This window comes from Brachybacterium sp. UMB0905, assembly GCF_002871795.1.
In the GTDB taxonomy this organism is placed as follows: domain Bacteria; phylum Actinomycetota; class Actinomycetes; order Actinomycetales; family Dermabacteraceae; genus Brachybacterium.
On record NZ_PNHL01000004.1, the window covers coordinates 112810 to 227227 of the forward strand.

At 70.5% G+C, this 114418-nt stretch carries 97 protein-coding genes, 4 pseudogenes and 1 CRISPR repeat array (2 of these 102 running past the window's edge); of the genes and pseudogenes, 53 read left to right on the top strand and 48 right to left on the bottom strand.

Annotated elements, in window-relative coordinates; genetic code table 11:
* Nucleotides 1-15: the 3' end of a mannitol dehydrogenase family protein gene (locus CJ197_RS04975; RefSeq protein ID WP_102235648.1), read on the top strand. It extends 1257 nt beyond the left edge of the window; the window shows 15 of its 1272 coding nt (coding positions 1258-1272); its start codon lies beyond the left edge, outside the window; it ends in the stop codon at nt 13-15.
* A 107-nt stretch (nt 16-122) separates the two neighbouring features.
* On the opposite strand, the gene CJ197_RS04980 is transcribed toward CJ197_RS04975, so the two are convergent.
* From CJ197_RS04980 to CJ197_RS15875, 15 genes and pseudogenes are all read right to left on the bottom strand, one after another.
* Entirely contained in the window at nt 123-1613 is a 1491-nt protein-coding gene (locus tag CJ197_RS04980; RefSeq protein ID WP_102235649.1) for a gluconokinase, read from the bottom strand.
* Nucleotides 1614-1853: 240 nt separating this feature from the next.
* A complete protein-coding gene (locus CJ197_RS04985) occupies nt 1854-3056 on the bottom strand; it encodes a Dyp-type peroxidase (protein WP_102235650.1) in 1203 nt (400 codons plus the stop codon).
* Nucleotides 3053-3661, bottom strand: coding sequence for a copper chaperone PCu(A)C (locus tag CJ197_RS04990; protein WP_233190648.1), 609 nt, complete (start codon nt 3659-3661; stop codon nt 3053-3055). Before CJ197_RS04990 ends, CJ197_RS04985 begins: the two co-directional genes overlap by 4 nt.
* Nucleotides 3662-3753: 92 nt before the next feature.
* Complete coding sequence (locus tag CJ197_RS04995; protein ID WP_102235652.1) at nt 3754-4467, bottom strand: hypothetical protein; 714 nt, start codon at nt 4465-4467, stop codon at nt 3754-3756.
* A gap of 81 nt (nt 4468-4548) precedes the next feature.
* Complete coding sequence (locus CJ197_RS05000; protein WP_233190649.1) at nt 4549-5583, bottom strand: universal stress protein; 1035 nt, start codon at nt 5581-5583, stop codon at nt 4549-4551.
* Between the two features lie 89 nt (nt 5584-5672).
* Complete coding sequence (locus CJ197_RS05005; protein ID WP_233190650.1) at nt 5673-9209, bottom strand: S41 family peptidase; 3537 nt, start codon at nt 9207-9209, stop codon at nt 5673-5675.
* Nucleotides 9210-9274: 65 nt separating this feature from the next.
* The gene (locus CJ197_RS15515) at nt 9275-10189 is read right to left on the bottom strand and encodes an S-layer homology domain-containing protein (RefSeq protein ID WP_102235654.1); all 915 of its coding nucleotides are present in this window, start codon (nt 10187-10189) and stop codon (nt 9275-9277) included.
* The gene (locus CJ197_RS05015; protein WP_102235655.1) at nt 10180-11214 is read right to left on the bottom strand and encodes a hypothetical protein; all 1035 of its coding nucleotides are present in this window, start codon (nt 11212-11214) and stop codon (nt 10180-10182) included. The genes CJ197_RS15515 and CJ197_RS05015 overlap by 10 nt, the downstream gene beginning before the upstream one ends.
* Nucleotides 11215-11416: 202 nt before the next feature.
* Entirely contained in the window at nt 11417-12241 is an 825-nt protein-coding gene (locus tag CJ197_RS05020; protein ID WP_102235656.1) for an LLM class flavin-dependent oxidoreductase, read from the bottom strand.
* Nucleotides 12242-12384: 143 nt separating this feature from the next.
* Nucleotides 12385-12687, bottom strand: coding sequence for a hypothetical protein (locus tag CJ197_RS05025; RefSeq protein ID WP_007321360.1), 303 nt, complete (start codon nt 12685-12687; stop codon nt 12385-12387).
* 12 nt (nt 12688-12699) lie between these two features.
* On the bottom strand, nt 12700-14664 hold the full coding sequence (locus CJ197_RS05030) for a cation-translocating P-type ATPase (protein WP_102235657.1): 1965 nt from the start codon (nt 14662-14664) through the stop codon (nt 12700-12702).
* Entirely contained in the window at nt 14661-15029 is a 369-nt protein-coding gene (locus CJ197_RS05035) for a helix-turn-helix transcriptional regulator (RefSeq protein WP_094454062.1), read from the bottom strand. Before CJ197_RS05035 ends, CJ197_RS05030 begins: the two co-directional genes overlap by 4 nt.
* 88 nt (nt 15030-15117) lie before the next feature.
* On the bottom strand, nt 15118-15660 hold the full coding sequence (locus tag CJ197_RS15865) for a hypothetical protein (RefSeq protein ID WP_348648024.1): 543 nt from the start codon (nt 15658-15660) through the stop codon (nt 15118-15120).
* A gap of 450 nt (nt 15661-16110) precedes the next feature.
* Nucleotides 16111-16806: pseudogene (locus CJ197_RS15870) on the bottom strand (relaxase/mobilization nuclease domain-containing protein); the annotation flags it as partial.
* A complete protein-coding gene (locus tag CJ197_RS15875; protein WP_369801485.1) occupies nt 16803-17465 on the bottom strand; it encodes an LLM class flavin-dependent oxidoreductase in 663 nt (220 codons plus the stop codon). The pseudogene CJ197_RS15870 and the gene CJ197_RS15875, both read right to left, overlap by 4 nt.
* A 40-nt stretch (nt 17466-17505) precedes the next feature.
* On the opposite strand from CJ197_RS15875, the gene CJ197_RS05055 reads away from it, so the two are divergent.
* Together CJ197_RS05055 and CJ197_RS05060 are read left to right on the top strand one after the other, a co-directional pair.
* Nucleotides 17506-17694: a hypothetical protein gene (locus CJ197_RS05055; protein ID WP_102235659.1), complete on the top strand. Its 189-nt coding sequence runs from the start codon at nt 17506-17508 to the stop codon at nt 17692-17694.
* Between the two features lie 169 nt (nt 17695-17863).
* Nucleotides 17864-18184 carry a hypothetical protein gene (locus CJ197_RS05060; RefSeq protein WP_199173876.1) on the top strand — a complete coding sequence of 107 codons (321 nt, stop codon included), beginning with the start codon at nt 17864-17866 and terminating at the stop codon, nt 18182-18184.
* Between the two features lie 104 nt (nt 18185-18288).
* Here the strand turns inward: CJ197_RS05060 and CJ197_RS05065 are convergent, their stop codons facing one another.
* From CJ197_RS05065 to CJ197_RS05080, 4 genes are all read right to left on the bottom strand, one after another.
* Nucleotides 18289-18951, bottom strand: a complete 663-nt coding sequence (locus CJ197_RS05065; RefSeq protein ID WP_102235660.1) for a carbonic anhydrase — start codon at nt 18949-18951, stop codon at nt 18289-18291.
* 136 nt (nt 18952-19087) lie between these two features.
* Complete coding sequence (locus tag CJ197_RS05070) at nt 19088-19669, bottom strand: PfkB family carbohydrate kinase (protein ID WP_233190651.1); 582 nt, start codon at nt 19667-19669, stop codon at nt 19088-19090.
* Between the two features lie 16 nt (nt 19670-19685).
* The gene (locus tag CJ197_RS05075; protein ID WP_102235661.1) at nt 19686-20027 is read right to left on the bottom strand and encodes a TraR/DksA C4-type zinc finger protein; all 342 of its coding nucleotides are present in this window, start codon (nt 20025-20027) and stop codon (nt 19686-19688) included.
* A complete protein-coding gene (locus CJ197_RS05080) occupies nt 20028-20360 on the bottom strand; it encodes a VOC family protein (protein WP_102235662.1) in 333 nt (110 codons plus the stop codon). It abuts the gene before it with no gap.
* 630 nt (nt 20361-20990) lie between these two features.
* Here CJ197_RS05080 and CJ197_RS05090 point away from each other — a divergent pair.
* From CJ197_RS05090 to CJ197_RS15520, 3 genes and pseudogenes are all read left to right on the top strand, one after another.
* Nucleotides 20991-21308, top strand: a complete 318-nt coding sequence (locus CJ197_RS05090) for a transposase (protein WP_102235663.1) — start codon at nt 20991-20993, stop codon at nt 21306-21308.
* Between the two features lie 17 nt (nt 21309-21325).
* The gene (locus CJ197_RS05095) at nt 21326-22255 is read left to right on the top strand and encodes an IS3 family transposase (RefSeq protein WP_233190652.1); all 930 of its coding nucleotides are present in this window, start codon (nt 21326-21328) and stop codon (nt 22253-22255) included.
* Between the two features lie 657 nt (nt 22256-22912).
* Nucleotides 22913-23146 (top strand): annotated as a pseudogene (locus tag CJ197_RS15520) (sugar MFS transporter); the annotation flags it as partial.
* Between the two features lie 210 nt (nt 23147-23356).
* Here CJ197_RS15520 and CJ197_RS05105 read toward each other — a convergent pair.
* Both CJ197_RS05105 and CJ197_RS05110 read right to left on the bottom strand, forming a co-directional pair.
* Nucleotides 23357-24289 carry a cation diffusion facilitator family transporter gene (locus CJ197_RS05105; RefSeq protein ID WP_102235665.1) on the bottom strand — a complete coding sequence of 311 codons (933 nt, stop codon included), beginning with the start codon at nt 24287-24289 and terminating at the stop codon, nt 23357-23359.
* A complete protein-coding gene (locus CJ197_RS05110; RefSeq protein ID WP_102235666.1) occupies nt 24286-24678 on the bottom strand; it encodes a metalloregulator ArsR/SmtB family transcription factor in 393 nt (130 codons plus the stop codon). Before CJ197_RS05110 ends, CJ197_RS05105 begins: the two co-directional genes overlap by 4 nt.
* A 316-nt stretch (nt 24679-24994) precedes the next feature.
* On the opposite strand from CJ197_RS05110, the gene CJ197_RS15330 reads away from it, so the two are divergent.
* Nucleotides 24995-25138, top strand: a complete 144-nt coding sequence (locus tag CJ197_RS15330) for a hypothetical protein (RefSeq protein ID WP_199173887.1) — start codon at nt 24995-24997, stop codon at nt 25136-25138.
* Here the strand turns inward: CJ197_RS15330 and CJ197_RS05125 are convergent.
* The 4 genes and pseudogenes from CJ197_RS05125 to CJ197_RS05135 form a co-directional block, all read right to left on the bottom strand.
* A pseudogene (locus tag CJ197_RS05125) lies at nt 25138-25386 on the bottom strand (LLM class flavin-dependent oxidoreductase); the annotation flags it as partial. The gene CJ197_RS15330 and the pseudogene CJ197_RS05125 sit on opposite strands and share 1 nt — an antisense overlap.
* Before the next feature lie 78 nt (nt 25387-25464).
* A complete protein-coding gene (locus CJ197_RS05130) occupies nt 25465-26403 on the bottom strand; it encodes a hypothetical protein (RefSeq protein ID WP_102235670.1) in 939 nt (312 codons plus the stop codon).
* A complete protein-coding gene (locus CJ197_RS15120; protein ID WP_158239379.1) occupies nt 26400-26540 on the bottom strand; it encodes a hypothetical protein in 141 nt (46 codons plus the stop codon). The genes CJ197_RS05130 and CJ197_RS15120 overlap by 4 nt, the downstream gene beginning before the upstream one ends.
* A 136-nt stretch (nt 26541-26676) precedes the next feature.
* A complete protein-coding gene (locus CJ197_RS05135) occupies nt 26677-27717 on the bottom strand; it encodes a LacI family DNA-binding transcriptional regulator (RefSeq protein ID WP_102235671.1) in 1041 nt (346 codons plus the stop codon).
* 506 nt (nt 27718-28223) lie between these two features.
* Here CJ197_RS05135 and CJ197_RS05140 point away from each other — a divergent pair.
* From CJ197_RS05140 to CJ197_RS05170, 7 genes are all read left to right on the top strand, one after another.
* A complete protein-coding gene (locus tag CJ197_RS05140) occupies nt 28224-29288 on the top strand; it encodes a carbohydrate ABC transporter permease (RefSeq protein ID WP_102235672.1) in 1065 nt (354 codons plus the stop codon).
* A complete protein-coding gene (locus tag CJ197_RS05145) occupies nt 29285-30190 on the top strand; it encodes a carbohydrate ABC transporter permease (protein WP_102235673.1) in 906 nt (301 codons plus the stop codon). The genes CJ197_RS05140 and CJ197_RS05145 overlap by 4 nt, the downstream gene beginning before the upstream one ends.
* A 131-nt stretch (nt 30191-30321) precedes the next feature.
* Nucleotides 30322-31722, top strand: coding sequence for an ABC transporter substrate-binding protein (locus CJ197_RS05150; protein WP_102235674.1), 1401 nt, complete (start codon nt 30322-30324; stop codon nt 31720-31722).
* A gap of 2 nt (nt 31723-31724) precedes the next feature.
* Nucleotides 31725-32573, top strand: coding sequence for a glycerophosphodiester phosphodiesterase (locus tag CJ197_RS05155; protein ID WP_102235675.1), 849 nt, complete (start codon nt 31725-31727; stop codon nt 32571-32573).
* A 69-nt stretch (nt 32574-32642) separates the two neighbouring features.
* Nucleotides 32643-33356: a glycerophosphodiester phosphodiesterase family protein gene (locus tag CJ197_RS05160; protein ID WP_102235676.1), complete on the top strand. Its 714-nt coding sequence runs from the start codon at nt 32643-32645 to the stop codon at nt 33354-33356.
* Between the two features lie 54 nt (nt 33357-33410).
* Nucleotides 33411-35078 (top strand): N-6 DNA methylase, encoded by a 1668-nt coding sequence (locus tag CJ197_RS05165; protein ID WP_102235677.1) that lies wholly within the window; start codon nt 33411-33413, stop codon nt 35076-35078.
* Nucleotides 35065-36126, top strand: a complete 1062-nt coding sequence (locus CJ197_RS05170) for a hypothetical protein (protein WP_102235678.1) — start codon at nt 35065-35067, stop codon at nt 36124-36126. Before CJ197_RS05165 ends, CJ197_RS05170 begins: the two co-directional genes overlap by 14 nt.
* Before the next feature lie 130 nt (nt 36127-36256).
* Here CJ197_RS05170 and nadE read toward each other — a convergent pair whose 3' ends face one another.
* Together nadE and CJ197_RS05180 are read right to left on the bottom strand one after the other, a co-directional pair.
* Nucleotides 36257-37084 carry an ammonia-dependent NAD(+) synthetase gene (gene nadE / locus CJ197_RS05175; protein WP_102235679.1) on the bottom strand — a complete coding sequence of 276 codons (828 nt, stop codon included), beginning with the start codon at nt 37082-37084 and terminating at the stop codon, nt 36257-36259.
* A 151-nt stretch (nt 37085-37235) separates the two neighbouring features.
* Nucleotides 37236-37781, bottom strand: a complete 546-nt coding sequence (locus tag CJ197_RS05180) for a hypothetical protein (protein WP_146007704.1) — start codon at nt 37779-37781, stop codon at nt 37236-37238.
* 275 nt (nt 37782-38056) lie between these two features.
* On the opposite strand from CJ197_RS05180, the gene gdhA reads away from it, so the two are divergent.
* On the top strand, nt 38057-39400 hold the full coding sequence (gdhA, locus tag CJ197_RS05185; RefSeq protein WP_102235681.1) for an NADP-specific glutamate dehydrogenase: 1344 nt from the start codon (nt 38057-38059) through the stop codon (nt 39398-39400).
* A gap of 55 nt (nt 39401-39455) precedes the next feature.
* Here the strand turns inward: gdhA and CJ197_RS05190 are convergent, their stop codons facing one another.
* On the bottom strand, nt 39456-40262 hold the full coding sequence (locus CJ197_RS05190; RefSeq protein ID WP_102235682.1) for a fructosamine kinase family protein: 807 nt from the start codon (nt 40260-40262) through the stop codon (nt 39456-39458).
* On the bottom strand, nt 40259-41407 hold the full coding sequence (locus CJ197_RS05195) for a phosphotransferase family protein (protein ID WP_102235683.1): 1149 nt from the start codon (nt 41405-41407) through the stop codon (nt 40259-40261). Before CJ197_RS05195 ends, CJ197_RS05190 begins: the two co-directional genes overlap by 4 nt.
* Before the next feature lie 124 nt (nt 41408-41531).
* Here CJ197_RS05195 and CJ197_RS05200 point away from each other — a divergent pair, with 124 nt between their 5' ends.
* The gene (locus tag CJ197_RS05200) at nt 41532-42449 is read left to right on the top strand and encodes a sulfite exporter TauE/SafE family protein (protein WP_102235684.1); all 918 of its coding nucleotides are present in this window, start codon (nt 41532-41534) and stop codon (nt 42447-42449) included.
* 52 nt (nt 42450-42501) lie between these two features.
* Here the strand turns inward: CJ197_RS05200 and hutG are convergent, their stop codons facing one another.
* Nucleotides 42502-43533 carry a formimidoylglutamase gene (gene hutG, locus CJ197_RS05205; RefSeq protein WP_102235685.1) on the bottom strand — a complete coding sequence of 344 codons (1032 nt, stop codon included), beginning with the start codon at nt 43531-43533 and terminating at the stop codon, nt 42502-42504.
* A gap of 218 nt (nt 43534-43751) precedes the next feature.
* On the opposite strand from hutG, the gene CJ197_RS05210 reads away from it, so the two are divergent.
* From CJ197_RS05210 to hutH, 7 genes are all read left to right on the top strand, one after another.
* On the top strand, nt 43752-44552 hold the full coding sequence (locus tag CJ197_RS05210) for an IclR family transcriptional regulator (protein WP_102235686.1): 801 nt from the start codon (nt 43752-43754) through the stop codon (nt 44550-44552).
* A 170-nt stretch (nt 44553-44722) separates the two neighbouring features.
* Entirely contained in the window at nt 44723-46405 is a 1683-nt protein-coding gene (gene hutU / locus CJ197_RS05215) for a urocanate hydratase (protein WP_102235687.1), read from the top strand.
* Nucleotides 46406-46702: 297 nt separating this feature from the next.
* On the top strand, nt 46703-47212 hold the full coding sequence (locus CJ197_RS05220) for a hypothetical protein (RefSeq protein ID WP_102235688.1): 510 nt from the start codon (nt 46703-46705) through the stop codon (nt 47210-47212).
* Between the two features lie 94 nt (nt 47213-47306).
* The gene (hutI, locus tag CJ197_RS05225) at nt 47307-48509 is read left to right on the top strand and encodes an imidazolonepropionase (RefSeq protein WP_102235689.1); all 1203 of its coding nucleotides are present in this window, start codon (nt 47307-47309) and stop codon (nt 48507-48509) included.
* Nucleotides 48510-48748: 239 nt separating this feature from the next.
* Nucleotides 48749-49648: a YjiH family protein gene (locus CJ197_RS05230; protein WP_199173877.1), complete on the top strand. Its 900-nt coding sequence runs from the start codon at nt 48749-48751 to the stop codon at nt 49646-49648.
* 47 nt (nt 49649-49695) lie between these two features.
* A complete protein-coding gene (locus CJ197_RS05235) occupies nt 49696-50115 on the top strand; it encodes a GNAT family N-acetyltransferase (protein WP_102235690.1) in 420 nt (139 codons plus the stop codon).
* A 241-nt stretch (nt 50116-50356) separates the two neighbouring features.
* Nucleotides 50357-51904, top strand: a complete 1548-nt coding sequence (gene hutH, locus CJ197_RS05240) for a histidine ammonia-lyase (protein WP_102235691.1) — start codon at nt 50357-50359, stop codon at nt 51902-51904.
* Here hutH and CJ197_RS05245 read toward each other — a convergent pair.
* Nucleotides 51885-52634 carry an SPFH domain-containing protein gene (locus tag CJ197_RS05245; RefSeq protein WP_102235692.1) on the bottom strand — a complete coding sequence of 250 codons (750 nt, stop codon included), beginning with the start codon at nt 52632-52634 and terminating at the stop codon, nt 51885-51887. The genes hutH and CJ197_RS05245 overlap by 20 nt on opposite strands.
* A 456-nt stretch (nt 52635-53090) precedes the next feature.
* Nucleotides 53091-54785 (bottom strand): PHP domain-containing protein, encoded by a 1695-nt coding sequence (locus tag CJ197_RS05250; protein ID WP_146007705.1) that lies wholly within the window; start codon nt 54783-54785, stop codon nt 53091-53093.
* A 230-nt stretch (nt 54786-55015) separates the two neighbouring features.
* Between CJ197_RS05250 and CJ197_RS05255 the strand changes: the two genes are divergently transcribed.
* Nucleotides 55016-55861, top strand: coding sequence for a hypothetical protein (locus tag CJ197_RS05255; protein ID WP_102235694.1), 846 nt, complete (start codon nt 55016-55018; stop codon nt 55859-55861).
* Nucleotides 55858-56787, top strand: coding sequence for a phosphatidylinositol-specific phospholipase C/glycerophosphodiester phosphodiesterase family protein (locus CJ197_RS05260; RefSeq protein WP_102235695.1), 930 nt, complete (start codon nt 55858-55860; stop codon nt 56785-56787). Before CJ197_RS05255 ends, CJ197_RS05260 begins: the two co-directional genes overlap by 4 nt.
* A 342-nt stretch (nt 56788-57129) precedes the next feature.
* On the opposite strand, the gene CJ197_RS05265 is transcribed toward CJ197_RS05260, so the two are convergent.
* Both CJ197_RS05265 and CJ197_RS05270 read right to left on the bottom strand, forming a co-directional pair.
* Nucleotides 57130-57930: a siderophore-interacting protein gene (locus tag CJ197_RS05265; RefSeq protein WP_102235696.1), complete on the bottom strand. Its 801-nt coding sequence runs from the start codon at nt 57928-57930 to the stop codon at nt 57130-57132.
* On the bottom strand, nt 57927-59258 hold the full coding sequence (locus tag CJ197_RS05270) for an MFS transporter (RefSeq protein WP_102235697.1): 1332 nt from the start codon (nt 59256-59258) through the stop codon (nt 57927-57929). The genes CJ197_RS05265 and CJ197_RS05270 overlap by 4 nt, the downstream gene beginning before the upstream one ends.
* A 416-nt stretch (nt 59259-59674) precedes the next feature.
* Here CJ197_RS05270 and CJ197_RS05275 point away from each other — a divergent pair, with 416 nt between their 5' ends.
* The 3 genes from CJ197_RS05275 to CJ197_RS05285 are packed head-to-tail and all read left to right on the top strand — an operon-like array spanning nt 59675 to nt 62590.
* Nucleotides 59675-60733, top strand: a complete 1059-nt coding sequence (locus tag CJ197_RS05275) for a TRAP transporter substrate-binding protein (protein WP_102235698.1) — start codon at nt 59675-59677, stop codon at nt 60731-60733.
* Between the two features lie 10 nt (nt 60734-60743).
* Nucleotides 60744-61289, top strand: coding sequence for a TRAP transporter small permease (locus tag CJ197_RS05280; protein ID WP_102235699.1), 546 nt, complete (start codon nt 60744-60746; stop codon nt 61287-61289).
* Entirely contained in the window at nt 61286-62590 is a 1305-nt protein-coding gene (locus tag CJ197_RS05285) for a TRAP transporter large permease (protein WP_102235700.1), read from the top strand. Before CJ197_RS05280 ends, CJ197_RS05285 begins: the two co-directional genes overlap by 4 nt.
* A gap of 88 nt (nt 62591-62678) precedes the next feature.
* Here the strand turns inward: CJ197_RS05285 and CJ197_RS15525 are convergent, their stop codons facing one another.
* Nucleotides 62679-63740: a GNAT family N-acetyltransferase gene (locus CJ197_RS15525; protein ID WP_233190653.1), complete on the bottom strand. Its 1062-nt coding sequence runs from the start codon at nt 63738-63740 to the stop codon at nt 62679-62681.
* A 671-nt stretch (nt 63741-64411) separates the two neighbouring features.
* Here CJ197_RS15525 and CJ197_RS15755 point away from each other — a divergent pair.
* The 6 genes from CJ197_RS15755 to cas2 are packed head-to-tail and all read left to right on the top strand — an operon-like array spanning nt 64412 to nt 71861.
* Entirely contained in the window at nt 64412-64540 is a 129-nt protein-coding gene (locus CJ197_RS15755; protein WP_255407871.1) for a hypothetical protein, read from the top strand.
* A gap of 2 nt (nt 64541-64542) precedes the next feature.
* On the top strand, nt 64543-66117 hold the full coding sequence (csb2, locus tag CJ197_RS05300) for a type I-U CRISPR-associated protein Csb2 (RefSeq protein WP_102235701.1): 1575 nt from the start codon (nt 64543-64545) through the stop codon (nt 66115-66117).
* The gene (gene cas3u, locus CJ197_RS05305) at nt 66114-68912 is read left to right on the top strand and encodes a type I-U CRISPR-associated helicase/endonuclease Cas3 (RefSeq protein ID WP_102235702.1); all 2799 of its coding nucleotides are present in this window, start codon (nt 66114-66116) and stop codon (nt 68910-68912) included. The genes csb2 and cas3u overlap by 4 nt, the downstream gene beginning before the upstream one ends.
* Nucleotides 68909-69943: a hypothetical protein gene (locus CJ197_RS05310; RefSeq protein WP_102235703.1), complete on the top strand. Its 1035-nt coding sequence runs from the start codon at nt 68909-68911 to the stop codon at nt 69941-69943. The genes cas3u and CJ197_RS05310 overlap by 4 nt, the downstream gene beginning before the upstream one ends.
* The gene (cas1, locus tag CJ197_RS05315) at nt 69940-71565 is read left to right on the top strand and encodes a CRISPR-associated endonuclease Cas1 (protein WP_199173878.1); all 1626 of its coding nucleotides are present in this window, start codon (nt 69940-69942) and stop codon (nt 71563-71565) included. Before CJ197_RS05310 ends, cas1 begins: the two co-directional genes overlap by 4 nt.
* Nucleotides 71562-71861: a CRISPR-associated endonuclease Cas2 gene (cas2, locus tag CJ197_RS05320; protein ID WP_102235704.1), complete on the top strand. Its 300-nt coding sequence runs from the start codon at nt 71562-71564 to the stop codon at nt 71859-71861. The genes cas1 and cas2 overlap by 4 nt, the downstream gene beginning before the upstream one ends.
* Before the next feature lie 177 nt (nt 71862-72038).
* Nucleotides 72039-74861: direct repeats of the CRISPR family, unit length 36 nt; unit sequence GTCTCGGCCCCTTCTCGGGGCCGACTTCGTAGAGGC.
* 207 nt (nt 74862-75068) lie between these two features.
* On the opposite strand, the gene CJ197_RS05325 is transcribed toward cas2, so the two are convergent.
* Both CJ197_RS05325 and CJ197_RS05330 read right to left on the bottom strand, forming a co-directional pair.
* Nucleotides 75069-75833: a cysteine hydrolase family protein gene (locus CJ197_RS05325; protein WP_102235705.1), complete on the bottom strand. Its 765-nt coding sequence runs from the start codon at nt 75831-75833 to the stop codon at nt 75069-75071.
* Between the two features lies 1 nt (nt 75834).
* Nucleotides 75835-77322, bottom strand: a complete 1488-nt coding sequence (locus tag CJ197_RS05330; RefSeq protein ID WP_102235706.1) for a cytosine permease — start codon at nt 77320-77322, stop codon at nt 75835-75837.
* Nucleotides 77323-77733: 411 nt separating this feature from the next.
* Between CJ197_RS05330 and CJ197_RS05335 the strand changes: the two genes are divergently transcribed.
* Together CJ197_RS05335 and CJ197_RS05340 are read left to right on the top strand one after the other, a co-directional pair.
* Nucleotides 77734-78498 carry a methyltransferase domain-containing protein gene (locus CJ197_RS05335; RefSeq protein WP_233190654.1) on the top strand — a complete coding sequence of 255 codons (765 nt, stop codon included), beginning with the start codon at nt 77734-77736 and terminating at the stop codon, nt 78496-78498.
* Nucleotides 78499-78557: 59 nt separating this feature from the next.
* Nucleotides 78558-79010, top strand: a complete 453-nt coding sequence (locus CJ197_RS05340) for a DoxX family membrane protein (RefSeq protein WP_102235708.1) — start codon at nt 78558-78560, stop codon at nt 79008-79010.
* A 169-nt stretch (nt 79011-79179) separates the two neighbouring features.
* Here the strand turns inward: CJ197_RS05340 and CJ197_RS05345 are convergent, their stop codons facing one another.
* A complete protein-coding gene (locus CJ197_RS05345) occupies nt 79180-80193 on the bottom strand; it encodes a hypothetical protein (RefSeq protein ID WP_102235709.1) in 1014 nt (337 codons plus the stop codon).
* A 207-nt stretch (nt 80194-80400) separates the two neighbouring features.
* On the opposite strand from CJ197_RS05345, the gene CJ197_RS05350 reads away from it, so the two are divergent.
* From CJ197_RS05350 to CJ197_RS05375, 7 genes are all read left to right on the top strand, one after another.
* Nucleotides 80401-81429: a siderophore ABC transporter substrate-binding protein gene (locus CJ197_RS05350; RefSeq protein ID WP_102235710.1), complete on the top strand. Its 1029-nt coding sequence runs from the start codon at nt 80401-80403 to the stop codon at nt 81427-81429.
* A gap of 115 nt (nt 81430-81544) precedes the next feature.
* The gene (locus CJ197_RS05355; RefSeq protein ID WP_102235711.1) at nt 81545-82585 is read left to right on the top strand and encodes an ABC transporter permease; all 1041 of its coding nucleotides are present in this window, start codon (nt 81545-81547) and stop codon (nt 82583-82585) included.
* Nucleotides 82578-83816 (top strand): iron chelate uptake ABC transporter family permease subunit, encoded by a 1239-nt coding sequence (locus CJ197_RS05360; RefSeq protein WP_102235712.1) that lies wholly within the window; start codon nt 82578-82580, stop codon nt 83814-83816. Before CJ197_RS05355 ends, CJ197_RS05360 begins: the two co-directional genes overlap by 8 nt.
* The gene (locus CJ197_RS05365) at nt 83813-84577 is read left to right on the top strand and encodes an ABC transporter ATP-binding protein (RefSeq protein ID WP_102235713.1); all 765 of its coding nucleotides are present in this window, start codon (nt 83813-83815) and stop codon (nt 84575-84577) included. Before CJ197_RS05360 ends, CJ197_RS05365 begins: the two co-directional genes overlap by 4 nt.
* Nucleotides 84578-84775: 198 nt before the next feature.
* Entirely contained in the window at nt 84776-85411 is a 636-nt protein-coding gene (locus tag CJ197_RS15335) for a DDE-type integrase/transposase/recombinase (RefSeq protein WP_199173879.1), read from the top strand.
* Nucleotides 85412-85597: 186 nt separating this feature from the next.
* Entirely contained in the window at nt 85598-86782 is a 1185-nt protein-coding gene (locus CJ197_RS14855; RefSeq protein WP_146007706.1) for a hypothetical protein, read from the top strand.
* Between the two features lie 604 nt (nt 86783-87386).
* Complete coding sequence (locus CJ197_RS05375) at nt 87387-88202, top strand: hypothetical protein (RefSeq protein ID WP_102235714.1); 816 nt, start codon at nt 87387-87389, stop codon at nt 88200-88202.
* Here CJ197_RS05375 and CJ197_RS15530 read toward each other — a convergent pair.
* On the bottom strand, nt 88108-88407 hold the full coding sequence (locus CJ197_RS15530; RefSeq protein WP_369801488.1) for a thiamine phosphate synthase: 300 nt from the start codon (nt 88405-88407) through the stop codon (nt 88108-88110). The genes CJ197_RS05375 and CJ197_RS15530 overlap by 95 nt on opposite strands.
* On the opposite strand from CJ197_RS15530, the pseudogene CJ197_RS05385 reads away from it, so the two are divergent.
* Nucleotides 88345-88560: pseudogene (locus tag CJ197_RS05385) on the top strand (iron ABC transporter ATP-binding protein); the annotation flags it as partial. The gene CJ197_RS15530 and the pseudogene CJ197_RS05385 overlap by 63 nt on opposite strands.
* Nucleotides 88561-88828: 268 nt before the next feature.
* Here the strand turns inward: CJ197_RS05385 and CJ197_RS05390 are convergent.
* Both CJ197_RS05390 and CJ197_RS05395 read right to left on the bottom strand, forming a co-directional pair.
* Entirely contained in the window at nt 88829-89806 is a 978-nt protein-coding gene (locus CJ197_RS05390) for an endonuclease domain-containing protein (protein WP_146007707.1), read from the bottom strand.
* A gap of 279 nt (nt 89807-90085) precedes the next feature.
* Entirely contained in the window at nt 90086-90925 is an 840-nt protein-coding gene (locus tag CJ197_RS05395; protein WP_102235716.1) for an aldo/keto reductase, read from the bottom strand.
* Nucleotides 90926-91032: 107 nt separating this feature from the next.
* Between CJ197_RS05395 and CJ197_RS05400 the strand changes: the two genes are divergently transcribed.
* The 3 genes from CJ197_RS05400 (at nt 91033) to CJ197_RS05410 (ending at nt 95182) form a co-directional block, all read left to right on the top strand.
* Nucleotides 91033-91290, top strand: coding sequence for a hypothetical protein (locus tag CJ197_RS05400; protein WP_146007708.1), 258 nt, complete (start codon nt 91033-91035; stop codon nt 91288-91290).
* Between the two features lie 106 nt (nt 91291-91396).
* The gene (locus CJ197_RS05405; protein ID WP_102235718.1) at nt 91397-92938 is read left to right on the top strand and encodes an LssY C-terminal domain-containing protein; all 1542 of its coding nucleotides are present in this window, start codon (nt 91397-91399) and stop codon (nt 92936-92938) included.
* Nucleotides 92939-93079: 141 nt separating this feature from the next.
* Complete coding sequence (locus tag CJ197_RS05410; protein WP_102235719.1) at nt 93080-95182, top strand: PhoX family phosphatase; 2103 nt, start codon at nt 93080-93082, stop codon at nt 95180-95182.
* A gap of 153 nt (nt 95183-95335) precedes the next feature.
* Here the strand turns inward: CJ197_RS05410 and nhaA are convergent, their stop codons facing one another.
* The 4 genes from nhaA to CJ197_RS05430 all read right to left on the bottom strand — a co-directional run bounded on the left by nhaA (nt 95336) and on the right by CJ197_RS05430 (nt 103723).
* Nucleotides 95336-96658: a Na+/H+ antiporter NhaA gene (nhaA, locus tag CJ197_RS05415; protein ID WP_102235720.1), complete on the bottom strand. Its 1323-nt coding sequence runs from the start codon at nt 96656-96658 to the stop codon at nt 95336-95338.
* Nucleotides 96655-98079 (bottom strand): sodium:proton antiporter, encoded by a 1425-nt coding sequence (locus CJ197_RS05420; RefSeq protein WP_102235721.1) that lies wholly within the window; start codon nt 98077-98079, stop codon nt 96655-96657. Before CJ197_RS05420 ends, nhaA begins: the two co-directional genes overlap by 4 nt.
* Before the next feature lie 303 nt (nt 98080-98382).
* On the bottom strand, nt 98383-102300 hold the full coding sequence (locus CJ197_RS05425) for a phosphodiester glycosidase family protein (protein WP_102235722.1): 3918 nt from the start codon (nt 102298-102300) through the stop codon (nt 98383-98385).
* Between the two features lie 142 nt (nt 102301-102442).
* A complete protein-coding gene (locus CJ197_RS05430) occupies nt 102443-103723 on the bottom strand; it encodes a hypothetical protein (RefSeq protein ID WP_102235723.1) in 1281 nt (426 codons plus the stop codon).
* Between the two features lie 333 nt (nt 103724-104056).
* On the opposite strand from CJ197_RS05430, the gene CJ197_RS05435 reads away from it, so the two are divergent.
* The 4 genes from CJ197_RS05435 (at nt 104057) to CJ197_RS05450 (ending at nt 109235) form a co-directional block, all read left to right on the top strand.
* A complete protein-coding gene (locus CJ197_RS05435) occupies nt 104057-104413 on the top strand; it encodes a hypothetical protein (RefSeq protein WP_102235724.1) in 357 nt (118 codons plus the stop codon).
* Between the two features lie 71 nt (nt 104414-104484).
* Entirely contained in the window at nt 104485-106554 is a 2070-nt protein-coding gene (locus CJ197_RS05440) for a prolyl oligopeptidase family serine peptidase (protein ID WP_102235725.1), read from the top strand.
* Nucleotides 106555-106605: 51 nt separating this feature from the next.
* Nucleotides 106606-107250, top strand: a complete 645-nt coding sequence (locus CJ197_RS05445) for a collagen-like protein (RefSeq protein WP_146007709.1) — start codon at nt 106606-106608, stop codon at nt 107248-107250.
* Nucleotides 107251-107414: 164 nt separating this feature from the next.
* Nucleotides 107415-109235: a serine hydrolase gene (locus tag CJ197_RS05450; RefSeq protein WP_102235727.1), complete on the top strand. Its 1821-nt coding sequence runs from the start codon at nt 107415-107417 to the stop codon at nt 109233-109235.
* 18 nt (nt 109236-109253) lie between these two features.
* Here CJ197_RS05450 and CJ197_RS05455 read toward each other — a convergent pair whose 3' ends face one another.
* The 3 genes from CJ197_RS05455 to CJ197_RS05465 form a co-directional block, all read right to left on the bottom strand.
* Nucleotides 109254-109565 carry a glutathione peroxidase gene (locus tag CJ197_RS05455; protein WP_369801489.1) on the bottom strand — a complete coding sequence of 104 codons (312 nt, stop codon included), beginning with the start codon at nt 109563-109565 and terminating at the stop codon, nt 109254-109256.
* Nucleotides 109447-110613: an aminoglycoside phosphotransferase family protein gene (locus CJ197_RS15880; protein ID WP_369801490.1), complete on the bottom strand. Its 1167-nt coding sequence runs from the start codon at nt 110611-110613 to the stop codon at nt 109447-109449. Before CJ197_RS15880 ends, CJ197_RS05455 begins: the two co-directional genes overlap by 119 nt.
* Nucleotides 110614-110748: 135 nt before the next feature.
* Nucleotides 110749-112374 carry a serine hydrolase gene (locus CJ197_RS05465; RefSeq protein ID WP_102235729.1) on the bottom strand — a complete coding sequence of 542 codons (1626 nt, stop codon included), beginning with the start codon at nt 112372-112374 and terminating at the stop codon, nt 110749-110751.
* Between the two features lie 251 nt (nt 112375-112625).
* Here CJ197_RS05465 and CJ197_RS05470 point away from each other — a divergent pair, with 251 nt between their 5' ends.
* Both CJ197_RS05470 and CJ197_RS05475 read left to right on the top strand, forming a co-directional pair.
* Nucleotides 112626-113363, top strand: coding sequence for a glutamine amidotransferase (locus CJ197_RS05470; protein WP_102235780.1), 738 nt, complete (start codon nt 112626-112628; stop codon nt 113361-113363).
* 226 nt (nt 113364-113589) lie between these two features.
* Nucleotides 113590-114418, top strand: the 5' portion of a protein-coding gene (locus CJ197_RS05475) for a GH25 family lysozyme (protein WP_102235730.1). 59 nt of this gene lie beyond the right edge of the window; the window shows 829 of its 888 coding nt (coding positions 1-829); the start codon lies at nt 113590-113592; its stop codon lies off the right edge, out of view.

Here is a 114418-nt window from a genome sequence, read left to right on the forward strand (position 1 = left end):
CTGCCGCGAGGGTGAGGAGGCGCCTGCCGCCCTCAACCTGATGCGCGTTTTCGGGTGCTGCGTACCAGTTTTGGTACGCAGCACCCGAAAACGTGCGGGGGTGGGCGTACCCTGCCCCGCGCTCAGGCGAGGTTGGCCAGGGCTTCGAAGCGTTCGAGGCGTTCGCGGTAGTAGTCCTGGTGCGCGGCCACCGGCTCCACATGCCGCAGCACGGGCGCCTCGGCCACGGCCTGCTCTGGCGCGGCCTGCTCGAGGGCCAGGACGGCGGCGCCGCGCATGGTGGAGCGGGAGATCGCCACGTGGTCGATCGGCGCGCCGAGCGCATCGGACAGCAGGTGCAGCCACGCCGGCACCACACCGGTCATGCCGCCGGAGAGCACGATCCGCTCCGGCTCACCACCGGCCTCGCGCATCTGGTCGGCGATGCGCAGGAAGCTCAGCGCCACGCCCTCCATCGCCCCGCGCAGCATGTCCTGCCAGGTAGTGGAGGCGCTGATGTTCGCCATCACCGCCCGGGCGCCGCCCCGCCACTTCGTGCCCCGCTCCCCGGAGAGGAACGGCACCACGAGCGGCGTCCCGGCCAACGGCGGCGCGGAGAAGAGGGTCTGCGTATCCAGGGTCTCGATCTCGTAGGGCATCCCCAGCTGCTGGCGGCACCAGTCCAGCACGCGCCCGCAGTCGCTCATCGCCGAGCCCACGAGCGTGCGCTGCTGATCCACCCGGTAGGCCCACAGCCCGGAGGGTAGGGTGGGGATCTCGGTGTTCAGCAGCTGCCGGATCGCCCCGGAGGTCGCGGTGGAGATGCCCCAGGTCCCCGGACCCAGCGCCCCGATGCCCAGGTTCGCAGCCAGGCCATCGCCCACCACCGGGACCCACACGGCCTGCTCCAGCTGCGGGAACCGCGCGGCGAGCGGCGTTCCGCTCACCGGCACAGCGTCCGACGGATCCATCGACCGCCCCATCATGTCCTCGCTGATGCCCACCGCATCCAACAGCTCGGGCACGTAGTCCCCGCTGCGGCGGTCGATCATGCCCGACCAGGCCGCGGAGGCGGTGCCGAGCGCCGGCGTGCCCAGCAGCTGCGCGGCGATGTACTCCCCGAGCGCCATGAACCGCGCGGTGCGCGCGAACACCTCGGGGTGCTCCTCGCGCAGCCACGCGATCCGCGGCGCGGTGTAGCTCGAGTGCAGACGTGCCCCGGTGCGCTCATGCAGCTGTTCCACATCCAGCTGCTCGGCGAGCGCGTCAACCTGGTGCTGGCAGCGGGTGTCCGCGTAGGTGATGCAGGGGGTGAGGGCGCGGCCTGCCGCATCCACCGCAATGAGGGAGGAGGCGAAGGTGTCCACGCCGATGGCGAGCACCTGCCCCGGCAGATCCGTGCCGTGGAGCACCGCCTCGAGAGCGGTGCGGACTTCGGCGACGACCTGGTCGGCGTCGATCGTGGAGGTGCCGTCATCAGCGCTTGTGAAGGTGTGCGTCTCCTTGTGCTGAAGCTTGCCGACCTCGCGTCCGCTGACGTCGTACACGGCGGCGCGGGTGCCGCCCGAGCCGATGTCGATCCCGACGACCAGCGGTCCCTGGGCGTCTTCGGAGGGGATGTTGAAGCGGGGCATCGTCGTCTCCTGCTCGCGTTGCGGGTGTGCGCCCAGCATAGAAACGCCCTGCGAGTCGCGGCAGGGGCAGGCCACTGGTTGCCACGCCCCGCCCGCCACCACTTACCCCGGGCTACCGCGGGTGTCAGTGCCGTATCAGGCTTGAGACCCGCACTACGCCGGGGTAGGTGGTGGCGATTGCTGGAGAGGGTGGGGCTGGGCCAGGCCTGGGAGCGGGCGGACGCGGGCAAAAAGCCAGCCTCACCCGAGCACGGACTGCCCCAGGTACTCGCCCTCGGCGCAGCCGGGCGGGATCGCGAAGACGGCCGAGCCCACAGGTGTGGTCCACTCGTTCAGCAGGTCCAGGTCCGCCAGGCGCTGCTGCATCGGCAGGTACTGCGCGGCCAGATCCGCCTGGTAGGAGGCGAACAGCAGCCCCGATTCCCCGCCGTCCTCATAGTTGTAGGGCCGGCGGTAGATCTCCTGGTGCACGCCGTCATCGACGCCGCGGGCCCGCCGCAGGTGCGCGAACTCCGCGATCTGCGGGAAGCCGTGCGGGCCGAGCGCCTCGAAGTCCGGCTGATCGCCCTCGGCCCCGCCGGTGAGCGGCGCCCCGGTGTCCAGCCGCGTGCCCACGGCATGCTCGCGGGCAGTGCGGTCGGCCAGATCCCAGCCGTCGAGGTCCATGCGGATGCGCCGCAGCACCATCGAGGTGCCGCCCGCGAAGGGACCGTCGGGAATCCACACCACGGTCGCGAAGTGATTGGTGCCCAGCTGCGGGTTCGCCGACCCGTCGAGCTGCCCGAAGAGGTTGCGCATCGTCGTGCCGGGGCGCTGCACGCCGGGGGAGCGGCGGAAACCCCGCTGGATCCAGCGGGTGCGAGTGAACGTGCGGGCGTCCTTCAGCAGCATCCGCGTCGCGTGCGCCACGGTCAGCGGATCCTCCGCGGCGACCTGCAGCAGCAGCTCCCCGCCGGTCCACGGCTCTTCGAGCTCGTCGATCGCGTAATCCGGCAGCGGGGCGAGCCACTGCGGTGAGGTGCGGTCCGCGCGCTCCAGGAACCCGGGGCCGAAGCCGACGGTGATCGTGAGCGATGCGGGCTCGCTCGCCATCTCTGGTTCGGTGTCCGCGAGCGCGCCGCGCCCCTGGGTGAGGCGCTCGGCGTCATCGGTAAGGACCCGCAGCAGACGGATGATGCCCTCGCGGTCCACGCCGGGGGCGAGATCCAGGCCCAGGAAGGCCGCGCTCGCCGGGGCGGGGGTCTCCACCCCCGCCTGATGCTCCCCGTGGAAGGGCACCACGTGTGCGCCGTAGGGCGCGGGGTCGGGGGCCGGGGCGGTGGGCTCCTCGCGCAGCAGGCTGCGATCCAGGCCGACGGCCGCTGCGCCTACGCCGAGCGCGCCGGCGCTGGCGGCCCCGCCCAGCAGGACGCGGCGCCGGCCCGGCTGTGGCTGCGAAGTCATGAGTCGTCCCCGCCATCGGAGGCGCCATGCCCCTCGTGCTCGTCGTGCCCGTCGTGTCCGTCGTGCTCGTTGTGTCCGTCGGGCTCTTCGCCGGGGGCGTAGTTCTCCTGGGCGCCCGCGAAGTCCTTCACGTCGGCGGTGAAGGCCAGCTCGGTGCCGTCCTCGAACTCGAGGGTGATCTCGACGGCATCGCCCGGCTGCAGCGGCTCCGGGATTCCCATGAGCATGAGGTGGTGGCCGCCGGGCTCGAGCAGCAGTTCGCCGCCGGCGGGCAGGTCGAGACCGCCCTCGACCTCCTTCATGCTCATGCCGCCGGAGCCGTCCTCGGCGGTCTCATGCAGCTGCACTTCAGAGGCGGCATCGGTGCGGGCACCCACGAGGACCAGGTCCTGGTCGGTGCCGTTGGTGATGACGCCGAAGCCGGCGGTCATCCCCTCCTCGGCAGCCTTGATCCACATGTCCGTGGTGGTCAGCGCGCCGGCATCGGCGCCGCCATCGGAGGCGCCATCGTCCGTGGCGGGCGCGGGGTCGGAGCCGCCGCAGGCGGCCAGGGGCAGGGAGAGGGCGGTCAGCAGCGCCGCACGGCGGGTCAGGGAGATGCGCATTTCAGGTCCTTCGCTCAGCATCGGGGAGGGCCGCCCGGGCAGGTCGCCGGGGCGGTGTGGGGATGTGAGGGGCCGACGCCGCCCAGGTGGGCTCAGGCGACGGCCGGGACCAGCGGGGGTCCGCGATGCGGCTGCGGGGTGAGCGCCGCACGGCGCAGGCGGCGCAGCGGGAAGGTGGGATCCAGGGGCCGACGGGGCACCGTCGGCACCAGCACCGGCAGCACGAGAGCCTCACCCGCGCGGCCGAGCGCCGCGAGGGCCGTCAGCAACGTCGCCAGCAGCGTCACCGAGCTGCGGGCCAGCATCTCGCCGCGGTGCAGCAGCAGCGCGGTCACGAGGGCCGCCACGAGGTGCCCGAGCAGCATCGCGGGGCCGTCATGACCTACAAGCCCGAGGTGGCCCGCATGCCCGAGGTGTCCTGCGTGCGCCGCATGCCCGCCGAGCTCCGTCGCGCCATGCAGTCCCGCATGTGCGACACCACCGTGCCCGCCGTGCCCGAGATGCGAGCCGGGCGGATCGCGCAGCACCGTCCCGCTGGCCTGCGGGGTGCCCAGCGTGAACAGGGCGTGGAACAGTGCCTGGCTGGCCAGCACGGCCGCACTGGTGCGGGGGAGGGAGGGGCGGCGCCCGGCGAGGACGGTGCACACCGTGACCGACAGCCACCAGGGCACCAGGATTCCCACGGCCGATGGGCTCGCCGCCCCGGCCGCGAGGTGCCCGGCCAGCGCCACCGCCGTGGCGAGGCTCGCCGCGAGCACACCGCGCAGCAGACGTGGCGCAGCGGCAGGGGCGGGCGGGGCGGACATGATCCCATCATGCCCCGTCCCCGCCCGCCGTGTCCGCTGCAGAAGGGCCGCGGTGATGCGAGCCTCCTCAGCTGTGGTGCATCAGCGTGGGTGGCGGGGGTTCACCGCATTGCGCACCGGATCCAGATCCGGCACCACCAGCACCGGTCCTTCGGCGTGCATGAGCAGGGTGCGGGAGACCGAACCCAGCAGTGCGGAGGCCATACGGCCGTGGCCGCGGGTGCCCACCACGGTCAGCTGCGCGCGGCCGGAGCGGGCGATCAGCTCGCTGGCCGCATCGGAGACCAGCACCTCGCTGGTGACCGGCAGGCCGTCATGCTGGGCGGAGACCGCCGCGGCATCGGCCGCGACCTCCTTCTCCAGCTCCTTGCGCTCCTGCTCGATGACATCCGTGCCCGGCATGAGGGAGGCGTACCAGCCGCCCCAGTTCTCCGGCGGCGGCATCACCACCAGCATGTGCAGGGTGGTCTGGCGCGCCGCCGCGGCCAGCGCCGCGATCTGCAGAGCGATCTCGCTGCGCTCGGAACGGTCCACGCCCACCACAACGGGCGCCTCGGACTCGACAGGCGCGAAGCGGGCCTCGCCCTCGCCGATGTCGTAGTCGCGCGGCACCACCACGGTGGGGCAGTGTGCGTGGGCGGGCAGGGCCGAGGAGACGGAACCCAGCAGGCGCCCGACGAAACCGCCGCGCCCGCGGGCACCGACCACGGCCAGGCGGGCCTGCGAGGACAGGCGCACCATCGCCCCGGCGGCATCGCCCACCTCGAGGCGGGTGAGGACCTGCCCGTCAAAGTCCGCCAGGTGCCCGAGCGCCTCCTGCAGCAGCGCCTTCGCGATCGCTTCGCGCTGCTGGGTCTCCGAGGTCGCCGCCGCGAGCGAGCCGAGGTTCGGCTGCGCAGAGGCGGGCACGGTGAAGGCGGTGGCCACGGTCAGCGGGCAGTCAGCGCGGCGGGCGGCGCGGGCAGCATAGACCAGCGCCTTCATCGCTTGGTCGGACCCGTCGTAGCCCACCAGCACGCCGAGTGGGCGGCTGGCCAGATCAGGGGTGGGAGAAGTGTGCTCGACGTCGTGCATCACGACCTCCTGGGAGATATCGGGGCGCTGCGGCGGCGTCATCGCCCCGGGGTGGACCGGCTGGTTCGCCGCCCTGCCCCCACCGTATCGCGGTGCGGGCAGGGCGGATGCGGCGGAAGTCCCCGTGCCGCTCAGGAATCCTTTGCGCTGAAGCGCGGGGCCGGCAGCGGCGGGGCCACAGCCGCGGGATGCTCCTCGAGCAGGGCCAGCGCCTCGGTGACACCGCGCTCGAGTTGCGGATCCGCCCCCGCACCCCAGGCATTGGGTGGGAAGGGCACCTCGATGTCCGGCTCGACGCCGTAGTTCTCGATCGCCCACTCCTCACCCTCGAACCAGGCGGCGTACTTCGGCTGGGTGACCCCGGTGCCGTCCACCAGGTCGTAGCGGCCGTCGATGCCGATCACACCGCCCCACGTGCGGGTGCCGATGATCGGGCCGATCTGCATCGCCCGGGAGACGGCGTTCACGATGTCACCATCGGACCCCGCCTCCTGGTTGGTGACCAGCACGACGGGTCCGCGCGGCGCATTGGCGGGGTAGGTGTCCGGCTGCTCGTGGCGGGCGTAGCCCCAGGACCGGACCCGACGGGCCAGCCGGTCGGTGACCAGCTGCGAGGTGTGGCCGCCGCCGTTGTAGCGCACGTCCACGACGATGCCCTCCTTCGTCGCGGCTTCGCGCAGGTCGCGGTGCATCTGCGCCCAGCCGGAGGAGACCATGTCCGGGATGTGCAGGTAGCCGAGCCGCCCGCCGGAGAGCTCCGCGACGCGCTCGCGACGCGAGGCCACCCAGGCCTGGTAGCGCAGCTGGGCGTCGCTCGCGAGCGGCACCACCGCCACGCGACGCTGCTCGCCGTCGCGTTCGAGCACCAGCTCGGTGGGCTTGTCTGCGGTGCCGATGAGCGCCGCGAACGGCCCCTGCTGCCCGACCTCCCGGCCGTCCACGCGCACCAGCACATCACCCTCGCGGGCGCCCACACCGGGCGCGAGCAGCGGGGAGCGGGCCGCGGGATCGGAGGAGTCGCCAGGCAGCACCCGGGTGATCACCCAGCGGCCATCGACGAGCGCGAAATCCGCGCCCAGGTGCCCGGGGAGCATCGGCGGATCGGCCTCATACGCGGGGCCGCTGACGTAGGCGTGGGAGGTGCCCAGCTCGCCCTGGACCTCCCACATCAGGTCCTGGAAGTCATCGGCCGTGACCACGCGCTCGAGCACCGGGTCGTACTTCGCGGTCATGGCATGCCAGTCCTGCCCGTCCATATCGGCGCGCCAGAACTGCTGGGCCATGATGCGGTAGTTGTCCCACAGCATCCCGCGTCGCTCCGCGACCGGGTCCACGGTCAGGCGCAGCCGCGCGGTGTCGATCTCGATGCGGGCGGGGTCCTCGTCCTCGACCTTGCGGGCGGCCGGAATCTGGATCCGCTTCTCCCCCTGGGCGATGACGAGGGTCTGCCCATCCCCGGAGGCGGCGAGGTCGGTGACATTCTCGGCGAGGACCGTGAGCTTGCGATCCGCGAGCGACCAGTGCTCGAGCGTCGGCCCGGGCGCCTCGCCCTCCACCCCGGCGCGGGTGGTGCCTAGCACGGTGGAGGCCGGATGCCGCAGCCACACGAAACCGCCGCTCACCGCGGTGAGGTGCGAGTAGGAGCCGGAGACGACAGGGAAGGGCACCAGGCGCGACTCGATCTGTTCGAGGTCGATGACGGTGGCCGGCGGGGTCGCTGCGGCGTCGGCCCCGGTGACGGACTGCGCGGTGGCCGGCTGCTGGGAGGGGGCCGACGGGTCGGCGCCCTTCGTGCCGGCAGCGCCCTGCGCGGCGTCCTCGGCAGCCTTTTTCTCCTCCTGCGGGGTGTTTGCGGCGCTGCCGCCCCAGCCATCCGGATGCGGGCCGAAGGGATCGGGGGTGCTGGCCTCGAGCGGGATGAGGAAGGGGCGCTCGGCGTTGACGAAGCCGAGGTCGAACACCATGTCGTCGTACACGGTGTCGAAGGTGCGCAGGCTCAGCAGCGCCAGATGCTTCCCGTCGGCGCTGAACTCCGGGGCGGAGTCCTGGTACCGGCCGCTGGTCAGCGCGACCGCGGTGGGGTCCGCGGCGCGGGTGTCGCTGAGCATGAGGCGGGCCAGCGGGTAGGACGAGGGCTGGGAGAACACGAGGTAGCGGCTGTCCGGGGACCAGGCGAGGTGGCGGATCTCGCCGCCGTCAGAGCGCCCGATCTCCTTGACGTCCCGCAGGCGCGGGGTGGCGGGGCTCTCCTGCTCCGTGGCACTGCTCGTGCTCTCTGCGGCGCTGTTCGCGCTGTCCCCGCTGCCTGCCGGGTCGGTGAGTCCCTCGAGGGTCACCAGGAGCACCCGGTTGTCATGCGTCGAGAGCGCGACGCGCGAGCCGTCGGGAGCGGGGATCGCGTGCAGGATTCGGCCTACGTCCCCGAGCTCGAGGATGACGGGCTCGCCGCTGCCGTCCAGCCGCGCGAGCGCGAGGACGTCCGAGCCCACACCGCCGTCGGTGCGGTCGGTCTGGGCCTGCTCATCGGAGACATACAGCGCGAAGTCACTGCGCCCCATCGGCCGCACCTCCCGCATCCGCAGCCCGCTCTCCCCGGCGAGCAGCCGGGCGGGGCCGCCCCGATGAGTGAGCACGTGCGCGCTGCCGCGCCACTCCACGACGCTCGCCCGCGCATCATGCAGCGGCCGCATGGCCAGCAGGTTCTTGCTCGGCGAGACGGGGCGGGGGCGGCGCGCGGCTGCCACGCCGGCCAGGCGCAGCGGCACCTCCCGCGGCTCGGCATCCAGGGAGTCCATGGCGAACAGGCGCCCGCGGGAGGTGAACACGATGCTCGTGCCGTCGGTCGCGGGTTCGCGCAGATAGCCGTCCGCGATGTCGATCGCGGTGTGGCGGCGCAGGTCGCTGCCGTCCAGGGCGACGGACCACAGGTTCGCGCTCGCCCGGTCGGTGAGCGCAGCGTCGGGGCCCGGGGTGTCGGAGGCGAACAGCAGCCGATCCCCGTACCAGGCGATCCGCAGCTTCGAGGACAGCACCTCATCGAGGAGCTTCTCCCAGGGCCGCTCAGCGTGCTGCGCCGCGGGGGCATCCAGCGGCACATCCTGCCGACTGATCCACAGCTTCACGGCGGTGCCGCCGTGGTAGTGCTTCCAGGACGCCTGCTCGCGCCGCCACGGGGTGGCGACGACCGTGGTGCCTGAGGGGTGGATCGCGGCCTCGCACGAGCGGCCGAGCGGCAGCAGCTCCGCGGTGCCGTCCAGGCCAATCGCCCACAGCTGGGCGTCTCGGGCCAGCGGGGCGCCGTGGCTGGTGGAGACGAGGATGCGGCCATCGGGCAGCCAGCCGGCGACCTTCGTGTCATTGCGCCCCCACGTGGTCAGGCGGCGCGGGGCGCTCTCGCCCTCGACGTCGCTGACCCACACCTCGGGCCCGCCGGAGGTGCGGGAGGTGTAGGCGACGTGGGCGCCATCGGGGGAGAAGCGCGGGAACGCGACGGGGGCGCGCTCATCGGTGAGTCGCCACGCGCGGCCGCCCTCGAGCGGGGCGAGCCAGACATCATCGGCGGCGGTGAAGGTGATGAGGTCCCCGTGGACATCGGGGTGGCGCAGATACCCGGCGTGGGACGGCGCGGTGGTGCGGGCGGGAGAGCTCAGGGGTGGCGTCATCGACATGGGGGCGAGCCTATCGAGCACCGCCGACGGACGGCACGGGTTTTTGGCAGGCAGCCCGCAGCCGCTCAGCCGAGGGCCTGGGCGATGACCTGATCGCTCTGGTGCAGGGCGCTCGCGAGTTCGGCGCGAGTGATCGGCTCATCGGCGTCGGCGCTGCCGGATCCGCCGATCGGCCAGGCGCTGAGCATCCCGGCGGCCTGCAGCCAGGCGAGGTCGTCGGCGGCCTCCCAGGTGGCGCCCACGCCGCGCAGGGCCGGCCGCAGCAGAGCGGTGAGCATGCGGGTGGTCAGATCCCGCGTGGCGGGTTCGGTGGGGTGCACGCCCAGGCTCGCATCGCCCCACAGGGCACCCCGGCCGTGCAGCCACAGCGCCGCGGTCTGCAGCTCCGTGTCCTCGCCGAGGTCGGTCAGCGGCACCGCGGGCAGCGTTTCGGGGACGGCGGGGGCGCCGGCGAAGCGGTGCAGCGCCCGTGCGAGGTCTCCGCGCTGCACCACGTCATCGGGTGCGAAGGCGGTGTCGGAGGGTGCCGGTAGCACACCGGTCTCATGCGCCCAGCTGATCGCTGCGGCCTGGGGATGATCTGCCGGCACATCCGCGAAGGGGCCGCTGGGGGTAGGGGCCGCGTCGGCAGCATCAGAGACGGTAGGGGGCTCATGAGTGCGGCGAGGAAGTAGCACGGCACCGGCCGCGGGCAGGGCGAGGGCGGCAAGACCGGCCCCGGCGAGGACCGCGCGGCGCGGCGCCCGGGAACGGGCTGGTGCCGACGGGGTCGGTTCCGTGGGGGTCGGGGCCGACGGGGTCGGTGCAACCGGTGTCGGGGCCGACGGGACGGCACTCGACCGAGTCGGACTCGACGAAGCGGGCGCAGCGGCAGACGCCGCAACGGCTGTCGGCTCCGTGGCGGCCGACGGCTCCGCAATGGGCCGCGCGCCGGGACGGCCGGTGCGCAGACGGGGCGGGACGGGGCGCTTCACAGCCATCGCAGCTCCCGCATCCGCTGCACGATCGCCCAGCTCACCGCGAGGTTCCCCCAGCCGTTGAGGTGGATGTCATCGGTGGCTCGCAGCCCCTGCGGAACCACGTTCTGGGCCAGATCGTCCTGGGTGCTGCCCTGCTCCAGCAGTGGCAGGTGTCGCAGCGGCGGGCAGGTGAGCCCGGCCTCGCTGGTCAGCAGCCCTGCGATGTCCACGAAATGCTCCCCGTAGCGCTCGGCCTGCTCCGCGTTGACCGCCTCGAGGGCCTCCGCCGTCTCGGAGCCGCGCGGGTCGAACGGGGTGGGCCACTGGCCCAGCACCAGCGTGTCCTGTGCCGGATCGGCGGTCGCATCCCACATGCGCTGGGTGTGCTCGAGCACCGCATCCACCTGCACGATGTTGTTCTTGCCCATCCACAGCACCTGCCGCGCCCCCTCGGCCGTCGCGGCCAGAGCGGAACGGAAGATGCCATCCGTGACCTGCTGGGCAGGGTCCTCGGGGATGAAGGACCAGGAGCCGGAGCTGCCATCGAGCACGCCGGACACCTCGCCCACCTGCCCGGGGATCCGCAGCAGACCGGCGGGGGCAAGGGCGGGGTCGAGCTGCACCTCGACCGCGCCGCGGCGCGCATCGGCGGTGCTGAGCACGCGGATCTGCGGCGTGGTGAGACCCCGCATGAGCAGGGTGTGCTCCGACCGGGTGGCGCTCACACCGAAGGCATGCACGGGCGCGGGCGCCGCCGCGAGGGCGAGGTGCTCATGGATGCGGATCGCGACGGGGGTGTCTTCGGCGCCGCCCTCGGAGCTCATGGAGCTCGAGCCCCACAGCACGAGCGGGCGCGCGGAGGGGGCAGGACCCAGCAGGGCGCGGGAAGCCTCGGTCCCGGGCCGATGGGGATCCTGGGGCGCAAGGGGAACGCGGGGCGCGGCCGGTGCCAGCGGGGCAGCGGGTGCCGGCGGCGCCTGCGGTGCCATGGGTGCCATGGGTGCCGCGGGCGCCCCGGCCGGGGCGGCGAACTGCGGCGATGGCATCGGAACCTCCCCTGTGGCGCGCATAGGCGCTCCCGCCGGCGCCCCGCCGTTCAGGATAGGGGAGGGGCCGACGGGGCGGCCAGGGCCGCGGTGATTCGGTGTCCGTGATCTGTGACGACCCCGGCGGGTCGGCAGTGCACAGGCTCGGCAGCTCGGCCCCGGCGGGTCGGCAGCGCGGTGGTCCGGCAGCGCTAGTGGCGGCTCAGGTGACGGGGTCGCCCTGGACGGGGCCTTCCCGGTTGGATTGCCAGCCCAAGGCGGGGGCGACGTGCTCGGCGAACGCCTCAAGGATGTGGAGGTTCAGCTCCACGCCGGCCTGCGAGGGGATGGTGAGCATGAGGGTGTCCGCGCTCATCACGGCGGCGTCGGCCTGTAGCTGGGTGATGAGCTTGTCGGGCTCTGCGGTGTAGGTGCGGCCAAAGGTCGAGCGGTGCCCGTCGATCACCCCGATCTGGTCCCGTTCCTCACCGGGGCGTAGGCCGAACAGATGCCGATCCCGGTCGGTGACGATCGGGAAGACGCTGCGGGAGATGGAGACGCGCGGGGCATGGGTGTGCCCGGCCGCGCGGAACGCGGCGCGGTAGCGCTCGATCTGCTCGGCCTGCAGGTCCCCCAGGCTCGCGCCGGTCGCCTCGGTGAGCAGGGTCGAGCTCATGAGGTTCAGGCCCTGTCGGCCCGTCCACTCCGCGGTGTCGCGAGAGCCCGCACCCCACCAGATCCGATGGGCCAGGTCCTCGCTGTGCGGTTCGATGCGCAGGCCCTGCCCGGGGGTGACGGGTGCGCCGTAGGGCCGCTCGGCGGCGCGGGCCATGCCCGCGCCGCGGATGGCCTGGAGGAACACGTCGAACTTCTCGCGCGCGATGTCCGCGCCTCGAGGGTCGGTCGAGCCGGTGTAGCCGAAGGCCTCCCAGCCGCGGTCGGCCGGTTCAGGACTGCCCCGTGAGACGCCGAGGGCCACGCGGCCGTCCGCGATGAGGTCCAGCGCCGCGGCCTCTTCGGCCAGGTGAAGAGGGTTCTCGTAGCGCATGCCCGGGTTGTAGCACCCGTTGTCAGCGTCGGCGCGCTTTACAGCACAACGCTGACGGCAATCCTGGCTGGTTTTCGATGAAGGCGGCTCTTCCTGCGCTGAGCGTCGGTGCGATGATCGCGCAACCCGGCGGTGCTCCACCCTCATAGAGGCGCATCAAGTACTTCGCGCAGCTGATCGACGGTGGGCGAACCAGCCAGCCCGGCAGGAGTGCGGAACACTCGACAGGCGAGCCCCACCGGCGTGTGCTCGTCGGCGAAGGGGTCGGAACCGTCAATGAGGACGGTCGGGGACCCGTGGAACCCGAGGCGGGCGGCGTCCTCGGCAGTCTCGACTCGCTGATGCACGACGCGGACGTCCGATCGGCCGTCGAGGGCCTCGGTGAGCCGCCGGTCGAGCACCTCCCAGTTCGGGCACCCGTCGAAGTACTGCAACGTGATCTCCATGATCCACTCCTCTCAGGCTCTGTCCGCGCGGACCGCGGCCGGTGACGCCGTCTCAGGCGACGCGGCCGCCGCTTGGCTCTTGCGGGCACGCGCGGCGCGCAGCCCGTTGGCGATGACGACGACCTCGGCGACCTCGTGGACGAGCACGACTGCGGCCAGGCCGAGCACGCCGGTGATGGCCAGCGGCAGCAGCACGGTGATGATCGCCAGGGACAACACGATGTTCTGGTTCATGATCGCCCGGCCGCGGCGGGCGTGCCGCAGCGCCTGCGGGATCAGGCCGAGGTCGTGTCCGGTGAAGGCGACGTCGGCGGACTCTATCGCGGCGTCGGAGCCGGTCGCGCCCATCGCGATGCCCACGGTCGCACCGGCCAGGGCGGGGGCGTCGTTGATGCCGTCGCCGATCATCGCGGTGGGTGACTGCTCGGAGAGCTGGGCCACGATGCGGGCCTTGCCCTCCGGCCGCAGCTCGGCGTGCACGTCGCCGATCCCGGCGATCTGCGCCAGGGCGTGGGCGGTGCGGGCGTTGTCTCCGGTGAGCATGCTCACCTCGACGCCCTGGCTCTTCAGCGTGCGCACGACGTCGGGGACCTCGGGGCGCAGCTCGTCGCGGACCCCGATCGCCCCGGCCAGGCGGCCGTTGACGGTGACGAGCACGCAGGTCTGGCCCTCGGCCTCCAGGTCCTCGACCCGGGCCTTGAGCGGTCCGGCGTCGATCCAGCGGGGGCTGCCCACGCTCACCCGGAGGCCGTCGACGGTGCCGCCGATGCCGTGGCCGGCCTCCTCCGTCACCTCTTGCGCGGCGGGGGCTCCCTGGCCCGCGGTGGCGATGGCGGCGGCGAGAGGGTGCGTCGAGTGCTGCTCCACCGCCGCGGCCCAGGCGAGCACCTGCGCGTCGTCGAAGCAGTCGGCGGCGACGACGGCGGTTACCTCGGGCCGGTTGCGGGTCAGGGTGCCGGTCTTGTCCACGGCGAGGTGGCGGATGCCGCCGAGGCGCTCGAAGGCGGCACCGCTCTTGATGACGACGCCGAACTTCGTCGCAGCCCCGATCGCGGACACCACCGTGACGGGCACCGCGATCGCCAGCGCGCACGGGCTGGCCGCGACGAGCACGACCAGGGCGCGGGTGATCCAGGTCTCCGGGTCGCCGAGCAGCGAGCCGAGCACGCCGACCAGGACGGCGAGGACCATCACGCCGGGCACCAGCGGACGGGCGATCCGGTCGGCGATGCGGGCCCGGTCGCCCTTCTCGGTCTGGGCCTGCTCGACCAGCTCCACGATGGTGGTCAGCGAGTTGTCGGTGCCCGCCGCGGTCGCCTCGACCTCCAGGACCCCGGCGGTGTTGATCGCGCCCGCCGACACTGCATCATCGGGGGCGACCTCGACCGGGATCGACTCGCCGGTGATCGCCGAGGTGTCCAAGCTGGAGCGACCGGACCGGACAGTCCCGTCGGTCGCGACCCGCTCGCCGGGGCGGACCAGCAGCACGTCGCCGACGGCGATCTCCTTGGCCGGGACTTCGACCGAGGCATCGTCGCGCAGCACGGTCGCGGTCTCCGGCACAAGCTTCAGCAGCGCGCGCAGGCCCCCGCGGGCGCGGTCCATCGCCTTGTCCTCCAGGGCCTCGGCGATCGAGTAGAGGAACGCCAGTGCGGCGGCCTCTTCGACGTAGCCGAGGATGACCGCGCCGACGGCGCTGATCGTCATCAGCAGCGCGATCCCCAGCTTCCGCTTGACGAACAGGTTCCGCAGAGCGCCGGGCACGAACGTGTACGCGCCCAGCAGCAGGCCCGCCCAGAACGCGACCAGCGCCGCGACGTGCAGTTCCGACCACTCCAGCACCAGGCCGGTGCCGAACGCGACGCCGGAGAGGATCGGCACCACCAGACCCGGATCGCGCCACCACGGGCGCTCGGCCTCCTCGGCCTCTTCGGCGGCACTGGTGGTCGGCTCGTCGCAGCCGCAGGCGGCGCTCACGAGGCGTCCCCTGAACCGGTCGCGGCGCAGCAGCCGGGCACCGAACAGTGCGGGTCGATGCACGGCGCGCTCTCGTCCACCGCGAGCGTGACGTCCACCAGCGCCGTCAGCGCCCCGGCCAGGTGCGGGTCGGCGATCTCGTAGCGGGTCTGGCGGCCCTCGGGCTCGGCGACCACGATCCCGCAGTCGCGCAGGCACGTCAGGTGGTTGGACACGTTCGAGCGCGTCAGCCCCAGCTCGCGCGACAGCACGGCAGGGTGGCTCGGGCCGTCGAGCAGGGACATCAGGATCTTGGAGCGCGTCGGGTCGGCCATGGCCCGGCCAAGCCGGTTCATGACGTCGAGGCGCGAAGCAATAGTCAGCATGCACTGAACTATACAGTGCACGCTGACCAATCGTCCAGATGCAGGGGCTGCCGCACGCGCTCCGCGCGCTTGCCCTCGGGAATCGCGGTCACCTCTTGCGCCAGCTCGGCCACGTCGGCATCCCGCGGCCCTTCCACGTCTCCACCAAGCCGGCGACCCAACGCACGGACGCGAAGAGGGCGTAACCGGCCCCGGCGAGGCCAGCGCCGACCGCGAGCCAGCGCCCGATCCCGAGCCACACGCTCCCGTCCACGTCCACCGCCCACTGAGCGCCCGTGATGAGCCCGGCGATGCCCATCCAGAGCCCGGCGACGACCACGACCACCGGCAGGAGGGCGAGGCGCATCGCCGCGGCGACCGACCAGAGCTGACGGGCCCCCAGCGTCGCCGTGGCGGCGATGATCCGCTCGGCGCGCTCGTTCGACGCGTCGATGTTCGCCGTCATCGTGGCCGAGGCCTCCCCGGCGACCTGCTCGACCGCCTTCTCGACCCGCTCCTCGGTGCGCTTCTCGATCCGCTGCACGGCACCGCCGACCTGGCTCACGAGCTTCTGGTTGTCCTCGGCCAGGGACTGGAGCTTCTCAGCCGCCGAGGCCGTAGCTGCTCGATTCATTTGCGCTTCGGCGATCAAGCTCTGCGAGGCGCTCTGCAGCTGCTTCCCGTCGAGACTCTGCGCGAACTCTCTGAGCGTGCTCTCGATCTCGCTCAGTCTGCTCTCGACGCTCTCGATCTGCGGCGACTTGTTGACGGACGGCTGCAAGGTCGACGGCAGGCCCTTCAGCTCCTCCTTGACGGTTTCCTCGATCGCGATCCGCAGATACGACTTCAGTCCGTTCACGGCCTTCGTCTGCCTGTTGACCGCTGCGATGACGTCGGCGTTCGTAGGCTCCGACAGATTCGACGCCGTCGAGCTCGGCTCGGTCTCCTGCTGCTCGTTATTTCGTCGAGAATGCTCATTGCTCTGCTCCTTCGGTCGGTTGTTCTCGTGGAACTCGAAGATTTGCTGTGCGCCCTCGGCGGTGAACTCGGGCGTCAGCCCGGATGCTTTCTTCCGGCCGAGCTTGCCGTTGTCGGCCCGGCGCATCTTGTACGTCCAGCCGTCACGCTGGGTCTCTGCGAGGGCGACGCCATGCTCGTCGAGTACCTCGGTGAATCCCGCCCTGTCCACTGACCGCTTGTCCCGCAGCGAGGCGGCGACCTTGTCCCCGAGGATGCGCTCGAATCCGACTGACGCGAAGTCCTCCTGGCGCTGCGACCAGTCCGGCTTTGCTTGCTCCGGCGACGGGAGGACCTGGCACCCCTCGTCTTGCATCAGTTCGTCGTTGGCCTGGCGCAGGCCGTTCTTCCACGACGTGTTCCGCTGCAGCGACTTCCCGGTGAGGTTGTCGTGGTTGATGACGTAGATGTGGTTGTGCAGGTGCCCGCCGGCCGAGTCGGCGTGGGTGACCACGAGGTGATCGGCCGAGTGCATCCGCTCCGCGAGCTTCACGCCCAGCTCATTGACCCGCTGCACGTGCCCCCGGTCGTTCTTGCCGAACTCGTCCGGCGAGAAATTCTGCGTGTACGAGTACAGCTCGTTCTTCCGCCCGTGGGCCCTCGCCAGAGCCTCTGCGCGGGCGACGAAGGCCCACGGCGACTCCACCGAGCACGACATCGCTGCGGCACGATCGGTGCCGGTCTGGACGTGCTCTGTGCGCTTGTCCTTGTCGTTGCCGTACAGCGCGTACCCGACCGAGTCGCTGGCGGACCGCGACGGCTTCACGTTGACCGTACTCATAGCGCCGTCCGATCCCCGAGCTGTGCCCGCACGGCATCCATCGATTCCATGACCTCGCGCAGCAGATCGTCGTCGAGGGCACCACCGCGACGCACCGCCTGGTTCAGGTTGATCCCGATTCGGCGCACCTGCTCGACCGCCTGACCCAGCTCCGGCGACGGCGTGGAGGCCGCCGCGACCTCTAGATGCCCGAGACCGTCCCGGCGGGAGTCCAGGGCGTCGAGAATGACCGTGCGTACCCATTTGCTCGGCTTCACACCGAGCCTGCGAGCACGTCGCCGAACCGCTTCGCGCTCCGCCTTCGTGAACCGCACGTCGATGCTCACGTCGCGATTCGCCTGGGGCTCATCGACTCCATGACCATCATTGGTGTTGGGAGCCGTACGGTCAGGGCCAGCAGGGTACTTGTAGCGCATGTCGATCACGCCCGTGCCCACTTCGATCCGCTCGGTGCGGGCGGCGATCGCGGAGAGCAGCGGCATGGGTGCGGCGGACTGCTGCGCGAAGTGGTGGACGCGGAAGTAGGCGCCGTTGACGCCCAGTTCCTCGGCGCCCACGGCGATGTCCATCGCGTCGTGGAGCATCTGGCGGGCGGTCAGGCCGCCCTGCTCGGGGCGGCCGCCGTAGTGACCGAAGCTGAGGAATCCGAAGGCTCGCATGAGACAAGCCTAGCCCGGGTGGTTGAAAAGTTGATGAATAGTGTCGGAGCAGGGCGTGTGGGCGCGGGTGCTCGCGAAGGTCCAGTCGCTGACGCATCAGCGCGGCGAGCTCGACTGGATGGCCTCGATCGACTCGACGATCGTGCGCGTGCATCAGCACGGCGCGACCCTCAAGCGGGACACAAAGGGCCAGGTCGAACGACAAGGAGTTCAGGGCCGAGCCTCCTGATCACGCGATCGGCCGTTTCAACAAAATCAAGCAATGGCGCGGCATCGCGATGCGCTCCGACAAGACCGCCCGGAACAATCACTCCGCCGTCTGCCTCGCCGCAACACTCCAATGGGTTTAGCAACACGCCCTACTGGGCCTGGCGGCCATCGAGCACCTCGGTGCGCTCGTGCGGGCCCTCGTGCCGCAGCGCCCCGCCTTCACCGACGCGGAGCCCGCCCCCGCCCCCGAGCACCTCGCCGACGCACCGTCGATCGCGCAGGTGCAGATGGTCGTCGTCTCCTCCCCGGCCCCGGAGGAGACCACCGTCGGCGGTGGCTCCTGGTACGCGCTCGGGCAGCACGGCGAGCAGCTCGCCCTGCTGGTCCCCGGTGAGGACGGCGCCGAGGTGCGCGAAGCCGCGCCGGGCTCCCTCGCGGACGCGCTGTGCGCGAAGGTGATCGGCGCGATAGATCACGTCACCGCCCACGCCGCGGGGAGGGCCGCCTGATGAGCTTCCAGGGCATGGACACCGAGCAGGTCACGGGACAGTCCGAGGCGCTCGCCCGGGCGGCGCAGCGCCTCGAGGGGCTGCTCGGCGGCTGAACGCTCTGCTCAGCGCGCGACGTCGAGCTGACCGACCCAGGAGATCGGGGAGACCCGGCCCTCCTCGAGCTGGTACTGGCAGCCGACGATCCCGAGCCTGCCCTCGGCGACCGCGTCGGAGATGACGGTGGACTGGCGCATGAGGGCGTTGACCGTCTCGTTGAGGTGGCGACGGCCCACGGCGTCCACGTCGATCAGCGTCGGCTCGACGTAGGGGCTGACCTGCTGGGTCGCGAACCACTCCTGCTGTACGGCCGGGCGGATCTCCTCGAGCTCCTTGCGGATCGCGGGGGTGACCTCGCTGGGGTTCGCGGTGGTCTGGTCGATCGCGGCCTTCACTGCGCCGCAGGAGCCGTGGGCGAGCACCACGATGACGGCGACGCCGAGCTCCGCGACCGCGAACTCCATGGTCGCGACCGTGTTCTCGTTCGCGATCTGGCCAATGTTGCGCACCACGAAGAGATCGCCCAGGCCGCAGTCGAAGAGGATCTCCGCCGCGACGCGTGAGTCGGAGCAGCCCAGGAACGCCGCGTTCGGCGCCTGCGCCCCGATCAGCTCGGAGCGACGGGCCGCGTTCTGCTGCGGGTGGCGCAGCTCCCCGGCCATGAACCTCTCGTTCCCCTCGGCGAGGGCGTCCCAGGCCTGCTGGACGGTGACGCGGGGAGTAGTCATGGGGGCGGTCCTTCGTGGTGGGGTCCGCCGGGCGGGTCCGCTCGGCGCAGGGGCGCGACCTCGCGGGCTCACGCCCCGCCGCAGGATACTCCCGCGTCCGCTCCGGCTCCGTGGCGTCCGCCGTGAGGGCGTCGCCTCAGGCCTCGTGCTGGTTCACGACCAGCGGGTCCGAGGCGCGCAGCACTGCCGGATCCAGCTCCATCACCGGTGCGGGGTTGTGGAGGAACCGGCCCCTGACCAGGGCGGGCAGCACCTCGATACCGTCCCGCGGGATCTCCCCCTGGCATACGACGATGCGCGCTGCGGAGATGACCTCGCCCGCGGCCCGCACTCGGGCGGCGTCCATGGCGTCGTTCGCGCCCGCGATGACGACGATCGAGTTCTCGCCGTCCTCCGCGACCGTCACGATCGCCAGTCCCGTCGGCCCCTCGATCTCCGCGACATGGCCGAGGTCGACGCCGGCCTCGCGCAGCGCGGACAGCGCCACCTCGGCCTGGACGTCGGAGCCGACGGCACCCACCATCGCGACCCGGGCGCCGAGGCGCGCGGCGGCGACCGCCTGGTTCGCTCCCTTGCCGCCGGGGAGCATCTGCCCGCCCGTGCCGTGCAGCGTCTCCCCGGGCCGGGGGTGGCGCTGCACCTGCGCGAGGAGGTCGACGTTCACGGAGCCGACGACGACGATCGTGCCGTCGGGCGAGGAGGCGGTCGCAGCGGTCATGACGGGAAGCCTTCGGTCAGGAGGCGTGATCCACGCAGGTCCTCGCCGTCGGCCGGACCTCGAGGCGGGCGCGCGGGATCGGCCGCCCGCACACCTCGCAGATGCCGTAGCTGCCGTCCTCGAGCCGCTGCTCGGCGGCGTCGAGATCGACGAGGTGCTGCTCGTCACCGGCCAGCAGGGCCTCGGTGCGGGAGCGGTCCACGGCGGTGGTCTGCCCCTCCGGGTCGTGCTCGTCGTCGGTCGAGGTCAGCGCCATCCCGTCGAGGATCGCGGCGTGGTCGCGGCGGAGCGCCTCGATCCGCTCGTGGGTGCGGGTGCGTTCGGCCTCGAGCAGGGCGCGGAGGTCGTCGGAGACCACTCAGCCCTCGCTGCCGGAGATGTTGACCTGCCACACGATGCCGAAGCGGTCGGTGAAGGCGCCGTAGACATCGCCCCACATCTGCTTCTCGAGCGGCATCGTGATCTCTTCGCCCACGGACAGCTTCTCGTAGGCGCTGCGCAGCACCGCCTCGTCATCCCCCATCAGGGAGAGGGTGACGTTGGTGCCGCGGGTGTACCCGCCCATCCCCTCGACGACGTCGGAGGCGTGCAGGCGGATCAGCTCGGTGACCTCGAGGGCCTCGCCGTAGAACTCGAACGCCTCCCGGGTGTTGCCGTCGAAGTCGAGGTAGGGGTGCAGTGCAGCGGGCATGGCGGACGTCCTTCTCGGCGCCGGCGTCGGCTCGGTGCCGGGCGCTCGGGGAGAGCCTAGGCGCAGGGGCCGACAGTCCACGAGAGGGGCGGACGGGGCAAAACACCTCGGGCCAGTCGCTCGTCAGATACGCCTCGACAGCCCGATGTCGGAACGAGTAGGGCTTGCCGCGTCGGATGATCCCACGGAGGGAGTCCAGTCGCTGCGCGGCGACGCCGGGGTATGCGTCGGCAGCGATCTTCCGCATCAGCGAGGACTTCCCGAGGCCCGCCTCACCGAGGATGGTGCGGCCCCGGTCGTGGAGGCCTGCGAGTTGGCGAGGCCGCAGGACGTCGCGCCAATCGCTGAGCTGCGCCGTGCGGCCGGCCCAGACCTGCGGGACGGTGTCGGCGCCGGGGCTGAACCGCGAGTCGAGCGGTGTGCGCACGGCGTTAAGTGGCTCTTCACAGTTGACGGTGTAGTTCGGTTCTGAATCCTCCGGTGTCGAGTAGGGCGCGGATGACGTAGTGGGCGAGATTGCGGAAGCCGAGGGCGGTGCTACGGAGGTGCTTGAGGCGGCCGTTGATCGCTTCTGTCGCGCGTCAGACTTAGTGGCAGGGCCGTTATGTAGGTCCTGAAGGAGAGTCAGACATGGGTAGACCACCCTCGATTCCGGCGGAGAAGAAGACCCGGATAGTGCTGAGCGTGCTGGCCGGCGAGATGTCCATCGCCGAAGCGGCACGCAAGGAGAAAGTCAGCGAGCAGTCCATCGGACTGTGGAAGGCCGAGTTCCTGGAAGCCGGCAAGACCGCCCTGGTGGCCGGCAAGTCCGGACCATCCTCCCGAGAGGAACAGCTGGAGGCCGAGGTCGCCGAGCTGACCCAGGCCTTGGGCGAGGCACACCTGGAGGCCAGGGTGTGGAAGAAGTCCGCGGAGGGCCGGCTGGGCCCTTCGAGGACCTCGAGGTGATCCGCGTGGAAGCGGGCATGTCGACCGCGAGGTTCTGCCAGCTCTTCGACATGCCCGAGCGGACCTGGCGCCGCTGGCAGGCCAAGGCCCGCACCGGGACGGCGGTGAAGGGACCGTGGCCGCAACCGGCACGGCAGGCCGCCAGGGAACTGGTGGTCAAGCACGCGCTGGCCCATCCGGCGTGGGGGCATCGGAAGATCTGGGCGATGGTCCGCCACGACGGGCATGTGGTTTCCGAGGCGACCGTGCTGCGGATCCTGCGCGACGAGGGGCTGATTCTGCCCGCGCAGTACCAACGGGAGCGACGGAAGCTGGCCGAGCGGCGCAAGGCCGCGTTCGCCACCGAGCCCTCAGGCCCGAACCAAGTCTGGCAGCTGGACTTCAGCGAGTTCGAGACCACCACCGGAGGGACCTGGCGGCTGGCCGGGTGCCGGGACTACTGGTCCAAGTACGAGCACCCCTTCCACGTTTCGCCCACCGGGAACCAGCACGACGCGATCGACGCGATCGAGTTGGCCCTGGCCGACTACGAGGCCATGTTCGGTCACCCGCTGGTCGAGGCCTGCCCGGTCGATCCCGAGACCGGTGAGCTGTTGCCCGTGGTGACCATCGTGACGGACAACGGCGGGCCGTTCCGGTCCTTCCGCTTCGAGTCCTTCATCGCCGCCCACCCCGAGCTACACCACGTGCGCACCCGAGTGAAGCCCCCGGGGCAGAACGGGTCCCGTGAACGCGGCTTCGGCACGCTGAAGTACGAACGGCTCTACCTGGACGAGATTGACGACGCGATCGTGCTCGCCGAGCGGGCCGAGGACTACCGGATCGAGTACAACGAGCTCCGGCCCCACGAGGCCATCTCATGGAACCGGCCCAAGGAGGTGCACCTGGGCCTGGCCGACCCCACCACCCCGACATTCAAAACCAAGGAAATCCTGCCAACTACTTGACGCGGGACACCGCGGCGCTCTAAACCCTATTGCACCCGGGTAGTGGGAGGAGGCGCCCTTCAGATCTGGTGCTCTCATGGGGCTCAGCCGATGATCGCGGACCAGGGATCGGTCCTGATCTACGTTGACTTCGCGATGCGCAAGACGCAGTTCACCTCGTTAGTTGCCCTCGCGAAGACCACCAGGTCTCCTACTGTCTGGAGGTGCACAGCGCCCACCTCCTGCGTACGCTCGTCCGCGTGACCTCCTTGCCCTCGATCTCCCTGCGCCGACGCCGCTTCGCGCTCTACGCCCTGTTCCTGCTGCCTGGCCTGAGCATGTCGGCCTGGGCCGCCCGCACCCCGGCGGTGCGGGACCTGCTGGACGCCTCGACCGCGCAGATGGGGCTGGTGCTCTTCGGCCTCTCGATCGGGTCGATGCTGGGGATTCTCTCCTCCGGACCGCTCGTGATGCGGCTCGGCACCCGTCCCGTGGTCCTCGCGGGTTCGACGTTGGTGGTCGTCGCACTGCCCACGATCGCGCTCGGCGCCTCGATGGGACAGCCGCTCCTCACCGCCTTCGGCCTCGCGCTGTTCGGCGGCGGCATGGGCGGCGACGCCGCGGCCCGCGATCTGGAAGGACCTGCGGCTCGTGTGCATCGGCGGGGTCGTGCTCGCCATGGCGCTCGCCGAGGGCACCGCCAACGACTGGCTGCCGCTGATCATGGTCGACGGGCACGGCGTCGGCGCGACGATGGGCTCGCTCGTGTTCGCGCTGTTCGCGGCCTCGAGGACGATCGGCCGCTTCTCCGGCGGGCCGATCGTGGAGCGCGTCGGCCGCTCCCGCGTGCTCCTGGTCAGCGCCCTGTTCGCCGCGACCGGCCTCGCGCTCATCGCCTACGTGGACAGTCAGGTCGTGGCCGTCGTCGCCGTCGCGCTCTGGGGCCTCGGCGCCTCCCTCGGCTTCCCCTCGCGGTCGCGCTCCTCGCGGCGGTGCTCAGTCCCGCCACCGCGACGCGCAGGCCGACGGCGGAGGAGCAGCTGGGGACGGCGGAAGCAGGGGGAGGGTCCGCGGCGTCTGTTCTGTGAGGTGAACAGGCCGTGTTCCTCGGCGGCGCCGCGCTCAGACGTGCAACGTTCGGGCCTTTTCACGCGCGTGCACGTCGGGGCTCTCCATCTGGATGGTCGCGTGCTCGAAGGCGACGGGGAAGTGTGTGCGCACGCACTCGTGGACCTCCTCGAGGATCTCCATCGCGTGTGACGAGCCGAAGCACTCCTCGCCCACCACCACGTGCGCGGAGAGGATCGGCAGGCTGCTGCCGACGTTGGAGGCGTGCAGGTCGTGGACGTCCTGGACGTGCTCGAGAGCCAGCAGGTGCTCGCGCACCTCGTCGAGGTCCACGCCCTCGGGGGCGTACTCCATGAGGATCCGCAGGGTGTCGCGCAGGATCCGCACCGCGCGCGGCACGATCAGCGCCGCGATGAACAGGCCCGCGAGCGCGTCGGCCTGCTGGAAGCCGGTGAAGCGGATGACCAGCGCCGCGACGATCACGCCGAGGGAGCCGAGCGCGTCGTTGGCGACCTCGAGGAAGGCGGCCTTCATGTTCAGGCTGGTGTCCCTGCCGCCGGCGAGCACGAGGATCGCCACCAGGTTCACCGCGAGCCCGACCGCGCCGAAGACGAGCAGCTCCGTCGAGGCGATCTCGGGCGGGGCGGCGAGGCGGCGCAGCCCCTCGATCGCGGTGTAGGTGCCGACGACGATCAGCAGCGTCGCCTGGGCCAGCGCCGCGAGCACCTCGATCCGGGCGAAGCCCCAGGTGCGGGTGGGGCTCGCGGGGCGCAGCAGCATCGTCGCCGCGATCAGGGCGACCAGCAGCCCGGAGGCGTCCACGAGCGCATGCGCGGTGTCGGTGAGCAGGGCGAGGGAGCCCGTGACCACGCTGCCGACCGCCTGCGCGAGGACGATCAGCGCCGTCAGCCCGAAGGCGATCGCGAGGCGGGTGCGGCCGGTCGTCGGGGAGGCATGGCTGTGGCCGTGGGTGTGCGAGGCGGTCATCGCGGGCTCTCCTCGTCGGCCGGGCCGCCGCCGACGCGCGGGTCGTGCAGGTGCTCGTGGATCGTCGGCGCCGCGCCCGCGCCGGAGAGCATCGTCGCGGCCATGGCGAGCAGGGAGCGCAGCTGCTCCGGGTCCGACAGGGAGAACCAGGAGGCGCGGCCCTCGCTGCGGGAGCGGATCAGTCCGCAGTCCCGCAGGCAGGCGAGGTGCTTGCTGACCGTGGACTGGGCCAGGTGCAGGTGGTCGACGAGATCCCGTACCCGGTGCTCGCCGGTGGAGAGGTGCTGGAGCAGCGTGAGCCGAGTCGGCTCGGCCAGCGCGTGGAAGAGCGCGGCCTGGGACTCGTCCACGTCGAAGAGAGGGGGAGAGGATTCCATCGGCATCGCCATATGGCAATGATAGCGATGAATGGCGATGAATGGGAGGTAGGGGCGCGGGTTCTCGTGGCGACTTCCGTGGACGTCATGTGCTTCAGGTGCGTGATGTACGTGGATTTCTTCGGTGACTCCCCGGCTCGGAGGCGGACGGTCGGCGTTCGGTGGGGAGGGGTGGGCGACGACGGGCCCTCGCCGCTGGTTTATGCCCCCTAGGGGTATAGGGGCAAGCCATGAGCACACAGCACGAGGGGCACGGGCGGCAGGACCCCACGTCGCCCTCGGCGTCGGAGGCGGCGATCGGGGCACGCACCAGCACGACGGCCACGACATGCACGCCGGTCACGACGCGTACGCCGGGCACCACGGGCACGGCGATCACGTCGCGCAGTTCCGTCGGATGTTCTGGATCATGCTGGTGATCGCGGTGCCGGTCGTCGGCCTTTCGCCGATGTTCGCGCACCTGATCGGCTAGCGCATGTCGATCACGCCCGTGCCCACTTCGATCCGCTCGGTGCGGGCGGCGATCGCGGAGAGCAGCGGCATGGGTGCGGCGGACTGCTGCGCGAAGTGGTGGACGCGGAAGTAGGCGCCGTTGACGCCCAGTTCCTCGGCGCCCACGGCGATGTCCATCGCGTCGTGGAGCATCTGGCGGGCGGTCAGGCCGCCCTGCTCGGGGCGGCCGCCGTAGTGACCGAAGCTGAGGAATCCGAAGGCTCGCATGAGACAAGCCTAGCCCGGGTGGTTGAAAAGTTGATGAATAGTGTCGGAGCAGGGTGAGGGGATGCCGGGTGGGGTGGCTCATGCCGGGAATGCTGCCGCCGCCGTCGAGCGGCGGTCGCGCAGGTGCCTCCAGCACCCGGCAAGAGCGCCGAGCACGGCGATGCTCAGCAGCGCCAGCCCGGGGCCGGGGAGCCGGCCGCCGAGCCCGTCCTCGAGGAGGAACTCGAGGGCGAATAGCCAGTGCAGCACCACCAGCAGGGCCAGTGGCACCGTGAGCAGAGCCAGCAGTAGAGCGCTGAGGCGCCGTGGGCGCAGCGCCGCGGTCACCGCGAGAACCACCACGAGCGGTGCAGTGAACACCCACAGCAGATGCGGGACACCATCGTGCAGGCGCGCGGCGGCCGGCAGGAGCTCCAGATGCATCTCGTCCTCGTGGAACGGGGTCCACCACAGCGGCGCCCCCAGTCCCACCACGGCAGTGACAGCGGAGACCAGCGAGGCGATTCCCACCCTGCGCCCTCCACGCGTCCCGTCACGAGGACCTTCAGGCGGCTCGTCCCGCAGCTCCGGACCGGAGCCCGGCGCCAGCAGCGCCGCCGCCGTCAGCAGCACGGATCCGAGTAGTACGGGGATGAAGAAAAGGGTCGGCGCCCCCACAGCCCTGCCACCCCGCCACTGCCCGTCGGCACCCTGTCCGTCCCACATGAAGACCATCGCCGCGGGCTGGATGACGATGAGCACCGTCAGCACCGCATGCGCCGCCGCCAGACCGGCCCACAGCGCCCCCGGACCGCGGGAGCGGCGGGTGTACGCCACAAGGGCCAGCAGCGCGGGCAGGAGCAGCAGCCAGACCAGCACCAGCACTGCCGAGATTGGGTGCAGGAACGCATCGGTGAGCGCGATCAGCGGTTCCGCGGCCACGGGGCCGCCCACGTAGATCCATGCCGGGCCGAGCAGGCTCAGCCAGGGCAGGACGGTGGCGAGGGTCGCGAGCAGGGCGGGGGTGTGCCGTCTCATCGTTCGCGCGCTTCCTCACGCTGTCGCGCGAGGTCCTCCGGGGTGGCCTCCTCCACCCCCTCGGCTCCGGCATCTCGGGCGTCGGTCTCCACAGGCTGGTTCCGCACCTGCTCCGGGGTCATCCCGAGGAAGTTCACGTCATCACTCCTGCGTCGGGGGCACCGGCGGGGCCGGCGCTCATGGCGTGGTCGCGCGTGTATCGCCTCAGTTTATGGAGAGTCGGGGGGCTGTGGCGATGGGGAGAATTCCCGTTCAGCCACGATGCCGCAGCGTTCAGATCCGCGCGAGCGTGGAGCCGGGCACGAACTCGCCGGGGATCACCTCGTGGCGGACCTCCCGCCGTTCGGGACCGGTGCTGCCGGGCGGGCCCTCACCCGCATCCTCCGCGGCGATGAGCAGCTCGCCCATCCGCGCCACTGCGCGTTGCACCACCTGCGCCACGGGCAGACGCACGGTGGCGAGCCCCAACAGGTCCAGGCCATCGCCCATCCCGTCGAACCCCACCGCGGAGACGTCCTCGCCGATCCGCACCCCGCGTGCGGCGGCGGCGCGCAGAAGATCCAGCGCCACATAGTCCACCGGGCAGACGATGCAGCTCAGCTGCTCCGCCTCGGCCAGGTCCAGGGCCCGCACCACCCCGTCGGCCTCCGGCAGCAGCTCCACCTCGCGGGTGGCGACCCCCAGCTCCGTGCAGCGCGCCAGCAGGCTGCGCACCCGCTGATCGAACACGCGCGAGTACAGTACCGGGGCGCGCAGCACCGCGATCCGTCGGTGCCCGCGCGCGTGGATCTGCTCGGCCATGAGCCGGCCGTGCGTGGCCTCGTCGTAGCTGACCGAGTCGATCAGCGGATGCGCATTGGGGCGACCGACGATCATCATCGGCACCGAGCTGACGGTCTCCACGAGGTCCTCCGCCGCCGTGACCCCGGTGCCGATGAACACGCCGGCCACGCGCTGGCCCAACAGGCGGTGCAGTCCCTCGACCTCCGCGGTGCCGTAGTCGTGGCGGAAGGCGGTGACGGAGATGAGGGTGCGCCCGGCGTCCTCGACCGCCCGATGCATCTCCGCGTGCAGATGCCCGTAGGCGGGGTTGGTGGCATCGCGGATCAGCAGACCGAGCTGCCGACCGTGGCGCTGCGCGAGTCCGCTGGCCACGAGGTTGTGCACGTAGCCGAGGCGCTTGGCGGCCTCATGCACGGTGATCAGGGTGTCTGGAGAGACGCGCTCGCCCTTGTTCTGGAACACCCGCGAGACCGTGGAGCGGGAGACCCCCGCGGCGCGGGCCACGTCCTCCATCGTCGGCTGGCGAGCCATCGAGCAATACCTCCCAGATGCATAAGTCGCCGCACGATAACCCTCCTCAGTGGCGGTCCCGGCGTCCCGACGGTGACGTGCGGGTGAAGACTCCCGGTCACCGGCTCGCGCGGCCCAGAGCCGACGCTGAACAGCGAATGAACATGTGATGGCAATGTGCCGAACACCAGGCCGACGGACGGAAAACTCACGCCCGTTCACACCATCGGGCGACATTGTGGGAGCGCTCCCACCTGCGGTGACAGATGGCGTTCATAGCCGGTTCACCTGCACCGATGCCTTCTTGGCGGAGCGGCGGCCGACGGCCTACGGTCTCGGTGACGGCAGCGCATGCGCCCCCTCGGTCCCGTGCATCGGTCCCGTGAGCGGCTCGGCCTGAACCCGCGAGCGACCCGGACTGTGCATCCCGGGATCGTCCCCGAGGCCTGTGCTCGCCGCCGTCGCTGCTACAGACCACCCCGCCGTGATCCCCACGGGCTCGACCACCGCACGCTGGGAGCGCTCTCATGACCACCACCGTCCGCACGCACTCGCGTCGGCGATCCACCACCGCCGCCGCGGGTGGCCGGGACGCCGCGTCCAGCACCCACGCCACGGGGAGCACGGCCACCGGTGATGCCCGCACCGCCGATGGCTCCGGGTCCACCGGCGTGGTGACCGCCGAGCAGCGCCGCCGCTCCCCGCAGCGCCGCCGCCGTGTGCGCCGGGACGCCCTGCTGTTCGCCGCGCTCATCGCCCCGAACCTCATCGCAATCATCGTCTTCAGCTACTACCCGTCGATCTACAACATCGGCCTGAGCTTCTTCGACTGGGACTTCGTGGACCCCTCGCCGGAATGGGTGGGCACCGAGAACTACACCGACCTGTTCACCGATCCCAAGTTCGGCCGCATTCTGCTGAACACGCTGATCTTCACTCTGGTCAGCGTGTTCGGGTCGATCATCGGCGGGATCCTGCTGGGGAGCCTGCTGGCCACGAAGCTCCCGCTGACCGGCTTCGCCCAGACCATGGCCTTCGCCCCGCACATGCTGCCCGGCGCCGCCGTCGGCACCCTGTGGCTGTTCATCTTCGACCCGAACTACGGGCTCTCGCGCTGGCTGTTCTCGCTGGTCGGCATGGCATCTCCGGACTGGACCACCACCTCGGACTGGTCGCTGTGGGCGATCACCATCGCGTATACCTGGCAGCGTCTGGGCTTCGTCACCGTCATCTGCTACACCGCGATCCTGGACCTGCCCAAGGACCTGTATGAGGCCGCCGCCCTCGACGGTGCGCACGGCTGGAACCTGTTCCGTTACCTGACGCTGCCTCTGCTGAGCCCGATCACGTTCTTCCTGTCCATCACAGGTGTCATCTCCGCCGCGCAGGCGTTCGACATCATCTCGATCATGACCGGCGGCGGGCCGGGCATCTCCTCCTCGACCCTGAGCTGGATGGTCTACGAGGAGGCCTTCAAGAAGTTCGACATCGGCTCGGCCTCCGCGGCCGCCACCGTCCTGCTGGTCATCCTGCTGGTCCTCACGTACATCCAGGTCCGTGTGGGAGAGAAGAAGGTGAACTACGACTCATGAGCACCCACGCCACCGTCAACGCGCCAGGGACCGCCGGAACCGCCGAGGCCCCACGTCAGTACCGCCGGGCCCGCGGCCCGCATCGGCCCGCCTGGCAGACCGCGCTGTTCATGGTCGGGATCATCGGCATCATCGCCATCTTCTTCGTCCCGCTGTACTGGCTGTTCTCCTCGGCCTTCAAGCCGCGGGACGCGATCTACACGTGGCCGCTGCAGTGGATCCCCACCGCGCTCACCCTGGACAACTTCGCCGAGGCCTGGTCCACAGCGCCCTTCGACCGCTTCTTCCTGAACTCCATCATCACCACCCTGGTGGGCACCGGACTGGAGATCACGCTGGCGATCCTGTGCGCCTACGCCTTCGCCTTCGTCGAGTTCCGTTACAAGAAGATCGTGTTCGTGCTGATCATCGCGTCGATGATGCTGCCCGGCCACGTCACCCTGATCGTCAACTACATCACCGTGGCGAACCTCGGGTGGCTGAACACCTACCAGGGTCTGATCCTGCCCGGTATCGCCAGCGCCTTCGCCATGTTCCTGCTGCTGCAGCACATGCGCACCATCGACGCGGACATCATGAAAGCCGCAGAGATCGATGGGGCGGGGCACCTGCGCCGGATGACGACCATCGCCATTCCGCTGTCCACGCCGATGATCATCACCGCCACCCTGATCGTGATGGTCGGCAAATGGAACGAGTACGTCTGGCCGCTGATCGTCACCAGCACCACGAACATGCGCACCCTGCCCATCGGCCTGCTCTTCCTGCGCAGCCAGGAGGGCTACTCGAACTGGGGCGCCATCATGGCCGGCACCGTCTTCGTGTCGCTGCCGATGCTCGTGCTCTTCTTCCTCGGCCAGAAACGGATCATCGGCGGTCTCGCCGCCGGTGCCCTGAAGTGACCCTGCCCTCTGACTGAACATCGCCGCCTCACGGGGCATGTGCCCCTGTGCCGGCCCTGCCCCGCCGCCCTGTCCCACCTCGACCTCGATCCCACGACCCGACCCGATCGCACCTTCCCAAGGAGATGTCCATGACCAGCCCCCGTTCCTTCTCCCCGTCGCGTCGCAGCATCCTGACCGCTCTCGGCCTCGGCGCGGCCGGTGCCTCCCTCGCCGCCTGCGGCGCCCCCAACGGCGGCAGCGCGGAGGACGCTGACCAGCCTGTCCGCGACGGCTTCAGCCAGGCTGACATCACCGTGCCCGATGAGTACAAGGACCGCACCCCGATCCTGTTCTGGGCGCCCTTCACCGGCGACCTCCTCGAAGTCCTCAACGGCCTGTTCACCGCCTTCAACGAGTCTCAGAACGACATCGTCGCGGTCGCTGAGTCCGTGGGCGGCTACGCCGATCTGAACCAGAAGTTCACCGCCGCGCTGCAGGCCCGCACCGTGCCCGACATCGTCTGCTTCCCAGAGATGCAGTGGCTGCAGTTCTACTTCTCCGGCGCGCTCGCCCCGCTGGACGGCTACTTCGATGACGAGTGGAAGCTCGACAACTACATCGACAACTACACGCCCGAGTGCAGGGCCGCGGACCAGACCTACCTCGTGCCGTTCGCCCGCTCCACCCCGCTGTTCTACTTCAACCGCACCCGTTACCAGGAGCTCGGTCTGCCGGAGGAGGGCCCCGAGACCTGGGAGGACCTCGCCGAGTTCGGCAAGGAGCTCTCCAGCATCAAGGTCGAGGGACGGCCGCTGAGCGCGCTGGCCTTCTCCACCGACGATGCCTGGTTCTCGCAGGCTGATATCTGGGGCTTCGGCGGCCGCAACAGCGACGACGACTTCAATGTCACCATCGACGGCGATGCCGGGGTCGAGTGGCTGGAGTTCCAGCGCAAGATGATCCACGAGGACAAGGTCGCCTACATGGCCAAGTCTGCTGGCACCGACTTCGAGTCCGGTGTCGCCGCCGGCAAGCGCGGCTCGACCGCAGGCCTGACCGGCACCACGAAGGCCGTCGGCGACAAGTTCGAGGTCGGAACCGCCTACATGCTCTCCAAGGAGGGTCAGGAGAAGGCGGTGCCGACCGGCGGCTCGGGACTGTCGATCGTCCGCGCTGATTCGAAGGACCGCCAGGACGCCTGCGCTGAGCTGTTCCGCTTCCTGGGCACGCCCGAGAACTCCGCGACGTGGCACATCGGCACCGGCTACGTGCCGATCGTCAAGGCCGCCCGCGACACCCAGGAGGTCAAGGACCTCGTGGCGAAGGACCCCAACTACGAGGTGGCCCTCAACCAGCTGGAGATCGCCCGCACCGCCGACTACACCAACTGGTTCCAGTCCGCGATCACCGAGATCTCCACGGCCGCTGCGCAGGTGCACGGTGACGGCACCGACCCCAAGACGGCGCTGGGCTCCATCAAGGACACCCTGCAGGAGATCCTCGACGACAACCGCGAGGACATCGAGAAGATCGACTTCGAGAGGATCTGAGCATGAGCAAGCTCGCCACGAGCGCATCGGACGTGCCCAGCTCTGGCACCTCAGGCGCCCCCGGCACGGCCGGTGCACGGCCCGACCGTCGCATCCCGCAGCTGGTGGGCCATCGCGGCGCTGCTGCGGTGGAGCCGGAGAACACCCTGCTCTCCTTCCGTCGCGGTGTGGCCGACGGGTCCGCGTGGCTGGAGTGCGATGTGCACCTCAGCGCCGATGGTCGAGACGTGATCATCCACGACGCCACCATCGACCGCACCGCGCAGGAGAACTCCCCGCTGCGCACCGGTACCGTCGCCGAGCTCACCCGCGAGCAGCTGGACCGTGTGCTCGTGGGCGGCGACCAGCACATCCCCACCCTGGATGAGGTGCTCGATGCCGCGGTGCGGCCTGACGGCACGCGGGTGCCGCTGCTGGTGGAGATCAAGGCCCCGGCGGCGATCGACCTTGTGCTGGAGATCGTGGGCCGACGGTTCACGCCGGAGGACTTCGCGGCCGATGGCGCGGATGCCTCCGGGCAGCCGCCCGTGACGATCCTGTCCTTCCACGCCGAGCCGCTCGCCGTGGCGCTCGAGCGCGCCCCGTGGATCCCGCGGATGCGCACCACCACGGCGACGTCCCCGGAGTTCTGGCAGTCCGTCCAGCAGCTGCAGGCCACGCAGGTGGGGGTGCGGATCGCCGATGCCCGCCAGGTGGATGTGGAGCGCGCCCGCCAGCTCGGTGTCATCCTGAACCTGTGGACCGCCCGCAGTGAGGAGGAGCTGGAGCGTGCCCTCGAGCTGGGCTGCGACACCATCACGGTGGACGACCCGGCCTGGGCCCGCGAACGGATCACGCAGCGCAGCCGCTGACCGCCCGGCGCGCTCCGCGGCGGCGGCCCCGCTCACCCCTTTCCATCCCCGTGACCCCTTGGAGCACTCGTGACCTCGTCCCTCCCCGCAATCGTCGGCCACCGCGGCACCCCGGAGCAGGCCCCGGAGAACACCCTCGCCTCCTTCCGCCGCGCGATCGCGGATGGGGCACAGCTCCTGGAGTGCGACGTCCACCTCAGCGCCGACGGCCAGGTGGTGGTGATGCACGATGAGAGCATCGACCGCACCGCCGCTGCGGACTCGCCGCTGCGCAGCGGGTCGCTCAGGGAGCTGACCTGGGAGCAGATCCTTCAGGTGCGCCTGGAAGGTGGGGAGCGGGTGCCGCTGCTGAGCGATCTGCTGGAGATGACTACCGTGCCGGTGTTCATCGAGGTGAAGGTCCCCGCGGCGGCCCGCGCCGTGGGAGAGATCCTCGCGGGACTGCCGGCGGGGTCACCGGCCGCGGCCTCGACCGTCATCTCCTTCCATGCCGAGGCGCTCGCCGAGATCCGCCGAGGCGCTGACGTGCCTGTGTCCTACCTGGTCAAGACCGTGGATGAGGACGCGATCCGCGTGGCCCGAGAGCTGGGCGCGGCAGGGATGGGGCCGGCGATCGACGGGCTGTGCCTGGCCGCCGCCCGTGCCGTCCGCGAGGCGGGGCTGTCCCTGAACCCATGGACCATCAACACCCCCGAACAGCTCCAGGTGGCCCTCGCGTGCGGCGCCGACACCATCACGACGGACCGGGCCGCATGGCTGCGGGGCGAGCTCGCCCGGCGATGAGGGGGTTGCCGCGCCGCCCGGTGGTCTGTCACCCCTGTCTGCGATAGTGGAGGAATGAGCATCTCCCATCTTGCGGAGGACACCGCTGCGCTGCGCAAGGCACGCGGGGCGTTCTTCACCCCGGCGCCGTTGTCCCGTTTCATCGCGCAGTGGGCGCTGCGCTCCGCGACAGACCGGATGCTCGAGCCCTCGGCGGGGGATGCCGAGTTCATGGTGGCCGCCGCCCACCGTCTGCGAGAGCTCGCCGGTGATGAGAGTGCCATCATGGTGGATGGGGTGGAGATCCATCCACCCAGCGCCGCGGCCGGAGAACGCCGAGTGCGACAGGCCGGAGCGCAGGCACGGATGAGGGTCGCAGACTTCTTCGATGTCGCCCCGGAACCTCATTTCGACGCCGTGATCGGAAATCCCCCGTACATCCGCTACCAGGACTTCACCGGCACCTCCCGCGCGAAGGCGCAGCGTGCCGCGCTGGCGGCCGGAGTGGCGCTGACGGGCCTCGCCTCCAGCTGGGCGGCGTTCACCGTGCACGCCTCCCAGTTCTTGAAGACCGGTGGGCGGCTAGGGCTGGTGCTGCCGGCTGAACTGCTCAGCGTGAACTATGCAGCGCCCGTGCGGTCCTACCTCTTCAGCGCGTTCGCGAGCATCGACCTGGTCCTCTTCGAGCAGCAGGTCTTCCCGGAGGCGGAAGCGGAAGTGGTGCTTCTCCTTGCCGAGGGGTACGGGCAGGGCCCGGCGCATTTCGCTTCGTTCAGCCACACCCGTGACGCGCAGACCCTGGAAAGCATGCCGGAGGAGCCGCAGCCATGGGTCCCGCTGTCCACCGCGGGGAAGTGGACCGCGAACCAGGTCAGCGGGCGGGTCAGCGCCGACGTTGATGCGCTGCGCCGGAGCGGGACCTTCGCGGAGCTGGCGCAGTGGGGTGAGACAACCCTGGGTACTGTCACCGGCAACAACAGGTTCTTCGCGCTCTCTCCACAACAAGTGCAGGAGCTGGGGTTGCGGGGAGAGGACACCGTGCTGCTCTCCCCGCCCGGCAGCGCCCATCTCCGAGGGCTCGAGCTGACTACGGAGGATCTGCAGCGTCTCGGTTCAGCGGGTGGGGCTACACATCTGTTCTGCCCGCCGGAGAATCCGACCGGTGGCGCCGCCGAGTACATCCGGGTGGGTGAACGCAGTGCGGTGCACAAGGGGTACAAGTGCCGCACCCGCCGCATCTGGTACCGGCCTCCGCTGATGGACCCCGCGGATCTGTTGCTGACGTATATGAACGCTGACACGGTGCGTCTGGTGGGGAACCCGGCACAGGCGCGGCACCTCAACTCGGTGCATGGCCTATACCTCGCCCCGGAACATCAGCGGCTGGGACGTGCCGTACTGGCAGTGGCGGCGCTGAACTCGGTGACTCTGCTGGACGCCGAGACCGTTGGCCGCACCTATGGCGGAGGCATCCTCAAGATGGAACCGCGTGAAGCTGATCGCTGGCTCGTACCCTCGCCCCGGACCGTCGCCGCATGCGCCCCGCGCCTGAAGGCCATCCGGACAGAGGTCGCAGAGCTCTTGAGTGAGGGTGACCTCAGCATGGCGGTCGCGCGGGTCGACGCGATCATCCTGCCCGCGGCAGGGCTCGCCGATGAGGATCGTGTCCACGAGATTCGGCAGGCGCGCCACGCGCTCGCCACTCGACGGGCTGTGCGAGGAGGCTCCCGTGGCCGCCGCTAAGGAGAACACCAAAACCCGGGCGTGGCGAGCATTCGACCATATCGTCCACAGCGCAGAGCGAGATGAGGGCCGCCCCGCTCCCTGGACCTGGAAGGACGGTGGGCCGCACTACGTTCCGGACACCGGGACGCTGTGCCGTCTGCTGGGTGTTCCGCTCGCCCTGGGGGCGACGACGACCAGCGGCGTGCCGGCCCTCGCCCTGGATGTGTGGCTCAGCTATGAAATGCGCCGGGCGGGTTTTGACGGCGATGCCGTCTGGCCGCGGTCGACGCACCCAAGGACTTTGCCACGGCAGATCGTCCCATTCCTCGAGGCCCTGCCGTCGGCGGCTGGTCGCGCGGCGCGCGACCGGCTCCTCACTCGAGGAAGCATCACGGGTGTCTCGGCAGCCAGCGCGAACATCCTCGGCAAGAACTATCTCAAGCAGGTGGACGTCATCATGTCGGACTGGCAGACCGGTCCGGAGCTGCTGATCTCTACCAAGCGCATGGACTCCTCCTACGGGAAGAACGCGGCCAACCGCATCGAGGAAGCCTATGGGGACGCGAAAAACCTGCGCCTGCGCCATCCGCTGGCCGCCCACGGGTTTCTTCTGGGGCTGCGATCGGACATCGTGCAGACATCGCCGACGACGGCTGACTGGCTGCTGGACATGATGGTCAAACTCGGGCAGGAGGACGACGCCTATCACGCCACGTGCGTCCTGCTCATCGACTACGCCGACGAAATCTCCTCCCCGTCGGACGACGGTGAGCCGGTGGTAGACACCATCGAAGGGACCCGGGAAGTGGTGCCGTCGGAGCCCGCAGCGGATCCGCCCGATCTGCTTCAGGAGCTCAACACGGCCATACGAACCATGCACGAGGAGGATCGCCTCATTGCGGCTCTCCCGCCTGTTTCGCTGATCGACGAGGGGGTCCCTGCGGCACTATCGCCCAGGCATTTCCTCACCACGCTCATCTCGCATGTTCTGGATGTCACGCCCGTGACGATGCACGAGCAGGCCCGCCGGCTGCGCCGCGCGGCTGCGCCTGCGAGGAGGCAGTGAGGCGGCGCCGCGCCGTACCTGCCGCCGTGAGTGCACCGATCTGTGGCGGAAACGGCACGGATCGGTGTTCTCGACGGCTCCGGCGCGGCGTGGCGGATGAGGCGGATAGTCGCCCAGACCGGCGCCCCGCTCACCCCTCGCGCCACCAGTCATCGAGGATCGATGCCGGGGTGGTGCGCTTGTGCCGAGTGGCAAGGTAGCGGCGCTCGATGAGCTCCGCGGCATCCTGCGCGACCTCGCGGCCCTCGAGGTAGTCGTCGATCGTGTCGTAGGCGATGCCGAGCTCCGCCTCATCGGTCTGCAGCGGCTTATCGTCCAGCAGATCTGCGGTCGGCACCTTCGCCCACAGCGGCTCCGGAGCGTCTAGGTGCTGCAGCAGCTGACGCACCTGGCGCTTGTTCAGCCCGAACAGAGGCAGCACATCCGCCCCGCCGTCCCCGAACTTGGTGAAGAAGCCGGAGACCGACTCCGCCGCCTGATCGGTGCCGATCACCAGCAGGTCCCGGTCCCCGGCGATCGCGTACTGCACCGTCATCCGCAGTCGCGCCTTGACGTTGCCGCGGTCGAAGTCGCTGAGCTCCCGGCCGCTGGCGGCATCGGTCGCCTCGACCAGCGCGCTCGTGCCCGGTTCGATGTTCACCGTGTGCTCCACATCGGCGGCCACGAAGTCCATCGCGGCGGAGGCATCGGCCTCATCGGCCTGAACCCCGTGCGGCAGCCGCACCGCGATGAACGTCGCCTCATGCCCCTCGGAGCGCAGCAGCTCGGCGGCCATCTGCGTAAGGCGTCCGCCGAGCGTCGAATCCACGCCCCCGGAGATGCCCAGCACGAAGCCCTTCGCCCGCGCCGACAGGGCGTAGTCGGCCAGGAACCGCACCCGGTCGGCCACCTCCTGCGCGGGGTCGATCCGGGGCTTCACGCCCATCTCAGCGATGATCTGTTCCTGCAGCGCATGCATGGCACGAACCTACCCCGCCGCCGGGCGGGAGCCCAGGGGAGGGACCGATGGGAGGCCGGTCCCGTCATGGCGTGCCACCGGGCCAGCTCACCGCTCGGCCAGCGCGTCGCCGAATGCACCGCCCCCGGGCCCGCGTCAGGCCCGCGCGGGATCAGCCGCCCGTCGGCCCTTCATTGACCACCGTGAGGTCCGCGCCGCCATCACCCATGTCCTCCCCGGTCACGCGCCACTGCACCTCCGGCAGATGCGGGTAGCGGTCATCGACGGGGTGGATGGTGCAGGTGGTCTCCAGGTTCTCGGCGCTCAGCCCGCCGTCGCAGCGCACCTCGATCTCCAGCTGATCGGTGCCTTCTTTGACCTCAGGCGCGGCCTCCCCGAGGGTGCTCTCCACGTCCTCGGCCTGGGCGGGCAGGCGCAGCCAGCCGCTCAACCAGCTGGTGCCGGGGTTCTCGATCTCCGGGATCCGGGCACCGGTCTCCTCGCCGCCGCCATCAGATCCGCCGCCGTCCGAACCGTTCTCGCTGCCCTCATCGGACCCGTCGTCGCCGCCGTCAGACGGCCCCGGCGCAGGCTCGACCGGATCCTCCTGCGTGGGCGCCGGCTTCTCCTCGTCACCCGTGCAGCCGCTCAGCCCGGCGCTCGCCGCGAGCACCACCGCCCCCAGTGCGAGCCATGCCCGCGGTCGCCGTTGCGTCATCCCCATCGCAATCTCCGCTCTCTCCACCCGACCCGCGGCCGGGCCCCCATCGTTCCGCGCTCCCGCACGCCTGTCCAGAACCGCTGGGCATGCGGCAACGATCAGCGGCCGACGGAGGGATCGCCGTCCAGGTCAGCGGGTGAGGCTGCGTCGCTGACACCCCCGCGGGAAACCCGTCCTTTACCGCACCGCGCCCGTCCCCCGGACGTCCCGCGCGCCAGCGGAATGCCGCGCGTACTCTGGGCGGCGTTGTGCCCGAGCGCGAAAGGACCGCGATGAGCGACGTGACCCTGCAAGACATCTATGACCAGGTCCTCCGCCGCAACCCGGGGGAGCCCGAGTTCCACCAGGCTGTGCGGGAGGTCTTCGACTCCCTGGAGTTCATCGAGCAGCGCCACCCTGAGTACCGCGACGCCGGCATTCTGATGCGGATGTGCGAGCCGGAGCGGCAGATCATCTTCCGCGTCCCCTGGGTCGACGATGCGGGGAACGTGCAGGTGAACCGTGGTTTCCGGGTGGAGTACAACTCGGCGCTGGGCCCCTACAAGGGCGGCCTGCGCTTCCACCCCAGCGTGAACCTCGGCATCGTGAAGTTCCTCGGCTTCGAGCAGATCTTCAAGAACTCCCTGACCGGCCTGCCGATCGGCGGCGGCAAGGGCGGCTCCGACTTCGACCCGCACGGCCGCAGCGACGGCGAGGTCATGCGCTTCTGCCAGTCGTTCATGAGCGAGCTGTACCGCCACATCGGCGAATACACGGATGTGCCGGCCGGGGATATCGGTGTGGGTGCTCGTGAGATCGGTTTCCTGTTCGGCCAGTACAAGCGCCTGACCAACAAGTACGAGGCCGGGGTGCTGACCGGCAAGGGCCTGGACTGGGGTGGCTCCCTGGTGCGCAAGGAGGCCACCGGCTACGGTGCCGCGATCTTCGCCGACCAGATGCTGCGGGCGCGCGGCACCTCCTTCGAGGGCCGACGCGTGGGCGTCTCCGGTTCCGGCAATGTCGCGATCTACGCGATCGAGAAGGCGCAGCAGCTGGGCGGCATCGCCGTCACCGCCTCGGACTCCTCCGGCTACATCGTCGACGAGCGGGGCATCGACCTGGAGCTGCTCAAGCAGATCAAGGAGGTTGAGCGCGGGCGGATCCACGAGTACGCGGAGCGGCGCGGCGGCCAGGCCCGCTACGTCGAGGGCGGCTGCGTGTGGGATGTGCCGATGGACATCGCGCTGCCCAGCGCCACCCAGAACGAACTCGACGGCGACGCCGCGAAGACCCTGCTCAGCAACGGGGTGCTGGCGGTCTCGGAGGGTGCGAACATGCCGTGCACCCCGCAGGCCGTGGCCAGTTTCCGCGAGGCCGGCACCGCGTTCGGCCCCGGGAAGGCCGCGAACGCCGGCGGGGTGGCCACGAGCGCCCTGGAGATGCAGCAGAACGCCTCCCGGGACACGTGGAGCTTCGAGCACACCGAGAAGCGCCTCACCGAGATCATGACGAATATCCACACCACCTGCCTGGAGACCGCCGAGGAGTACGGCTGCCCGGGCGACTACGTGGTGGGTGCGAACGTGGCCGGCTTCCGCAAGGTCGCCGACGCGATGCTCGCCTTCGGGGTGATCTGAGGGGGCTTCCGGGCTCGAGATGCACTGGAGCCCGCCCCGCGGGTGCTTGCGGTAGCTACTGCCGGTGCGCGGGCGATGCGCTCAGCGCCCGCCCGCGCGCCACGATGCGTCGGGCCACCCGCACGGTCTGCGCGGCGTAGACGCTGCCGAACAGCACGACGTGCGCGAGCAGGCCGAAGAACAGGTGCGCCGGCAGATCCTCCCGCCAGCCCCGGGGCAGGGGATGCGCCTGCTCGTAGCCGGCGTAGATCTCATCCAGGTGCGGGGCGCCGAACAGGGACAGCATCGCGAGGTCTTCGAGGCGATGCCCACCGTGCGCGGCGGGGTCGATGAGCGTGGCCCCACCCGCGGTCCACAGCACGTTCCCGGCCCAGAGGTCACCGTGCACCCGGGCCGGTGCCTCCCGGCCCTGACCGGCGATGCCGTCGAACGCACCGGCCGCGATCACCGCGATCGCCTCTCGCACAGCGCGGTCACCCTCGGCCCCCATCCGGGGTGCGGCCTGGTCCACCAGGGGCAGCAGCCGGTCCTCAGCCCAGAACACGGCGAAGCGCTCATGCGACCGGGTCGGCACCTCGAAGGGGTCGCTGAGCGGCCCGAAGAACGCGGGGGAAGCCGGAGCCCAGCCGAAGCCCGGCGCTCCCGCATCATGCAGGCGGGCCAGCCCGCGCCCCAGCTCCCGGGCCGCCTGCCCCGTCGGCGCCACCTCCGCCAGATGCTCCAGGTGCAGGCCCTGCTCATCCAAGCCTCGCACCGCCACCACGGGCAGCGCCCCGGGCTCAGCGAGCCAGCGCAGACCCGCCGCCTCAGCCTCCAGATGCCCAGGCGGTGCCGTGGCGGAGTGCTTGGTGAACACGCTCATGCCGCCACCTCCAGCTCCGCGGCGAGGGTGCGGCGCAGCACCGGCAGCACCTGCCGGTGCAGGGAGCGCGTCGCCGCCCGCGCGGCAACATGCACGAGCATCCCGGTGCGCTCATAGGCGGTCCAGGCCCGCATCCGCTCCCGCAGCGCCGCCGTGTCCGCCACTGCATCGGGCACCTCGCCCAGCGCCGCCCGCGCTCGCTGGTACGCCTCCACGAACCCAGCCACCTGCTCCTCGCCGAGCGGCACATACCAGGGCCCGCCATGCACGGCACCGCCGATGATCGCGAGGTCCCGCGCCGGATCATCGGCCTGCGCCCACTCGAAATCGATGAACCCCACCCGTGGCGCGTCCTCGCCCGGCGCAGGTTTCTCCCACAGGATGTTCGTGGCGCACAGGTCACCGTGGCACAGCGCGAAGCCGTCCAACTGCGCGATCTGCTCCTCCACCTGCTCCACCCGCCGCAGCGCCGCGGTGATGAACGGCTCGAGGCCATGCTCGCGCACCACATCCCGGTGCCGGGTGCGCCACTGCTCAGCAGCGGCCTCGACCTCGGCCAGCAGCGATGGGCGTCCCGCTGGCACCAGCGCCCACGGGTCCTCCCCGAGCGTCACCGGGCCCCGGCCGGGCGCGGCCACGAAGTGCAGCTGCGCGAGATGCTCCGCGTGTGCCACCAGGTGCGCGTGCGTCCATGTCCCCGGGGGCGCGGGGGTGCCCGGCACATCGGTGGTCACCACGTACGGGTGGCCGATGGGGCTCGGCGCCGCATGGTCCTGCACGGCCACGGGATCTGGACCCACCCCTGGCGGCAGCAGCGTGAGCGCCGCGATCTCGTGGGCCAGGTCTTGGTGCAGATCCTCCGGTGTCCCGTGGGGGATCCGCACAATCAGCGGGGCGTTGGTCTGCGGGATCACCCGCCAGGCCGCAAAGGTCTCACCCACGCCCGCGAGCGCCACCCGCGCCGTCCCGGACAGCGAGGCGGGCAGCACGCTTTTGTGCAGGCCCGGCAGGCGCACTGGAGATTCGGCGTCCCGCAGCGGCAGCACGAGCGTGCCGTCCTCCCAGGCCGCGGCGAGGCGCTCGCCCATCGCGGGGGAGGCCACGTCCAGTGGGGCAGGGGTCGCAGCGGAGGGGTCGGGGGTCATCTCACTCCTTACGCCGACCCCTCGATCCTACCGAGTCGCAGGTCACCCGGCCGGACGGCCCCGACCGCCGTTACGATGAGCGGCGTCCACCGCATCACCCGCCCCCACAGCCCCCGGAGGTCCCATGGAGCTTGTCCTCCTCGCGATCGCCATCGGTCTGGGCGTGGGCCTGGTGGTGGGGGCGCTCGGTGCCGGCGGCGGCATCCTCGCGCTGCCCGTGCTGGTGTACCTGCTGCGCCAGGATCCGCATGCCGCGGCCGCGTCGAGCCTCGTGATCGTGCTGATCACGGCGCTGGCGAGCCTTCCGCATCATGCGCGGCACGGGAACGTGGACTGGCGCAACGGCCTGGTGTTCGCAGGGGTTTCGACGGTGGGCGCCGTGGCAGCGTCGCGGCTGTCGGTGCTGCTGGATGCGCAGCTGCTCATGACCCTGTTCGGGGCGATGCTGGCCCTCGTGGCGGTCGCGATGCTGCAGCGCGGATTGCGCACACGCGGGCAGGAGCGGGTGCTGCGCGAGACCCGTCGGCGCCGCGCGGAACACGAAGAGCCGGTGGCCCACCACGATGACCCGGTGCTGGATCAGCCCGGCCCGGACACCGTGGAGATGGCCGATGGGATCCAGCACCATCACGGCGAGCCGGATATCCCCACCTCACCGCCGCCCCCGGCGAGCCCCCGCCTCTCGCTCGTCGCCCTCACCGCCACGATCACCGGGTTCCTCACCGGCTTCTTCGGGGTGGGCGGGGGTTTCATCGTGGTGCCGATGCTGGTGATCGCCCTGGGCCTGGCGATGCGCCGCGCCTCCGGCACGAGTCTGCTGGTGATGATCGTGGCGACCATCGTGAGCCTGCTGGCGCGCGTGGGGACCGAGGTGCAGATCGATTGGGGCGTGACCCTCGCGTTCGCGGTCGCCTCCGCGGTGGGCGGGGTGATCGGCGGGCCGATCTCCGCGAAGGCCCGCGCCTCCACGCTCACCCTCATCTTCGCCGCGCTGCTGGCCGGGGTCTCCGCGGTGACGCTGTTCCAGACCCTCACCGGCTGACCGGCCCCGTACAGCCCTCGGGGTTCAGGCCCCGGCGTCGGGGCCGCCCCGTTCAGGCTTCGGCGCCCACCAGGTGCCGCACCACGTCATCGATCAGCCGGGCCCCGGCGCGGGCGGTCCGCGCATCCTGGTCCAGCAGCGGATTCAGCTCCACCACATCCAGCAGCGCGAGCTTTCCGGAGCACGCGGCCGCGCGCGCCGCCGCGGAGATCAGCCCGAGAGGCAGGCCGAGCGCCGCGGGAGCGGACACCCCCGGTGCGACAGCGGCCGGCAGCACATCCAGGTCGATCGTCAGGTACAGCACGTCCACGCTCGCTGCGAACTCCTCGACGAACCGTCGCACTCCCGCGAGGCCCTGCTCAAAGCACTGCTCATCGGTCATCCATCGCACGCCCAGCTCCCGTGCGCGGTCGAACAGCACCGGGGTGTTGGACGGCTCGGCGATGCCGAGCACCGCATAGTGCAGATCGCGGCCCGCGGCCCGCTCGGCGGCGGCCATCTGCATAAACGGTGTCCCGGAGGTGGGGTGCGGCTCCTCGCGCAGGTCGAAGTGCGCATCGAGGTTCAGCACGCCCCACGTCTTCCCCGCAGCCACGGCCCGTCCGGAGCCGATGAGCCCCAGATATGAGGCCCAGGCGGTTTCGTGCCCGCCGCCGAGCACCACGGTCAGCCGGTTTCCGGGCGCATCCAGGGCGCGGGTGATCAGCGCGGCGGCCTGTTCCTGCCCTCCCTCGAGGTTCTCGCCGACGGTCTGCGCATCGCCGAGGTCGCGCAGCTGCACCACATCGGTGGCGAGCGCGCCGTGCAGGGCCATCGGGGCGAGCGCCGCACGCAGCGCCTCCGGGCCCTGCGCCGCCCCGACCCGGCCGCGGTTGCGCCGCACTCCCTCATCGGAGCAGAACCCCAGCAGCGTCACATGCTCGGCTGCAGCCCCGGCAGGAGGGGCCGACGGGCTCGATGGGGCGGTGGCGGTCTTCGGCCCGGCGCCCAGTACCTGGATTTTCTGGTGCCAGCGGGCGTGCTCGGGGCCGTCGCCGTCGTGGCGTCCGGTCCAGACGGTCGGGGACGGGGCGGGGGTGGACATCAGGGCCTCCTGGCGATGCGGCGGCGGATCCCAGCCATCATCCCACCGCGCACCGAGGCGCACCTCCACCGCGGCCGCTGGGGAGCGTGCGCCACGGCAGCGGGCGCGCCCCGCCCCGGCGACGTGGGCTGTCTTCGCCCCGCATCGGGGTCCGTTCCGCCGTTCTGTCCGGGACCCCGGTCGCCGATGGGGCGCTGGGCCTGGCATCCTTGGATCCCATGACGTCTCCTAAGGTCCCCGCGGCCGACGCGACGCTGCGTCTGCTGACCCTGCTCGCTGCGCGCCCGGACCCGGTGCCGGCGGCGCGCCTGGCGGCTGAGCTCGAGCTGCCGCGCTCGCGCACCTACGACCTGCTGGCCACCCTCGTCGAGCACGGCTATGTCATTCACCTGAGCGAGGAGCGGCTGTACGGCCTGGGCCCGGCCGCCCATCAGCTCGCCGGCGGCTATGTCCGACAGGACCCGCTGGCGCGCATCGGCCGCCGCGTGGTGGAGACGATGGTCGATGAGGTGGGGGAGTCCGGCCACCTCGCGGTGCTGCACGGTCGGGACGTGCTGTACGTCGTGGAGGAGCGCGCCAAGGGCCGCCCCAGCCTCGTGACCGATGTGGGGGTGCGCATCCCCGCGCATCTGACCGCCTCGGGCCGCGCCATCCTCGCCGGGCTGCCACCCGCGCAGGTGCGTGCCCTGTATGGGCGGACGGCGGATTTCTCCTCCCGCACCGAGGTGCCCGGTCCGCAGTCCCCGGCGGAGCTGCGGGAACTGCTCGGCCGGGTGCGCAGCGAGGGGCATGCCCGCGAATCCGGAGAGGTCACCGAGGGGTTCTCCTCGGTGGCCGCGCCGGTGCGGGACCATGCCGGCTGGCCGGTCGCGTCCGTCGCGATCACTGCGCAGACGTCGTTCGGCGCCACCGCCCGCACCGGGGAGAAGGACCCGACAGACCGGCTCGTGGAGGCTGTCACCCGCGCCGCCGCGGAGCTCACCCGTCGGCTACGCGGCCGCACCGCCCCGACCACCTGACACCTGCGGTGGATCGAGCGTGCGCTCGCGCGGGATGACCTGCTGCGATGTCGCCGCCACACCCCTCAGGTCCGACATACCGGACAGCTTGCGCGCCTGTCCTCTCCTCATCGATGCCCCGGGATGGTTGAGTGGACGAATCCCCGCACCACCTGCCCCAGGAGACGATGATGACCCTGCCCGGAGCCCGCCCCGTCCGCGCCCCCCGCGGCACCGTGATCAGCGCCAAGTCGTGGCAGACCGAAGCGCCGCTGCGCATGCTCATGAACAACCTCGACCCCGAGGTGGCCGAGCGTCCCGACGACCTCGTGGTCTACGGGGGCACCGGCCGCGCCGCCCGCTCCTGGGAGGCGTTCGATGCGATCGTCGACTCCCTGCTGGATCTCGAGGATGACGAGACCCTGCTGGTGCAGTCCGGCAAGCCCGTCGGCATCCTGCGCACCCACGAATGGGCTCCGCGTGTGCTCATCGCCAACTCCAACCTCGTGGGCGACTGGGCCACCTGGCCCGAGTTCCGCAAGCTCGAGGCCGAGGGCCTGATGATGTACGGCCAGATGACCGCCGGCTCCTGGATCTACATCGCCACCCAGGGCATCCTCCAGGGCACCTACGAGACCTTCGCCGCCGTGGCGAAGAAGCGCTTCGGCGGCACGCTCGCCGGCACCATCACCCTGACCGGCGGTTGCGGCGGCATGGGTGGTGCGCAGCCGCTCGCGGTCACTCTCAACGACGGCGTGTGCCTGGTGGTGGATGTGGACCGCGCCCGCCTGGAGCGGCGCGTCGCCAAGCGCTACTGCCATGAGATCGCCGATGACCTCGAGGACGCGGTCGCGCGCGCCAACCGTGCCAAGGAGGAGAAGCGCGGGCTGTCCATCGGGATTGTCGGCAACGCCGCAGAGGTGTTCCCGGCACTGCTGGCCAAGCAGCGCGCCGGGGAGATCCGCATCGACGTGGTCACCGATCAGACCTCCGCCCACGATCCGCTGAGCTACCTGCCCGTGGAGGTCGCGGTCGACGAGTGGCAGCGCGAGGCCGAGGCGGACCCGGAGGGCTTCACCAAGAAGTCCCGCGAGTCCATGGCCCGCCAGGTCCAGGCGATGGTCGAGTTCCAGGACGAGGGCGCCGAGGTGTTCGACTACGGCAACTCGATCCGCGATGAGGCCCGCCACGCCGGCTACGACCGCGCCTTCGCCTTCCCTGGCTTCGTCCCCGCCTACATCCGCCCCCTGTTCTGCGAGGGCCTGGGCCCCTTCCGCTGGGTGGCGCTGTCCGGCGACCCGAACGACATCGCCGTCACCGACGCTGCGCTCAAGGAGCTGTTCCCCCAGAACGAGCACCTGCACCGCTGGCTGGACGCCGCCGCGGAATACGTGGAGTTCGAGGGCCTGCCGGCGCGCATCTGCTGGCTCGGCTACGGCGAGCGTCACCGTGCCGGCCTGCTGTTCAACGACCTGGTGCGCGAGGGCAAGGTGAAGGCCCCGATCGTCATCGGCCGCGACCACCTGGACTCCGGCTCGGTCGCCTCCCCGTACCGGGAGACCGAGGCGATGCTGGACGGCTCCGATGCGATCGCGGACTGGCCGCTGCTGAACGCACTGACGGCCGCGAGCTCCGGCGCCACCTGGGTGTCGCTGCACCACGGTGGTGGGGTGGGCATCGGCCGCTCCATCCACGCCGGTCAGGTGGGGGTGGCCGACGGCACCGCGCTCGCCGCCCGCAAGCTCTCGCGCCTGCTCACCAACGATCCGGCGATGGGTGTGATCCGCCACGTGGATGCCGGATACTCCCGCGCCGACCAGGTGTCCCACGAGCGCGGGGTGCGCATCCCCATGACTCCGACGCGGCGGGACTGAGCCCGCGGCGGGGAGTGCGTGAGGGCCGGGGAGCATCTGCTTCCCGGCCCTTCGGCGTCACTCTCAGCTGTCAGGGATCTCCCCGATTGCCACGTCGTCACCGGGTACGGCGACAATCGCTGTCGCCATGCCCGCTCACCGCCCTCGTCCAGTGCATCACGAACACCAGAGGGTGCGCGACGGGGACACGTCCCCATCGCTCGGCCGACACGTCTCCTTGCCTCCGCTGCTGGCTCCGTGTGACGCTCCATCCTGACCGATCACTGGCGACGACCTGACGGGGGCACGATGCGCCGGATGCGACGAAGGACGCTTCTGCTCTGGTTCCTGCCCGCCGTCGCCCTGGCGAGCTGCGAAGCGAACGGTCCGGGTGAGGACGAGGATCCAGAGCAGGACGGAGACGCCATGGATACTACGCGCAAGAGCGCGGAGGAGACGCGGGAGCTCGCGGACGCCCGCCTCGCGGATGCCGAGCAGGCGCTCACCGAGGTCTTCCCGGGCCTTACGTGGGTCTCGGACGGCGAGGCAACGAGCACCACCGAGGACGGGACCTGCGTGTACCGGCCCGCACCGCGGCGTGTCCAGACGTACCTGGGACGCGAGGAGGAGGACCACCCGCTGATCGAGGAAGCGCTCACGGAGGCGCTTGCCGCGCATGGCCTCCCGGAGCCCGAGCCGCTCACCGGAGGCGTCGGCGGATGGCTGACGACGAGCAGCCGCGGCAACGGTCTGGAGCTCGAGTTCCGGTCCAAGGGGTACGCCGAGCTGCGGGTGAGCGCCCGCAGCGACGGGCCCTGCACGGAATGATCCCGCCGCGTTCCGGGAGTCAGTGAGTGTCCGGAGACACGTACGCGTCCTCTCCCGGCACGACGAACGCGCCGCACCGGCCTAGCCTCGTTCTATGACTTCCACCCTGTTGACCGGCATCAGCGAGCTGTGGACCCTCGACCCGGACCTCGATGAGCCCGGCACGGCCGCGACCGATGCCCAGGTGCTGCGTGATGCAGCGCTGCTGATCACCGACGGGCAGGTGGCCTGGTACGGCCCGGCCGATGAGGCCCCGTCGGCCGATGACACGATCGATCTCGAGGGCCGCGCGGTGCTGCCCGGCTGGGTGGATTCCCACACTCACCTGGTGTTCGACGGGGACCGCTCAGGAGAGTTCGAAGCCCGCATGGCCGGGCAATCCTACGCCGCCGGCGGTATCCAGGTCACGACCGACGCGACCCGCGAGGCCTCCGATGCGCGGCTCGAACAGCTCGTGCGCGAGCGGATCGACCAGGCCGTAGCCGGGGGCACCACGACCCTGGAGGCGAAGACCGGCTATGGGCTGACCGTCGAGGATGAGGCCCGCGCGGCCCGCATCCTCGCCCGGCTGCGGGAAGCCGGGCAGGTGGACGCCGTGACGTTCCTGGGCGCGCACCTGGTGCCCGGGGAGTACCGCGGCCGGGCCGAGGAGTACCTCGAGCTCGTGATCGGTCCGATGCTCGCAGCCGTCGCCGAGCACTGCGACTTCATCGACGTGTTCTGCGAGGACGGCGCCTTCACCCGCGAGCAGTCCGCGCGTGTCCTGGTTGCGGGGCGTGAGGCGGGCCTCGGCCTGCGGGTCCACGGCAATCAGATCTCCGCAGCGCAGGACGGACTGGGCCTTGCCGTCGAACTGGGCGCCGCGAGCGTGGACCACCTCAACCATCTGGCCGACGGCGACCTCGAGAAGCTCGCGGAGTCCGGCACCGTCGCGACCGTCCTGCCGGCCTGCGACCTGTCCACCCGCGCGCCGCTCGCCCCCGCGCGCGAGCTCCTCGACGCCGGCGCCACCGTCGCGATCGCCTCGAACTGCAACCCCGGCACCTCCTACACCTCGGCGATGAGCTTCTGCGTCACCACCGCGGTGCTGCAGATGCACCTCTCGCTCGCCGAGGCGATCCGCGCCGCCACCCGCGGCGGGGCGGCGGCGCTGGGCCGCAGCGACGTCGGCCATCTCGGGGTGGGGGCGCGGGCCGATGTGCACGTGCTGGACACCCCACATGCGATCGACCTCGCCTACCGGCCCGGGATGCCGCTCACCCACCGGGTGTGGCGCGCCGGACACGAGCACCTATGAGACCACCACGCTGGTGAGACGGCCTCGCGCCGCACCTCATCCCCCGGCACACTGGCGCTGACTCACCGGTCACAGAGCGCCGGGGCGCACCGCCGCGACTCTCCCCGCAGTCCTTCTCCCTGGAAAGGACGGTCGACGATGAAGCCGACCCCCACTGTCCATTCGTCACCGGCTCGTGGAAGAAGGGCATCCTACGCACCGTCTTCGCCTTCGCGAACATCGTGGGCCTGGCGGTCGCGGTGTGTGCAGCGCTGGGATGGTTCCCCGGCCCGCTGGGCAATCCGGGCATCGGCCCGTTCCTGTGGGAGAAGCTCGCCATCCCCGTCGGGCTCATCGTCCCCGTCGGCGCGATCTTCCTGGCCCTGCTGATCACGGACCGGGTGTACCGCGAGGGCCGCTACACCGGGCGGGAGGCGGCGATCATCGCCACCGGCTTCTCCACGGTCTCCGCGACGTTCATGCTCATCGTGGCCAGCACCCTGGAGCTCATGGATCGGTGGACGCTGTACTTCATCGTCACCCTTGTCGTCACGTTCGCGGTCACGGCAATCACGGTGCGGATCCCCCCGCTGGGCACCATCCCCGATGAGCCGCACGAGGATGCCGAGCATGACCCGGAGCCCGAGGCCCGGGGGAACCGCCTGCGTCACGCCTGGGATGAGGCGATGCGGGCGCTGCACACCGCGCCGAGCCTGCCCCGCGGGACATGGGCGACGTTCCGCGATGGCGTGCTCATGAGCTCCGCGATCGTCCCGTCGATCCTCTCAGTGGGGCTCGCGGGCCTGCTGCTGGCCACCTACACGCCGGTGTTCGATGTGATCGGCTGGCTCTTCGTGCCCTTCGCCTGGCTGGTGCAGCTGCCGGATCCGGCCCTGGCCGGGAAGGCTGTCTCGGTGGGCATCGCCGAGATGTTCCTGCCCGCCACCGTGGTGGCCTCGCACCCGTCGGAGGTGCTGCGCTTCACCGTCGGCGTGGTTGCGGTCTCGCAGATCATCTTCTTCTCCGCCCTGGTGCCCTCGATCCTGGCCACCTCGATCCCGGTGAGCGTGTGGCGTCTGGTGGTGCTGTGGATCGAGCGCGTCATCCTCACCATCCTCATCACCGCCCCGCTCGCACACCTGCTGCTGCTCGTGGTGTGAGGGGAAAATTCATCGACCGGCGGTGGGCCGCGCCGTACCCTGCCGCCATGCACCTCACCACCCGCCCCCTGGCACCCGACGACCGTGCGCAGGTCATCGCCCTGTATGACGCCGTCGGCTGGGGTGCATACACCGCGGACCCCGGCCGGCTCATACGTGCCCTCGCCGGCTCCGCCGTGGTGGCGACCGCCTGGGACGGTGGGGAGCTCGTGGGGCTCGCCCGCGTGCTCAGCGACGGCGAGACCATCGCCTACCTGCAGGACATCCTGGTGCAGCCCGACCATCAGCGCCGCGGCATCGGCGCGCGGCTGCTGCAGACCGTCCTCGAGCCCGTTGCACAGGTGCGCCAGACCGTCCTGCTGACCGACGACGAGCCTGGACAGCGGGCCTTCTACGAGTCGATGGGGTTCACCGAGGCGCATGACCACAGCCCGGGGATGCGGTCCTTCGTGCGGCTGCAGCCCTAGCGCCGCGTGATGGTCCCGCTCGGCGCACAGCTCGACGCGATGCGTACCGGGGAGGTGCTGGAGCTGCGGGTCGTGGAGGGCGAGCGCTGAGCGTCCCCGGTAAGAGTCCGGGGTGCCGGACTCGCGTCAGCTCGCTGGAGGGCCGAGAGAGCATCGTCGCTGTTCACGGTGCTAATCGGCTCCTCCGTCGGAGTCTCGGTCCGTGCTTGGAACCGGGCTCTCACCCTGCCAGAATCCGCACATGACCACTCCTGCCGCGATCACCCTGTCCACTTCCGGCATCACCGCCGCAGACGTCCTCGCCGTCGCCCGTCACGGCGCCCGTGTGGACCTGGACCCGGCCGCCCGGGAGCAAGTCGCGCAGGTCCGCGCCCACGTGGACGCCCTCGCCGCCGGCGAGACCCCCGTCTACGGCGTGTCCACGGGCTTCGGCGCGCTCGCCGACACCTCGATCCCGCCGTCGATGCGCCACGCACTGCAGCGCTCGCTGATCCGGTCCCACGCCGCAGGCACCGGCCCCGAGGTGGAGACAGAGGTGGTGCGCGCCCTCATGCTGCTGCGCGCCCGTACCCTCGCCTCGGGCCGCACCGGCGTGCGCCCCGTCGTCGTCGAGACGATGCTCGCCCTGCTGAACGCCCACATCACCCCCATCGTCCACGAGTACGGATCCCTCGGCTGCTCCGGGGACCTCGCCCCGCTGTCGCACTGCGCGATCGTCCTCATGGGCGAGGGGCGGGCCCGCGACCGCGACGGCGTGGAGCGGCCCGTCCCCGAACTGCTCGCCGAGGCCGGGATCGAGCCGATCCTGCTTGAGGAGAAGGAGGGCCTGGCCCTCATCAACGGCACCGACGGCATGCTCGGCATGCTGCTGATGGCGCTGGCCGACCTCGACGAGCTCACCCGCGCCGCGGACCTCACCTGCGCGCTGTCCGTGCAGGGCCTGCGCGGCCGCGACACCGTCTTCGCCGCCCAGCTGCATGAGCCGCTGCGCCCCCACCCGGGGCAGGCCGCATCGGCCGCGAACATCCATGCGCTGCTCGCGGACTCCCCGATCGTCGCCGACGTCCTCGCCGAGGGCTCGCGCGTGCAGGACGCCTACTCGCTGCGCTGCGCCCCGCAGGTCGCCGGCGGCGTGCGCGACACGATCGAGCACGCCCGCACCGTCGCCGAGCGCGAGCTCGCCGCCGCGATCGACAACCCCGTGGTGCTGGAGGACGGCACCATCACCTCCAACGGCAACTTCCACGGCGCGCCCGTCGCGTACGTGCTGGACTACCTGGCGATCGCGAGCGCGGACCTCGCCTCCATCGCCGAGCGCCGCACCGACCGCATGCTCGACAAGGCCCGCTCCCACGGGCTGCCCCCGTTCCTGGCCGATGACCCGGGCGTGGACTCCGGCTTCATGATCGCCCAGTACACGCAGGCCGCCCTGGTCTCCGAGATGAAGCGCCTGGCGGTGCCGGCGAGCGTGGACTCCATCCCGTCCTCCGCCATGCAGGAGGACCATGTGTCGATGGGCTGGCATGCTGCCCGCAAGCTCCGCACCAGCGTGGACAACCTCCGCCGCGTGCTCGCCATCGAGCTGCTCACCGCCGCCCGTGCGATCGACCTGCGCGCGCCGCTCACCCCGTCGGCCCCCTGCGCCGCCGCGATCTCCGTGCTGCGAAAGGCGGTCGAGGGACCTGGCCCGGACCGCTTCCTCGCCCCGGACATCGCCGAGGCGGAGGCGCGGCTGCGGGACGGGTCCCTGCTCGCGGCGGTGCAGGAGGTCAGCGGTCCTCTGCGCTGATCTCGTCGGCGCCGGACGCGCCGGCAGGTGCGGAGGACGCATCGGCCGCAGGGCCGATGCCGAGGCTGCCGTCGACCTTCAGCGTGGTGCCGTACGGCAGCGACTCCAGCAGACGCAACCGCGCCAGCACAGGGCTCTTCTCGAGCATCTGTGCGGCGGCCAGACGCGCCCGCGTGGCCTTCACCTCGCCGCGCGCCCGCTCCAGATCCTTGGCGACCTCCAGCTCCGTGACCAGCGCCTGTTCGCGCGCGTCAGCGAGCGACCGCGGGGCGGAGACGTCCTTGAGCAGAACATCCAGCACCTGAAGGCCCACCGCCTCCCCGGTCGTGCGGGCCGCGGCGAGCACCGGCGCGAGGTCCACCTCACGGCGCAGCAGCTCCTCCAGCTCGGTGCCCGCCACGACCTCCCGCAGCGCGATCTGCACCGCGAGGTACACCTCCTCCTCGGCCGCCGATGCCGTGGTCACCAGACGCACCGCGTCGGCCACCCGCAGGCGCACCGCCGCGGTGACGTGCACGTCCACGCCCTCGCGCACCGCGATGGCCTGCGGCGCCAGCGTCAACAGGCGCGTGCGCAGATCCACCTGCGCCACCCGGTCACCCGGCCGGGCGAACGTCGGCGCCGCGAGCTGCTCCACCCGGCCCCCGCGCACACGCAGCACCGCGTGCCCCGGCAGCGGTGCCGGGGTACGCAGACGGGCGCGACGGAAACGGGCATCGACGGTGGACATGAGGGCCTCCTGGTCAGGGATGGACAAGGGGTCCGAGGACCCTGGTGGACGAGATGGGTGGTCAGGCGGATGCCGCCGGGCGGACGCGGAACGGGCGGGGTGCCGACGCGTCACCCGGCACGCAGCCGGGATCGGTGACGGACCGCTGGCCCGGGCCGCGGGGGCCCGCCGGGCGGCATCCAGAAGGGACTTGAACCCTGTTGATCCCGCAGGATCGTGCCTCTGCGTCACAGCGCAGTGCGCCGCTGGTCGATATGCGGAACGCCTCGGGAAGACCTCTGGCGCCGCTCCCCGAACGGCATGGACCAGTGTGCGCCCGGGTGGCGGGACCTGCCAAACGATTTATCGGCGAGGAGCGGAAGGAAATGACCTCTGAGCGGCACGCTGCGTGCATAGTGCAGGCGTCGTGCCGCTGAGAGGTCGAATTCCTCCGCCCAGGCCGGGTCCTGCGCCGCCTCAGCGCACCTCGATGAACATCGGGTTCGTGTAGAACCAGGTGTCGGCCCAGGGGTTGCCGGCGTCCGGCTCGCCACCGTGGGGGATCGGCCCAGCCGGATCCACATCGGCCCCCATTGGACCGACGCCCGAGCGGTTCCCGTCGGAGCCGCGCAGCCGCACGTACAGGTCCGAGTTCACCGGCCCCAAGGAGAACTCGAGCGTGTAGGGCTCCTGGCCGCGGTCAGCGGTGTCCTGGCGCTCGGCCACGCGGGTGTTCGGGGTGGACTGGGTGTCCGGGTCATCGAACGGCCCGGTGACATCGCCGCGGATCAGATCCACATGCGCGAGCACCGGCAGGATCCCCGCCGAGTTCTCGCGCGTGGCTGGCGTGACGTGCACGCGCAGCACCACCTCGGTGCCCGCGGCGACCTGGAGGGTGCCGCCCAGGGTGACGGCCGCGGAGCCGTCGGCGGTGGTGAGCTCGACCGCGAGGTCGCCCAGCAGGTGGCCGTGGTCGATCCACACTCGGCCTGCACGCAGCGCCTCCATCACCGCCAGGTGGGAGCGGCTGGTGGCGCCCACGTGGGTGCGGGAGAACTGGCCGGGCCAGTAGTCGCTGCCGCCCTGCGGTTCGCCGGTGTCCACGGGGACGGGGCGGCGGCCGGCGCGGTCGAAGTTCGCGCCGCTGGCACCCTCGTCCCAGCCCTCGCCGGTGGGGTAGTCGCCCACGCGCCAGGTGTCGTGGGTCTTCAGGTGCAGGTCCGAGTTGGAGGTGATCCAGTAGCGACGGCCCTCGGCGAGCAGGGAGTCCCACACGCCGCCCACCACGGAGGTCATCCAGTCAAAGCCGCCGCGGGTCACGTAAGACTCGGCCGGGTAGTCGGGGTGGGAGTCCGGGCGCGGGGAGTTCTCGTACTCGCCGCGCTGGTACTCCGGGGCCCGGTTCTTGCCGAAGGCGGAGCCCTGGGCGCCGGGAGCACCCTCCATGCCGATGAAGATCTCGGGATCCGCGTCCTGCCACAGGCGCAGCTCATGAGGTGCGTCGATGCCCAGGCGGCTGGGATGGTTGGCCAGCACCAGGACGTCGTCGATGAAGCCGTCGCGCTTCATCTGCCCGAGCCAGGCGATCGCGTCGGCGGCGTGCTGCTCCCATTCGGCCTCTTCGACGGAGCCTACGTCGGGCTTCTCCCAGCCGTTGAGCTTGCCGTCGTGCATCAGCTCGAAGGTGCGCAGCAGGCGGGCCTCATTGGGGCCGGGGGCGACCATGACGGTGCCGTGCTCGGCGGCGGGGATGTACCACTCCAGGCCCTGGAAGACGAGCAGGTCGCGGCCTTCGCGTGCGGCGCGGATCTCGCGGTTGGCCTCCCAGACGCCGCCCTCGTGGGCGTGGCCCAGGTTGGCGTGCTCGGTGAAGGCGATGGCGTCCACGCCGAACTGTTCGGCGCGGTCCAGCACCTGCTCCATCGTGTACTTCGCGTCATGGGAGTACAGGGAGTGGACGTGGTGGTCGAGCACCAGCCAGGTGAGTTCGGAGCCGACGGGTGCGGCCGGGGCCGGAGAGGAGGGGAGGGCTGCTGCGGGGGTGGCAGGCGCTGCGGCGGCGCTGGTGCCGGTGAGGACGGCGGCGCCAGCGGCGAGGGAGCCGGCGCGCAGCACGGAGCGGCGGTCGAGGGACGGGGAGGTGGGGGCGGTGCTCCCGGGGGTGCGGGTCATCGGGGTCTCCTGAGGATGCACGGATGGGGTGTGACGACGCGCCGGCACCGAGGATCCGCGCTGCCACCCGCGGATCTGACCGCACAGTAACGGGTGTGGGTGAACATCGGATTCGTGTCGTCGTAACTGCGTTTTCATCGGTCTGACCACGGGTGTTCATCGACCGGGTGCATGGTGGGGCCGACGCCTGCCGCACTGTCCCGCCACTTCCTACGAGCCGAGGACATCCCGTGCGAACCAGCCCCTTCCGCCGCCCGGCGGCCCTTGCCCTGCCTGTTGCCCTGACCGCCGCGGTGCCCGCCGCAGCGCTGCTGCTGGGCGGCATGACCCAGCCCGCCCATGCGGCCGTCGAGATCGATGAGGACGTGCGCGTGCTCATCGAGACAGCCGACGGCCCCCAACCCGAGGGTCCCCTCGAGGCCGCTCCCTTCACCTACACCGTTGTCTCCCGTGACGCCTGCACCGCCCCCTACACCGACGGTGCCCGCGCGGTGATCACCCAGGAGGGCGCCGACCCCGAGCGCGTGGTCCTCTCCGGCGTGGAGGAGCTCGAGGATGACGGCACCGCCCGCATCTCCATGGATGCGGTGCTCGCCGACCTCGTCGGGCCCGGCAAGGCCACGCTGACCGTGGAATGCGTGCAGGTCACCAACGGCATCCCCGAGTTCGGGGACGAGAACCCCGCCGGGGAGCTGACCATCACCGAGGACACCTGGGAGATGGACGGCATCACCATCACCGAGGGCCCCGAGCCCGAGCAGCCCACCGACCCCGCGCCCACTGATCCGGAGCCGACCGAGGAGGAGCCGAGCGGCCCCGCCGATGATGGCACGGACGCGCCGGGCGGTGACGAGGGCACCGGCGGTGGCGAGGACGCCTCGGGCGGCACCGGTCGCGGCGGTGGCGCTGGCCAGGCGGGACAGACCGGGAAGGACAGCGCGGGCGCCACCCGCCCCGACGGCTGGCTCGCCCGCACGGGCGTGGAGGCCAGTGCGCTTGCGCTCACCGCAGCGACCCTCATCGGCGGCGGCGCTGCGCTCGCGTGGCGGGGTCGGCGCAAGGGCGTGCAGCGGTGAGCCGCGGCCCCGTCACCCGCCGCGGCCTGCTGGGCCGGGCAGCGCTCGTCGGCGCCATCAGCCTCGGGGCACTCTCCGCCGCGCCGATCATGCCGAATGCCCGGGCGGAGAAGCCGCTCATCGGCCCCTCCAGCACGGCCGACCCGTCGCTCGTGAACCCGCCGCCGCCCGGGTTCGTGCCCGGCAGCGCGCTGGTGCGCGCGCACGCCCACAACGACTACCTGCACCCCAGACCCCTGTGGGATGCGCTCGCCGCGGGATTCGGATCCGTGGAGGCTGATGTCTGGTACCGCGAGGGGCGGCTGCTGCTGGGACACACCCGGGTCGAGACGCTCTCGGCGCGGACCCTCGAGCAGTGGTACATCCAGCCCCTGGCGGCGCTCGTGCGCGAGAGCGGACGAGTGCTGCCCGACCTCGAGCAGCCCTTCCAGCTGCTGATCGACGTCAAGGAGGAGGGCGCTGCCACGCTCCTGGCGATCGAAGAGATGCTGCAGGGGTACCGCGACATCCTGTGCCGCGTGGAGGACGGCCGGACCGTGGACGGCGCGATCCAGGTGGTCTACACCGGGAACCGGCCCTTCAGCGTGATCAGCACCGCGCCGGTGCGGTTCGGGACGATGGACGGGCACGACGGTGATGTGCCGACCGCGCCGGATCCGGCCCGGATGCCGCTGGTCTCCGAGAGCTGGTCGATGCTGGGTTGGCAGGGTTTCGGCAGCATGCCGGCCGACCAGGAGGAACGCCTCGAGCGGTTCGTGGCTGACGTCCATGCCTCCGGTGCGAGGGCCCGGTTCTGGGGTGCGCCTGAGCTCCTCCCCGGCCGGCGTCCGGTGATCTGGGATGCCCAGCTGAATGCCGGGGTGGACCTCATCGGGACCGATCATCTGCAGCATCTGCGGGAGCATCTGCTGGCCCGCGGGCTGTGAGGCGTGTATCCGGTGCCCCGACCCCGCCCCCGGGGCGGGGTCGGGGCTGGAACAGAGCGGACCGCAGTGCAGAGAGGGGCATAGCCACCGCACCTTTGACCTGCGGGCTCATCCCCGCTGCGCGGGGAGCACGGATGATCCGGTAGCAGGGTCGCTCCGGCCTTCGGCTCATCCCCGCTGCGCGGGGGCACACCGGGCCAGGCAGCACCGCGTGCCCCGGCAGCGGTGCCGGGGTGCGCAGCCGGGCGCGACGGAAACGGGCGGGGTGCCGACGCGGGTCGCGGCATGCTGCCGTGACCGGTGACGGACCGCTGGCCCGGGCCGCGGGCTGTGCCAAGCGATTTATCGCAGGGCCGTGCCCTGCTTCCAGTAGCCCACGAAGCACACCTCGTCTCGATCCCAGCCGCACTCGTTCACGAGGAGCCGCCGCGCCCCCGTGGCCAGGGCGGACTCCCCGGCTGCGAAGGCGGCGCGATCCTCGGCGGGCAGATCCAGCTCCCGCAGCGCCGCGAGCGCCAGCGCCCCGGGGGCCGTGCCCGTCGGCCGTGGCAGCCAGCGGATCTCGCACTGCTCGGGGATGTCCTCGACCTGTGCATCGGCCGCATCGGGCACCTCCACCAGGGCGATGCCGCAGGTGGTGCGGTCGCAGTCCCGCAGGATTCCGAGCACCGCCGACAGCGCCGTCTCATCGGCCACCAGCACGAGGTTCCGGGCCGGAGGGTTCGCCCAGGTGCAGCCTTGGTCCAGCAGCACCAGCGGTGAGCCCGGCCGGGCATCGCGCGCCCACGGAGCGGCGACCCCGGCATCACCATGCAGCACCACGTCGATGTCCACCTCGCCGAGCTCGGGCCGGGCCTGGCGCAGCGTGTAGTTGCGCAGCGTGGGCCGCACGGCCGGGCGGCGGGCGAGCATCCGCACGTAGCTGGAGCGGGTCAGGCGCTCAGGCACGTTCTCGAGCCCGCCACCCTGGGGGGAGGGCAGGAATAGCCGTGCCCACTGGTCGAAGCCCTGCCACTGGAGGTCCGTCAGCCCCGCCCCGGCCACGGTGAGGCGCTGCATGGACGGGCTCAGGCGGATGCTGCGCACCACCTCGGCGGGCACCGGGCTGGTGGCCGGGCGCTCCACGGTGCGGGCGGCGCTCATCGGGAGCTCCCGACGGGGGTGGTGCGCAGCTGGAGCACTCCGGCCACAGTGCCCAGCAGCGCGAGCACCGCAGTGCCGGCCAGCACGATCCCGTAGCCGAACGACCCCGCGAGGTACAGCGCCCCCGAGCCGAGGATGTAGCTGGCGACCATCGCGATCGCCGCCAGAGTGGTGAAATCCGTGCCCTCGGAGCTGGGGCGCGCGAGCGACATGTTCACGGTGTACACGAGCGTGGAACCGGCCGCCATCGCCGCCACATGCAGCCCCAGCAGCAGCGTGGTCGTGACCACCGGCGCCTCCGCGGTGACCAGGGGGATCAGCGCGAGGGTGCTGAGTGCCACGAGCGGCCCGGTCACGGCCAGGCAGCGGGCGCGCCCGAATCGGCGCAGCGCCGCCCCCACCAGCAGGGAGGCCGCAGCCGCCGGAGCGGCCAGCAGCATCCCCATCACCACGCCCAGGCGCGGCAGCGACCACCCGGCATCGGTCAGCACCGGCGTCCACAGCGGATAGGCCGCAGTGGTCCCGCCCAGCAGCAGCGGCATCACCAGCAGGCCCCAGCGCGCGGCACCGGACCGACGGAACACCTGCCACAGCGCGGCGTAGGCCTGGCTGAGGCGGGGTGCGGGCCCAGCGGGCAGTGCCTCCCGGTGGGCGAGCACGAGCGGCAGCGGCAGCAGGCACAGCGCCGTCAGCACGAGCATCGCGGGAACCCACCCGGCGGCCGCGTAGATCAACACGATCAGTCCTCCGCCCAGGACGTTGCCCAGCCACTGGGCGGCGTTGGCGACGCCGTTGGCCAGCGGCCGCGTGGCGTCGTCCACCGCGCGGGCCGTGAGCCCATCGGCCGCGATGTCCTGCGTGGAGCTGGTGAGGGTGTACGCGACCACGGCGGCGCTCAGCAGCGGCAGGTGGTGGACGGGATCCGGGATCGCCACGAGTGCGAGGCTCGTCAGACCCAGCAGCGGTTGCAGGATCAGCAGCCAGCGACGGTAATGCCCTGTGGAGCGGCGGCCGAAGCGGTCGATCAGCGGGGCCCACAGGGGCTTGAACGCCCAGGCGGCGCCGGCGAGGGTCACCGCAGCCAGAGCCTCCAGGGAGACGCCCTCACGGCGCAGGATCGCTGAGAGCCCCACGTACAGGAAGCCGACCCCGAGGTACTGGGTGATGTACAGGCCGGAGACCAGCGCCAACAGCCGGGCGGTGCGGCCCGCCTGCGGGCCGGGGGTGCTGCTGCGCGGCGGGGGCGCGGCGACCGCGGTGGTGGTGGCGCCGGGGATGACGGCGCTGGCGCCGGGTGTGGCGCTGGTGCCGTTGTGTGCAACACCCACGGGCGGGGCCTTTCCCTTGAGGACTGGACCCGCAGGAGATTACACGACGCTGGCGTTGCGTAAATACCCCGGAGGTGGATTGCCCGGCCGATGCGTGGCCGGGCGCGGGGCCAGCCTCCCGGCCCCTCAGCGCACCGCGGCAGCCTTGTTCTGTCCGATGTGCGGCGAATCGGCGGGAGCATGTGCCCACGGACGGATGTGCATGGCGCGAAGTCAAACCTCTCCGTGCTGGTGGCGCGTGTGCCCGGTGCTGGGGCGCGTCAGAGCTTCTGCCTGCCGGGCGGGGCTGCGCCTCACGGGTGATTCCCACTACAGTCGAAACCTGAAGCAGTGTCCTGCGGGACGCCGCGGCAGGGGCCGACAGCTCACGTCGGCCCGTGTTTCATACCTCCTTCACGCGATCGGATCTTGAGCTCATGCGCACCCCGAGCAGCAGAGTGGAACCCCGCCTCTCCCGTCGACGCGCCCTCGCCGTGGGCGGCGCTGCCCTGAGTGCGACCGCGCTGGCCGCGTGCGGCGGGGCGCAGCGGCTCACCAGCGAGGAAGCCAGTGAGAGCAACCCGCTGGTGCTGCGGATGGCCAACAACCTCGACCCCAAGCACGTCACCTCCGTGGCGCTGGAGGAGTTCATTGCCGATGTGCAGGAGCGCAGCGGCGGGCGGATCCGCATCGAGCATTACGCCTCGGGGCAGCTGGGCGGGGAGCCGCAGGTGCTTGGGCAGCTGCGGCAGGGCATCGTGGATCTCACGCGCGTGGGCGCCCCAGGTCTGGCCGCCTGGGATCGCGGCTACCACGCCTTCGGGTTGCCGTACGTGTTCGACTCCGAGGAGCACTACTACGCGGCACTGGACTCCGAGGCGATGCGCGAGTTCTTCACCGGCAGCCAGGAGCAGAACTTCCTGGGACTCACCTACTACACCTCCGGCGCACGCTCCTTTTACACGGCGAGCACGCCGATCCGCACCCCCGAGGATCTCGCGGGGCTGAAGATCCGGATCCAGGACATGGCCACACAGGTGCAGATGACCGAGGCCTTCGGCGCCTCCCCGATCGTGATGGGCTTCGGGGACACGTACACCGCGCTGCAGACCGGCCTGATCGACGGCGCGGAATCCAATGAGACGGTCCTGAATCAGTCCGGACACGGCGAGGTGTCCAAGTCCTTCTCACTGACCGAGCACACCCGCATCCCCGACATGCTGGTGATCGGCGCGCGGGCGTGGGAACGGCTGTCCGAGGAGGACCGGACGCTGCTGCAGGAGGCGGCGATCGCCTCCACCGAAGCGCACAAGGAAGCGTGGGCCCAGAGCATCGAGGAGGCGTACGCCGAATCCGAGGAGATGGGCGTGGAGTTCATCGAGGACGTGGATACCGACGCCTTCGCCGAGCTCGCCGCCCCCGTGGTGGAGGAATTCGCCTCCCGTCATCAGGAGGTCGCCGACCTGCTGGACATCATCGACCAGGCACGCCGCTGAAGGAGCGACCATGACCCGGATCCATGCCCTGCGCCGCGGACTGTCCAGCACCCTGCTGTGGGCCGCGGGCGTGCTGTTGGTGATCATGACGGTGCTGGTGGTCATCCAGATCATCACCCGCTACGCCATCAACCAACCCACCGCCTGGACGGAAGAGCTGGTGCGCTATGCGCTGATCTGGACCAGCTTCCTGGCGGCCTCGTACGCCTTCATCGAGCGGCGGCATATGGCGCTGAGCTTCCTGCGCGACCGCCTACCCCCACCGGCGCGGCGCGGCGTCATGATCGCCGTGGATGTGCTCGTGCTGCTGTTCGCCGTGCTCGTGCTCGGGGTGGGCGGAACGATGCTGGCGCTGAACTCCATCGGCGACCTCTCGGCGCTGCTGGGGATCTCCCGCGGTGCCGTGTACGCGATCGTCCCGATCAGCGGGCTCGCCATCGCGCTAGCCCAGGTGGTGGTGTTGTTGGATCGAGATGAAGGGCCGACGGGGGCCGCGCAGCCGGGGGCCGATACCCCCGAAGCCCGCACCACCGGAGGGAAGGGGGAGGATCGATGAGCGCGCTGGGTGCCACCATCCTGCTGTTCGGCCTGTTCTTCCTGCTGCTGTTCGCCTCCGTGCCGATCTCCATCGCCATCGGCGTCTCTGCTTTCGTGACGATCGTGGCGGTGCTCGGCTGGGGCGATGCGACCTTTATCCTCGGCCAGCAGATGACCGGGGGAGTGGAGAGCTTCAACCTGCTGGCCATCCCCTTATTCATCTTCGCGGGCAACATCATGAACTCAGGCGGGATCGCTCGCAGGCTCGTGGACCTCGCCCTCGTGGTCACCGGGCGGATCCCCGGGTCGCTCGCGCACACCAACGTCGTGGCGAACATGCTGTTCGGCTCTCTGTCCGGCTCCGCGGTGGCCTCGGCCGCGGCGATCGGCGGGACCCTGCACAAGCGGCAGGTCGAGGAACGCTACGACCCGGCGTTCTCTGCTGCGGTGAACATCTCCTCCGCCTCGACCGGGCTGCTCATCCCACCCACCGCTGCTGCGATCGTCTACTCGACGGTGGCCGGTGGCCTGTCGGTCTCCGCCCTGTTCATGGCCGGGTACATCCCCGGCATCCTCATGGGGCTCGTGGTCATGGCCGTGGCGCTGGTGTTCGCGAGCAGAGCTGGCCTGCGCTCCACCGAGCGGGTGGGGATCCACCAGGGCCTCGTGGTGCTGGGCCGGGCGGTGCCATCGCTGCTGCTGATCATCATCGTGGTGGGCGGCATCGTGGCCGGGGTCTTCACCGCCACCGAGGGAGCGGCCGTGGCGGTCGTGTACTGCCTGCTGCTGTCCCTGGCCTACCGGGAGCTGACCCGCGCGGCGATCGGCCGGATCATCACCGAGACCGTGGCCGCCACCGGCGTGGTGATGCTGCTGGTGGCCGCCTCTAGCGCGATGAGCTGGATCATGGCCTTCACCGGCATCCCCGGCGCGATTACCGAGACGGTGCTGGGCACCACCAGCTCCGGGCCGGTGGTGATCCTGCTGATGCTCGCGATCCTGCTGCTGGTGGGCACGTTCATGGACATCACCCCGGCGATCCTCATCTTCACGCCGATCCTGCTGCCGATCGCCGAGGAGATCGGGATGGACCCGGTGCACTTCGGCATGGTGCTGATCCTGTCGATGTGCGTGGGCACGATGACCCCGCCCGTCGGCTCGGTGCTGTTCGTGGCCACCGGCACGACCGGGGTCAGCATCGAGAAGGTGGTGCCGAAGCTGCTGCCGTTCTTCGCCGCACTCATCGCGCTGCTGCTGCTGATCGCCTACGTGCCGGCGCTGTCGCTGTGGCTGCCGGGGCTGACCGGGTCGCTGGAGTGAGTCCGGCCGGGGCCGGAGGGCTCGTACCCCTCACCATCTACCCCGGAGTGCCGCGGGCGTATGCACGCTATCCGGCCCGGTTCCCGCACTACGCCGGGGAACGCAGTGCCGCGCCACCAACCTCCCGCACCATCGTGTCCGAGTTCCCCACCCGGCCGACGGGTCGGAAGCCGGCGCGCTCGTAGAGCCGGCGGGCTGCCGTGTTGCCGTCCTCGACGCTGAGGCTGACGGCGCGGTGACCGGCAGCACGCGCCTGGTCGAGGACCGCGTCGAGCAGGCCACCGCCCAGTCCGCGCCCGCGCTGCCCGGGCATGACCGCGAGCGTCAGCTCGGGGATGTCGGGGGCCACGAAACCGTAGCCCGGATCCTGCTGGGGCAGCAGACGCACCCACCCGGCTCCCACCGGGCGACCCGCCTCGAAGGCGACGGCACCGGTGTCCCCTGGCCGCCCGAATCCCTCGGCATAGTGCGCGATATGCGGCTCGGCCAGCTGCTCGGGGCGGGCCTGCTCACCGTCGCGCCAGGCGAAGGCCTCCCCGAGCGCACGCCACAGCAGGGGCTGATCATCACCGGTGAGCGGCCGCACCGTCGCAGTGGCCAGGTCGATCCAGTACTGCTCGTGGTCGGCGCGCACGTCCTCGAGCACGCCCCCTGCGGCGAGGATGGTGCGGCGGGAGCCGACGTTGTCGCTGTCGCAGGACACGAGGGCCCGGTCGGTGCCGTCGGCGGCCAGGCGATCCAGGGAGGCGCGCAGAATCGCGGTGGCGTACCCGCGGCGGCGATGGCGGGGGAGTACCGCATACCCCACGTGTCCGCCCACCTCCAGCAGAACCGGCGTGAGGGCGTACCGGATCGAGGTGCGGCCGACGACCTCGCCGTCCACCTCGGCGAGCAGGAATTCCGCCCGCACCCGGCCGGGCGGAAGGTCGGTGCCCGCAGCCTCGCGAGCGTACTGGTCCAGGGCACGGCCGACATCCCCGGCAGAACCGTCCAGGTTCGCGAGGGCGAAATCGAATTCCTCTGCGGCCAGCTCCGCGTGGGCGGCGCGGAGAGCGGACTCGTCGGCCGCCGTGGGTGGGCGCAGAGTGACAGCCGGAGCAGGGGAGAGGGCGCGGGAGATCTCGGCGAGCAGGCCGGGGGTGGGAGGCATAGGGGAAGGGTATGCGGGGTGGTATGGGGCGTGGGGTCGGAGGGGCGGGAGTGGTGGACCCCCTCGTCGCTCTGCACAGCCTCGAGTGCTACTCTCGCTGCGCTCGGTCGAGAAATCGGCCGGTTTCGTCGAGGCATGTTCGGAGTCTCTTACCGGGACTGGCATTTCTCAGCTCAGGGCTCACGCCCTCTTCGTAGATCGGCCCCGTGTTGGCGCGACTCATCCTCTCGCCCTCACGGGGCCGATTTCATCCCTCCCTGCGAAGGTCGGAACGGGCTGCACGTCGCGCGGGGCGTAGGCGGTGGAATCCCTTCCTGAGGGATCCGACATGCCCGGGGCGGGGTGCTGGAACGAAGACGCGGCGAGGTCGCCCGGATTTCCCAGTCGTCCTGCCAGGCCCGAGAAAGAGCAGCCGAGCCTGAGCATTCGGCCCCCGGCGCTCGACGCCCTGCTCTGCCACGTCAACGAGGAATGCGCCAAGGCCTGGGCCCACCTGGACTCATTGCGAGCTCTGAGCCGAGAAATGTCAGTCCCTGATAGGAGACTTCGACCATGCCTCGGCGTCACCGGTCGGTCCAGCGGCCGGGGGTGGGGGCGGCGCCCTGGGCTGCGCGGGACGCAGAGGGTGCCGGGCAAGGCATGAGGATGTCAGCCTGACGGTGCAGTGCAGCATGGCCACTGAGGCGATCGATCACGCCACGCAGGTGGCGGGCCTGGAGTGGCAGGGGCAGACCTTCGACGTCCAGGCCGATCCTGCCCTGGTGGCCGGAGCGGTCCAGGACGATGAGGAGCAGGACTGACCATGGCACTGCTGTTGACAGCCCGGTGGCCTGGCCACCAGTACTCGGGGCATGGCCCCGACGGCACTGCGGAGGTCATGCCCAGCTTCGCCCGGGTGTTCTCCGCCCTGGTGCACGCCGCGGCCACCGGGGCGGAATCCGCCACCACGCCGGGGGAGGGGCACCCCGACTTCCCGAATCTCCGGCCGGGCAGTGTCGATGCTCTGCGATGGCTGGAGGAGAATCCTCCCGTGGGAATGCATGTTCCCCGGTTCCCGGACCTGATCCCGGCGGAACGATCCCGCGGGAACATCGCCTATCGGAAAGAGGGGGTGTTCCTCAAAGAAGGGAAGTCCACCACCTACAAGGTGACCGCGCGGAAGCATGGGGAGTCGTCCTGGATCTCCTCCGCGCTGGGCTGGATCTGGGAAGACTCCGCACCCCCACAGATCCAGGCCCATCTGGATGCGCTCTGCGCGGATGTGAGCCACCTGGGAGAAGGGGACAGCCCGGCGGTGCTCGAAGTGTTCGAGACCGCCGCCAGGCCCTCCCCGCCCCCGCTCACCCACCATCTGCGCCGGGCGAGCTACTTCGACCCCGCTGGGCAGCCCACCCGGGTGCCCGTGCCGGGCCGACTCTCTGCCCTCGAACAGCAGTTCCGCGAAGCTCGGCCAGGCAAACCACCTACGGCGGCCGCGGACAAGCACACGGTCTCCACCCTTCCCGGCTCCGAACAGCCCACCGCCGACGGCCTCACCTCCCTGCGCCTGATCCCGGTTGACGCCCCTGAGGCGCAGGTCCCGTGGCCCCTCGCCGTCCTGCTGCCGGTGCAGAACGGTCCCACGGTGCCCCCGGAGAGCCGGGTGGATGTAGCCGTCCACCTGCACCGAGCCCTGATCGCCGCCGTGGGGCAGGACTGCCCGCCCAGCATCACCGGGCGCTACCCCGAGGGGGTGCAGCAGCCGGCGAACCGCGTGGCCCTGCACTGGATACCCGCCGGTGCCCCGGTATCCGCTGGCCAGGCCGGTGCGGCCCACCTGGTGGTGCTGGTCCCGGCAGAGATGGCAGAGGTGGAGCACGCGCAGCTGTTCGATGGCCTCTCCCGGATCCAGAGTTTGCGCACCCGCATCGGCCGCTTCGACCTGGGGCCGATGGAACTCGCCGACGGCGCATCCTTCTGGGCTCCGCCTGCCCCGGAACGGCACCGGGAATGGCGCACAGACCCCGCCGCGGTGCCGGAGCGGTGGTCACGGGGCACCGACCAGTTCGAGCTGTTCGCGCAGTCCGCGCAGTTCTCCTTCACCACGATGATGCGGGACCACCTGCGCGGCGGAACCGCCGCACCGGAACGCAGCGCGTGGCTCCAGCAGCACCGGGTCACCGTGCTGGAGGCCGAGCCGGTGCTCACGCTGGACCCCACCCGTTTCGTGCATCGCACCAACCGCCGGATGGCCGTCATGCCGTACACGGCTCGGCTGGACCTCGGCACCGCCCTCCCGGCCACGGCCGTTAGTGCCATCGGCCAGTCCCGCCACCTGGGCGGAGGGCTTCTGATCCCGATCGACCGTCCCCGCCCGCATGTGGAGGAAGCACCATGAGCACGCTCTCCCGGGAGGACTTTCCCTCCTTCTTCGCCGCCGTCAACCACGGCTCCCCGCCGTACGCGTGGCAGCGCGATCTGGTGGACCGCATCGCGGAAACCGGCTGGCCTGCACAGATCACCGCTCCCACCGGGGCGGGAAAGAGCGCGGTCATCGAAGCCCATGTGTTCAGTGTCGCGCTGGCGCGTGCGGAGGGCCGGTCGATCCCGCGTCGCCTCGCCCTGTGCGTATCCCGGCGCGCGATCGTGGACGCCCACGCCCGACGTGCCGTGGAGGTGAGCACGCTGCTGGAGACGTACGAACACCCCGCCGTGCAGGCCGTGGCGTCGCAGCTGGCTCTGCCCGGGACGCGTCCGCTCGGAGTGTCCGTTGTGCGCGGCGGGGAGGTGGTGGACACCGAGTGGCTGGATGACCCGGTGGGCTGTCACATCCTCTGCACCACCCCGGACATGATGGGCAGCAGGCTCCTCTTCCAGGGGTACCGTTCCACACGCTGGTCCCGTGCCCGCGCGGCGGGTCTGCTCGCCTATGACACGGTGGTCGCAGTCGATGAGGCGCACCTGAACCGCCAGCTCACCGCCACCGTGCGGCGGGTCGGCGAGCTGGCCAGCGCGTCTCCGCTGGCCCGATCCCTGCCGCCGCTGCAGGCGGTGGAAGTCACCGCCACCCCGGCGACCACGGCCGGGGACGCCCTCACTGTGGGCTCGGCACCGGAAGACCCCGCGCTGCAGCAGCGGCTCGATGCCACCAAACCCCTGCACCTGCAGTCTCTGGCAGCGTGGCCGCCCTCCGGCAACGCAGCCGCGCGGCGGCGGGCCCTGCGCCCCGTCGCGGAGCTCGCCGCGCAGATGCGCGAGGAGGTGCAGGGCACGGTGGGCGTCATCCTGAACTCGGTGGCCGACGCGCTCGCGATGACCGCTTTGCTCTCCGATTCGGGGCTGCGAACCGCCACTCTGGTGGGTCCCCTGCGGCCGGTGGATCGCACCCGGCTGGAGGCGGAATATCCCGGACTGCTTAGCCCGGAGGGTTCTGCGCAGGTGGATGTCCTCGTGGCCACGCAGACGGTCGAAGTGGGCGTGGACCTGGACCTGCACGGCCTGATCACGGACCTCGCCGCGGGATCCACCCTGGTGCAGCGGATCGGGCGGGTGAACCGTCGGGGTTTCTACGAGGCGGCGCCCGTGGTGGTGCTGTGCCCCGAGGAACCACCGGCCAAGGGCTGGGACTCCGTGCGCTCAGGGCCGTACGTCGGCACGGATCTGGAGGAGGCGCTGAACTGGCTGGAGGAGCGCGGCGAGGGTTTCGTGATGTCTCCCGCGCATCTGATGGCGGATCCCGCTCCCGTGCCCAGTCCTCGGCGGATGCTGTTCTCCCGGCTGGAACCGGCCGAGGCTGAGGTCCTCGCGAGCACCAGCGAGAGCCTGGTCGTCGAACCGGACCTGGCGCTCTGGCTCGCTGACGAACTCAGCGACGACGTGGCCGACGTGACCGTGGTGGGCCGGAACCTGCCCGTGGATGCGCCGCTCGCCATGGACATGGTGGCCGCGCTTCCCCCGCACTCCCACGAGATGTATCCGGTCTCTCCCGGCCGATGCCGGATGCTCCTCCGCCACCTGGCCGAGGCCCCTGCCCAGCTCTGGCGGGGAGGGGAGCAGCAGCGTGCGGTGACCGCAGCGGACGTGCTGGAGCAGTTGCGGCCCGGCGATGTGGTGGTCCTCGATGCACAGACCCGCGCGGCCCGGGCCGGAGCGCTCGTGGTGGATGACCCGGAGGCGGATCCGATCGGTGACGTGCTCTGCGATCCGCTGGGCTACCCGCAGGCAGTGGCGCCAGTGGTGCTGCTGCACTCCGAGGCGTCCGGCGGTGCCGACACCCACGCGGACCAGCCAGCGGTGGACGAGCTGCTGGACGTGGTGGGTCGAACGCTCGATGCCCACTCCGGGAGCGAGCCCGCGGACCTGGAGGATCCTGGAAGCCCCCTGAGCCTCGCCGTCACGGAGAGCCTGCTGGGGCGCGGACCCGCCGCTGCGCTGTGGGAGCAGGCCATGACCACGCCGCGGGCTGGATCCGAAGAGGACCCCGGCAACTGGACGCCCACCTGGGCGGCCTCCCCGGCCCGAACCGAGTCGGGAGCGGCGGCGTGGGCGGCGCTCACCTGGGTGGCCGGGGACACACTCAATGCCGAATCGCGCCAGGAACTGTCCGGGCGGGACGTGGAACTCGGGGCGCATCAGCGGGACGTGGCGGAGCGGGCCAGAGAGTTCGCCACCCGCGTGGGCCTGCCCGAACCTCTGCAGGAGGTGCTGCACGCCGCGGGCCTCCACCACGACGACGGCAAGCAGGCGGCAGAGTTCCAGGGTGTGCTGCGGAATCGACGGGTGAGCACCGAGGAGGCGCAGTCCGCGCCGTACCGGATGCTCGCGAAGAGCCGACGCGCGGCCTCCCGGTCTCGCGCCCGGAGGGCCCTGCAGACCCTCCCCCCGGGGTGGCGCCACGAACAGCTCTCGGCCCTGATCGCCTGGGATGAGGTGGACGGCCCGGAACCGGATCTGGTGCGCAGGCTCATCGGCACCTCGCATGGGCGCGGGCGTTCTACGTTCCCCCATGGTTCCGCGGACCTGGTGCGAGAGGACTTCGCCCACTTGGAGGAGCGGGCCGCGGAACTGTTCGACTCCGGCACCTGGGATGAGCTGATCGAGTCCACGCACGCCCGATGGGGTGTGTGGGGCTGCGCCTACCTCGAAGCGGTGCTTCGCGCCGCAGATACTTCCATCTCCAAGGAGGGACGATGAACACCACCACCCAGCCATTGCGGCTGGCCGGGGACATTGACGTGCTGCTCAGCCACATGGTGCTGTGGGGCTTGGCGGCGATCTGCGAGGACGCCGGAGAGCAGGGAGTGCGGGCCGGATGGTCCGATGACGCCGACCCGCGGCCGCTGCTGACCATGGGCGGTGACGCCGCGGACCGAGTGGCGGAGATCGTGCGTCAGCACGCTGCCCGGCACGCCGCAGAGGAATCGTGGCTGCACCAGAAGATCTCCGTGGCCGCGAACGGCTCCGGTGAGGTGGCCCTCGGTGCGCCGCGCACGGCCCCACCAGCCAATGAGGAGGTGTGGGGCCGCGTTGATGCCGCACACCGGGCGATGCTCGATGCGCTGCCCACCCGGCTCGATCAGCGGATGCAGCCTGGCCTGGGCTACCGGTCCTGGTGGGCCACGGACCGGACAGGAAAGGTGCGGGCCGATAAGGGGTGCAATGACTGGGAGATGCGCACCCGCAACCGCGGCTCCGATGTGGTGACGCACCGCCTCCTCCCGCTGGCGCAAGAAGTCTCCTCCTGGGAACCATCCCGGATCATGGGCGGGCTGCTGGGCGAGACGGTCGATGACAGGGTGGGGAAGAACGTTGCGGATTCCCGCTCCGGAACCGGGTTCGCACTGCCGGGGCCCGTAGACAACGCCAGGGCGTGGTGTGCGCTGTGGGGGTTGACCCTGGTCCCGGTGCTTCCCCAGGCAATCACCGGTGGCCGCAGTCCCGCCACGCTGTCTCGGGGGGACGTTCCGGGCGCTGCCCGTCGCCACCTGGTGATGTTCGCCTCCCCTCGGCTGCTCAGCGTGGCGCGGGCCCGCACTGTTCTGCGCAGCAGCCACCTGCCGAAGGCTGCGGTGCCGGAGGCGGAGGATGCCGCGGGGCGGGCGGAGGCTATCGCCTGGTGCCGCGCGCAGGGGGTCGAGGTGGTGCTGAGGTTCCCGGTGAACGTCACGGGAAGCGCCTCAGCACCGGAGCGGCAGGCTCTGCGCGGGGAGGCTGTGTCGCTATGAACACCGCGGTCACAGCTGGTGAGGTGCCGGTCGATTCAGTGCCGATCTCCCTGGTAGCCCACCATGCCTTCTGCCCGCGACGCGCCTGGTTGGAGGCGAGCGGGGAGAAGCTCCCGGTGGACTCCTTCGCGATGACCTCAGGAACGGTGGCGCACACCAGGGCGGACGACCCTCAGGCGAGCACTGCGGCCACGGTGCGCGCGATGGACGTGGTCAGCAGCCGGCACGGCTTCCACGGGCGCATCGATGTTGCCGAGGTACTCGAGGATTCCTCGATGCGGCTCATCGAGTACAAGGCGACTCCGGTGCGCAGACGCCCGGAGACCACGGAGCCGATGCGCCGCCAGCTCGCCTTGCAGAAGCTCGCGCTGGAGGAGATGGGGCACCGGGTGGTGGAGTGCGCGGTGCATTTCACCACCCACCACCGCCGTGTCCCCGTGGAGATCGACGAGGGGACGACCACGGCCGCTCTGGCGGACGTGGAGGCGACTCGTGCGGTGGCGGAAGGGAGCACCGCCCCGCCTCCGCTGGAGGATGATCCTCGCTGTGCCTCCTGCTCCCATGTGAGCCTGTGCCTGCCGGATGAACGCACTATGGCGGAGACGCCGCGGCGAATCTCGGTGCCGAACCCGGACAGCCAAGTGCTGCACCTGGCCACCTACGGGTCGCTGGCCACGGTGAAATCGGGCCGCGTAGTGGTCAAGCACCGTGGCGAGGTGACGGCCACGGTCCCGCTGGAGCGGGTGCAAGCAGTGGTGGTGCACGGCAACGTGGATCTCAGCGGCGGTCTCACCCGCGAGCTGATGTGGCGGAGACTGCCCATCCTGTGGTGCTCCAGCGGAGGGCGCCTGGTGGGCTGGGCGTCGAGCGCGGACCGGCCCAACGGGCCCGCCCGCGTGGAGCAGCATGTGGCCTCGAAGCGGGGTGATCTGCACCTGGCGCGGGCGTTCATCGGCGCGAAAGTGGGCAACCAGGCCACTTTGCTGCGGCGGCACGGCGATTCCGCGTCGGCCGTCGCGGCCTTGCGGCAGCTGGCGTCCGCAGCCGGTGAGGCCCAATCGGTGACGGAGCTGTTTGGCGTGGAGGGAACGGCCGCCCGCCTGTACTTCACGGAGTTCCCTACCATGCTGGCGCCCAGTGCCAGGGCATTCGGGGCCGAGTTCCCCGGCCGCGTGGGCCGGGGAGCAACGGATCCGCTGAACGTGCTGTTGAACTACACGTATGCGCTGCTCACCGGCGAGTGCGTGCGGGCGCTGCTGGCCTGCGGCCTGGATCCTCATGCAGGGTTCTTGCACAGTTCCGGGCGGAACAAGCCAGCGCTGGCACTGGACCTGATGGAGGAGTTCCGGGCACCGGTGGCGGATTCGGTGGTGCTGGGCGCCGTGAACAACGGCGAGATCAAACGCTCCGGGTTCGCTGATCTCGCTGGTGAGGTGCGGATCGGGGATGCCGCGCGGAAGGCGCTGATCGCCGCGTACGAGAGGCGGCTCACCACGGAGTTCACGCATCCCGTCTTCGGCTATCGGGTGACGTGGCGGCGCGCCATAGAGGTGCAGGCCAGGATGATCCTGGGGCTGCTTGATGGAACGCAGGAGAAGTACGTGGGAGTGCGGGTGCGATGAGGGCCGATGCGCACCGGTATCTGATCGCCTATGACGTTCCGGATGATCGGCGCCGCACCCGGGTGGCGCGCGCCCTGGAAGAGTTCGGAGACCGCGTCCAGTATTCCGTGTTCGTGGTCGACGGATCGCCGGGCAAGATGGTGAGACTCCGTGCCACCCTGAAGGGCGTGTTGAATGCTGAGACTGACTCGATCCTCATCTGCGATGTGGGCAGAGTTTCAGCGCTCACAGACGAAACGTTCTCGTTCCTGGGCAGGGAACGAGACATCACCGATCACACCGCCATCATCGTGTGAGTGCGAACCCTCTGTCGATCTGGCCTCACGCCTGGAGGGTTCGCGGACCAGCTGTGCAGGTCAGCGCTCAACTTGCTGTTTGATAACCGCATAGTGGAAACTGTCGTGCAGTTGCCCCCCGCAGCCCTCGCGCCGCACCGCGAACATGCAGGTAGGGATGGCCGTGGTGAGGCAGCTGTCTCGGCCCCTTCTCGGGGCCGACTTCGTAGAGGCATCCACATCGCCTGGTCGTACCACTCGGGCCCGATGGGTCTCGGCCCCTTCTCGGGGCCGACTTCGTAGAGGCAGGGGGTAGGACATGGCGATCGCGGTCCGCGCGTCCCCGTCTCGGCCCCTTCTCGGGGCCGACTTCGTAGAGGCCTCTCGCGCAGGCCCTCCGGGAGCCACATGAACGGGTCTCGGCCCCTTCTCGGGGCCGACTTCGTAGAGGCACCCCAAACCCCGGCACGTCGACCCGCGACACCTGTGTCTCGGCCCCTTCTCGGGGCCGACTTCGTAGAGGCGACAACACCGGCTCACCAGCAGGATTCACGCGCTGCGTCTCGGCCCCTTCTCGGGGCCGACTTCGTAGAGGCGTCAGGCAGGCTCATGATTAGTTCCTCGCTTGAGTCTCGGCCCCTTCTCGGGGCCGACTTCGTAGAGGCTCGATCACGAAGTCCACAGGCCGGATCTCCGTCACGTCTCGGCCCCTTCTCGGGGCCGACTTCGTAGAGGCCGCGAAGAAGCCCGTCAAGTTCGTGGTCGAGAACATGTCTCGGCCCCTTCTCGGGGCCGACTTCGTAGAGGCGTGAAGATCAGCCGGCGGCGCTCATCGCGCCACGGTCTCGGCCCCTTCTCGGGGCCGACTTCGTAGAGGCGGATCGTGCGGGTCTCCGCCATGGCATCCTCCCCTGAGTCTCGGCCCCTTCTCGGGGCCGACTTCGTAGAGGCCTGCCGGACGGGTGGCGCACCCCCGCCTGCTCCTGGGTCTCGGCCCCTTCTCGGGGCCGACTTCGTAGAGGCCCAGCATGTACGCAAGGGTCGCGCGGGTCTCCTCGTGTCTCGGCCCCTTCTCGGGGCCGACTTCGTAGGGGCCCGACCGGCGCACCCGTCAGCGAGCCTCGCTGCGCGTCTCGGCCCCTTCTCGGGGCCGACTTCGTAGAGGCGGAATCACGCAGGCAGGGCGCATCTACACCCTCCGCGTCTCGGCCCCTTCTCGGGGCCGACTTCGTAGAGGCCGATGCTCGGATCATGACTGCGGATGCGGGTGGGGTCTCGGCCCCTTCTCGGGGCCGACTTCGTAGAGGCTTCTTCCCGACCTTCTGGGCAGGCAAGTGATTGCCCGTCTCGGCCCCTTCTCGGGGCCGACTTCGTAGAGGCCACCCGCACCTCCAAGGGCTGCGAGGATGATCGTGACGTCTCGGCCCCTTCTCGGGGCCGACTTCGTAGAGGCCGCTGCGACGGAGAGCTTCGAGGACCTCGATGCGACGTCTCGGCCCCTTCTCGGGGCCGACTTCGTAGAGGCGCCGAAGATGAGGACGGCGGGCTCACATGGGTCAGCGGTCTCGGCCCCTTCTCGGGGCCGACTTCGTAGAGGCTTCCTGATCGTCGCGGACATCGTCCAGTGGGCTCGGTCTCGGCCCCTTCTCGGGGCCGACTTCGTAGAGGCGCCCCGGCGCCCTGGTCGTCTGGCAGGGCTCCGAGGTCTCGGCCCCTTCTCGGGGCCGACTTCGTAGAGGCCCGGGATCCCGGTCGAGATACATGTTCCGCGCCAGTCTCGGCCCCTTCTCGGGGCCGACTTCGTAGAGGCCAGCGCCCTGACCATGGGCACCCCCTGTCCTGTTTGGTCTCGGCCCCTTCTCGGGGCCGACTTCGTAGAGGCCTGGTCTGCACAGTTTTGGAAGGCGACGGCTGAGGTCTCGGCCCCTTCTCGGGGCCGACTTCGTAGAGGCAAGATCGCCGTCACGCGACGCCGCGATGATCGCGGCAGTCTCGGCCCCTTCTCGGGGCCGACTTCGTAGAGGCTCGCCGAGGGCGGGAGCGACAATCGCGGTGATGACAGTCTCGGCCCCTTCTCGGGGCCGACTTCGTAGAGGCGCGACCTACGGGCGCTCCACCAAGCGCGACAGCGACGTCTCGGCCCCTTCTCGGGGCCGACTTCGTAGAGGCTAGTCCATGTCAGGCAGGAACGAACAAACGAAGGGTCTCGGCCCCTTCTCGGGGCCGACTTCGTAGAGGCTGCCCCGCTGGGCGTGGCGAGTTCGCGTGCTCCCGTCTCGGCCCCTTCTCGGGGCCGACTTCGTAGAGGCCCTAGCGAGATGGAGGCGGCGCTGGACAACCTCGGTCTCGGCCCCTTCTCGGGGCCGACTTCGTAGAGGCCTGAACACTCGCGTCGTGGAGCGCTTCGAGCCGGGGTCTCGGCCCCTTCTCGGGGCCGACTTCGTAGAGGCCTGCGGATGAATGCGACTGAGGTTGCGGCGGCGTAGTCTCGGCTCCTTCTCGGGGCCGACTTCGTAGAGGCGTGAAGCTCGGGGCACGGGTCCGGTACGCCCCTCGGTCTCGGCTCCTTCTCGGAGCCGACTTCGTAGAGGCCGGATCGGTGAGATATGGATGGTGCCGGAGTCCGGTCTCGGCTCCTTCTCGGGGCCGACTTCGTAGAGGCGCGCGCCGACGCGAGCCAAGCACCGAGCCTGCCGTCTCGGCTCCTTCTCGGGGCCGGCTTCGTAGAGGCCACCTTCGTGAGCAGCGCTAACCGCATGGCGATGGCAGTCTCGGCTCCTTCTCGGGGCCGACTTCGTAGAGGCTGGTTCGGATCCTGGTTGCCCTGGACGCGATGTGCGGCGTCTCGGCCCCTTCTCGGGGCCGACTTCGTAGAGGCCCCGGTAGCGGCATCTACGAGTCGCCTGACTGCGGTCTCGGCCCCCTCTCGGGGCCGACTTCGTAGAGGCGGCGGCGGCACTCTCGCCAAGGATCTGCGCCTGCCCCGTCTCGGCCCCTTCTCGGGGCTGACTTCGTAGAGGCAAAACGCGGTTGCGGATCGCCGATCCGGAGCACCTAGGCCCGCTTGCTTGCCCGGCTTCCCCCGCTACTTACCTCGGAGTACCGCGGGTGCGAGTCCGCTATGCGGCCTGAGACCCGCACTACGCCGGGGTAAGTGGTGGAGGCAGTGCGCGAAGCGTCCGCAGCATGTGCCCCAAGGCCCTGGCCCGTCCGCTGAGGCCCAGCTCCTCACGCCGGTGGGATCCTCCAACTCCCTCCCGCCCGGCGCACCTCTCCGCTCATGCCCAGCACAGTGGCGCAGTCCTCAAGGCTGAGTTCGAGGTGGATCGCGGTGGCATGCAGCGCCTCGAGCGCGCCGGCTCCGTCGCTGCGGCACTCCTCATAATGCCGACGGATCTGTTCCTCCGCCGCGCCCTGCCCCACGCTCACCTGCGGCGGGAACAGCCGCATCACCGCGAGCGCCGCCTCCCCGTTCTCAGCGCTCGAGGCCGCACACCCGGCTTCGTCGACGCACACCCAGGCCCCGGCGTCCGCGGCAGGCAGCACGGTGGAGATGACGCAGCAGTCCGTGGAGACGCCGACGACGGTGATCCGCTGGTCATCACCCAGCGCGGCCTCCAGTTGCGGGCCCCACTTGCCGAAGGTCGGCTCGTCGATCGTGGGGTGGACGCTGAGTTCCCGCGCCCCGTCCACCAGCTCGTACAGCGGGTCATCGGCGGGCACATCGGCGAAGGGCCACTCATCGAAGTACGCGCCCCAGGATGAGTCCCGGTCCGCGGTGGGCAGCCAACGGGTTAGCAGCGTGCGCTCGGGGCCGAACTGGTCGGCGAGCTCGCGGATCCGCGCCCACGCGCCCGGCCAGAACGGCGAGGCCCACTCCGAGGCGGGATCGGCGAAGATCCGCTGTGCGTCGATAATGACGAGCCAGCCGGGATCTTCCGCTGCCCCGATCAGCTCGACGTGCGCCGAGTCCGCAGCCCCGTCGGCCGTCATGTCACCGCACCTCCGCCGTGGCTGCGTACTGCCCCTGCTCCTGCCGGCGGATCGTGCCGCGCCGCGCCACCAGGGTGACCAGGAAGCTCAGCACCAGCGCCACCAGCACGCCCAGGTTCGACCAGGCCCAGTCGCCCTCCTTGCCGCCGAGCGGCCCCAGCAGATAGCCCTGCCAGTTGTTCCACGCCGCCTCCTCGGCGAAGCCGTTGACCACCAGACCCCAGCCGATCACCGAGGCCACCGCCATCGTCAGGATCGAGGTCCAGTCCGCCGAGCCGTAGCGGCCGGAGGCATCGAACAGCGCCGCCTCGTCATAGTCGCGCTTGCGCGTGAGGATGTCGGCGATGAGGATTCCGGCCCAGGATGCGAGCGGCACGCCCAGGGTGATGAGGAAGGACTGGAACGGCCCCAGGAAGTCGGTGGAGAAGAACACCACGAAGATCGTGCCGGCCGTGAGGATCATCCCGTCGATCGCGGCGGCGGCCGGGCGCGGGATGTCGATGCCCAGGCTCAGCAGGGTCAGGCCCGAGGAGTAGATGCCCAGCACCGCGCCGGAGACCAGCGCCAGCAGCGCCGTCAGCCAGAACGGGATCAGCACCCAGATCGGCAGCAGCGTCGCGAGCGCGCCGATCGGGTCCGCGCCCACCGCGTCCATCAGCTCCGGATCCGAGCCGGCCAGCAGCAGACCGAAGATCACCAGGATCACCGGGGCCACCGCCCCGCCCACCGTGTTCCACAGGACGATCGCGCCATCGGACGCCGTGCGCTTCTGGTACCGCGACCAGTCCGCCGCAATGTTGATCCAGCCCAGCCCGAATCCGGTCATCACCATCACCAGTGCGCCGATCACCGCCTGCGACGAGCCGTGCGGGATTGCCATCACCGCGTCCAAGTCCACGTGCGGCAGGGTCAGCACGATGTACAGGATCGTCACCAGGCCCGTGACCCAGGTGAGGATCGACTGCATCTTCATGATCGTGTGATAGCCCGCGACCGACGCCGCGACGATCAGCGCCGCCACGAACACCGTGGCCACCACCAGCACCAGCGTTCCGCTGGGCAGGCCCATCGCGGAGAACACGGTGGCGGTGGCCAGCACCGCCATGATCGCCAGGAACGTCTCCCAGCCGATCGAGGTCAGCCACGACACGATGCCCGGCACCTTCTGCCCATGCACCCCGAACGCTGCGCGCGAGAGCACCATGGTGGGCGTGCTGCCGCGCTTGCCGGCAATCGCGATCAGTCCGCACAGGAGGAACGAGACCGTGATGCCGATCGCCGCGACGATCGTGGCCTGGATGAAGGAGATCCCGAAGCCCAGCACAAAGGAGCCGTAGCTCATGCCGAACACGGACACGTTCGCCGCGAACCACGGCCAGAACAGATCGCGCGGACGCGCTGTGCGCTCCGATTCGGCGATCACCTCGATGCCGGTGTGCTCGATGACGCCGCTGCTGCGCGACTCGGTGGTGGGGGAGGGGGATGACATGGACGCTCCAGAGGGAACGGGTCGGCCGGGCCGACGGGGCGGGGGCAGGGATGGGCAGAAGTCTCCCACGACCCAGCGCACGGCGCGGCCAGGGCCGACGCACAGCGCGTCGCCCTCGCCACCCAGCACCTCCAGCTCCCCGCGCAGCACCCTCACCTCTCCTCCGCGCAGACGCGTCCTCACCTCTCCTCCGCGCAGACGGCGACGTTTTTGTGGGAATGAGTGCCGGATTCCCACGACAACGTAGCCGTCTTGGCAGAAATGGGCGCCGGGAGAGGGCCGACGGGGAGTGTCCGGTTCAGCCTGTGGTCTGTGCTGGTCCAGTGCGGACCGGGCTCGTAGCCTCGGCCCATGGATCCCGCCGACGTCACCCCCGTGCCCTAGCGCTACCTGCACGGATACAGCTCTCCAGTGCTCACCAGCCACCGCGAGCGCACAGCGGCGAACTCTGCCGGGCATCTGCTGCCGCACCTGCGCCCGGGCCTCGAGCTACTGGATGTGGGCAGCGGCGCCGGCACCATCGCCGCGGATCTCGCACGCATCGTCGGCCCCGAGCACCTCACGGCGATCGAGGTCAGTGAGGAGGCTGCGGCGATCACCCGCGCGGAACTCGGCCGCCAGGGCGTCGCCGGATCGCGCGTCGTGGTGGGGGACGCCCGTGCTCTGCCCTTCGCGGACGCTACGCTCGATGTGGTCCATGTCCACCAGGTCCTCCAGCACATCCCGGAGCCGGTGCAGGCGCTGCGGGAGATCCGACGGGTGCTGCACCCCGGCGGGCTTGCCGCGGTGCGCGAGAGCGATTACGAGGGGTTCCGCTGGTGGCCCGACAGCCCCGGCCTGGACCGCTGGCGCGAGCTGTACCTCAAGGCTGCGCGGGCCGGCGGCGGCACCCCCGATGCGGGCAGGCGCCTGCTCACCTGGGCGCGGGAGGCAGGGTTCGGTGAGGTCACCCCGAGCTCCTCGACCACGCTGTATGCCACGGCCGAGGGGCGGGCCGCCTGGGGTGGCGCCTGGGCGGGACGCGTGCTCGCCCCGCCGCTGGCCACCACACTGCGTGAACTCGACCTGACGGACCAGCCCCAGCTCGAAGAGCTTTCCTGTGCCTGGACCGCCTGGTCTGAGGAGTCCGATGGGTGGTTCTCGCTCCTGCACGGTGAGATCCTGGCCCGGTACTAGCCAGTCGTTGGCCCACCCCTACGATCTAGGTGAAAGCTGAACTACCTCGGGAGGATCTCATGAGCCTGACCAACACCATCCTGCGCGCCGTCCCCGGCGCTTTCATCCTCAACTCCGGCATTGGCAAGCTCGGCATGGATGCGGAGACCGCCGCGGGCCTGCAGCAGATGGCGAAGAACGGCGTCCCGGCGCTGGGTGATCTCACCCCTGAGCAGTTCGCGAAGTTCCCCAGCTATGGCGAGATCGCAGTGGGCGCGGCCCTGCTGCTGCCCTTCGTTCCCACCCGCGTGGCCGGCCTTGCGCTCGCCGGATTCTCCGGCTCCATGGTCTCGATGTACCTGCGCACCCCCGGCATGACCGAGTCCGACGGCGTGCGCCCCACGCAGGACGGCACGTCCGTGGCGAAGGACTCCTGGATGCTCGCGATCGCTGCGGCGCTGGTCCTGAACCAGTCCGATAAGCGCTCCGCGCTGCAGAAGCTCGCCGACGCCCGCCGCCGCAAGGACGCCTGACCCCGTCGGCCACACCTTTCCCTCGCGCAGACGGGCGCACCCTCAACCCCGGGGGCGCCCCACCTCTCCTTCGCGCAGACGGCTACGTTTTCGTGGAAATTCGGACCGGATTTCCACGAAAACGTAGCCGTTTTGGCTGAGGGGGGCGCTGGAGAGGTGGTGGCGGGCGTCAGATGGCGTGGAGCTCGTCGATCATCGTCTGGAGGTCCGCGACCTGCTGGTCATGCCCGACGGCCGCGCCGCCGTCGAACACCGCCGGGCCATCCGGGGTCTCCACGACGATGGTCACCTTGCGCCACGCGCTCACCGTGTGCAGCAGCGCCGTATCCGAGATCGCCGCATCGCCCTGGATCAGCCACGCGTCCATGCCGTCGATCGTGATCTGCTCTTCCCGATAGTTCGAGAGGTCCACCGGGCTGTCGTACAGCTCCTCGGCATCATCCGCGGTCAGGGAGCACTGGAAAATTGCGCGGGCCGCCTCCTGCGCCCCCGGGTACTCGCCCTCCTCCTCGGGCCAGCTCACCGCGCCCACACCCACCACGGTGTACCAGCCGGACTCCACGGGCTGGTCGATGAAGGACATGTCGGTGGCGTAGGGGGTCTGCGAGTACCAGTTCGTGCCGGTGTTCCAGTCCTCCGGGACGGGAAACTCCAGGCCACCGCCTCGCAGCACCCCCTCGGCCTGCTCGGTGGTCACCTCGTTGTCCACCAGCGTGCAGTCCGTGGTGGGCTTCTCCAGCAGGGTCTGCTCACCGGACTCCGGCTCGGCGCTCGGGTCATCGGTGGGCGTGTACTCGGGGTGCTTCGAGGTCTCCGGATCCTCTGCCGGCTCCTCCTGGGACGTCGGGTCCTTCGCGGTGGGGTCGGCCGAACCGCCCGAGAGCACGGTCTGCCACAGCACGAGCGCCCCCACGCCCAGCAGAATCACGAGGAACACGCCGCCGCCGATGATCGCGGCGAGCAGCGGGCCCTTGCCCCGGCCGCCGCCATCGGGGTCTCCCGGAGTCGACGGACGCTCCGCCGGAGGCGGGCTGTCCCACGGGCTCTGGCCGCCGCCCTCGCCGCCCCCGCCGGAGGAGCCTCCGGCGCTGAAATCCGGCAGGCCCGAGGAGCTACCGCCGCTGCGGGATCCGCCGGAGAAGTCGGGCAGTCCGCCCCCGGAGCTCTGGGCGTTGTTGTTCATGGTGCCTCCGCGCCGCATCGTCCGGCCCGCGACCCACCCGCGGACCACGGCTCACCCTAGCGGGCAGCAAGCCGACGGCGCCCCTGTCGACCCCACCACATTTACGCAACTCCCGGGTGGCGAAAACCGGTCAGGTAAGGCTAACCTCATCGACGTCCTTCCCCTCCGGGCGCCCCCGCCCGGTCCCGCATCACAGAAAGTCCGCACATGACCTCGATCTCCCGCCCCGCGATCTCCCGCCGCCACCTCGGCTCGCTCGGCCTCGCCGGCACCCTCGGGCTCGCGCTCGCCGCCTGCGGCACCCCCGACTCCACCGACGCCGACAGCTCCGGCAGCAGTGACGGCAGCAGTGACGCCACAACCGTCGAGATCGAAGACAACCTCGGCACCCAGAAGGTCCCGGTCCCGCCGCAGTCCGTCGTCGCCACCGACAACCGCACCTTCGAGACCCTCGCCGACTGGGGCGTCACCCTCAGCGCTGCCGCGCGCGCCCTGATGCCCTCGACGAACCCCCTCAAGGGCGACGAATCCATCATCGACCTGGGCAACCACCGCGAGCCCAACCTCGAAGCCGTCGTCGCCGCCGAGCCGGACCTCATCATCAACGGGCAGCGCTTCGCCCAGTACCACGACGACTTCGTGAAATACGCGCCGGACGCCGTCGTGCTCGAGCTCGACCCGCGCGAGGACCAGCCCTTCGCCGACGAGCTCAAGCGCCAGGTCGCCGTGCTCGGCGAGATCTTCGACAAGCAGTCCGAGGCCGAGGCCCTTGGCACCGACCTGGACGCCGCCATGGAGCGCGTGAAGAGCGCCTACGACGGCTCCTCCACCGTCATGGCCGTGAACACCTCCGGCGGCGAGATCGGCTACATCGCCCCCGGCGTGGGCCGCGCCCTGGGCTGGACCTTCGAGGCGCTCGGGCTCGTCCCCGCGCTCGAGGTCGAGGGCGCGAGCGACGACCACCAGGGCGACGACATCTCCGTCGAGGCCATCGCCGACTCGAACCCCGACTGGATCCTGGTGATGGACCGCGACGCCGCAATCTCCGCCGACGACCCGGAGTACAAGCCCGCCAACGAGCTGCTGGACTCCTCCGAGGCGCTCGCTGGCGTCACCGCCGTGGCGGAGGGCAACATCGTGTACATGCCCGCGGACACGTACACCAACGAGTCGATCCAGACCTACACCGAGTTCTTCGACCAGTTCGCGGACGCGCTCGAGGGCAAGGCCTCCTGATCACGTCCGTCTACGTCGACCGCCGCACGGCGGGCAGGGCCCTCGGGGCCCCGCCCGCCGTGCGGCCTGTGACCGTCCGGCGCCCGTTCCTCGCCGGTCCCGCCCAGGAGTTCTGATGTCCCGCCCCGTCCCCGCCACGCCCTCGGAGCCCGCCCCGGCAGCTCCGTCGGCGCCCCCGACGGCCGATCCGCCGACGCGCCGCCGGCGCGACCGCCTGATCGACGGCAAGCTCGTGATCGGCATCGTGCTGGTCGCGCTGCTGCTGCTCGCCTCGCTGCTGACCGGTGCCTACGACATCTTCGGCGCCGACGACGGCGCCCAGATGTTCGCGATCACCCGCATCCCCCGCACCATCGCGCTCGTCCTCGCCGGCGCCGCGATGTCGATGTCCGGGCTGATCATGCAGCTGATGACCCAGAACCGCTTCGTCGAGCCCACCACCACGGGCACCACCGAGTGGGCGGGGCTGGGGCTGATCCTGATGATGGTGCTGGTGCCCGGCGCTGGCCTGCTCGCGAAGATGAGCGTCGCGATCGTCTTCTCCTTCATCGGCACGATGGTGTTCTTCCTGTTCCTGCGGAAGGTGACGCTGCGCAGCTCCCTGATCGTGCCGATCATCGGCATCATGCTCGGCGCGGTCATCGGCTCCGTCTCAACCTTCGTCGCCCTCCAGTTCGACGCGCTGCAGAACCTCGGCGTGTGGTTCGCCGGCTCCTTCACCTCCGTGCTGCGCGGCAGCTACGAGGTGCTGTGGATCGTGCTGATCGTGGGGATCGCGGTGTTCCTGGTCGCGGACCGCCTCACCGTGATCGGCCTCGGCCAGGACATCGCCACCAACGTCGGCGTGAACTACCAGCGGGTGCTGCTGCTGGGCACCGGGCTCGTCGCGATCGCGACCGGCGTGGTCACCGTGGTGGTGGGGAACCTGCCCTTCCTGGGCCTGATCGTCCCGAACGTCGTCTCGCTCATCCGCGGCGACGACCTGCGCTCGAACCTGCCGTGGGTGTGCCTGCTCGGCATCGCGATCGTCACCATCTGCGACCTGATCGGGCGCACGATCATCATGCCGTTCGAGGTGCCGGTCTCGCTGATCCTCGGAATCGTCGGCGCGGTCGTGTTCATCGCCCTGCTCGTGAGGCAGCGTCGACATGTCTGAGCGCAGCCCCGAAACCCAGCGCGAGCCCGCGGACCATCGGCCCTCCGCGGGCGGCACTCGCGCGAGCGGCACCCCAGCGCGTCGTATCCCGGCGCGCCGCCCCGGCAGCACCGCCGTCGTTCCAGGGCGCCGCCTGGACGCCGTGCCCGATGAAGCACCGTCGGGCGTCGGCACTTCCCCAGGGGACCTCGTCGGCGACCTCGACATCATCGGTGCCCCGCGCTCCGTGCGCTCCTCCTCGGGCGCGTTCCCCGACCCCCGCGGTCATCGCCGCTACCGCATCGCCCTGATCGGCCTGATCATCCTCGCCGCCGTGATCGCCGGCGGCATGCTCACCCTGGACAACCCCATGCCCATCGGCACCCGTGGCTTCTGGCTGATCGCCGAGATGCGCGCGACCTCGCTGGTGGTGATGGCGGTGGTGGCCCTCTGTCAGGCGGTCGCCACGATCACGTTCCAGACCGTCACCACCAACCGCATCATCACCCCCTCGATCATGGGCTTCGAATCCCTGTACCGGGTGATCCAGACCGGTGCGGTGTACTTCCTCGGCGTCGCCGGGGTGGTCGCGCTGCAGGGCACCACTCAGTTCCTGCTGCAGGTCGCGGCGATGGTGGGGCTCTCCGTGCTGCTGTACGGCTGGCTGCTGCGCGGCAAGTATGCGAACATCCAGGTCATGCTGCTGGTGGGCATCATCATCGGCGGCGGCATGGGGGCGGTGTCGACCTTCATGCAGCGCCTGCTGACCCCCAGCGAGTTCGACGTCCTCGCCGCCCGCCTGTTCGGCTCGGTGACCAACGCGAGCTCCGAGTACCTCCCCTACGCGATCCCGCTGGTGCTCATCGCCACCGCCCTGATCTGGCTGAACGCCCGGCGGCTGAACGTCATCGCGCTAGGGCGGGATGTGTGCATCAACGTGGGCGTGGACCACGGCCGCCAGACGATCTACATGCTCGTGCTGGTCTCGGTGCTGATGGCCGTCTCCACCGCGCTCGTGGGGCCGATGACGTTCTTCGGGTTCCTGGTGGCTACGCTGACCTACCAGATCGCCGGCACGCACGACCACCGCCTGCTGCTGCCTGTCGGGGCGCTGGCCGGATTCGTCATCCTCGCCGGCGCCTACTTCGTCATGCAGCACGTGTTCTACGCGCAGGGCGTGGTCTCCATCATCATCGAGTTCGTGGGCGGCTGCGTGTTCCTCGCCGTCGTCATGAGGAAGGGACGCCTGTGATCCACGTCGACCAGGTGCGCAAGACCTACACCTCCGACACCGGCACCGTCACCATCGGCCCGGTGAACGTGGACATTCCCGCCGGCGGCGTCACCGCCCTGGTGGGCCCCAACGGCGCCGGGAAATCCACTCTGCTGACCATGATCGGGCGTCTGCTCGGGATCGACGAGGGCGTCATCGAAGTGGCCGGGTACGACGTGTCCACCACCGCCAGTGCGGACCTCGCCCGGATCCTCTCGGTGCTGCGGCAGGAGAACCACTTCATCACGCGCCTCACCGTGCGGCAGCTCGTGGGCTTCGGCCGCTTCCCGTACTCCAAGGGGCGTCTCACGCGGCTGGATGAGCACAAGATCTCCGAGGCCATCGACTTTCTGAACCTCGGGGACCTCGAGGACCGGTACCTCGACCAACTCTCCGGCGGGCAGCGCCAGCGAGCGTACGTGGCGATGGTGCTGGCGCAGGACACCGAGTACGTGCTGCTCGACGAGCCGCTGAACAACCTCGACATGCGCCACAGCGTGCAGATGATGGGGCGCCTGCGCGATGCCGCCCGTGAGCTGGGCCGCACCATCGTGGTGGTGCTGCACGACATCAACTTCGCCGCCCACTACGCCGATGCGATCGTCGCGATGAAGGACGGGGACGTGGTGCAGTCCGGGTCCGTGGAGCAGATCATGGACGCCGCGGTGCTCACCCACGTGTTCGACACCCCCGTGCAGGTCATCGACGGTCCGACGGGAAAGCTCGCGGTGTACTACTGAGCCTGGGGGCGGGGGTGCGGTGTATTTGTGGGTCCTGAAGCTCTTCAGAGCCCCGTACTACCGGTGGCTCCGCCAGCCCGTGACGCCCACGGAGCTGCGCGAGGCCTACCGCCCTAACGCCCTGCATGACGCTCACCTGGATGACCCTGAGTTCGGCTCCCGCCTCCTGGACGATGAGGCCGCTGGCGCTGGGGAGGGATGTGTGATCGCACTGCGTGGAGGATTTGCCACGACAACCAGTGGTTCTCCATGTCCGGCATCAAACGGGGGAAGAACGGCAAGCGCCCCGGGCCTGCGGTCCACGACGACCTCGTCGAGCGGGACTCCACCGCCGATGACGTCAACGAACTGTGGCTCACCGACATTCCCCCGCTGCGCGCTCCGCGCATCATCGCAGCGGGTGGTGCCCCCTCTGAGCATCCCACTGACGAGGGCAAGCTCTACCTGTGCGCGGTCAAGGACGCGTTCTCCGGACGGATCGTGGGCTACTCGATCGACTCACGGATGAAAGCCCGCCTGGCCGTAAACGCCCTGAACAGCGCCGCTGCCCGACGCGAGGACGTGGCCGGGTGCATCGTCCACTCCGACCGCGGGTCCCAGTTCCGAGCCCGGTCATTCACCCACGCCCTGGACCAGCACCACCTCATCGGCTCCATGGGCCAGGTCGGTGCCGCCGGTGACAACACCGCGATGGAATCGTTCTTCGCCCTGCTGAAGAAGAACCTCCTGGACCGCCAGCGGTGGCGCACTCGGGAGGAGCTCTGCATCGCCATCTTCACCTGGATCGAGCGGACCTACCGCCGGCGACGCCGCAGGCCCGTCTGGGCCGGTTGAGCCCCATCGAATACGAGACCATCATGAACCCCGCCGTGACACTCACGGCCTAACACCCCGACTGCCAACTATCCGCGCAGCAGTCCCTTCTTTATGACTAGTACTTTGGAACGAAGTTGAAGCGGCCCCTTGTGTCGGCAAGACTGACTTGCTAGGTTCGAGTCACCACAGCCCGAGAATATTCGCATGCTCCTCGATGGTTCAAACTACATCTGCAAAGCCGCGTGGTGGAAGTTTGTGCGTTCCGTTCTAGAAGAGGGCGGTTTAGTAGGAGCTACCAAGGGGGCGAGAGCAATGGCGGTCAAATATACTCTAGCTTACGATGGGTATTGTGCATTTTGTGAAGACACGGCGAGGGCGGTGTCGGACCAGACTGGTGGCGACCTTCGAGTGGTCCCTCTGCAGTCCGCGTATGTACGTGACGCGCACAAGGCTCTAAATACCCCCGTCCCTAATGCGCCGGTGCTAATCAAGGAGCTTGCGGGCGGTGGGAAGAAGACGTATATGGGAGCGAAGCTGAGCGCTGAACTCTTCAATGCCTTTGGCATTGGAAAGTCGTACCGCATGCTTCGCGCCATCGGTGAGGCGAAGAGCGGGGGAGGGTCTCGCCTTCTTTCGAGAAGCGGGTTTTTTAAAGCGATCGCTGGACTTGGGGTCGTGTCGATGGCGACATTCGCCGGGAGTCCCGCAATGGCCAAAGGCCCGAAGTGGCTTCAGGATGCTGACGTCAAGTCAAAGACGGAATTGTCGGAAGCTGAGGCGCGAGATGCAATCGACGAATGCCTGAGCTTGTCGGAATCGCGCCTCATTGAGGAACGAAAGGAGGTCCTGATAAACGCTGGCTTGCTGAGGCGTGAACAACCTAAATCTTATAAGGCAAATCGATTCAGTCTGGCCAGCGGCGCCGTGCGCACTTCTGCGGTCGCGATTTTCGGTGAACTGTATGTCGTTGTCCATCACTATGTCTCGGCTAATGATGAGGAGCATGTAGCTGCGCGGGCCTTCTATCTCGAGACCAAGGGTGATGACCCGGAAATTCTTCACTGCCTGTTCGACAAGCTAGATGATGGGGTCACCCCAACCGCACTTTCAGAAGTGTCGTCTATCGGCACTAAAGAAGGTCGAGTAACGATGGCTTCGAAGTGCACTCAATCTCAATGTATGGATAAGAATCGATGCTATCGATGCAACTGCAAGAAGTATAACGCCAAGTGTATCGGAAAGTGCTGTCACGCCTGTGTGGCAACCTGTTTTGCGGGGCCTAAGCCCTGTATCGCTTGTGCGCTGGTCGCGTGTGCAGCATGCGTTGAGTGGTTCGGCGATTGCTGCCTGGAGAGCAAGTGTGAACGGTATGCGTCGAAGACGTGCTGAGGCAGGTTGACGAGTTCGATGTTATGATGACGTGAGCTCCAGGAGTGTCTTCAATATGCGTGTATTCCTCTTTTTTGCCCTATCTGTCGTACTTTTAAGTGGATGGTTCTGGGTTGATCCAGCAGGGCTCTGGGAGGGCGGTCTTCGAGTTATCGGCGTAGGGCTGATCGCTCTAGGACGGCTGAAAGATATATCCGGCGCCTTTAGGGTTGCGCGTTTATGTTTGCTTGGATCACTTGTTGCTGCCCTCTTCCTGTGGGTTATCGAACTGGTGCGCGTAGACGGCGGGCATCCGATTGGTGATCACACGTTCCCAGTAATGCTAGGCATTGGTTCGATTATCAGCTTGACGCAATTGGGGAAGCGCGGGCGCGAGAGTCTGCGAAAGTCTCCGGACTCCGGTGCGTAGCAGCTCCGCCACCGCGCCGTCCTTGCTGAGGTGAAACCGGCTCTGACCAGGCCCGGGCGGTCCTGCCCCGCCCCGGCCAGCGCTCCGGCCGGGGCAGGGCTCCGCCGCCCGGACCGTGGATGTGCACGGATGTCTGGAATGGTCCGGATCTTTTCCCTATCCTGCATGGACAGTCCATGAGCGAGGGGGAGAGGGATGTCGTACGCAGATGGATCCGGGGAGCGCGTCGCGGGAGACGTCGCGCGCTCGGCAGGGGCCGGACTGGTGGCCGTGGCGCTCGGCGGCATCCTCACGGGGATGCTGGCCGGGTCGCAGCTCGAGTCGCCGCTCGAGCCGCCGCAGCCTTGGGGCATCGGGGTGGTCCTCACGGTCGCAGCGATGACCACGCTCTCGTACCGCCACGTCGGGGCGCTGGTCACCTCGGGTGCGGTGCTCTCGGCGATCGGGGCCGTCCAGCTCGTCGTCGCACAGGGGCTGGAACTGCTGGACGTGGAGGCGCATCGCACCTACTCCCTCCTGGTGAGTGCGGCGTTCGTCCTGGGAGCGGGGTGCGTGCTCCTGGGGGCCGGTGCAGGATGGGCGCATGCGCGGTCCGGCCACGGGGGGAGGTGGGCGCAGTACGAGGGGCTGCGGCTGCTCGGCGCGGTCGTCGGCGGCGGTCTCGCGACGGGACTGTTCTTCTCGCTCTCGCCGCTGCTGGTGCCCGATGATCTCGACGCCTTCGCCGACCTGTGGTGGATCCTGCCGGTCTGCGCCGTTGCGGCGCTCGCCCTCGGCGCGGTGCTGGCGCTTTCCCCGACCGGCGTGCTGCCGGCGCTGATCGGGCTCGTCGTGCTCCAGGTCCTGGACGGGGAGAGCGTCTGGACCGGACCGGTCATGTCGCTCGGCATCGTGCTGCTCGCGGCCGCCGCCCACTTCATCGGACCCGTGGGCGAGCCCGAGGAGAGCGGGAGCAGCGGCGCGGCGTGGGACGACTGGATCTCCGGGAAGCGCGCCGACACCCCGGGGTGACGTCCCCGATCGCGACGACCGGCAGCATCGTCGCCCGCACCAGCGTCGGGTAGCCGTCCACGCCCAGCGGCTCCCGGCCGGAGTCCTTCGTGGGGGTGAGGCGGAGCGGCCCGGCACCGAGATAGTCGAGGTCGAAGGCGACGCCGGCCGTGAGCTGGGCCGCACCATCGTGGTGGTGCTGCACGACATCAACTTCGCCGCCCACTACGCCGATGCGATCGTCGCGATGAAGGACGGGGACGTGGTGCAGTCCGGGTCCGTGGAGCAGATCATGGACGCCGCGGTGCTCACCCACGTGTTCGACACCCCCGTGCAGGTCATCGACGGTCCGACGGGAAAGCTCGCGGTGTACTACTGAGGTAGGGGCGGGGCGGGCGGGTCGGCTGCGCCTCGGGCCCGGGCTAGGTCGGCGCCGCGCCCCGGGCCCGCCCCTTCCACCCCGGGCCCGGGTCTTCCCGCGCCCCTTTCACCCCGGGCCCGGGCCATCCCGCGCCCTCAACGCATAAAGCAACGGTTCCGACTCAGATTCGAGTCGAAACCGTTGCTCGGAAGGGCCTGTGGGCGGTGGCGCTTAGCTTCCTCGCGCTGTTCACGCTCTCCGGTTGCTCGGGACCGCCGGCGCGTGATCACGCTGCCTCCATTGCCGACCAGACCGCCCTTAGGTGGGCCAGGAACGATTCCGGGCGCACGGCCTGCTCGACGGTGATCCGTACGACCTCCCACCCCAGCCGACGCAGCACGGCATCCTTCAGGCGATCGCGCCGAAACCTCGCCCGATCCGTGCGATGCCAGTCCCCGTCGTACTCGATGCAGATCTTCAGCGCCGGGTAGGCGAGATCCAGGATGTGCCTCGTCCCGGTGACGGGGTCGCGGATCGGCAGGTTCGGCACCGGCTCAGGGAACCCCGCCCTGAGCAGGAGCAGGCGGGTGTGCGTCTCCCAGGGAGATAGGACGTTCGGGCGTGCGTCGTTCAGAGCGCGCAGCATGGCGCGCACCCCGGGCAGGGCGCGGCGCGGCGCCCCTGAGGGGGCGTCCTCCCGCGCCGCGATCCCCGGGTCCGGGGTGAGGCGGAGCAGCTCATCGCGCAGGACCGCCGGTGACGGGGCGGGGATCTGGAGCCGCTGGTGATCGAGCACCGCGTCGCAGGCGGCCACGAGCTCCGCGTGTGTGAGGTCCCCGGCGAGCTGACAGAGCACCTCCACGGGCGGGGAGAGCAGTAGATCTCCAAGGCGGATCCGGGGCACCTGGTCGCCGCGGCCATCGCGGTGGATGCGGCGGTAGGACGTGCTCATCAGCCGATTCGCCGAGAGCGACAGCACGTGGATGCGCCCCGTTGCGGCGGTCCGCAGTCGTGGGGGCAGGCTGATGCCCAGCAGCTCGGCGGCGGTGGGGCCGCACAGTGCGGCTCGATGCGGCGCCAGGCGCTCGAGCACCGCCCGCGCCACCGCGGCCACCGACGGCGGATCGTTTGACAACGCTGACCACCCCGGGATGAGGGTGGTGAACTCGGGCGAGGCGAGGCGCCGACGGGTCACGCCCCGGGCGAGCCACTGATCGCGGTGCAGCAGAGGCCCGCCCCGGAAGGGGTGAGGGGCCAGGAGCATCGCGGGGCGCATGGTGCCTGACCCTAGAGAGCAGTCCGGGCCGATTCCCGCCCGCGAGCCCCGTTGTGGACAACGGGGCAATGTGGAGGAGAGGTGTTCAGACAGCGCCCGCGGCGCAAAGCAACCGTTCCGACTCGAATCTGAGTCGAAACCGTTGCTTCTCAGCTGGTAGTGCTGGGGGCGGCGGTAGCGCGGGGTGGGTGGTGTGGCGCTGGGGGCGCGGGGCGGGCGGTGCGGTTCGGGAGGCGCCACGGCCCCTGGCGCCCCACGCCCCAGGGATCAGAACGTGATGGTCTTCGGGTCAGCCCCGATCCGTCCCTCCACGCCCTTGTCCAGCGCATTGATCGCCTCGACCTCGTCCTCGGCGAGCATAAGATCGGCCGCAGCGAAGTTCTCCACGATCCGCGAGGCCGTGACCGACTTCGGGATCACCACGATGCCCTGGGCGAGGTGCCAGGCGATGATCACCTGGGCCGACGAGGCGTCATGCGCGGCGGCGATCTCGGTGATGACCGGATCGGAGAGCTCGGCGCCGGCGGTCGAGCCCAGCGGGCTGTACGCCTCGGTGACAATGCCGAGCTCCTCGTGGATCGCGCGCAGCTCCTTCTGCTGGTGGTAGGGGTGCAGCTCGATCTGGTGGATGGCCGGGGTGACGCCGGTGGCGTCGATGATCTCCCGCAGCTGCTCCTCGGGGTGGTTTGAGACGCCGATCGAGCGGGCCTTGCCGGCCTGCTGGATCTCGATCAGCGCCTTCCACGCCTCGACGTACTTGTTCTGCAGGGGCTTCGCCCAGTGGACGAGGTAGAGGTCCACGAAGTCCAGGCCGAGCTTGCCCAGCGAGGTGTCGATCGCCGCGAGCGCCGCATCGCGGTCGTGGGAGTCGTTCCACAGCTTGGTGGTGATGAACAGGTCCTCGCGCGGCACCCCGGAGGCGGCGATCGCCCGGCCGGTGCCTTCCTCATTGCCGTAGATGGCGGCGGTGTCGATGTGGCGGAAGCCGGCGGCGATGGCCTTCTCGACCACGTCGGCCGCGACCTCGTCCTCGACCTGCCAGACGCCGTAGCCGAGCTGGGGGATGGAGTGTCCGTCGGAGAAGCGGATGGTGGGGATCTCAGTCATGGGCTCCACCCTATGCCCGCCCTCCGACACGCTGAAAACCCGGCGTCCTGCCGGATCGTCCTTATCGGTGATGGTCGGTTCTGACACCTTGTCATAACGCTCTGGGCATGAAGAGCATGAGCCCCGCGCGCCGCGGGATGACCACCGCCCCAGACCCCCGCCGCTGGCAGGCCCTCACCGACTCCGCCGGGTCGATCATCCCAGCCCTGTATGCCGAGGGTGCTCCAGATACGGTCATCGCCCAGCTGGGAGCCGTGTTCACCGATGCCGCACGCCTGTCCATGGTCGGCGCGGGAATGTTCCTCCTCGCCGGTCTGGTCGGTGCGCTCGCGGTGCGCCGCGCGGAGCTTACGATGGCCCCATGACCTTGGCGGAGACGGACCAGATGCGGTGTGCCCGCCCCGCCGCGCGCCCCCATCGTCCCCGCGCCGGCGCGCACCCCCGCTGCCCCCGCACCCCGCGACGCGCCCGATGACCCCTCGCCGCTCCGCCTCCCGGGTGCCGCTGGACCGCCCGATCGCTGCTGAGCCCCCGGCCTACGACCACGACGCCGGACACAACCACAACCGGCGCCGCCTCGAGATCTACACCCTGCTGGACAACGGCTTCATCGCCGCGGGCGTGGTGGTCTCGGCGTGGCTGGCGTTGATCTACCTGGTGGAGGGCTTCTCCCTCACGCCCATCCGCCTGCTGTACCTGCTGGGGTTCTGGCTGCTGCTGACCTACATCACGTTGCCGCGCCTGCACCAGGTGATGACCCGCATCTACCTGCCGGACTATTTCTTCGGCCGTACCCGCACGTCGGAGGGGATGCTCTCGGACCCCATCAACATCGCGCTGGACGGCCCCGAGCGGGACCTACACGTGGCGCTGCGCCGCGCCGGGTGGGTGCTCGCGGAGGAGCGCACCCTCGCCTCCGCCTGGGGGATGGTGCGCGCCACCCTGCGGGGCCGCTCGTATCCCTCGGCCCCCGTCTCGGACCTCTACCTGATGGGCCGACGCCACGACTTCACGTACCAGCAGGAAGTGGGCGGCACCACCGCCAAGCGCCACCACGTGCGCTTCTGGCGGATGCCGCCGGATTTCGTGCTGCCGGGCGGCCACCGCACCGACTGGGTCGCGGCCGGCACCTACGACCGTGCCGTCGGCTTCTCCTTCTTCACCTTCCAGTTCACCCATCGCATCGACGAGAACATCGACGTGGAACGCGACTACCTGGTGGACACGGTGCGCTTCGCCGACCCGGCGGTGGATGTCGAGGTCATCAAGGAGTTCTCCACCTCGTACCACGACCGCAACGGGCAGGGGGACCGCTTCCGCACCGACGGGGATCTGCCGGTGATCGACGTGACCGGCGCGGCGTCGCGGTCCGATGGGGCCAGCGCCATGATGCTCTCGCGGCATCGGCCCACCGGCACCTCGGTGATGAAGGCCCGGGCGCGAGCGGCGGGGCAGTCGGCGTGGGCGGTGGCGCGCCGACAGCCCAGCGGCAGCGATGACCTGCACACGCAGTGGCAGGACACGATCGACGATGTGCAGGAGGCGATCGCGCGGGCCTCGGATCACCATCTGCCGCCGGCGACGGTGCTGCTGACCGGCGCGCTCGCCCTCACGCAGGCGATCCTCGTGGCTGCCCAGTGGTTCGCGGTGCTTTCCGGCACGGATCTCACCCGCTGGGCTCCGGACCTGGGGCTCGCACTGCCGGAGCCCGAGCAGTTGCCGCTCGCCACGGGTTTCGCGGCGGTGCTGGTGCTGCTGTTCATCGGGGTGCTGCGCCGCAGCCGCTGGTCCCGCATCAGCCTGATGGCCCTGTTCACCGTCGACGCCTTCGCGCGGCTTGCGCTCGCATCCTCGATGAGCGGGGATGTGGCGCATTCGCTGCTGGTGGGCGCGGGGGCATCGGCCCTGGGCGTGATGGCGATCAGCTCCGACGCCTCCCGGCAGTGGGTCCAGACCCAGCGCCTGGATCGTCGCCAGCGCACGGACGCGGACACGGGGCCGACGGTTCCTTGACCTGCGCTCCACGGTTCCTGGCGGTGGTGTTCATGCGCTGTTCCCTCTCCGGTGGGAACCCTGTCACCGCGCGGGCGCAGTGTGCTGGGGCTCGTGCCCGCCTCGCGGCGTGGCGAATCGACTGCGAAGGACCCCTCTCCCATGGCTCTGATCGATCTGCCCCTGCTGATGAAGGACTCCGTGCGAGGCAAGCGCTCGGCCGTGACCTGCGCGCTCAAGTGCGCCAGCCAGTGTGCGTTCGGCCCCTGTAACCACAGCGACAACGAGACCTTCCGTGACATCGCCTCCGCTGCCCTGACCCGGCGCGGCGTGCTCGGCGGTTCCACCGCGGCGCTGGCGATCGCGCTCGGTGGCACCCAGGGCGCCCTCGCCGACGGCAACGGCAAGGGCAAGGGCCACGGCAACGGCAAGGGCAAGGGGCACGGCAACGGCAAGGGCAAGGGCCACGGGAAGGGGAAGGGCAAGGGGAAGTCCGGCGCCCTGGCCCCGAACGGCACCAAGCTGCGCTTCGAGGCGATCTCCCCGGTGGACGCCGAGGTTGATGAGTTCACCGTCCCCGAGGGCTTCGCCTGGCACCCGATCATCCGCTGGGGCGATCCGCTGTTCGATGACGCCCCCGAGTTCGACTGGGACGCTCAGAGCGCCGAGGCGCAGCGCCTCCAGTTCGGCTACAACAACGACTACACCGAGATCCAGGAGATCCCGGGTTCGCACGGCAAGCGCGCCGTGATGTTCGTGAACCACGAGTACACGAACGAGCCGATCATGCTGCCGCCCACTACCGACGCCGAGGACGCGACCATGATCGGTATGGCCGCCCATGGCCTGTCCGTTGTGGAGCTCGAGCGCAAGAACAAGAACTTCCCCTACCGCTACGTGCGCGGCGCCGAGCTGAACCGCCGCATCCACCTCGATGACGACTACGCCCTGACCGGTCCCGCCGCCGGCAGTGACCTGCTGAAGACCGTCGATGACCCCGAGGGCCGCACCGTCCAGGGGACGCTGGGCAACTGCGCCGGCGGCCTCACCCCGTGGGGCACGCTGCTGTCCGGCGAGGAGAACTTCCACAGCTACTTCCGCTCCGCCGGCACCAGCGAGGCCGAGCAGCGCTACGGCCTGGCGGACCGCGCCACCGCCCGCGGCTGGGAGAACGTCGAGGAGCGCTTCGACGCCCGCACCGAGGGTTACGAGAACGAGCCCAACCGTTTCGGCTACATCGTCGAGGTGGACCCGTGGGATCCGACGTCGACCCCGAAGAAGCACACCTCCCTGGGCCGCTTCAAGCATGAGGGCGCCAACGTCATCGTCGCCGAGGACGGCCGTGTAGTCACCTACTCCGGGGACGATGAGAAGTTCGACTACCTGTACAAGTTCGTCTCCCGCGACTGCTACATCGAGGGCGACCGCGAGCACAACATGACGCTGCTGGAGAACGGCGACCTGTACGTCGCGCGCTTCACCGGCGACTCCCCGGCCGCGGAGATCGACGGCTCCGGTGAGCTGCCGTCCGATGGCGAGTTCGACGGCACCGGCGAGTGGCTGCCGCTCGTGCTGGACGGCGAATCGGCCGTCCCCGGCTTCACCGTCGAGGAGGTGCTCGTGCACACGCGGCTCGCGGCCGACGCCGTCGGCCCCACCAAGATGGACCGCTGCGAGGACGTGGAGCCGTCCCTGCATACCCGCCGCGTCTACGTGGCCTGCACCAACAACTCCGACCGCGGCACGGACGGGAAGGCCGGGGCCGATGAGGCCAACCCCCGCACCGAGAACCGCGACGGCCACGTCGTGGAGATCGACGAGCAGGGCGACCAGACCTCCACGACCTTCGCCTGGAGCCTGCTGCTGGTGTGCGGTGACCCCGCCCAGGGCGATGTCACCTACTTCGGCGGTTTCCCCGCCGAGAAGGTCTCCCCGATCTCCTGCCCGGACAACCTGGCCTTCGACGCGGTGGGCAACCTGTGGATCTCCACCGACGGCCAGCCTTCCGGCATCGGCTTCAACGACGGCCTGTTCCGCGTGACCCTGAACGGTGAGGCACGCGGACGCGTGGAGCAGTTCCTCTCGGTCCCGCGCGACGGCGAGACCTGCGGCCCGATCATCCGCGACGAGGACCGCTCCGCCTTCGTGTCCGTGCAGCACCCGGGTGAGGACGGCGAATGGGGCGCTCAGCGCTCGTACTTCCCGGACTACGACGGCCGCGGCCCGAAGCCCACCGTGGTGCAGGTGCTGCCAGCGAAGGGCTGATCACCGCCGCGCACCGACGACGCGAACCGGCCCCGGGAGAGCTCTCCCGGGGCCGGTTCTGTCATGCGGTGGGGCCGGCAAGCGCGTCGGTGATGTGAGGCGCGAGGTCACGCACAACCCCGTCGGCCCACTGCCTGTCGGCCCTGTGCGGACTCAGCCGTCGGCACCCCAGTCGGCGCCGCGGTCATACCCGTCGGACTCCGCCCCGGACTCGCGCTGGAGCCGCGCGTACATCCGGTTGCGGGGCACGAGGATCGCAGCACCGACCACGGCGGCGAGGGTCGAGGCGGTCAGCACGCCCACCTTCGCCCAGTCGTACATGACAGCGCCCGCCTCGAAGCTCAGCTCCGAGATCAGCAGGGACACGGTGAAGCCGATTCCCGCCACGGCCGCCATGCCGATCATGTCCGGCCACTTCAGCTGCGAGTCCAGCGTCGCGGAGGTCAGCTTCGTCATGAGGAACGAGGTGCCCACGATCCCGATGATCTTCCCGCCCACGAGGCCGATGATGACGCCGAGCGCGATCGTGGACTGCCAGGCCTCCAGCAGCCCCGACAGACCGCCGACGGCGACCCCGGCGCTGAAGAACGCGAACACCGGCACCGCGATCGCGGAGGAGAAGGGGCGGATGCGGTGCTCGAGCGTGTGGGAGAGCGAATGCTGCTTGCCGTACTTCGAGATGCCCTTGGTGGGAACCATGAAGGCGAGCGCCACGCCCGCGATCGTGGCATGCACCCCGGAGTTCAGGAACAGCACCCAGGTGATGAACGCCAGCGGCGCCAGCAGCACCCAGGCCGTCCAGTAATGCTTCTTGAACAGGGCCTCGTGCTTGGTGGTCAGCCACCAGAACAGGGCCAGCGGGATGATCGCGAGCGCGAGGAACCACAGGCGCAGGTCAGAGGTGTAGAAGATCGCGATGATGGTGATGGCGATGAGGTCATCGACGATCGCGAGGGTCAGCAGGAAGGTGCGCAGCGCGGGCGGCAGCGCGGAGCCCAGCAGCGCCAGGATCGCCACTGCGAAGGCGATGTCGGTGGCGGCGGGGATCGCCCAGCCGCCGATGGCGCCCTCGGGACCGGCCAGGTTGATCAGGGCGTACAGGATCGCCGGCAACGCCACACCGCCGAAGGCGGCGGCCACGGGCACCGCAGCCTTGGCGGGGGAGCGCAGGTCGCCCACCACGAACTCCTGCTTGAGCTCAAGGCCGGCGAGGAAGAAGAACACGGCCAGCAGGCCGTCGGACGCCCAGTGCGCCACGGACAGCTTCAGATTGATGGGCCCCAGCTCGAAGCCCAGGTAGGTGTCGCGCACGGCGAAGTACGCGCCCTCCAGGGGCGTGTTCGCGAACAGCAGCGCCAGCACGGTGGCGATCAGCAGCAGCGCCCCGCCGGGGATGGCCCGGGTGACCCAGTCCTCCAGGGGGTGGCGTTCACGAAATGTCCCGTGTTCGAGGATCCGGCTCGATGGTGTGGTCATGGACTGATCTCCTGGGAGTCGGGGACGGGGTCAGCAGGCTGCAGGGCAGCACCGGCGCGGAGGTTCAGGCCGGCGCGCAGCAGAATGAGGGCCACCACGAGGGCGCCCAGGGCCTTGGCCCACAGCGGATCGGCGATGAACAGCAGCAGCATGGCCAGCAGCACGGGGGCCAGGTGCACGAAGGCTTCGCGCACGTAGCCGAAGAAAGCGGGCATCGCCACGCCCCGGTTCTCCGCCACGGACTTAACCATGAAGTTTGGTCCGTTGCCGATGTACGTCATGGCGCCGCACAGCACGGCGCCCAGCGAGATCGACACCAGCAGGGATTCGGGCACGTTCGCGATCCGCGGGTCGCCCGGCACCTGCGTGGCCATCTCGAAGAACGTGGCGTAGGTGGGGGCGTTGTCCAGCACGGCGGAGAGGCCTCCGGTGAACAAAAACAGCGTGATTTCGTTCAGCGGAAGGCTGGGGGCGGCGCCGCGCAGCACCTGCAGCGCTGGCACCATCGTCACGAAGATGCCGATGAACAGGGCGCCGACCTCCGCGATCGGTGCCCAGGAGAACTCGTTCTCCTCATAGCGCACGCTGCGCGACCCCAGCAGCAGGGACGCCCCGGCAGCGGACAGCATCACCAGTTCGCGCCACGGCACCCAGTTCAGGCCCTCAATATGCCCATGGCCTACGGCGTCGATGTCCAGGGAGGGCACGAGCGCGACCGCCGCGATGATCACCGCGAACCAGATGAGGTTGATCGCGCCGCCCAGGCGCAGCGGCGTGCGTTGCGTGGTGTCCAGGGCGATCGCCTCCGGCGACTCCTTGGCGTGCAGCCGCCGATCCAGCGCCCAGTAGGAGATCAGCAGCAGCGCGTTGACGAACAGCCACTGCGGCAGCAGATTGAAGGTCCAGGTGAACGGCACCCCGCGCAGCATCCCGAGGAACAGCGGCGGATCCCCGAGCGGGGTGAGCAGCCCGCCGCAGTTGGCGACGATGAAGATCGTGAACACGACGGTGTGGGCGCGGTAGCGGCGCTGGGAGTTGGTGGCGAGGATCGGCCGGATCAGCAGCATCGCCGCTCCGGTGGTGCCGATGAAACTCGCCAGCGCCCCGCCTACGGCCAGGAAGATCGTGTTGGTGCGCGGCGTGGCGGGAAGATCACCGCGCAGCACGATCCCGCCGCTGACGGTGAACAGCGCCAGCAGCAGCACGATGAACTGCACGTATTCGATCAGGGCGTGGGCCAGCAGCTCAGGATGCGCGGTGATCAGCAGGCCGATCGCGACGGGCACGGCGAGCGTGAGGGCATACAGCAGCTGGTTGCGGGGCCGCTCCCAGTGATGCGCGAGCTGCGGCACGAGCGGGAAGATCGCGATGCCCAGCAGCATCGCGATGAAGGGCAGCAGGGTCCAGGCGGGGAAACTCATCACGGTTCGCGCCACCTTCCGGGGAGAGCCGGAAGGGTTCCGACGGCGACCGTCCCCCACGACGTCGAGGAGAACAGGCGGGACCGCACACCGGCGCACGGGTACAGAGCATGCAGAGCCATCGGTGTCCTTCACGTGTCATGGGCGGCGGGGGTGCGTCGTTCACCCCTGTGCCGACCAGACTTCCCGGCTCTCCGCGGGTCATCCTCTCATGGGGCCGACGCAGCGCCCGGGACCATGATCCGAACGTGAGCGGTGCAACGCCGGTCCGGGGCGCGCTGCGGGCGCCCCGGACCGGGCACCTCAGCCGATGCTCCGGCGGCGCCGTGCGAGCAGAACCCCGAGCGTGATCAGCACGATCGCTGCTGCGGCCAGCGGCAGCAGCTCCGCGCCGGTGCGGGCCAGGGGGCCCTGCCCGGGCGTGTGGCCATGCTCACCGCTCCCGGCGGGTGGGGGTGCGGTGCCGTCGGAGCCGCTGCCGGGCTGCTCATCGGCCGTGCCGTCCCCGTCGGTGCCGCCATCGTTCCCCGAGCCGTCGCCCTCGGACCCGTCGTCCTCGGACCCGTCGTCCCCGGAGTCATCGCCGGGGCGGCTGCCCTCATTGCTGCCGTCCCCGTCCTCGCCCGGTGCGTCGTCACCCGGCGCCTCGGGATCCTCCGGCTGCGGGCCGGGGCCCTCGCCCGCCACGTGCACCACGTGCTCGGCGGTCCGGCCGTTGACGGTCACGATGACGACCGCCTTCCCGGGGCGCAGGCCCGTGATCTCCCCGGTTGTGGGGTTCAGGCGGATCACAGCCGAGCGATCCACCTGCTCGGTGGCAGCCATCGCTGTCCTCGCTGCCTCGGCGTCCGCGCCGGGGCTGTCAACCGTCCCGGTGCCGTCGTCGATCTGCACGCCCTTCCCGCCCCACTGGGCGGTGACCGGCCAGGCCACCGGCACCTCCCGGCCATCCTGCGTGAAGCGCGCCGAGACCTCGCCGACCTCGTCCACGCGCAGCTGCGCGGTGCCGTCGGCGCTGATCTCATCCACCCACGGGCGGGTCTCCGCCGCGAGCCACGCCACCCGGTCCGCCGTCGTCGGATTCGAGCCCACAAGGCCGGCGCCCGGGCTGATGCCCAGCATCGTCCAGCCGGTGAAGCCGCCCGTGGCCGGGGTGCCCGCCGGAGACTTCCCGGAGTTGCCGTTGATGAGGTAGGTGACGCCCTCCACCGCGGAGCCGTGGAACACGCCCACATGCGCGTTCACCACCGCGACGGACTTGCCGCTGCTGCGGCGGAACTCCGCCAGCTCCCGCTCGAGGGCCCGCGCCTCCCGCTGATCGGACAGCTGGCTGAGGGCGCTCGGCAGCGGATCAGCCGGCGGATGGTGGAAGAACACGACCGCGCCGGTGAGGGTGTCAGATTCGGCCACCTCCTCGAGCTGCCGCTCGAGCTCGCGCAGCTGATCCAAGCCCTCATCCTTCAGCGAGCCGGTCGCCGTGTTCAGGGTGATCACGCGAGTGCGCCCCAGGGTCCGCTCGGTGGTGGTGTCCCCGAAGGCATCCTCGAAGTTCGAGATCGCCCCGCCCATGATCTCGTGGTTGCCCGGCACGTAGATGTACGGGATCTCGGGATCCCACTCCTCATCGAGGATCTGCTGGGCGAGCTCGAAATCCTCCGGGGAGGCCTCATCCACGAGGTCGCCGTTGATCACCAGCAGATCCGGTCGGGTCTCGCGGATCTCCTGCAGGGTGCGCCGCGCCCCGGCGACCGCATCGCTGTCCGGGCTGGTGGCCACGAACTGCGCATCGCTCAGCACGGCGATCCGCTGCGGGCGATCCTCCACCGTGCCGTGGGTCAGCAGCGCCGGGTCGTGCACCGTCGGCACCGGCGCGGTCTCCACCGCCGGAGTGGTGATGGCCTGCAGGTTCGCCACCGCAATATTGCCTTCGTACTGCGTCTCGGGTCGGGTCTCCATGATGCGGATGCGCTGGACCGTGAGCGGCTGCGGCAGCCCCTCGGGGACGGTGAAGCGGACCGTCTGCCAGCCCTCCCCGTCCAGGTGGTCACCGTCGAGGTTGGTGACGGTGCCGTTGCCGTCAGCTACTTGCAGGCGCGGCCACGCGCCGGTGCCGTCCGCGCGCACGTCCAGGGTGAAGGCCAGGGTCTTGCCCTCCACCGTGACCGGCTCGTTCGCCACCAGGTAGAAGCCGCGCGTCGCGGACGCCGTGGTGAAGTCGTAGGTCATGCCGATCGCACCGCCGGCCTCACCGTCCGGGCCCTCCGCCGCGGTGATCTCCCCGGTCGCACGGGCGGTCTCCGTGGTGAAGGCCGAGGGATCGGTGAGGTCCAGAACCTCGCTGACCTCGGTGCCGAAGGTGAGGGCGACGGTCGTGCTCAGCTCGCCCACACGGAAGGTCACCGTGCCGCTCTCGCTCTCACCGGTGGCACGCACCTGCCACGTGCCCAGGCCGTCATCGGTCACGGTGAAGCCTCCCTCCACCTCGACCTCGACGTCCGCGCTCTCAATGCGGGCCCGCTGCCCATCGGCGTCATAGCCGGTCAGCGTCAGCTCCGCGACCTGCTCCGCATCGGGCAGGTTCACCGCCCGTTCGCTCGCGCGCATCCCGATCGCCTCCCCGAGGACCCGCAGCTCAGCGCGGTCCTCATGGGCCCCAACCGTATAGGTCACGGTGCCGGAGCCGGGCGCGGCGCCCGCCACGCGGACGCTGGACTCTCCGGCCTCGGCCAGCTCAAGGGACCCGGCGGCGGTGAACTCGCCCGCCGCCATCAGCGGATCCAGGTTCGCGCCCAGGCCGGTGCCCGTCAGCGTGCGGTGCAGGCCCGGGAACACCGCATCCTCGCCCTCGAGCGCGAGGTCCAGCTGCACATCGGACAGCTGCTCAGCGGGGGCGTCGGAGTAGAACACGAGGGCGTTCGGAACCTCGCGCACCTCCCCGTCCGACGGCGTGTTCCATACCTGCTCGCCCTTCGCACCGGCGGCGCGGGCCACCACCGCGGAGGAGCCGCCGCCATCGAGGTTCACGGCGTTGTGGGCGCCCATGTCCGCCAGCAGCTGCGCCAGATCCGGCAGCGTCATCCCGGCGGAAGCGTTGCTGCGCCCATCGAGCACCAGCACGAACAGCTCGGAGCCGTCCCGGCTGATACCCACCGCGGTGCGGGGATGCACACCGGTCGCCAGCGGGTCATCGCCCAGGTCCGCCACCTGCCCGTCCACGAGGATCTGGTGGGATCCGGCGATGCCGAGGTCCACGTCCTGATCGGGGCCGATCGCGATATCCACGGCTTCGCCGACGGTCAGGGCGGCGACCTGCTCGGCGCCCGCCTCCCGGCCGATCAGCAGCTGCCCGTCCGCCGGGATCTCCGGGTCACCGGTGCCCTCCTGCACGGGCGTGACCGCGGTGACGACGCCATCGACCACGGTCGCGACCGCGACCTGCTGCGAGAGCTCATCGGGGGCGCCGACGGGCCGATCCAGCGTGTACTCGCCCCACGCCGGGGTGTACACGCCGATGCCGTCCTGCGGCAGGGACGGGTTGTTGACCCCCTCCAGGGCGCGCACGGTCCCGTCGGCCAGCGTCAGCTCCCCGGCGGCGGAGAGCGCCTGGATCGCGGCACGGCCATCGGCCAGGGTCAGGGCGGGCATCGGCTCGGCGGTGCCCACTCGCACACCCTCCGCGGAGATGGACGTGTTGAGCGGAGCGTCGGAATGGTTGATGTCGAAGAAGGTGCCGTTCACGGCGGCGACGGCCTGCTCCCCGCGCGCACCCGAGCGCATCACATCCTGCAGCGGGGCGCGGCCGGTGACGGTTCCGTCATCGACCACGTCCATGCTCAGCGTCTGCTCGGTGAGATCCGCGGTGAGGACGCTGCCCTCCATCCAGCCGCCATCCTCGAGCCGCGAGAACGTGGTGAGGTCCAGTCCCGGCGCCACCCGGTAGGAATCCGCCTCCCGCAGCACACCGCCGCGAGACAGCTGCTCATCGGTGACCTCCGCGCCCGCCGGAGCGAGAGTGAAGGTCGACAGCGCCGCCGGCAGCAGCAGCGCGAACGCCGCGACCAGGGCCAGCAGGCGCGACTGCGGCGAGACAGCGCGGGGAAGCGGCGTGGGCGCAGCGGTGGGGAGGGGGCCGACGGAATCGCTCGACGCCGTGGGCGCGGCGGGGGGGTCAGCGCGGCAGGGCTCAGCGGGAGAGGGCAGGGGAGGGGTCAGCTCGGGCATAACGGCTTCCGACTCGCGGGGGAGAAAAGGGTCCCGACGAGCTTACGTGGCGTGCGTCACGCCGCGGCGGCGTGCAGGTGAACTATGCGTGACCGGTGGAGCGGGGTGGTGTCGGCACGCTGGCCGCGCCGCCGCGGGGCTCTCACATCTCGGAGAGGCTGACGCCGATCCCGACGTCCCGGATCACCACGGAGCCATCCTCGGTGCGCGCGAGGACGAGATGGACGCCCTCGCTGTTGAACTCGTACGGGTTATCCGCATGCTGGATGAGGCACACGGTGTCCCCCGGGAACGTGTCGTACATCGGCGTGGGCCCGCCCGCGACGAATTGCGTGTACGTGATCATGCCGCCGGAGCGCAGGTAGTACGGGCCGGCCATGATCTTCCCGCTCGGATAGGCGTCCAGGAACTCGCCACCACCGATGATCTCGCAGGATCCGACATGGGCCCCCACCGGGAAGAGATCCGCGCGCCCGAGGCGGAAGCTCTCGTCCTCGATGAACCTCTGGTCGGTGCGTCCCTCGGCAAGGTCCGGTGCCTCACCGTCGATGAAGAAGTCTCCGGCCGATGGGTCTCCCGCGGCGAGCAGATCCACCACGTGCTGCACATCTTCGATGGCGGGCGGGCGGATGTCCTTACCGCCCGCATGCAGCACCGCGTCCTGATGCACCATCTTCTCGCCATCGAACTGCCAGGTCATCGTGGCGCTGCCGGAACTCTTCGATGCGCCATCCGGGCCGTCACCGAAGACGGCAATCTCCTCCTCCTCATAGGTGAGGGTGTCGCCCTCCGTGGAGATCGAGGTGATGTGCATGCGACTGTCGTGCCACGGCCCGGGGTAGTTCTCGATATCCATCGGATCCGCGTACCCCACCAGCTGCAGATCCGCGTCATACACCCCGATCGCGTGCGGTGTGCCGGAGCCGCCGTTGTAGCAGTCGATGTGGATCGCGGCGAGCTCCTCGGTGGGGGTGGAGAGAATGTGCACCTCATCGCCCAGGGTGACCTTCGACGTCGGAGCTCCTGGCGTGAGCACCCCGTCCGTGAACTGGGCGGGCGTGGTTGTGTAGTCCAGCCCGCCCCATGCGCCGTCGCCCCAGATGAGGTCCGCGCATCCCGGGGGCAGCATGAGCGCGGCCTCGTGCAGCTGGTCCACGGTCGGCGCGGGGGTGACCGTCGGCTCCGGACCCTCGGTGGGCTCTGCCCCGGCCTCCTCCTCAGCGTCCGTGGCCTCCGCCGCCTCGGCGTCGTCGGCCTCCGGGACGCCGCCGCCGTCGGACGCAGCACTCCCGGCCTCGGCAGCGGCAGGCGGGTTCTCATCGGTGTCAGCATCGCCGCCGCACCCGGTGATGACCAGCAGCATCGCTGCGGCAACGGCGGTGAGGCGGCGGGAGGTAGAGAAGGGATGGCGAGGGGTGCGCATGACGACTCCTGTGGGGATGACATCGATGTCACGGCCGACCGGGCACCGCGGACCATCACGGCGGTGAGGGACCGGGGAGGGCAGCTCGACGCCAGGGTACGTCCGAGGGCAGACAGATGTCCGGGACCCTCGGCTCTCCGGGGCTTTTGGCGAGGACCAGGCTCCGCTGCCTCCGCGAAGCGAATTCGCTCGACGTGGCGGGGGCGGCCGCGTATCCTGCTGGGGCTCCATCGATGACCCCCGCGGAGGTTCCATGACAGCGGCCTGATCTGGCTCTCGGTTGACGTTTCCCCGGGTGAACTATGCCCGGCGTCACCCGAGAAGGAGAAGATCATGGAGCATCGACAGCAAACCTCCGCGACCGCGCAGACCTTCCTGCCCGCGCAGGGACAGTTTCCGGTCACCCGCCGCCTCGCCAAAGACCCCGCCACCGCCCAGCGTCTGAGCAACGCCCTGCGCACCGCCACCGATGAAGTGCGGGCGCGGCATGTGCGCGAGTGGTGCGCCCGGGACGACGGCGCCTTTCCCTCCCGCGCGGCGGCCTCCCGCGAAGCGGTCCAGGAGCTCGAGGTGCTGTGCCGAGCACTCGGCGGCCTGCACCGCATCACCGTCGCGGACATCGAGTTCGGTGTCCGCACGATGCGTCCGCCGCGGGAGTTCGACTATGGCGATGACTGGTTCCTTCCCTGATCGGCGCAGGTGGCGGGCTCGCATCCCCTGAACCCGCCGCCGCGCTGCCGCCCAGCCCCTACCCTGGGACCATGGTCACGACACTGCCGTACGGATGCTGGCCCTCGCCGATCACCGCCGAGCTGCTGGCCACAGGAGGCACACGCCTGGGCGCTCCGCAGCTGGTGGGCGATCACGTGTGGTGGACAGAAGGGATCGCCACCGAAGGCGGCCGCCAGGCGATCGTGCGCACCGCCGGGCCCGTCGGATACATCGGCGCCCACCATGAGGCCGAGGTGGTCACCGTGCTGCCCGCGCCCTTCAACGCGCGCTCGCGCGTGCACGAGTACGGCGGCGCCAGCTGGACCGTCGTCTCCGGCACCGACCAGGACCCCGATGGACCCCTCGTCGTCTTCGTGAACTTCGCCGACCAGCGCGTCTACGCCCTCCGGGAGGGTCAGGAGCCGCAGCCGCTCACCCCCGTCGGCCCTGAGGTGCCCTCCGCGCACGGCCCCTCCCTGCGGTTCGCCGAACCCGCCCCCGTCATCCTCGGGGGCGGCATCGTCGAGGTGTGGTGGGTGTGCGAGGACCACACCGGCGGCGAGCAAGGGCCGCGCACCGGGGCCGACGGCGCCCCGCACATCGAGCGGTACATCGTCGCGGTCCCGCTGGACGGCAGCGCCGCCGAGGACCCGTCGGCCCTGCGGCGCATCACGCCCTCGAGCCGCTTCGTGGCCGCCCCACGCCTGAGCCCCGATGGCGCGCAGGTGGCGTGGATCAGCTGGGAGCATCCGCAGATGCCATGGGACGGCACCGAGCTGCACGTCGCCCCGCTCGTGGCTGGCAGCGCCGGCGAAGGCCAGGTCATCGCCGGGGATACCGGCACCTCCGTGCTGCAGCCGCAGTGGCTGGACGCGGAGCGTCTGCTGTTCCTCTCCGACGCCTCCGGCTGGTGGAACCCCTGGCTGTGGTCCGCGGCCGATGGTGCCCGGCAGGTGCTCGAGCTGGATCAGGAGTTCGGCGGGCCGCTGTGGGCGCTCGGCACCACCTGGTACCGCGTGCTCGATCCCGACACCGCCCTGGTCACCTACGGGCGGGCCGCCACGCAGCTCGGCCTGCTGCGGATCTCCACCGGGAAGCTCACGGCGCTCGAGCTGCCGCTGACGGACATCGGCACCGTGCAGCTGCGCGAGGACGGGCTGCTGGTCCTGGCCGGTGCGTCCCCGACCGCGTTCCCCGCGATCTGGACCGCGCGGCTGGATCGCGACCCCGCCCAGGTGCGTGACCTGCAGGTTCTGCGCTCCTCCCGCGCCGACGCCCCGGACCCGGCGGTGCTGCCCACCTCGGAGAGCATCGAGGTGCCGCTGCCGGACGGCGGGGTGGTCCACGCGATCATCCACCGCCCCCACCAGGAGGGACTCGCCGGGCGGGACGGGGAGCTCCCGCCGTTCATCGCCCGCGTCCACGGGGGGCCGACGGGGCATGTCTCGCCTGTCCTGAGCCTCCCCACCGCCTACTACACCTCCCGCGGCCTGGGCGTCGTGGACGTGAACTACGGCGGCTCCACCGGGTACGGCCGCGCCTACCGCGACCGCCTCAAGGGCCAGTGGGGCGTGGTCGACGTCGCCGACACCGTCGCGGTCATGGAGCATCTGGTGCGCGAAGGCATCGCCGACGGGCAGCGCCTGGCGATCGAGGGCGGCAGCGCCGGCGGCTGGACCACGCTCGCATGCCTGACCCGCACGAGCACCTTCGCGGCGGGCGCCTCAAGCTTCGGCGTCGCCGAGCTCGAACGCTTCCGCCTGGACACCCACGACTTCGAATCCCGGTACATCGACGGGCTCGTGGGCCCCTACCCCGAGCGCCGCGACCTGTACGTGGAGCGGGCACCGCTCAGCCACGTCGACGAGCTCGAGGTGCCGGTGCTGCTGCTGCAGGGCGATGAGGACCGCATCGTCCCGCCCAGCCAGTCCGAGCTGGTGCGCGACGCCCTCGCCGCCAAGGGCATCCCGCACGCCTACCTGCTGTTCGAGGGCGAGCAGCACGGCTTCCGCAAGGCCGAATCCATCATCCGCGCCACCGAGGCCACGCTGTCCTTCTACGGGCAGGTGCTGGGGTTCAACCCCGCCTGCGTGCCCGTGCTGGAGCTCGAACGCGGCTGACCCACGGGCGGGCGCCGCGCACCGGAGAGGACGACACAGGAGGATGCGCAGATGAACGGGTACGAGTACGGGCCGACGGGACCTGCGCCCGAAGACGGGCCGACGGGGCAGCCCGGGCCGCGCGGATCTATGGGGCATCCAGGGTCGATGGGGCCCGCGAGGCCGGTGGGGCAGGCCGGGCCGATGGGCCCGGCACCCGTCGGGAGTCCGACGCCCGCGCGCGACCCCTTCGCCGAGCCGCTGAAACCCGCGATCGCCCTGACCGTGCTCTCCGTGTTCGCCGGCATCATGCTGATTCTCAGCCCGCTGATCTTCAACCTCCTCGGCCCCGCCCTGCTGAGCGGTGCCCGCGAGGCGGTCTTCTGGGTCATCGGCATCCTCGCGCTGCTGGCGGGCGTGGCGAGTCTGCTGGGCTGGGTCGCGATCATGGTCCTCGGGATCATCGTGGCCGTCCGCGGCGGGCGTCAGCTGCGCACCGGGGCGCTGATCGTCGTCATCGTTGCGGGGCTCGGGCTGTTCTTCTCCTTCGATGTATCCGGCTCTGACCTGGGGAACCTGTGGCGGGTGCTGGCGTGGGTGGAGGCCATCGTGGCGCTGCTGCGCGGCATCGGCTTGCTGGTCGGCGCCGGATTCCTGGTCGCTGGCATCCGGACGGTCCAGGTGCTGCGGCGCCGCTCCGCGCGCCCGCTCGCATAACGGTGTGACGCTTGCCACGTCGGGGGCTCGTCGTTACCGTGGCGGGCGGCGCCCGAGGGCCCTCGACGGCGGGGGCCTCGCCACCCCGGACCTGCACGGGTCGGTCGCAGCGGGAGCACCCGCACGGCCCATCGGCCCTGTGGGACCGGCTGCGAAGGAGCAGCATGCACCCCCGATTCTCCCGTCGGACCACCCTTGCCGCGACCGCGCTGGCGGCCATCTCCGTGCCCGCTGCGGCGCACGCCCAGGGCGACCCCGCCCCGCGCAAGGAGCGCCCCGCAGCGGCACAGGCCCGCTCCGCCCCGCGCTGGGGCCGGGGCGGCCCGCACCGTGACCCCTGGGATCGCCAGCCCACCGGGAAGACCCTGCGCGAGGCGCGGCCGAACGCGGTGGGTCTCGACGCGGGAGTGCTCAAGGAGCTGCCCGGCATCATCCGCGCCGGCCTGGACTACGACCCCGCGCGCTTCTCCGGTGCGTCGCTGCTGGTCGCCTCGCAGGGCGGTATCGCCTACGAGCACGCCGACGGGTACGCGCTGCGCTGGCAGGACACCAGCACCGAGCTGCCCGAGGCCGAGCGGATCCCCGCCCGCACCGACACCATCTACGACCTCGCCTCGATCTCGAAGATCTTCACCGCCGTCGCGGTCATGCAGCACGTGGAACGCGGGGAGCTGAGGCTCGATGACCTCGTGGCCGACCATCTGCCGCGCTTCGCCGAGGGCGGCAAGGGCGGCGTGAGGATCCAGCACCTGCTCACCCACACCGGCGGGCTGCCCGCCTTCATCAACCTCTACTCCGCCTACCCGGATAAGGCCTCCCGGATCGACGCGGTGCTCACCGTCGCCCCGAAGGCCGGGCCGGGGGAGCGGTACGAGTACAGCGACCTGGGGCTCATCACCCTTGGCCTGATCGTCGAGCAGCTGTCCGGAATGGGGCTGGATGAGTACGTGCGTGCGCACATCACCGAGCCGCTGGGCATGAGCGAGACGATGTACAACCCGCCCGCGGAGCTCAAGGACCGGATCGCCGCGACCGAGTACGTGGAGCATTACGGCCGCCTCGTCCACGGGCACGTGCATGACGAGAACGCCTACTCCCTGGGCGGCGTGGCCGGGCATGCGGGGGTGTTCTCCACCGCGCGGGACCTCGCCGTCTTCGCTCAGATGTTCCTGGGCGGTGGGCGCTACGGCCGTGCCCGCATCCTGCAGCCCGAGACCGTGCAGGACATGTTCACCGACCGCATCGCCAAGGTCACCGGAGTGGGCGGGGCCCGTCGCGGCCTGGGCCCCGAGCTGGAGGCCTGGTACTACCACGCGGGCCTGACCAGCCCCTACAGCGGTGTGCACACCGGTTTCACCGGCACCTCGCTGGTGATCGACCCGCTGACCGACACGATCGTCATCCTGCTGACGAACTCCGTGCATCCCACGCGTGAATGGTCCACCACCTCGGTCACGCGTCGCGAGGTCTCCTCGTGCGTCGCGCATGCCCTGGGCGTCGTGCCCAAGGAGGTGCGGGGCGGCTGGCACGCCGGCGAGGACGATGACACCACGGCGACGCTGTCGGTCCCGGTGACGCTCAGCGGCGAGGACCCGGTGCTGCACCTGCAGCTGTTCAGCCACCTCGAGACCGCTTACGACGTGCTGACCGTCGAGGTCACGGCCGACGGGGGCGAGACCTGGCAGGGGCTCGACGGGCGACTGGAGGCGAAGCACCAGGAGGACGTCGCGGTATCGGCCGGGCAGATCACCGGCTGGGGCGAGCGGGCCGTATGGGACGGGGTGTTCCCGCTGGTATCGGAGCGGGTGTCGCTGCGCGGCGAGGTGGAGGTGCGCCTGCGCCTGGTCACCGACGAGGCCACCCACGGCCTGGGCGCGTGGGTGTCACGGATCCGCGTGGCAGAGGTGAGCGGTGACGTGCTGGACACCGACCGCCGGGGCGATGCGCAGCTCGTCGTCGCTGACGGGTGGACGCGCGGGGCGTGAGGCAGGGCCCGTCGGGCCTCAGAGGGCGCGTTCGATGTCCTCGGTGAGGTCCGCGGGCGGGGTGTCCGGGGCGTAGCGGGCGATGACCTGCCCGTCCCGGCCCAGCAGGAACTTCGCGAAGTTCCACTCGATGTCCCCGGCGGGGACCCCTGCACTGGGATGCTCACCGGTCAGCCACTGATACAGCGGATGGGCGTGCTCTCCGTTGACGTCAATCTTCGCGAACATCGGGAAGGTGACGCCGTAGTTGACGCTGCAGAACTCGGCGATCTCCTCGGCGCTGCCGGGTTCCTGATGCTTGAACTGATCGCACGGGAACCCGAGGATCACCAGGCCCTTGTCGCGGAAACGCTGGTAGAGGTCCTGCAGGGCGGCGTACTGCGGGGTCCGCAGCCAGGCGCTCGGGCTCATTGAACATGTGCTGCAGCAGGTCATAGTGCGGGTCGCCCACGTAGGGCTTGGGGTCGATGAGGGCCCAGCGCATGCCGCGGAGACCGGCGGGCGCTGGCGCGGCGCTCGTGTTGTGTGGCTCGATGGGTACTGGGCCGGTGCTCGCGTGGTGCGGCCCTGCAGGCACTGGGCCGGCGCTCGCGTGGTGCGGCCCGGCGACAAGTTTCGGCGCCCCGATGGAAGGGTCGCGAGGCCCCGTGCCGCGTGCCGTCGACCCCGTGCAGGCGCCGGTCAACGCGGTGCGGGCGAGGACGTTCTCGCCGTGCAGATCGGTTGCGAGAAGCACCGGCTCCCTTGTCCACTCGTGCGGCAGGCGGCGGAAGAGGGCGAGGCCATGGGCGATGAGCTCCGGCGGCAGCGACGTCGTGGGGGCCTGCGCACCCGAGCGATAAGCGCCCCCGGTGCGGGCGAGCCGAGTCTCAGCCTCGTCGGCCCACTGCGCGCACATGTCCGCGAGCGGCCGGAGCCGTGCCGCGTCGGCGGGTGGCAGCACGTCGGCGGGCGGAACCCACAGCTGGCGCGCGAGTGCGGCGAGGACCTCGTCGCGCTCGGGCCCGGTGAGCTGCCCGGCGAGCGGAGTGCCGGGCGCGATCCGCTCCATGAGCAGCAGCGTCGTGCTGTCGTCGCGCTCGGCGCGGTGCACCCGGGCGGCTCCGCGGTCCTGCCAGGCCCGCATGCCGAGCGCCTCATCCCGCGCCTCGTCATGCGCGAACGCGACCTTGAGCACCAGCTGCTCGCCGCCTGCACCGGTCACTGGCGCCACCCAGGCGCTCGAGCCGCCCGGCGTGAACGGGGCCGATGCCGTCAGCTCCCACTGGTCGAGCACTTTTTCCACGCGGCCTGGCAGCTTCGCGCGCCAGGCGACGAGGGCCGGGTCGTCGGACTCCAGCAGACGCGGCGGCAACGGGTGCCCCGCCACGGTGATCACGACATGCCCCAGCCTGTCGGGGCCAGCCTGCTGGGTGCCGCCATCCCCGTCACCACCACGTTCGCGGGCCCGGAGCGCCGCGCAGCCCCGGGGCGCAGGGGCAGGCCCCGGGGGTGCTGGCGTGGGGGCGTGCTCTCACGGTGCGACGATGCGCGGGGGCATGTGGAAGTCCGCGCTCGGGGTCTGCACCTGCCCGGTGTCGATCAGCCCGGTGCAGCGCAGCCGCCCGTCCTCGCGCACCACGCGCGCCAGCAGCGGCTCCGCCCACGTCCCGTACCCGGCATCACCCCAGGTATCGAGCTCCACCACCGTGGTCCCCGGCTCGATGGGGTCCGTCCCGAGCCGCGCCACAGCCAGCTCCAGGGCGCTCGACGCCGGATCCAGCGCCGCCTCATCCAGCGCGAACAGCCGCCCGCCCAGCATCGCCAGGCGCATCCGCCCCCACAGCGAGTCATAGGTGCCGACGAGCGTCTCGGCGAGCTGCGCCGCCGACACCTCGGTGTCCTCGAGCTCCAGCGTCGGCTGCTCCTCGAGCACCGCGGGGCGGGGCCGACCGTTCGAGGCGCCGCCCTGCGCCCCCGAGCACTCCCACTCATCGGCCCGCGGTGCAGGGCGTCCGGCCGCGAGCGCCAGCAGACCCAGGATCCCGTGGGCGATCTCCGAGCTCGGAGCATCCACCGCCGTGCCGATCACACTCACAGCCAGGCGCTCTGCCGGCGCCGCCCAGGTGCGGGACAGCCCCGTCGGGAACCCGCCCGAATGCCCGATCACGCTGAAACCGTGCAATCGCCCTTCTTGCAGGCCCAGCCCATAATGCCCGCCATCCTGCAGCGTCCACACGCGGCGCCGCAGCTGCCGCAGCGACCCCGGCTCGAGCAGAGCATCGGCCGTCAGCACCTTCCCCGCGAAAGTGGCGATCGCCCCGGCGCTGGCCCAGAACCCGGTCGCGGCCGCGAGAGCTCCGGTGGGGATCTGCTCGACGACCACCCGCGGGCCGTGCAGCAGCGAGGTGTGGCCGGCCGCGAACCCGTCGGCCGTCCCGGCATCCGGGGCCTCCGCGGGAAGGTCCGGGCCGATGTTCTCCACCCCTACCGGCTCGAGCACCAGCTCCGAGACGGCCTCGGCGAAGGACTGCCCGGTCGCCTCCTCGATCACCAGACCCAGCAGGCCGTAGCCGATGTTCGAGTACTGCAGGTGCAGGCCGGCCTCGCAGCGCACCGCCTCCTCGCGCGCGATCCGCAGCAGCTGCTCGCGGTCCGCGAAGGGGATGCCCAGGCGCCACCAGCGCGCATCCGAGGAATCACGGGTCAGGCCCGCGGAGTGGGAGAGGAGGTCTCGCAGGGTGCGGTCGGCGACGGGGGCATCGGCGAGCTCCGGCACGCGCTCGCCGAGGGTGTCATCCAGCCGCAAACGGCCCTGCTCTACGAGGCGCATGATCGCCAGCGCCGTGAAGGTCTTGGAGTGCGAGGCGATGCGCAGCCGGTGCGTGGGCTGCAGCTCGATGCCGCGCGGCAGATCCGCCGGGCCCACCGCCACCTCGGTGACCAGCTCGCCGTCATGCCAGATCGCGGCCTGAATGCCGGTCTGCGAGCGCAGGGCCCGGTTGGTCTCGAGCCAAGCGGGCAGCATCCGGGCCACGTCCTCGACGGCGGCGCGGGAGATGGGGGAGGCGGGTTCTGCGGCCGATGAGGCGGTGGGCTGGTCAGGCTGCGAGGACGGGTCGGGCTGCGTGGACTGGTCGGGCTGTGCGGGCTGAGTCATGGGTCTCCTTCGACGAGGCGGGGTGATGCCCACACGGTAGCGGCGGAGGCTCCTCGCTCATATTCCACCAAGGGGACTCAGATGACCGGCCGCCTGCATACTGCACGCGGCCGGTCATCTGCGTACCGTCCGTGGAAGCAGCCCTCTCATGCCCCGCATCCCCACCCGCACCCCGCGTCCCCGGCCGTGCGCCGCACCCCGCACCCCGGCCCGTGCCCCGCGTCCTGGCCTGCGGGATTACGATGCCCGGCGTGAAACCCTTCGTGCAGATCGCCACCCGCCCCGAGGACCCCGTCGCCGCCACCGAACGGGAGTCCGTCCTGGGCTTCACGGGCCTGGCTCCGGAGGATCTACTGTGGGTGCGGCTGGACCGCGACCCCTTCCCTGACCTGCACGCGCAGGACATCTCCGGGATCATCCTGTGCGGCAGCCCCTTCACGGTCTCGGACCCGCCGTCCTCGAAGTCTCCGGAGCAGGTCCGCGCCGAGGCGGAGATCAGCCGCGTGTTGGATCGCGTGATCGCCGAGGACATCCCTTTCCTGGGCGCCTGTTACGGCATCGGTACGCTCGGCACGCACATCGGCGCCACGATCGACCGCACCAACGGGGAGCCGCTGAGCGCCGTTCCCGTCACTCTCACCGCCGCCGGGCAGGAGGATCCGCTGGTCCGCGCCGCTCAGTTGCCTGAGACCTTCACGGGGCTGGTGGGACACAAGGAGGCGGTGACCACCCTGCCGGAGCACGCCACGACGCTCGCCACCGGACAGCGGGCCCCGGTGCAGATGTTCCGCGTGGGCACCCGCCAGTACGCCACCCAGTTCCACCCTGAGCTGGACGTCCCGGCGATCATCGAGCGCGCCCGCGTCTACCGCGACCACGGCTACTTCTCCCCGGATGAGATGGAGGAGATCTTCGAGCGGCTGCGGCATGAGAGCGCCGACGAGGCTCCGCGGCTGCTGCGCGCTTTCGCGGAGCTGTTCGCCCGCTGAACTGCGGGCCGCCCGCTGAACTGCGGGCCGCCTGCTGAACTGCGGGCCGCCCACTGAGCTACGGGCCGCCCACGGAGCTGGCGGGTCCGATCAGCTCGCGAGCCGATCGAGCACCGTCCGATGCGTACCGTCCCGACGGCCCCAGCTCGGCCGCTGCCTGCAGGCCAACCCGCCCCGTCGGCCCTGCCTCCGCAGCCTGCCTGCGCAGTTCCGGTAGCTTCGTTGCGTGCCCCGCTTCACTCCCGAGCAGGTCCGGCGCCGTCAGATCGTCGCCGGGGTCCTTGCGCTGCTGCTGGTGCTCGCGATCGGCGGCTGTACGGCCGGGCTGATCGGCGCGCTGCGCGGCGGTGGGGCGGACGCTGAGCCTCGCACGCAGCGCGGAGACTTCCGCGCCGATGACGCGGCGATGCAGCTGCCCGAGACCGCAGCGGATGCGGCGGTCCTCGCGAACCTTCCTGAGCGGGTGGAGCTGAAGCCCGGCGAGGTGATGGGCATCGATGTCTCCGCTCATCAGAAGGACATCGACTGGCAACAGGTCGCGGCCGACGGCGTCTCTTTCGCATACATCAAAGCCACCGAGGGCAGCGGCTTCACCGACAGCCATTTCGCGCAGAACTGGGCGGGAGCGCGCGAGCACGGGATCACCCCCGGTGCCTACCACTACTTCACGCTGTGCTCGCCGGGCGCGGAGCAGGCCGCGGACTTCCTCGCCGCTGCCCCGCCGGACGATGCGGCGCTACCACCGGCGCTGGACCTCGAGTTCGACGGCGCCTGCGATGAGCGCCCGGAGGCCCAGCACGCGCAGGCGGAGATCAACGCTTTCACCACCGCGGTGGAGAAGGCCTGGGGGCGGCGCATGGTCATCTACTCGTCCTCGCAGTGGCGTGATCACTACGGTCTGCCCGCGGCCGATGGGCGCCCGGCCTGGCTGTTCTCGGAGACCACGCGCCCGGCGACGTCGGATTGGGCGGTGTGGCAGCTGCGCTTCGACGGCACGGTCGCGGGGATCGAGGGCGGTGTGGACATTGACGTGCTGCGCCCTGAGGTGCTGCGGG

Bases quoted from the DNA above. Each gene is read 5' to 3' on its own strand.
- CJ197_RS04980 (WP_102235649.1), bottom strand. From the start codon at position 1,613: ATGCCCCGCTTCAACATCCCCTCCGAAGACGCCCAGGGACCGCTGGTC.
- CJ197_RS04985 (WP_102235650.1), bottom strand. From the start codon at position 3,056: ATGACTTCGCAGCCACAGCCGGGCCGGCGCCGCGTCCTGCTGGGCGGG.
- CJ197_RS04990 (WP_233190648.1), bottom strand. From the start codon at position 3,661: ATGCGCATCTCCCTGACCCGCCGTGCGGCGCTGCTGACCGCCCTCTCC.
- CJ197_RS04995 (WP_102235652.1), bottom strand. From the start codon at position 4,467: ATGTCCGCCCCGCCCGCCCCTGCCGCTGCGCCACGTCTGCTGCGCGGT.
- CJ197_RS05000 (WP_233190649.1), bottom strand. From the start codon at position 5,583: ATGACGCCGCCGCAGCGCCCCGATATCTCCCAGGAGGTCGTGATGCAC.
- CJ197_RS05005 (WP_233190650.1), bottom strand. From the start codon at position 9,209: ATGTCGATGACGCCACCCCTGAGCTCTCCCGCCCGCACCACCGCGCCG.
- CJ197_RS15515 (WP_102235654.1), bottom strand. From the start codon at position 10,189: ATGGCTGTGAAGCGCCCCGTCCCGCCCCGTCTGCGCACCGGCCGTCCC.
- CJ197_RS05015 (WP_102235655.1), bottom strand. From the start codon at position 11,214: ATGCCATCGCCGCAGTTCGCCGCCCCGGCCGGGGCGCCCGCGGCACCC.
- CJ197_RS05020 (WP_102235656.1), bottom strand. From the start codon at position 12,241: ATGCGCTACGAGAACCCTCTTCACCTGGCCGAAGAGGCCGCGGCGCTG.
- CJ197_RS05025 (WP_007321360.1), bottom strand. From the start codon at position 12,687: ATGGAGATCACGTTGCAGTACTTCGACGGGTGCCCGAACTGGGAGGTG.
- CJ197_RS05035 (WP_094454062.1), bottom strand. From the start codon at position 15,029: ATGCTGACTATTGCTTCGCGCCTCGACGTCATGAACCGGCTTGGCCGG.
- CJ197_RS15875 (WP_369801485.1), bottom strand. From the start codon at position 17,465: ATGCGAGCCTTCGGATTCCTCAGCTTCGGTCACTACGGCGGCCGCCCC.
- CJ197_RS05065 (WP_102235660.1), bottom strand. From the start codon at position 18,951: ATGACTACTCCCCGCGTCACCGTCCAGCAGGCCTGGGACGCCCTCGCC.
- CJ197_RS05070 (WP_233190651.1), bottom strand. From the start codon at position 19,669: ATGACCGCTGCGACCGCCTCCTCGCCCGACGGCACGATCGTCGTCGTC.
- CJ197_RS05080 (WP_102235662.1), bottom strand. From the start codon at position 20,360: ATGCCCGCTGCACTGCACCCCTACCTCGACTTCGACGGCAACACCCGG.
- CJ197_RS05090 (WP_102235663.1), top strand. From the start codon at position 20,991: ATGGGTAGACCACCCTCGATTCCGGCGGAGAAGAAGACCCGGATAGTG.
- CJ197_RS05095 (WP_233190652.1), top strand. From the start codon at position 21,326: ATGTCGACCGCGAGGTTCTGCCAGCTCTTCGACATGCCCGAGCGGACC.
- CJ197_RS05105 (WP_102235665.1), bottom strand. From the start codon at position 24,289: ATGACCGCCTCGCACACCCACGGCCACAGCCATGCCTCCCCGACGACC.
- CJ197_RS05110 (WP_102235666.1), bottom strand. From the start codon at position 24,678: ATGGCGATGCCGATGGAATCCTCTCCCCCTCTCTTCGACGTGGACGAG.
- CJ197_RS15330 (WP_199173887.1), top strand. From the start codon at position 24,995: ATGCACGCCGGTCACGACGCGTACGCCGGGCACCACGGGCACGGCGAT.
- CJ197_RS05130 (WP_102235670.1), bottom strand. From the start codon at position 26,403: ATGAGACGGCACACCCCCGCCCTGCTCGCGACCCTCGCCACCGTCCTG.
- CJ197_RS05135 (WP_102235671.1), bottom strand. From the start codon at position 27,717: ATGGCTCGCCAGCCGACGATGGAGGACGTGGCCCGCGCCGCGGGGGTC.
- CJ197_RS05140 (WP_102235672.1), top strand. From the start codon at position 28,224: ATGACCACCACCGTCCGCACGCACTCGCGTCGGCGATCCACCACCGCC.
- CJ197_RS05145 (WP_102235673.1), top strand. From the start codon at position 29,285: ATGAGCACCCACGCCACCGTCAACGCGCCAGGGACCGCCGGAACCGCC.
- CJ197_RS05150 (WP_102235674.1), top strand. From the start codon at position 30,322: ATGACCAGCCCCCGTTCCTTCTCCCCGTCGCGTCGCAGCATCCTGACC.
- CJ197_RS05155 (WP_102235675.1), top strand. From the start codon at position 31,725: ATGAGCAAGCTCGCCACGAGCGCATCGGACGTGCCCAGCTCTGGCACC.
- CJ197_RS05165 (WP_102235677.1), top strand. From the start codon at position 33,411: ATGAGCATCTCCCATCTTGCGGAGGACACCGCTGCGCTGCGCAAGGCA.
- nadE (WP_102235679.1), bottom strand. From the start codon at position 37,084: ATGCATGCGCTGCAGGAACAGATCATCGCTGAGATGGGCGTGAAGCCC.
- CJ197_RS05180 (WP_146007704.1), bottom strand. From the start codon at position 37,781: ATGACGCAACGGCGACCGCGGGCATGGCTCGCACTGGGGGCGGTGGTG.
- gdhA (WP_102235681.1), top strand. From the start codon at position 38,057: ATGAGCGACGTGACCCTGCAAGACATCTATGACCAGGTCCTCCGCCGC.
- CJ197_RS05190 (WP_102235682.1), bottom strand. From the start codon at position 40,262: ATGAGCGTGTTCACCAAGCACTCCGCCACGGCACCGCCTGGGCATCTG.
- CJ197_RS05195 (WP_102235683.1), bottom strand. From the start codon at position 41,407: ATGACCCCCGACCCCTCCGCTGCGACCCCTGCCCCACTGGACGTGGCC.
- CJ197_RS05200 (WP_102235684.1), top strand. From the start codon at position 41,532: ATGGAGCTTGTCCTCCTCGCGATCGCCATCGGTCTGGGCGTGGGCCTG.
- hutG (WP_102235685.1), bottom strand. From the start codon at position 43,533: ATGTCCACCCCCGCCCCGTCCCCGACCGTCTGGACCGGACGCCACGAC.
- CJ197_RS05210 (WP_102235686.1), top strand. From the start codon at position 43,752: ATGACGTCTCCTAAGGTCCCCGCGGCCGACGCGACGCTGCGTCTGCTG.
- hutU (WP_102235687.1), top strand. From the start codon at position 44,723: ATGACCCTGCCCGGAGCCCGCCCCGTCCGCGCCCCCCGCGGCACCGTG.
- CJ197_RS05220 (WP_102235688.1), top strand. From the start codon at position 46,703: ATGCGACGAAGGACGCTTCTGCTCTGGTTCCTGCCCGCCGTCGCCCTG.
- hutI (WP_102235689.1), top strand. From the start codon at position 47,307: ATGACTTCCACCCTGTTGACCGGCATCAGCGAGCTGTGGACCCTCGAC.
- CJ197_RS05235 (WP_102235690.1), top strand. From the start codon at position 49,696: ATGCACCTCACCACCCGCCCCCTGGCACCCGACGACCGTGCGCAGGTC.
- hutH (WP_102235691.1), top strand. From the start codon at position 50,357: ATGACCACTCCTGCCGCGATCACCCTGTCCACTTCCGGCATCACCGCC.
- CJ197_RS05245 (WP_102235692.1), bottom strand. From the start codon at position 52,634: ATGTCCACCGTCGATGCCCGTTTCCGTCGCGCCCGTCTGCGTACCCCG.
- CJ197_RS05250 (WP_146007705.1), bottom strand. From the start codon at position 54,785: ATGACCCGCACCCCCGGGAGCACCGCCCCCACCTCCCCGTCCCTCGAC.
- CJ197_RS05265 (WP_102235696.1), bottom strand. From the start codon at position 57,930: ATGAGCGCCGCCCGCACCGTGGAGCGCCCGGCCACCAGCCCGGTGCCC.
- CJ197_RS05275 (WP_102235698.1), top strand. From the start codon at position 59,675: ATGCGCACCCCGAGCAGCAGAGTGGAACCCCGCCTCTCCCGTCGACGC.
- CJ197_RS05280 (WP_102235699.1), top strand. From the start codon at position 60,744: ATGACCCGGATCCATGCCCTGCGCCGCGGACTGTCCAGCACCCTGCTG.
- CJ197_RS05285 (WP_102235700.1), top strand. From the start codon at position 61,286: ATGAGCGCGCTGGGTGCCACCATCCTGCTGTTCGGCCTGTTCTTCCTG.
- CJ197_RS15525 (WP_233190653.1), bottom strand. From the start codon at position 63,740: ATGCCTCCCACCCCCGGCCTGCTCGCCGAGATCTCCCGCGCCCTCTCC.
- CJ197_RS15755 (WP_255407871.1), top strand. From the start codon at position 64,412: ATGGCCACTGAGGCGATCGATCACGCCACGCAGGTGGCGGGCCTGGAG.
- csb2 (WP_102235701.1), top strand. From the start codon at position 64,543: ATGGCACTGCTGTTGACAGCCCGGTGGCCTGGCCACCAGTACTCGGGG.
- cas3u (WP_102235702.1), top strand. From the start codon at position 66,114: ATGAGCACGCTCTCCCGGGAGGACTTTCCCTCCTTCTTCGCCGCCGTC.
- CJ197_RS05310 (WP_102235703.1), top strand. From the start codon at position 68,909: ATGAACACCACCACCCAGCCATTGCGGCTGGCCGGGGACATTGACGTG.
- cas1 (WP_199173878.1), top strand. From the start codon at position 69,940: ATGAACACCGCGGTCACAGCTGGTGAGGTGCCGGTCGATTCAGTGCCG.
- cas2 (WP_102235704.1), top strand. From the start codon at position 71,562: ATGAGGGCCGATGCGCACCGGTATCTGATCGCCTATGACGTTCCGGAT.
- CJ197_RS05325 (WP_102235705.1), bottom strand. From the start codon at position 75,833: ATGACGGCCGACGGGGCTGCGGACTCGGCGCACGTCGAGCTGATCGGG.
- CJ197_RS05330 (WP_102235706.1), bottom strand. From the start codon at position 77,322: ATGTCATCCCCCTCCCCCACCACCGAGTCGCGCAGCAGCGGCGTCATC.
- CJ197_RS05340 (WP_102235708.1), top strand. From the start codon at position 78,558: ATGAGCCTGACCAACACCATCCTGCGCGCCGTCCCCGGCGCTTTCATC.
- CJ197_RS05345 (WP_102235709.1), bottom strand. From the start codon at position 80,193: ATGAACAACAACGCCCAGAGCTCCGGGGGCGGACTGCCCGACTTCTCC.
- CJ197_RS05350 (WP_102235710.1), top strand. From the start codon at position 80,401: ATGACCTCGATCTCCCGCCCCGCGATCTCCCGCCGCCACCTCGGCTCG.
- CJ197_RS05355 (WP_102235711.1), top strand. From the start codon at position 81,545: ATGTCCCGCCCCGTCCCCGCCACGCCCTCGGAGCCCGCCCCGGCAGCT.
- CJ197_RS05360 (WP_102235712.1), top strand. From the start codon at position 82,578: ATGTCTGAGCGCAGCCCCGAAACCCAGCGCGAGCCCGCGGACCATCGG.
- CJ197_RS15335 (WP_199173879.1), top strand. From the start codon at position 84,776: ATGTGTGATCGCACTGCGTGGAGGATTTGCCACGACAACCAGTGGTTC.
- CJ197_RS14855 (WP_146007706.1), top strand. From the start codon at position 85,598: ATGCTCCTCGATGGTTCAAACTACATCTGCAAAGCCGCGTGGTGGAAG.
- CJ197_RS05375 (WP_102235714.1), top strand. From the start codon at position 87,387: ATGTCGTACGCAGATGGATCCGGGGAGCGCGTCGCGGGAGACGTCGCG.
- CJ197_RS05390 (WP_146007707.1), bottom strand. From the start codon at position 89,806: ATGCTCCTGGCCCCTCACCCCTTCCGGGGCGGGCCTCTGCTGCACCGC.
- CJ197_RS05395 (WP_102235716.1), bottom strand. From the start codon at position 90,925: ATGACTGAGATCCCCACCATCCGCTTCTCCGACGGACACTCCATCCCC.
- CJ197_RS05400 (WP_146007708.1), top strand. From the start codon at position 91,033: ATGAAGAGCATGAGCCCCGCGCGCCGCGGGATGACCACCGCCCCAGAC.
- CJ197_RS05405 (WP_102235718.1), top strand. From the start codon at position 91,397: ATGACCCCTCGCCGCTCCGCCTCCCGGGTGCCGCTGGACCGCCCGATC.
- CJ197_RS05410 (WP_102235719.1), top strand. From the start codon at position 93,080: ATGGCTCTGATCGATCTGCCCCTGCTGATGAAGGACTCCGTGCGAGGC.
- nhaA (WP_102235720.1), bottom strand. From the start codon at position 96,658: ATGACCACACCATCGAGCCGGATCCTCGAACACGGGACATTTCGTGAA.
- CJ197_RS05420 (WP_102235721.1), bottom strand. From the start codon at position 98,079: ATGAGTTTCCCCGCCTGGACCCTGCTGCCCTTCATCGCGATGCTGCTG.
- CJ197_RS05425 (WP_102235722.1), bottom strand. From the start codon at position 102,300: ATGCCCGAGCTGACCCCTCCCCTGCCCTCTCCCGCTGAGCCCTGCCGC.
- CJ197_RS05430 (WP_102235723.1), bottom strand. From the start codon at position 103,723: ATGCGCACCCCTCGCCATCCCTTCTCTACCTCCCGCCGCCTCACCGCC.
- CJ197_RS05435 (WP_102235724.1), top strand. From the start codon at position 104,057: ATGGAGCATCGACAGCAAACCTCCGCGACCGCGCAGACCTTCCTGCCC.
- CJ197_RS05440 (WP_102235725.1), top strand. From the start codon at position 104,485: ATGGTCACGACACTGCCGTACGGATGCTGGCCCTCGCCGATCACCGCC.
- CJ197_RS05445 (WP_146007709.1), top strand. From the start codon at position 106,606: ATGAACGGGTACGAGTACGGGCCGACGGGACCTGCGCCCGAAGACGGG.
- CJ197_RS05450 (WP_102235727.1), top strand. From the start codon at position 107,415: ATGCACCCCCGATTCTCCCGTCGGACCACCCTTGCCGCGACCGCGCTG.
- CJ197_RS05465 (WP_102235729.1), bottom strand. From the start codon at position 112,374: ATGACTCAGCCCGCACAGCCCGACCAGTCCACGCAGCCCGACCCGTCC.